The 113,126-nt window shown below is 69.9% G+C and carries 110 protein-coding genes, 2 pseudogenes and 1 riboswitch (1 of these 113 running past the window's edge); of the genes and pseudogenes, 54 read left to right on the plus strand and 58 right to left on the minus strand.

All coding sequences use genetic code 11. The annotated features are described in order from the left end of the window. Positions 1 to 176: 176 nt before the first annotated feature. Positions 177 to 518 carry a hypothetical protein gene (locus ABD743_RS37935; protein WP_344728447.1) on the minus strand — a complete coding sequence of 114 codons (342 nt, stop codon included), beginning with the start codon at positions 516 to 518 and terminating at the stop codon, positions 177 to 179. Between the two features lie 1,176 nt (positions 519 to 1,694). On the opposite strand from ABD743_RS37935, the gene ABD743_RS37940 reads away from it, so the two are divergent. The 8 genes from ABD743_RS37940 to ABD743_RS37975 all read left to right on the plus strand — a co-directional run bounded on the left by ABD743_RS37940 (position 1,695) and on the right by ABD743_RS37975 (position 9,822). Beyond that, complete coding sequence (locus ABD743_RS37940; RefSeq protein WP_344728449.1) at positions 1,695 to 2,915, plus strand: extracellular solute-binding protein; 1,221 nt, start codon at positions 1,695 to 1,697, stop codon at positions 2,913 to 2,915. Next, positions 2,902 to 4,029 carry an ABC transporter ATP-binding protein gene (locus ABD743_RS37945; protein ID WP_344728451.1) on the plus strand — a complete coding sequence of 376 codons (1,128 nt, stop codon included), beginning with the start codon at positions 2,902 to 2,904 and terminating at the stop codon, positions 4,027 to 4,029. The genes ABD743_RS37940 and ABD743_RS37945 overlap by 14 nt, the downstream gene beginning before the upstream one ends. Next, a complete protein-coding gene (locus ABD743_RS37950) occupies positions 4,013 to 4,939 on the plus strand; it encodes an ABC transporter permease (RefSeq protein ID WP_344728453.1) in 927 nt (308 codons plus the stop codon). The genes ABD743_RS37945 and ABD743_RS37950 overlap by 17 nt, the downstream gene beginning before the upstream one ends. Then, positions 4,936 to 5,799 carry an ABC transporter permease gene (locus ABD743_RS37955; protein WP_344728455.1) on the plus strand — a complete coding sequence of 288 codons (864 nt, stop codon included), beginning with the start codon at positions 4,936 to 4,938 and terminating at the stop codon, positions 5,797 to 5,799. The genes ABD743_RS37950 and ABD743_RS37955 overlap by 4 nt, the downstream gene beginning before the upstream one ends. Before the next feature lie 33 nt (positions 5,800 to 5,832). Continuing rightward, positions 5,833 to 6,951 (plus strand): Gfo/Idh/MocA family protein, encoded by a 1,119-nt coding sequence (locus ABD743_RS37960; protein ID WP_344728457.1) that lies wholly within the window; start codon positions 5,833 to 5,835, stop codon positions 6,949 to 6,951. Next, positions 6,948 to 7,853 (plus strand): DUF6807 domain-containing protein, encoded by a 906-nt coding sequence (locus tag ABD743_RS37965; RefSeq protein WP_344728459.1) that lies wholly within the window; start codon positions 6,948 to 6,950, stop codon positions 7,851 to 7,853. Before ABD743_RS37960 ends, ABD743_RS37965 begins: the two co-directional genes overlap by 4 nt. Next, complete coding sequence (locus ABD743_RS37970; RefSeq protein WP_344728461.1) at positions 7,850 to 8,605, plus strand: cupin domain-containing protein; 756 nt, start codon at positions 7,850 to 7,852, stop codon at positions 8,603 to 8,605. Before ABD743_RS37965 ends, ABD743_RS37970 begins: the two co-directional genes overlap by 4 nt. 170 nt (positions 8,606 to 8,775) lie before the next feature. After that, positions 8,776 to 9,822 carry a LacI family DNA-binding transcriptional regulator gene (locus ABD743_RS37975; RefSeq protein WP_344728463.1) on the plus strand — a complete coding sequence of 349 codons (1,047 nt, stop codon included), beginning with the start codon at positions 8,776 to 8,778 and terminating at the stop codon, positions 9,820 to 9,822. Positions 9,823 to 9,847: 25 nt separating this feature from the next. On the opposite strand, the gene ABD743_RS37980 is transcribed toward ABD743_RS37975, so the two are convergent. Further along, entirely contained in the window at positions 9,848 to 10,165 is a 318-nt protein-coding gene (locus tag ABD743_RS37980; protein WP_344728465.1) for a PspC domain-containing protein, read from the minus strand. 528 nt (positions 10,166 to 10,693) lie between these two features. Here ABD743_RS37980 and ABD743_RS37985 point away from each other — a divergent pair. Next, complete coding sequence (locus tag ABD743_RS37985; protein ID WP_344728467.1) at positions 10,694 to 11,578, plus strand: NAD(P)-dependent oxidoreductase; 885 nt, start codon at positions 10,694 to 10,696, stop codon at positions 11,576 to 11,578. A gap of 17 nt (positions 11,579 to 11,595) precedes the next feature. On the opposite strand, the gene ABD743_RS37990 is transcribed toward ABD743_RS37985, so the two are convergent. Then, on the minus strand, positions 11,596 to 13,257 hold the full coding sequence (locus tag ABD743_RS37990; RefSeq protein ID WP_344728469.1) for a DNA repair helicase XPB: 1,662 nt from the start codon (positions 13,255 to 13,257) through the stop codon (positions 11,596 to 11,598). Positions 13,258 to 13,716: 459 nt separating this feature from the next. On the opposite strand from ABD743_RS37990, the gene ABD743_RS37995 reads away from it, so the two are divergent. The 5 genes from ABD743_RS37995 (at position 13,717) to ABD743_RS38015 (ending at position 20,779) form a co-directional block, all read left to right on the plus strand. Continuing rightward, the gene (locus ABD743_RS37995; protein WP_344728471.1) at positions 13,717 to 17,676 is read left to right on the plus strand and encodes a nitrate- and nitrite sensing domain-containing protein; all 3,960 of its coding nucleotides are present in this window, start codon (positions 13,717 to 13,719) and stop codon (positions 17,674 to 17,676) included. Further along, a complete protein-coding gene (locus ABD743_RS38000) occupies positions 17,673 to 18,098 on the plus strand; it encodes a roadblock/LC7 domain-containing protein (protein WP_169397043.1) in 426 nt (141 codons plus the stop codon). Before ABD743_RS37995 ends, ABD743_RS38000 begins: the two co-directional genes overlap by 4 nt. Before the next feature lie 68 nt (positions 18,099 to 18,166). After that, positions 18,167 to 18,781: a DUF742 domain-containing protein gene (locus ABD743_RS38005; RefSeq protein ID WP_344728473.1), complete on the plus strand. Its 615-nt coding sequence runs from the start codon at positions 18,167 to 18,169 to the stop codon at positions 18,779 to 18,781. 73 nt (positions 18,782 to 18,854) lie between these two features. Further along, positions 18,855 to 19,427, plus strand: coding sequence for a GTP-binding protein (locus ABD743_RS38010; RefSeq protein WP_241037077.1), 573 nt, complete (start codon positions 18,855 to 18,857; stop codon positions 19,425 to 19,427). Between the two features lie 155 nt (positions 19,428 to 19,582). Beyond that, the gene (locus ABD743_RS38015; RefSeq protein WP_344728475.1) at positions 19,583 to 20,779 is read left to right on the plus strand and encodes a cytochrome P450 family protein; all 1,197 of its coding nucleotides are present in this window, start codon (positions 19,583 to 19,585) and stop codon (positions 20,777 to 20,779) included. A 6-nt stretch (positions 20,780 to 20,785) separates the two neighbouring features. Here the strand turns inward: ABD743_RS38015 and ABD743_RS38020 are convergent, their stop codons facing one another. Then, positions 20,786 to 23,032 (minus strand): helicase-associated domain-containing protein, encoded by a 2,247-nt coding sequence (locus ABD743_RS38020; RefSeq protein WP_344728477.1) that lies wholly within the window; start codon positions 23,030 to 23,032, stop codon positions 20,786 to 20,788. 129 nt (positions 23,033 to 23,161) lie between these two features. Between ABD743_RS38020 and ABD743_RS38025 the strand changes: the two genes are divergently transcribed. Continuing rightward, positions 23,162 to 23,344 carry a hypothetical protein gene (locus tag ABD743_RS38025; RefSeq protein WP_241037072.1) on the plus strand — a complete coding sequence of 61 codons (183 nt, stop codon included), beginning with the start codon at positions 23,162 to 23,164 and terminating at the stop codon, positions 23,342 to 23,344. Further along, positions 23,341 to 23,928: a nucleotidyltransferase family protein gene (locus ABD743_RS38030; protein WP_344728669.1), complete on the plus strand. Its 588-nt coding sequence runs from the start codon at positions 23,341 to 23,343 to the stop codon at positions 23,926 to 23,928. Before ABD743_RS38025 ends, ABD743_RS38030 begins: the two co-directional genes overlap by 4 nt. A 108-nt stretch (positions 23,929 to 24,036) precedes the next feature. On the opposite strand, the gene ABD743_RS38035 is transcribed toward ABD743_RS38030, so the two are convergent. After that, the gene (locus ABD743_RS38035; protein ID WP_344728479.1) at positions 24,037 to 24,624 is read right to left on the minus strand and encodes a LysM peptidoglycan-binding domain-containing protein; all 588 of its coding nucleotides are present in this window, start codon (positions 24,622 to 24,624) and stop codon (positions 24,037 to 24,039) included. Positions 24,625 to 25,030: 406 nt separating this feature from the next. Between ABD743_RS38035 and moaC the strand changes: the two genes are divergently transcribed. Beyond that, on the plus strand, positions 25,031 to 25,510 hold the full coding sequence (gene moaC / locus ABD743_RS38040; RefSeq protein ID WP_344728481.1) for a cyclic pyranopterin monophosphate synthase MoaC: 480 nt from the start codon (positions 25,031 to 25,033) through the stop codon (positions 25,508 to 25,510). A 23-nt stretch (positions 25,511 to 25,533) separates the two neighbouring features. Further along, positions 25,534 to 26,432: pseudogene (locus ABD743_RS38045) on the plus strand (molybdenum cofactor biosynthesis protein MoaE). A 76-nt stretch (positions 26,433 to 26,508) separates the two neighbouring features. Here ABD743_RS38045 and ABD743_RS38050 read toward each other — a convergent pair. Continuing rightward, positions 26,509 to 27,174 (minus strand): transglycosylase family protein, encoded by a 666-nt coding sequence (locus ABD743_RS38050; protein WP_344728483.1) that lies wholly within the window; start codon positions 27,172 to 27,174, stop codon positions 26,509 to 26,511. Positions 27,175 to 27,677: 503 nt separating this feature from the next. On the opposite strand from ABD743_RS38050, the gene ABD743_RS38055 reads away from it, so the two are divergent. From ABD743_RS38055 to ABD743_RS38065, 3 genes are read left to right on the plus strand one after another with little or no spacing between them, the layout of a single operon-like run. Further along, entirely contained in the window at positions 27,678 to 28,577 is a 900-nt protein-coding gene (locus tag ABD743_RS38055) for an AAA family ATPase (RefSeq protein ID WP_344728485.1), read from the plus strand. An 18-nt stretch (positions 28,578 to 28,595) separates the two neighbouring features. Beyond that, the gene (locus ABD743_RS38060; RefSeq protein ID WP_344728487.1) at positions 28,596 to 29,729 is read left to right on the plus strand and encodes a vWA domain-containing protein; all 1,134 of its coding nucleotides are present in this window, start codon (positions 28,596 to 28,598) and stop codon (positions 29,727 to 29,729) included. Next, positions 29,722 to 30,837 (plus strand): XdhC family protein, encoded by a 1,116-nt coding sequence (locus tag ABD743_RS38065; RefSeq protein ID WP_344728490.1) that lies wholly within the window; start codon positions 29,722 to 29,724, stop codon positions 30,835 to 30,837. The genes ABD743_RS38060 and ABD743_RS38065 overlap by 8 nt, the downstream gene beginning before the upstream one ends. A 34-nt stretch (positions 30,838 to 30,871) precedes the next feature. Here ABD743_RS38065 and ABD743_RS38070 read toward each other — a convergent pair whose 3' ends face one another. Continuing rightward, positions 30,872 to 31,666 carry a DUF559 domain-containing protein gene (locus ABD743_RS38070; protein ID WP_344728492.1) on the minus strand — a complete coding sequence of 265 codons (795 nt, stop codon included), beginning with the start codon at positions 31,664 to 31,666 and terminating at the stop codon, positions 30,872 to 30,874. Between the two features lie 95 nt (positions 31,667 to 31,761). Here ABD743_RS38070 and ABD743_RS38075 point away from each other — a divergent pair, with 95 nt between their 5' ends. Further along, a complete protein-coding gene (locus ABD743_RS38075) occupies positions 31,762 to 32,373 on the plus strand; it encodes a hypothetical protein (protein ID WP_344728494.1) in 612 nt (203 codons plus the stop codon). 13 nt (positions 32,374 to 32,386) lie between these two features. Here the strand turns inward: ABD743_RS38075 and ABD743_RS38080 are convergent, their stop codons facing one another. Beyond that, complete coding sequence (locus ABD743_RS38080; protein ID WP_344728496.1) at positions 32,387 to 33,241, minus strand: GerMN domain-containing protein; 855 nt, start codon at positions 33,239 to 33,241, stop codon at positions 32,387 to 32,389. A 96-nt stretch (positions 33,242 to 33,337) separates the two neighbouring features. On the opposite strand from ABD743_RS38080, the gene ABD743_RS38085 reads away from it, so the two are divergent. Beyond that, complete coding sequence (locus ABD743_RS38085) at positions 33,338 to 33,877, plus strand: gamma carbonic anhydrase family protein (RefSeq protein WP_344728498.1); 540 nt, start codon at positions 33,338 to 33,340, stop codon at positions 33,875 to 33,877. Between the two features lie 7 nt (positions 33,878 to 33,884). After that, a complete protein-coding gene (locus ABD743_RS38090) occupies positions 33,885 to 34,226 on the plus strand; it encodes a VOC family protein (RefSeq protein WP_344728500.1) in 342 nt (113 codons plus the stop codon). A 9-nt stretch (positions 34,227 to 34,235) separates the two neighbouring features. Here ABD743_RS38090 and thiG read toward each other — a convergent pair whose 3' ends face one another. From thiG to thiO, 3 genes are all read right to left on the minus strand, one after another. After that, positions 34,236 to 35,033, minus strand: coding sequence for a thiazole synthase (gene thiG / locus ABD743_RS38095; RefSeq protein ID WP_344728502.1), 798 nt, complete (start codon positions 35,031 to 35,033; stop codon positions 34,236 to 34,238). A 2-nt stretch (positions 35,034 to 35,035) separates the two neighbouring features. Next, positions 35,036 to 35,236: a sulfur carrier protein ThiS gene (gene thiS / locus ABD743_RS38100; RefSeq protein ID WP_344728504.1), complete on the minus strand. Its 201-nt coding sequence runs from the start codon at positions 35,234 to 35,236 to the stop codon at positions 35,036 to 35,038. Next, positions 35,214 to 36,404, minus strand: a complete 1,191-nt coding sequence (gene thiO / locus ABD743_RS38105; RefSeq protein WP_344728506.1) for a glycine oxidase ThiO — start codon at positions 36,402 to 36,404, stop codon at positions 35,214 to 35,216. Before thiO ends, thiS begins: the two co-directional genes overlap by 23 nt. Beyond that, positions 36,396 to 36,503: riboswitch (TPP riboswitch) on the minus strand. Its footprint overlaps the gene before it by 9 nt. 47 nt (positions 36,504 to 36,550) lie before the next feature. Here thiO and thiE point away from each other — a divergent pair. Further along, complete coding sequence (gene thiE / locus ABD743_RS38110) at positions 36,551 to 37,219, plus strand: thiamine phosphate synthase (protein WP_344728508.1); 669 nt, start codon at positions 36,551 to 36,553, stop codon at positions 37,217 to 37,219. A gap of 25 nt (positions 37,220 to 37,244) precedes the next feature. Here the strand turns inward: thiE and ABD743_RS38115 are convergent, their stop codons facing one another. Together ABD743_RS38115 and ABD743_RS38120 are read right to left on the minus strand one after the other, a co-directional pair. Continuing rightward, positions 37,245 to 38,201, minus strand: a complete 957-nt coding sequence (locus ABD743_RS38115; RefSeq protein WP_344728510.1) for a hypothetical protein — start codon at positions 38,199 to 38,201, stop codon at positions 37,245 to 37,247. Positions 38,202 to 38,500: 299 nt separating this feature from the next. Then, positions 38,501 to 39,184, minus strand: a complete 684-nt coding sequence (locus ABD743_RS38120; protein WP_344728512.1) for a DUF3159 domain-containing protein — start codon at positions 39,182 to 39,184, stop codon at positions 38,501 to 38,503. Between the two features lie 161 nt (positions 39,185 to 39,345). On the opposite strand from ABD743_RS38120, the gene ABD743_RS38125 reads away from it, so the two are divergent. Beyond that, positions 39,346 to 40,131, plus strand: coding sequence for an SGNH/GDSL hydrolase family protein (locus tag ABD743_RS38125; RefSeq protein ID WP_344728514.1), 786 nt, complete (start codon positions 39,346 to 39,348; stop codon positions 40,129 to 40,131). On the opposite strand, the gene thpD is transcribed toward ABD743_RS38125, so the two are convergent. From thpD to ectA, 4 genes are read right to left on the minus strand one after another with little or no spacing between them, the layout of a single operon-like run. Then, positions 40,128 to 41,033: an ectoine hydroxylase gene (thpD, locus tag ABD743_RS38130; RefSeq protein ID WP_344728516.1), complete on the minus strand. Its 906-nt coding sequence runs from the start codon at positions 41,031 to 41,033 to the stop codon at positions 40,128 to 40,130. The genes ABD743_RS38125 and thpD overlap by 4 nt on opposite strands. After that, a complete protein-coding gene (locus ABD743_RS38135) occupies positions 41,033 to 41,443 on the minus strand; it encodes an ectoine synthase (protein WP_344728518.1) in 411 nt (136 codons plus the stop codon). The genes thpD and ABD743_RS38135 overlap by 1 nt, the downstream gene beginning before the upstream one ends. Continuing rightward, on the minus strand, positions 41,440 to 42,702 hold the full coding sequence (ectB, locus tag ABD743_RS38140; protein WP_344728520.1) for a diaminobutyrate--2-oxoglutarate transaminase: 1,263 nt from the start codon (positions 42,700 to 42,702) through the stop codon (positions 41,440 to 41,442). The genes ABD743_RS38135 and ectB overlap by 4 nt, the downstream gene beginning before the upstream one ends. 2 nt (positions 42,703 to 42,704) lie before the next feature. Then, positions 42,705 to 43,169 (minus strand): diaminobutyrate acetyltransferase, encoded by a 465-nt coding sequence (gene ectA, locus ABD743_RS38145; RefSeq protein ID WP_344728522.1) that lies wholly within the window; start codon positions 43,167 to 43,169, stop codon positions 42,705 to 42,707. A 340-nt stretch (positions 43,170 to 43,509) separates the two neighbouring features. Here ectA and ABD743_RS38150 point away from each other — a divergent pair, with 340 nt between their 5' ends. Beyond that, a complete protein-coding gene (locus ABD743_RS38150) occupies positions 43,510 to 44,295 on the plus strand; it encodes an SDR family NAD(P)-dependent oxidoreductase (protein WP_344728524.1) in 786 nt (261 codons plus the stop codon). A 4-nt stretch (positions 44,296 to 44,299) separates the two neighbouring features. Here the strand turns inward: ABD743_RS38150 and ABD743_RS38155 are convergent, their stop codons facing one another. Beyond that, on the minus strand, positions 44,300 to 45,736 hold the full coding sequence (locus ABD743_RS38155; RefSeq protein WP_344728526.1) for an FAD-binding oxidoreductase: 1,437 nt from the start codon (positions 45,734 to 45,736) through the stop codon (positions 44,300 to 44,302). A gap of 378 nt (positions 45,737 to 46,114) precedes the next feature. On the opposite strand from ABD743_RS38155, the gene ABD743_RS38160 reads away from it, so the two are divergent. Next, a complete protein-coding gene (locus tag ABD743_RS38160) occupies positions 46,115 to 46,984 on the plus strand; it encodes an alpha/beta fold hydrolase (RefSeq protein WP_344728528.1) in 870 nt (289 codons plus the stop codon). Between the two features lie 80 nt (positions 46,985 to 47,064). Further along, on the plus strand, positions 47,065 to 47,580 hold the full coding sequence (locus ABD743_RS38165; protein ID WP_344728530.1) for a pyridoxamine 5'-phosphate oxidase family protein: 516 nt from the start codon (positions 47,065 to 47,067) through the stop codon (positions 47,578 to 47,580). A 310-nt stretch (positions 47,581 to 47,890) separates the two neighbouring features. Here ABD743_RS38165 and ABD743_RS38170 read toward each other — a convergent pair whose 3' ends face one another. Continuing rightward, positions 47,891 to 48,958, minus strand: a complete 1,068-nt coding sequence (locus tag ABD743_RS38170) for an NAD(P)H-dependent flavin oxidoreductase (protein WP_344728532.1) — start codon at positions 48,956 to 48,958, stop codon at positions 47,891 to 47,893. Between the two features lie 27 nt (positions 48,959 to 48,985). Further along, a complete protein-coding gene (locus tag ABD743_RS38175; protein ID WP_344728534.1) occupies positions 48,986 to 50,068 on the minus strand; it encodes an NAD(P)H-dependent flavin oxidoreductase in 1,083 nt (360 codons plus the stop codon). A gap of 219 nt (positions 50,069 to 50,287) precedes the next feature. On the opposite strand from ABD743_RS38175, the gene ABD743_RS38180 reads away from it, so the two are divergent. Together ABD743_RS38180 and ABD743_RS38185 are read left to right on the plus strand one after the other, a co-directional pair. Beyond that, the gene (locus ABD743_RS38180; RefSeq protein WP_344728671.1) at positions 50,288 to 51,256 is read left to right on the plus strand and encodes a phosphotriesterase family protein; all 969 of its coding nucleotides are present in this window, start codon (positions 50,288 to 50,290) and stop codon (positions 51,254 to 51,256) included. Between the two features lie 95 nt (positions 51,257 to 51,351). Next, the gene (locus tag ABD743_RS38185) at positions 51,352 to 52,224 is read left to right on the plus strand and encodes a TetR/AcrR family transcriptional regulator (RefSeq protein WP_344728536.1); all 873 of its coding nucleotides are present in this window, start codon (positions 51,352 to 51,354) and stop codon (positions 52,222 to 52,224) included. Between the two features lie 26 nt (positions 52,225 to 52,250). Here the strand turns inward: ABD743_RS38185 and ABD743_RS38190 are convergent, their stop codons facing one another. The 3 genes from ABD743_RS38190 to ABD743_RS38200 all read right to left on the minus strand — a co-directional run bounded on the left by ABD743_RS38190 (position 52,251) and on the right by ABD743_RS38200 (position 54,419). Continuing rightward, positions 52,251 to 52,865, minus strand: coding sequence for a TetR/AcrR family transcriptional regulator (locus tag ABD743_RS38190; RefSeq protein ID WP_344728538.1), 615 nt, complete (start codon positions 52,863 to 52,865; stop codon positions 52,251 to 52,253). Between the two features lie 41 nt (positions 52,866 to 52,906). After that, positions 52,907 to 53,701 carry an alpha/beta fold hydrolase gene (locus tag ABD743_RS38195; RefSeq protein ID WP_344728540.1) on the minus strand — a complete coding sequence of 265 codons (795 nt, stop codon included), beginning with the start codon at positions 53,699 to 53,701 and terminating at the stop codon, positions 52,907 to 52,909. A gap of 142 nt (positions 53,702 to 53,843) precedes the next feature. Continuing rightward, entirely contained in the window at positions 53,844 to 54,419 is a 576-nt protein-coding gene (locus ABD743_RS38200; protein WP_344728542.1) for a type VII secretion system-associated protein, read from the minus strand. 298 nt (positions 54,420 to 54,717) lie between these two features. Between ABD743_RS38200 and ABD743_RS38205 the strand changes: the two genes are divergently transcribed. Continuing rightward, positions 54,718 to 55,830, plus strand: coding sequence for a MalY/PatB family protein (locus tag ABD743_RS38205; protein WP_344728544.1), 1,113 nt, complete (start codon positions 54,718 to 54,720; stop codon positions 55,828 to 55,830). A 58-nt stretch (positions 55,831 to 55,888) separates the two neighbouring features. On the opposite strand, the gene ABD743_RS38210 is transcribed toward ABD743_RS38205, so the two are convergent. The 5 genes from ABD743_RS38210 to ABD743_RS38230 all read right to left on the minus strand — a co-directional run bounded on the left by ABD743_RS38210 (position 55,889) and on the right by ABD743_RS38230 (position 60,584). Beyond that, positions 55,889 to 56,530, minus strand: coding sequence for a fasciclin domain-containing protein (locus ABD743_RS38210; protein WP_344728673.1), 642 nt, complete (start codon positions 56,528 to 56,530; stop codon positions 55,889 to 55,891). 145 nt (positions 56,531 to 56,675) lie between these two features. Then, the gene (locus tag ABD743_RS38215; protein ID WP_344728546.1) at positions 56,676 to 58,265 is read right to left on the minus strand and encodes a molybdopterin-dependent oxidoreductase; all 1,590 of its coding nucleotides are present in this window, start codon (positions 58,263 to 58,265) and stop codon (positions 56,676 to 56,678) included. A 52-nt stretch (positions 58,266 to 58,317) separates the two neighbouring features. Next, positions 58,318 to 59,121, minus strand: a complete 804-nt coding sequence (locus ABD743_RS38220; RefSeq protein WP_344728548.1) for an anti-sigma factor — start codon at positions 59,119 to 59,121, stop codon at positions 58,318 to 58,320. A 35-nt stretch (positions 59,122 to 59,156) separates the two neighbouring features. After that, positions 59,157 to 59,828, minus strand: coding sequence for a sigma-70 family RNA polymerase sigma factor (locus ABD743_RS38225; protein ID WP_344728550.1), 672 nt, complete (start codon positions 59,826 to 59,828; stop codon positions 59,157 to 59,159). A 132-nt stretch (positions 59,829 to 59,960) separates the two neighbouring features. Next, the gene (locus ABD743_RS38230) at positions 59,961 to 60,584 is read right to left on the minus strand and encodes a TetR/AcrR family transcriptional regulator (RefSeq protein WP_344728552.1); all 624 of its coding nucleotides are present in this window, start codon (positions 60,582 to 60,584) and stop codon (positions 59,961 to 59,963) included. A gap of 89 nt (positions 60,585 to 60,673) precedes the next feature. Between ABD743_RS38230 and ABD743_RS38235 the strand changes: the two genes are divergently transcribed. From ABD743_RS38235 to ABD743_RS38245, 3 genes are read left to right on the plus strand one after another with little or no spacing between them, the layout of a single operon-like run. Continuing rightward, the gene (locus ABD743_RS38235) at positions 60,674 to 61,939 is read left to right on the plus strand and encodes an acyl-CoA dehydrogenase family protein (protein WP_344728554.1); all 1,266 of its coding nucleotides are present in this window, start codon (positions 60,674 to 60,676) and stop codon (positions 61,937 to 61,939) included. Beyond that, positions 61,936 to 62,478: an adenylyltransferase/cytidyltransferase family protein gene (locus ABD743_RS38240; RefSeq protein WP_344728556.1), complete on the plus strand. Its 543-nt coding sequence runs from the start codon at positions 61,936 to 61,938 to the stop codon at positions 62,476 to 62,478. Before ABD743_RS38235 ends, ABD743_RS38240 begins: the two co-directional genes overlap by 4 nt. After that, positions 62,468 to 63,799, plus strand: coding sequence for an alkaline phosphatase family protein (locus tag ABD743_RS38245; RefSeq protein WP_344728558.1), 1,332 nt, complete (start codon positions 62,468 to 62,470; stop codon positions 63,797 to 63,799). The genes ABD743_RS38240 and ABD743_RS38245 overlap by 11 nt, the downstream gene beginning before the upstream one ends. 15 nt (positions 63,800 to 63,814) lie before the next feature. Here the strand turns inward: ABD743_RS38245 and ABD743_RS38250 are convergent, their stop codons facing one another. Genes ABD743_RS38250 through ABD743_RS38260 form a run of 3 tightly spaced genes read right to left on the minus strand, consistent with a single transcriptional unit; the run spans position 63,815 to position 66,935 of the window. Next, entirely contained in the window at positions 63,815 to 64,729 is a 915-nt protein-coding gene (locus tag ABD743_RS38250) for a cation diffusion facilitator family transporter (protein ID WP_344728560.1), read from the minus strand. Positions 64,730 to 64,777: 48 nt separating this feature from the next. Continuing rightward, a complete protein-coding gene (locus ABD743_RS38255; RefSeq protein WP_344728562.1) occupies positions 64,778 to 65,563 on the minus strand; it encodes an isocitrate lyase/PEP mutase family protein in 786 nt (261 codons plus the stop codon). A 31-nt stretch (positions 65,564 to 65,594) separates the two neighbouring features. Then, positions 65,595 to 66,935 carry a LytTR family transcriptional regulator DNA-binding domain-containing protein gene (locus ABD743_RS38260; RefSeq protein WP_344728564.1) on the minus strand — a complete coding sequence of 447 codons (1,341 nt, stop codon included), beginning with the start codon at positions 66,933 to 66,935 and terminating at the stop codon, positions 65,595 to 65,597. 215 nt (positions 66,936 to 67,150) lie between these two features. Here ABD743_RS38260 and ABD743_RS38265 point away from each other — a divergent pair, with 215 nt between their 5' ends. Further along, positions 67,151 to 68,533, plus strand: coding sequence for an acyl-CoA dehydrogenase family protein (locus ABD743_RS38265; RefSeq protein WP_344728566.1), 1,383 nt, complete (start codon positions 67,151 to 67,153; stop codon positions 68,531 to 68,533). Between the two features lie 15 nt (positions 68,534 to 68,548). On the opposite strand, the gene ABD743_RS38270 is transcribed toward ABD743_RS38265, so the two are convergent. The 5 genes from ABD743_RS38270 to ABD743_RS38290 form a co-directional block, all read right to left on the minus strand. Next, the gene (locus tag ABD743_RS38270; protein WP_344728568.1) at positions 68,549 to 69,442 is read right to left on the minus strand and encodes a phosphotransferase; all 894 of its coding nucleotides are present in this window, start codon (positions 69,440 to 69,442) and stop codon (positions 68,549 to 68,551) included. Positions 69,443 to 69,874: 432 nt separating this feature from the next. Next, positions 69,875 to 70,669 carry a dienelactone hydrolase family protein gene (locus ABD743_RS38275; protein WP_344728570.1) on the minus strand — a complete coding sequence of 265 codons (795 nt, stop codon included), beginning with the start codon at positions 70,667 to 70,669 and terminating at the stop codon, positions 69,875 to 69,877. 91 nt (positions 70,670 to 70,760) lie between these two features. Then, entirely contained in the window at positions 70,761 to 72,122 is a 1,362-nt protein-coding gene (locus tag ABD743_RS38280) for an FAD-dependent oxidoreductase (RefSeq protein WP_344728572.1), read from the minus strand. Positions 72,123 to 72,431: 309 nt separating this feature from the next. Next, entirely contained in the window at positions 72,432 to 72,722 is a 291-nt protein-coding gene (locus tag ABD743_RS38285; RefSeq protein WP_344728574.1) for a DUF1905 domain-containing protein, read from the minus strand. 37 nt (positions 72,723 to 72,759) lie between these two features. Beyond that, on the minus strand, positions 72,760 to 73,587 hold the full coding sequence (locus ABD743_RS38290; protein ID WP_344728576.1) for an alpha/beta fold hydrolase: 828 nt from the start codon (positions 73,585 to 73,587) through the stop codon (positions 72,760 to 72,762). Between the two features lie 106 nt (positions 73,588 to 73,693). On the opposite strand from ABD743_RS38290, the gene ABD743_RS38295 reads away from it, so the two are divergent. Continuing rightward, entirely contained in the window at positions 73,694 to 74,722 is a 1,029-nt protein-coding gene (locus ABD743_RS38295) for a sigma-70 family RNA polymerase sigma factor (RefSeq protein WP_344728675.1), read from the plus strand. 26 nt (positions 74,723 to 74,748) lie between these two features. On the opposite strand, the gene ABD743_RS38300 is transcribed toward ABD743_RS38295, so the two are convergent. After that, positions 74,749 to 75,474, minus strand: coding sequence for a Mut7-C RNAse domain-containing protein (locus ABD743_RS38300; protein WP_344728578.1), 726 nt, complete (start codon positions 75,472 to 75,474; stop codon positions 74,749 to 74,751). 258 nt (positions 75,475 to 75,732) lie between these two features. On the opposite strand from ABD743_RS38300, the gene ABD743_RS38305 reads away from it, so the two are divergent. The 3 genes from ABD743_RS38305 (at position 75,733) to ABD743_RS38315 (ending at position 79,485) form a co-directional block, all read left to right on the plus strand. Beyond that, positions 75,733 to 77,133, plus strand: coding sequence for an MBL fold metallo-hydrolase (locus ABD743_RS38305; protein WP_379659087.1), 1,401 nt, complete (start codon positions 75,733 to 75,735; stop codon positions 77,131 to 77,133). 275 nt (positions 77,134 to 77,408) lie between these two features. After that, positions 77,409 to 78,056: a PadR family transcriptional regulator gene (locus ABD743_RS38310; RefSeq protein WP_344728580.1), complete on the plus strand. Its 648-nt coding sequence runs from the start codon at positions 77,409 to 77,411 to the stop codon at positions 78,054 to 78,056. A 214-nt stretch (positions 78,057 to 78,270) separates the two neighbouring features. Continuing rightward, a complete protein-coding gene (locus ABD743_RS38315; protein ID WP_344728582.1) occupies positions 78,271 to 79,485 on the plus strand; it encodes an FAD-dependent oxidoreductase in 1,215 nt (404 codons plus the stop codon). A gap of 46 nt (positions 79,486 to 79,531) precedes the next feature. Here the strand turns inward: ABD743_RS38315 and ABD743_RS38320 are convergent, their stop codons facing one another. Continuing rightward, positions 79,532 to 80,239: a PASTA domain-containing protein gene (locus ABD743_RS38320; protein ID WP_344728584.1), complete on the minus strand. Its 708-nt coding sequence runs from the start codon at positions 80,237 to 80,239 to the stop codon at positions 79,532 to 79,534. A gap of 57 nt (positions 80,240 to 80,296) precedes the next feature. Then, a complete protein-coding gene (locus ABD743_RS38325) occupies positions 80,297 to 80,530 on the minus strand; it encodes a hypothetical protein (protein ID WP_241036967.1) in 234 nt (77 codons plus the stop codon). A gap of 449 nt (positions 80,531 to 80,979) precedes the next feature. Between ABD743_RS38325 and ABD743_RS38330 the strand changes: the two genes are divergently transcribed. Together ABD743_RS38330 and ABD743_RS38335 are read left to right on the plus strand one after the other, a co-directional pair. Next, complete coding sequence (locus tag ABD743_RS38330; RefSeq protein WP_344728586.1) at positions 80,980 to 81,381, plus strand: Ig-like domain-containing protein; 402 nt, start codon at positions 80,980 to 80,982, stop codon at positions 81,379 to 81,381. Positions 81,382 to 81,502: 121 nt separating this feature from the next. Then, positions 81,503 to 81,805 carry an SDR family oxidoreductase gene (locus tag ABD743_RS38335; protein WP_344728588.1) on the plus strand — a complete coding sequence of 101 codons (303 nt, stop codon included), beginning with the start codon at positions 81,503 to 81,505 and terminating at the stop codon, positions 81,803 to 81,805. 37 nt (positions 81,806 to 81,842) lie between these two features. Here ABD743_RS38335 and ABD743_RS38340 read toward each other — a convergent pair whose 3' ends face one another. Continuing rightward, positions 81,843 to 82,511, minus strand: a complete 669-nt coding sequence (locus ABD743_RS38340) for a class I SAM-dependent methyltransferase (RefSeq protein WP_344728590.1) — start codon at positions 82,509 to 82,511, stop codon at positions 81,843 to 81,845. Between the two features lie 86 nt (positions 82,512 to 82,597). Between ABD743_RS38340 and ABD743_RS38345 the strand changes: the two genes are divergently transcribed. Beyond that, positions 82,598 to 83,359, plus strand: a complete 762-nt coding sequence (locus tag ABD743_RS38345; protein ID WP_344728592.1) for a class I SAM-dependent methyltransferase — start codon at positions 82,598 to 82,600, stop codon at positions 83,357 to 83,359. 787 nt (positions 83,360 to 84,146) lie between these two features. On the opposite strand, the gene ABD743_RS38350 is transcribed toward ABD743_RS38345, so the two are convergent. From ABD743_RS38350 to ABD743_RS38360, 3 genes are all read right to left on the minus strand, one after another. After that, complete coding sequence (locus ABD743_RS38350) at positions 84,147 to 84,545, minus strand: DUF805 domain-containing protein (protein WP_344728594.1); 399 nt, start codon at positions 84,543 to 84,545, stop codon at positions 84,147 to 84,149. 133 nt (positions 84,546 to 84,678) lie between these two features. After that, complete coding sequence (locus ABD743_RS38355; protein ID WP_344728596.1) at positions 84,679 to 85,107, minus strand: PAS domain-containing protein; 429 nt, start codon at positions 85,105 to 85,107, stop codon at positions 84,679 to 84,681. Between the two features lie 143 nt (positions 85,108 to 85,250). After that, a complete protein-coding gene (locus tag ABD743_RS38360) occupies positions 85,251 to 86,165 on the minus strand; it encodes a LysR family transcriptional regulator (RefSeq protein WP_344728598.1) in 915 nt (304 codons plus the stop codon). A 182-nt stretch (positions 86,166 to 86,347) separates the two neighbouring features. Here ABD743_RS38360 and ABD743_RS38365 point away from each other — a divergent pair, with 182 nt between their 5' ends. Next, positions 86,348 to 86,893 carry a GNAT family N-acetyltransferase gene (locus tag ABD743_RS38365; RefSeq protein ID WP_344728600.1) on the plus strand — a complete coding sequence of 182 codons (546 nt, stop codon included), beginning with the start codon at positions 86,348 to 86,350 and terminating at the stop codon, positions 86,891 to 86,893. 15 nt (positions 86,894 to 86,908) lie between these two features. Here ABD743_RS38365 and ABD743_RS38370 read toward each other — a convergent pair whose 3' ends face one another. Then, positions 86,909 to 87,712 carry an SDR family NAD(P)-dependent oxidoreductase gene (locus ABD743_RS38370; RefSeq protein ID WP_344728602.1) on the minus strand — a complete coding sequence of 268 codons (804 nt, stop codon included), beginning with the start codon at positions 87,710 to 87,712 and terminating at the stop codon, positions 86,909 to 86,911. Between the two features lie 306 nt (positions 87,713 to 88,018). Between ABD743_RS38370 and ABD743_RS38375 the strand changes: the two genes are divergently transcribed. Then, positions 88,019 to 89,242: a serine hydrolase domain-containing protein gene (locus ABD743_RS38375; protein ID WP_344728604.1), complete on the plus strand. Its 1,224-nt coding sequence runs from the start codon at positions 88,019 to 88,021 to the stop codon at positions 89,240 to 89,242. A gap of 12 nt (positions 89,243 to 89,254) precedes the next feature. Here the strand turns inward: ABD743_RS38375 and ABD743_RS38380 are convergent, their stop codons facing one another. The 3 genes and pseudogenes from ABD743_RS38380 to ABD743_RS38390 form a co-directional block, all read right to left on the minus strand. Further along, positions 89,255 to 90,082 carry a hypothetical protein gene (locus ABD743_RS38380; RefSeq protein ID WP_344728606.1) on the minus strand — a complete coding sequence of 276 codons (828 nt, stop codon included), beginning with the start codon at positions 90,080 to 90,082 and terminating at the stop codon, positions 89,255 to 89,257. Positions 90,083 to 90,360: 278 nt separating this feature from the next. After that, a complete protein-coding gene (locus ABD743_RS38385; RefSeq protein ID WP_344728608.1) occupies positions 90,361 to 90,900 on the minus strand; it encodes an AAA family ATPase in 540 nt (179 codons plus the stop codon). A 169-nt stretch (positions 90,901 to 91,069) separates the two neighbouring features. After that, positions 91,070 to 91,339, minus strand: a pseudogene (locus ABD743_RS38390) (MarR family winged helix-turn-helix transcriptional regulator); the annotation flags it as partial. Positions 91,340 to 91,343: 4 nt separating this feature from the next. Between ABD743_RS38390 and ABD743_RS38395 the strand changes: the two are divergent. Beyond that, complete coding sequence (locus ABD743_RS38395; RefSeq protein WP_379659086.1) at positions 91,344 to 91,781, plus strand: hemerythrin domain-containing protein; 438 nt, start codon at positions 91,344 to 91,346, stop codon at positions 91,779 to 91,781. A gap of 16 nt (positions 91,782 to 91,797) precedes the next feature. On the opposite strand, the gene ABD743_RS38400 is transcribed toward ABD743_RS38395, so the two are convergent. Together ABD743_RS38400 and ABD743_RS38405 are read right to left on the minus strand one after the other, a co-directional pair. Next, entirely contained in the window at positions 91,798 to 92,004 is a 207-nt protein-coding gene (locus ABD743_RS38400; protein WP_344728612.1) for a hypothetical protein, read from the minus strand. Next, positions 91,998 to 93,371: an MFS transporter gene (locus tag ABD743_RS38405; protein ID WP_344728614.1), complete on the minus strand. Its 1,374-nt coding sequence runs from the start codon at positions 93,369 to 93,371 to the stop codon at positions 91,998 to 92,000. The genes ABD743_RS38400 and ABD743_RS38405 overlap by 7 nt, the downstream gene beginning before the upstream one ends. Before the next feature lie 134 nt (positions 93,372 to 93,505). Here ABD743_RS38405 and ABD743_RS38410 point away from each other — a divergent pair, with 134 nt between their 5' ends. The 6 genes from ABD743_RS38410 (at position 93,506) to ABD743_RS38435 (ending at position 98,993) form a co-directional block, all read left to right on the plus strand. Then, on the plus strand, positions 93,506 to 94,207 hold the full coding sequence (locus ABD743_RS38410; RefSeq protein ID WP_344728616.1) for a GntR family transcriptional regulator: 702 nt from the start codon (positions 93,506 to 93,508) through the stop codon (positions 94,205 to 94,207). Between the two features lie 30 nt (positions 94,208 to 94,237). Continuing rightward, on the plus strand, positions 94,238 to 94,381 hold the full coding sequence (locus tag ABD743_RS38415) for a hypothetical protein (RefSeq protein WP_344728618.1): 144 nt from the start codon (positions 94,238 to 94,240) through the stop codon (positions 94,379 to 94,381). A gap of 457 nt (positions 94,382 to 94,838) precedes the next feature. Beyond that, positions 94,839 to 95,024, plus strand: coding sequence for a hypothetical protein (locus ABD743_RS38420; RefSeq protein WP_344728620.1), 186 nt, complete (start codon positions 94,839 to 94,841; stop codon positions 95,022 to 95,024). 67 nt (positions 95,025 to 95,091) lie between these two features. Further along, positions 95,092 to 97,602, plus strand: a complete 2,511-nt coding sequence (locus ABD743_RS38425; protein WP_344728622.1) for an ABC transporter ATP-binding protein — start codon at positions 95,092 to 95,094, stop codon at positions 97,600 to 97,602. A 40-nt stretch (positions 97,603 to 97,642) separates the two neighbouring features. Continuing rightward, positions 97,643 to 98,335, plus strand: a complete 693-nt coding sequence (locus ABD743_RS38430; RefSeq protein WP_344728679.1) for an NADPH-dependent F420 reductase — start codon at positions 97,643 to 97,645, stop codon at positions 98,333 to 98,335. Between the two features lie 154 nt (positions 98,336 to 98,489). Then, positions 98,490 to 98,993 (plus strand): hypothetical protein, encoded by a 504-nt coding sequence (locus ABD743_RS38435; protein ID WP_344728624.1) that lies wholly within the window; start codon positions 98,490 to 98,492, stop codon positions 98,991 to 98,993. Between the two features lie 12 nt (positions 98,994 to 99,005). Here the strand turns inward: ABD743_RS38435 and ABD743_RS38440 are convergent, their stop codons facing one another. Both ABD743_RS38440 and ABD743_RS38445 read right to left on the minus strand, forming a co-directional pair. Next, a complete protein-coding gene (locus ABD743_RS38440) occupies positions 99,006 to 99,662 on the minus strand; it encodes a nitroreductase family protein (protein ID WP_344728626.1) in 657 nt (218 codons plus the stop codon). A 73-nt stretch (positions 99,663 to 99,735) separates the two neighbouring features. Next, positions 99,736 to 101,670, minus strand: a complete 1,935-nt coding sequence (locus tag ABD743_RS38445) for a heavy metal translocating P-type ATPase (RefSeq protein WP_344728681.1) — start codon at positions 101,668 to 101,670, stop codon at positions 99,736 to 99,738. Positions 101,671 to 101,833: 163 nt separating this feature from the next. Between ABD743_RS38445 and ABD743_RS38450 the strand changes: the two genes are divergently transcribed. After that, positions 101,834 to 102,229 (plus strand): ArsR/SmtB family transcription factor, encoded by a 396-nt coding sequence (locus tag ABD743_RS38450; RefSeq protein WP_344728627.1) that lies wholly within the window; start codon positions 101,834 to 101,836, stop codon positions 102,227 to 102,229. 365 nt (positions 102,230 to 102,594) lie between these two features. Here ABD743_RS38450 and ABD743_RS38455 read toward each other — a convergent pair whose 3' ends face one another. Both ABD743_RS38455 and ABD743_RS38460 read right to left on the minus strand, forming a co-directional pair. Further along, positions 102,595 to 103,338, minus strand: a complete 744-nt coding sequence (locus tag ABD743_RS38455) for an SDR family oxidoreductase (protein ID WP_344728629.1) — start codon at positions 103,336 to 103,338, stop codon at positions 102,595 to 102,597. Between the two features lie 225 nt (positions 103,339 to 103,563). Further along, positions 103,564 to 105,024: an aldehyde dehydrogenase family protein gene (locus tag ABD743_RS38460; RefSeq protein ID WP_344728631.1), complete on the minus strand. Its 1,461-nt coding sequence runs from the start codon at positions 105,022 to 105,024 to the stop codon at positions 103,564 to 103,566. 405 nt (positions 105,025 to 105,429) lie between these two features. Between ABD743_RS38460 and ABD743_RS38465 the strand changes: the two genes are divergently transcribed. Beyond that, on the plus strand, positions 105,430 to 106,821 hold the full coding sequence (locus ABD743_RS38465) for a serine hydrolase domain-containing protein (protein WP_344728633.1): 1,392 nt from the start codon (positions 105,430 to 105,432) through the stop codon (positions 106,819 to 106,821). A gap of 24 nt (positions 106,822 to 106,845) precedes the next feature. Here ABD743_RS38465 and ABD743_RS38470 read toward each other — a convergent pair whose 3' ends face one another. From ABD743_RS38470 to ABD743_RS38490, 5 genes are all read right to left on the minus strand, one after another. After that, the gene (locus ABD743_RS38470) at positions 106,846 to 108,024 is read right to left on the minus strand and encodes a GNAT family N-acetyltransferase (RefSeq protein ID WP_344728635.1); all 1,179 of its coding nucleotides are present in this window, start codon (positions 108,022 to 108,024) and stop codon (positions 106,846 to 106,848) included. A 309-nt stretch (positions 108,025 to 108,333) separates the two neighbouring features. Beyond that, positions 108,334 to 109,566 carry a lipopolysaccharide biosynthesis protein gene (locus ABD743_RS38475; protein WP_344728637.1) on the minus strand — a complete coding sequence of 411 codons (1,233 nt, stop codon included), beginning with the start codon at positions 109,564 to 109,566 and terminating at the stop codon, positions 108,334 to 108,336. Positions 109,567 to 110,161: 595 nt separating this feature from the next. Next, on the minus strand, positions 110,162 to 111,412 hold the full coding sequence (locus ABD743_RS38480; protein ID WP_344728639.1) for a hypothetical protein: 1,251 nt from the start codon (positions 111,410 to 111,412) through the stop codon (positions 110,162 to 110,164). A gap of 454 nt (positions 111,413 to 111,866) precedes the next feature. After that, on the minus strand, positions 111,867 to 112,232 hold the full coding sequence (locus tag ABD743_RS38485; RefSeq protein ID WP_344728641.1) for a RidA family protein: 366 nt from the start codon (positions 112,230 to 112,232) through the stop codon (positions 111,867 to 111,869). Beyond that, positions 112,229 to 113,126 carry the 3' portion of an alpha-hydroxy acid oxidase gene (locus ABD743_RS38490; RefSeq protein ID WP_344728643.1) on the minus strand. It continues 215 nt past the right edge of the window, so the window shows 898 of its 1,113 coding nt (coding positions 216-1,113); the start codon falls outside the window, past its right edge; its stop codon occupies positions 112,229 to 112,231. The genes ABD743_RS38485 and ABD743_RS38490 overlap by 4 nt, the downstream gene beginning before the upstream one ends.

The raw sequence follows: 113,126 nt of genomic DNA on the forward strand, positions 1-113,126 counted from the left end.
CCACCGAGGCCGTCATCGCCGACAAGCCGGAGAAGAACCCGGCCCCGGCCGGCGGCGACCCGTCGGGCGGCATGGGCGGCATGGACTTCTGAGTCCGTCCCACCCCGCAGTACCCGCACGTCACGCAGGGGCGGCACCCGATTCCGGGTGCCGCCCCTGCGGCGTTCTGCACGAGCTCAGAGCAGCGTGATCGCCCCGAAGAAGAGCAACGGCACCAGGTAGCCGAGCGAGCAGATGCCCAGCCGGGCAGCGACCTCTGCCCGGGTGGCGGCCCGCTTGCCCCAGATTCCGAAGACAACGGGCACGAGCAGCGTCGCGAGAGAGGCCGCGACGAGGAACACACCGACCGCAGCACACCGGTCCGCCGCTGAACTCGTGCCCGAGTCGTAGCACAGGGCGAACAGCGAACCTGCCACGACGCCGAAGAAGGCGGTCAGCAGGGAGAGCGGGATCATCAGGGCCAAGGCGATCCCGTACAGGAAACCGCCCCGGGGAGCCGGTGCGGTGGTCTCGTCCATGATCCGACTGTAGGAGCCGCGACCCGGCCCCGGCTTCGCGGCGATCACGGGCAGCTGTTCCCGAGCGAACGGATCAACGTCCCCGGCGCCTGGTAGCCGGACATATGGACGAGACCACCGCTGAACCCCCCGGCAACCAGCGCCACCCCCGTAGCAATCCCCCTGGGGGGCGCTGGTGCGGTGGCCTCGTCCACGTCCACAAAGCTAGTGAGCACGACCGCCCCCCGGCGCCGGGGAAACTACGGGGATCAGCCAGTAGATCTACGGAACCGCGCCCGCGCCCGGCGCGCCGGGCCACGGTGAACGAACGGCACGACCGTCCAGTAGGTCCGCACAACCGGCCCGCTCGTCCACCAGTCGAGCCGGCCAAGCAGCACCCACCCCTGTACGAGCGGCCCACCCGTTTATCCGAGGGGCCACCCCGTGCGGACCGGGTTCGGCGGGCTCGACCCGGACAGCCGGCACGGCGCGGTCGCGCCGCCGTGGACGAGCGGCACGACCGTCCAATAAGTCCGCGCGAACGGGCCACCCGTCCATCAGACGAGCCGGCCCAGTAGCACCCACCCTGTACGAGCGGCACGGCTGCCCGATAAGTCCGCGCGAACGGGCCACTCGTCCACACGGCGGGCCAGTCCAAGGGAACCCCGCCCGCTCGCGGCGCGCCCGACCTTGAACGGACGGCGCTCTTGCCCAACAGGCTTGCATGTACGGACCGCTCGTCCACGTAGCAGCACCCGCGCGGTGGGCACCCTGGCACCGCGCCCCGAATCAACGGCACTCTCGGTCCAACGGGTCCGCGCGAACGGCCCGCTCGTCCACGCAGCGACCCGGCCCGGCGGGCCCCTGCGCACCGGGACCGGGCCCCCGGCCCGGCGACACCCGCTTGAACGAGCGGCGCGCTCGTCCAATAGGTCCGCACAACCGGCCCGCTCGTCCACCAATCGCCCTCCCACCCCCGCCCCACCCGTGAACGAGCGGCACGGCCGTCCAGTAGGGCCGCACCACCGGCCCGCTCGTCCCCCAGGCCGGCCGGCCTCTTACCAGACCTCCATATGGCGGTGGTCTTGACTCCGTCCGGCGGGCCGGGTCATGCTGGAAAGCGGTTACCAAGCCTGTCCGGAAAGCGCATCCCCGAATTTCCGCGCTTTTCCGTCACGCCGTACATGGAGGTACATCGTGATCAGACGTGGTACGGGACGCGGTCGGCTCGGTCTGGGCCTGGCGGCCGCGGTGGTGCTGGGGTTGGCCGGGTGCGGCGCGCCGGGGGCGCAGCAAGCAGGCGGGGCCGACGAGGTGGTCACGCCCGTGCGGCCGACCAGTCCGATCGCCCTCACCCTGCTCGACGGCGCGGGCAACGTCACCGTCAACCGGGTGATCTACGACAACTTCGCGAAGGCGCACCCCGAGCTGGTCTCGAGTATCAACTACCAATCCGCGCCGGCCCCCGACGTCGCGGGCAAGGTGCGGGCCCAGCAGATCGCGGGCACGGTGGACATCTCGGTGGTCGTCGGCGGCACCGACGTGATGGGCGCCGCCCGCACCGAGAACCTCATGATGCCGCTGCTGCCCGACTACGCCTCGAGCCTTCCCGACCTCTCGCAGGTGTTCGACGCGAGCGGCACCGAACTTCAGGAGATGGCCGGCGGATTCGGCATCGTCAACCGGTACAACCCGGCGGGTCCGCTGCTCGCCTACCACCCCGACCAGGTGGCCCAGCCGCCCACCACGCCGGACGCGCTGCTGGCATGGGCGCGGGAGAACCCGGGCCGGTTCACCTACGCGCAACCACCGAACTCGGGCCCCGGCCGGACGTTCATGATGTCGCTGCCCTACATGCTCGGCGACAGCGATCCGTCCGACCCGGAGAACGGCTGGAGCAAGACCTGGGCCTACCTCCGCGAGCTGGGCAAGTACGTCAGCTCCTACCCGCCGAGCTCGACGATCATGAACCAGCAGTTCGGCTCGGGGCAGCTGCAGGTGATCCCGACGATCGTCTCGATGGACATCAACAGCCGCCGGGACGGCACGTGGGCGCCGACAGCGCAGGTGGGGCTCTTCGCCGACCAGAAGTGGATCACCGACGCCCACTACATGATGGTGCCGAAGGGCGTCTCGCCCGAGACGCTCTACGTGGCGCTCGAGCTGATGAAGTGGACGTTGCAGCCCGACCAGCAGGCGCTGACCTACGCCACCGGCTCGCTCACCACGGCGAACAAGAACGTCACGCCGGCCGACGCCACTCCGGACGGCCGGGCGCTGCTCCAGCAGTGGGGCAGGCCGGACTTCTACCCGCAGGCCCTGACGAGCGGGGAGACCCACGCACCGCTCGCGCCCGAGAAGCAGGTGCAGGCGTTCGAGATCTGGCAGCGGGAGGTCGGCAGCCATGTCGGCAACTGACCGCCTGCCGGCGGCCGGTTTCGGCTCCCTGCAGATGCGTCAGGTGTCGCGCTGGTACGGGAAGACGGCGGCACTGACCGACCTCGACCTCGAGCTCGCCCGCGGCGAGTTCGTGGCGCTGCTCGGCCCGTCCGGCTGCGGCAAGTCCACGGCGCTCGCCTGCCTCGCGGGCCTGCAACCGCTCACCACCGGCTCCATCTGGCGCGACGACAAGCGCATCGACTCCCTGCCGGCCGACAAGCGCGGGTTCGGGATGGTGTTCCAGAGCTACGCGCTGTTCCCGCATCTCACCGTGGCGCGCAACGTCGAGTTCGGGCTCTCGATGCGGAAGGTGCCCCGCGCGGAGCGGCGCAGGCGGGCCCAGGCCGCGCTCGACCTCGTGCAGCTCGCCGACCACGCAGGCAAGCTCCCGTCACAGCTGTCGGGCGGCCAGCAGCAGCGTGTGGCGATCGCCCGCGCGCTCGCGATCGACCCGGAGATCGTGCTCATGGACGAGCCGCTCTCCAACCTGGACGCCGCGCTGCGCATCGAGACGCGCACCGAGATCAAGCGGCTCTACCAGGAGCGCGAGCTGTCGGTCCTCTACGTCACCCACGACCAGGAGGAAGCACTGTCGCTCGCCACCCGGCTCGTGGTGCTGCGCGGCGGGAGGCTGGAGCAGAGCGGGACGCCCGAGCAGGTCTACACGCAGCCGGCCAGCGCGTACGTCGCGGGCTTCATGGGCTACCGCAACATGATCACGGCGCGTGTCGAGCAGGTGGAGAGCGATCCGCGACAGGTCAGCGTCGTCGCAGGCGACCTGCGGCTGCGCGGCACGGCCGACACAGCTGCTGGGCTGCGGGCCGGCTCCGACGTGGTGGTCGCGGTGCGGCCCGAGGACATCGTGCTCGGCCGGGCCGGGGTGAACGACGTCGCCGCGCTCGCAGAGGTGGTCGAGTACCACGGGCGCGAGCTGGCCGTCCGCGCTCGGACGGAGCAGGGCGTGGTGTTGCACTTCCGCACCGAGAAGCCGGTGGCGGCAGGCGCGCGCGTCACGCTCGGCGCCTCCGAGGAGCGGGTGCTCGTCTTCCCCGCCGAGCGGACGGCGGAGGTGTGCGATGACGCTCACGGCTGAGCCGGACTCCCGGGCCACCATGCCGTCGGCCCGGCCGCCGCAGCCGCTGCGGCACCGTCTCGCGGAGCGCGGGGTCGACTGGACTCTGCTGCTGATCCTGCCCGCCGTGCTGATCATCGCGGCGCTGTTCCTCTACCCGTTCGGCTACGGCCTCTCGATCTCCTTCCAGCCGCTGCGCGGTAGCGACCCCTTCGCCAACTACACCGACTTTTTCGGCGACCCCTACCTGCGCGACTCCATTTGGAAGACGCTGCGGCTGGCCGTGCCGGTGGCCGTCCTGAGCGTTGCGGCCGCCGCACCGCTGGCGTTCCGGATGCGCCGCGAGTTCCCCGGCCGCCGCTTCGTGACGCTCGTGGTTCTGTTGCCGCTGACGTTCGGTTCCGTGCTCATCGCGCAGGGGATGGCCCAGGTCTTTTCGCCGACCGGGTGGATCAACCTGCTGCTGGGCTCGCTCGGGATCCCCGAGCAGCAGTTCATCTACAACTACACGGGCACGTTCATCGCCACGCTGCTCGTGAGCATCCCGTTCGCGTTCGTGATGCTCATGGGCTTCTTCGGCGGGATCGACCGCTCCATCGAGGACGCCGCGGCCACCCTCGGCGCGGGCCGGGCCGCGCGGTTCTGGCGGATCATCATGCCGCTGGCCACCCCGGGCCTCGTCACGGCGTTCACGTTGTGCCTGGTGGAGGCGTTCGCCGTGTTCCCCTCGGCGATCCTGGTCGGCCAGCCCGACAACGCCACCCACGTGCTCACGCTGCCGATCTACCAGGCGGCCTCCCAGCGCTCGGACTACCCGGCGGCCGCGGCCATCGCGGTGGTCATGACCGTGCTGGAGCTGGTGATCCTCGGTGTCCTGATGCTCCTGCGCAACCGGCTCTACCGGGGCCCGGCGAGCGGGGGCAAGGGATGACCACCCTCGATCTGCCGGCGACCGCGCCGCCCGCCCGGCCCCGCCGCGAACCGCCCACGCTCACCGCCGTCATCACGTGGGTGGCCGCCGGGTGCTTCGTTGCCGTGATCCTCGGGGTGCTGGCATCGGTCGTCGTCCAGTCGTTCTCGACGACGTGGCGGGGCGGCTGGTGGCCCGACGGTCTCACCGCCACCTGGTACGGCAGAGCCTGGTCGAGCACCGGCATGTCGCAGGCACTGGTCAACACGGCACAGGCCGGGATCGCCGTGGTCGTGATCGCGCTGCTCGCAGGCGTGCCGGCCGGCTACCTGCTCGCCCGCCGTGCATTCCCCGGCCGCTCGGTGGTCATGCTGCTGATGCTGCTGCCGATCATCCTTCCGCCGATGACGTACGCGGTGCAGCTCGCGGCGCTCATGTACCGAGTCGGGCTCGGGGGATCGATGACGGCGGTGGTGCTCGTGAACCTCGTGCCGACACTCCCGCTCGTCGTGCTGATCATGGTGCCGTTCGTCGAGCAGATCTCGCCGGACGTGGAGAACGCCGCGCGGGTGTTCGGGGCCAACAACTGGCGGCTGTTCACGCGGGTGCTGATCCCGTTGCTCCTGCCCGGGATGCTGGCGGCCGGGATCCTCGTGCTCGTCCGCACGCTCGGCGCGTTCGAGCTCACGTTCTTCGTCTCCGGCGCCGACACCCAGACGCTGGTCGTCGCGCTGTTCGGCGCGATCTCCGACCCCGGCGGCGTCCCCATCTCGCTCACGGCGGCAATGGCGGTGACGTACATGCTCGTCGCCGTGCTCGGCCTCGCCATCAGCCTCCGCTTCGTCACTCCGTCCCAGGCCATCCGCCAGCGGCACCGCTGAATCGCAGGGAAACAACCCGAGGAGTTCGTGCACATGCCAGACGGCAGGAAGCAGTACCGGGTCGCCATCGTGGGTACGGGCGCCATCGCAGGCGGCCGCCACATCCCGGCCATCCAGGCGCAGGGCGGCCGCGCGAAGGTCGTGGCGGTGGTCGACGTGGACGGCGACCGCGCGGCGGCCTTCGCCGCCGAGTGGGGTGTGGAGCACAGCTACACCGACCTCGACACGATGCTCGCGGCCGACCGGCCCGACCTGGCGATCATCTGCACCCCGCCCTCCGTCCATCACGACGGCGTGCAGGCCTGCCTGCGTGCGGGCGCCTGGGTGTGGTGCGAGAAGCCACCGGTGCTCTCCCTGGCCGAGTACGACGACCTCATGACGGACGAGCGGGACGGCGGCCCGTACGTCGGGTACGTGTTCCAGCACCGCTTCGGCTCCGCGGCCCGCACGCTGCGCGAGCACATCGCGGCAGGTGCCCTGGGGCGCCCGCTCGTCGGCATCTGCCACACGCTCTGGTACCGCGACGACGCCTACTACGAGGTGCCGTGGCGCGGGAAATGGGAGACCGAAGGCGGCGGCCCCACGATGGGCCACGGGATCCACCAGATGGATCTCATGCTGTCGTTGCTCGGCGACTGGCGCGAGATCCGCGCGATGATGGGCACGCTCGACCGCCGGATCGCCACCGAGGACGTCTCGCTCGCCGCGGTGTCGTTCGAGTCCGGTGCGCTGGTGTCGGTCGTCAACAGCGTCCTGTCTCCGCGAGAGGTCAGCTACCTGCGCTTCGACTTCTCCGAGGCCACGGTCGAGGTCTCGCATCTCTACGGTTACGACAACTCGCACTGGACCTGGACGCCCCTGCGCGGTGTCGCCGAGGAGCGGGCAGCCGGGTGGCTCCCCACCACGGACGTGCGCAGCTCCCACAATGTGCAGCTCGCCGAGTTCCTCGACTCGATGGACCGCGCGGAGCGACCGGCAGTCAGCGGCGCCGACGGGCGGCGCAGCCTGGAGCTCATCACGGGCCTGTACCAGTCGGCGATCACCGGTAGCCCGGTCAACCGGGCCGAGCTGGAGCCGGGCAACCCCTTCTACACACAGCTCGACGGCGGCGGGCGCTACTCGGCAGGCGTCACGGCGGGGGTGACCCGATGACCGCGCTGACCGTCACGCACGAGCACGGCATGCGGATCGGCGTCGCGGTCGGCGAGGTCGAGATCGCGAGCTACGTCTACGGGCCCGGGGTGGCCGCCTTCGAGGCGCCCAAGCCCTACATGCACCCGATGCGCACGCTGTCCGGCGCGCTCGTCTCGGCGTACCGCCCGCACGATCACCGCTGGCACAAGGGCGCGCAGATGACCTGGTCGCACGTGTCGGGGCAGAACTTCTGGGGCGGCAACACCTACGTGCACGGGCGCGGCTACGTGCCGCTCGACAACGTCGGCGCGATGCGGCACGACGGGTTCGACATCATCGACCTGACCGGCGACGAGCTCACGCTGCGCGAGACGCTCACCTGGGTGGCCTCGACGGGCGAGCGCTGGGTGGCCGAGACCCGCACGCTGCGCTGGCACGGCGTCGACGTGGAACGCGGTATCTGGGCGCTCGACTTCGCCACGCAGCTGCGCAACATCCGCGGCGAGGAGCTGGAGCTGGGCAGCCCCACCACCCATGGGCGGCCGAACGCCGGCTACACGGGGTTCTTCTGGCGCGGCCCCCGGGGCTTCACCGGCGGTGAGATCGTCACGGCCGGCGGTGGTGGCGGGCCCGAGATCATGGGCACCAGCGACTCCCCGTGGCTCGCCTACACCGGGAAGAACGACGACGTCGACGGCGGCTCAACGCTGCTCGTCCTCGCCGGGTCGACCAGCCACGGGACGATCACCTGGTTCGTCCGCAACGACCCGTTCCCCGCGGTGAACCCCTCGCCCGCCTTCGACAAGGAGATCACGCTCGCCGACGGCGAGACGCTCGCACTCCAGCACCGTCTGGTGGTCGGCGACCGGATCTGGACGCGCGAGGAGATCGAAGGCCTCGCCGCGGAGCACGCCCTGTGAGCGGCGGCCTTCCTGAGTTCCCGGGCGCGGTGGGGATCAGCGCGCTGCGCGTCTACCCGTGGGAAGCGGCCGACGGGCTGTGCGGGGGCTCGCCGCACATGCATCTGTGCTGCTCCGAGTGCTACATCGTGGTCGGGGGCAGCGGCAGGCTGCAGACGCTCACCGCGAGCGGCTTCACCGAGTCGCCGTTGCGGCCAGGGGACGTCGTCTGGTTCACCCCCGGCACGATCCACCGCGCGGTGAACGACGGCGACCTGAACGTCGTGGCGCTCATGCAGAACAGCGGGCTGCCGGAGGCGGGCGACGCGGTGCTCACGTTCCCTCCTGCCCACCTCACCGACCGGGCCACCTACGAGCGCGCGAGGTCGCTGGCCGACGCGGGCCGGGAGGCGTCGCCGGAACGCGCGCGAGCCAGGCGTGACCTGGCGATCGAGGGATTCGCCGAACTCACCCGGCGCACGGCCGCGGGGGACGGGACCGCGCTGGAGGAGTTCTACGCATCCGCTGCGGCGCTGGTCCGGCCCCAGCTCGAGGAGTGGCGGGCGCGCTGGACGGAGGGAGCGGCCTCGGCGAGTGGACGAACAGATGAACAGTTGGCCGCGTTGGCAGGCGGCGACCACTCCCACCTGAGGGACGCCGCCGTGGCACGGATCGAGCAGCCTCCGCCGACCACCCTGGGGATGTGCGGCTACCTCTCTCCCTACGATCCGGTGCGGATGGCGGCCGCCGTGCCCGTCGAGGTGGCGCGCTGACCCGCACGCCATCTACTCCAGCAGGGGGAATGCGCTTTCCTATCATGTGGTGACCGGTACGCTCTGCGAACAGAGATCTCGGGCCGCCCGGCACAGGCCGCCGGCGCATTCCCCGCGCGAACCGCCAAATCCGTGGTCCGGCCCCGATGTCGCAGTGCAGGAGGCAGGCCATGAGCGACCGCGGCACCAACGCGTCGGTCACGCTTCTCGATGTCGCCCGCGCCGCCGGGGTTTCCCTGGCCACCGCGTCGCGCGCGCTCAACGGCAGCACCCGCAGGGTCCGTCCCGACCTGCGCGAACGAGTTCTGGAGGCGGCCGAGGCCCTGCAGTACTCGGCCAACGCGCAGGCCCAGGCGATGGCGCGGGGCCACACCAACCTCGTCGGGCTGGTGATCGGCGACGTCGGCGATCCCTACTTCTCCTCGATCGCCGCCGGCGCCATCAGGGCGGCCGAGGGCCACCAGCTCGTCGTCACGATGGCCTGCACGTTCGGCCGGGAGGAACGCGAGATCGACTACGTCGCGGCACTCCGCAGCCAGCGGGCGCGCGCCGTGATCGTTGTGGGAAGCCGCGTGTACGACCGTGAGCTGACCGAGCGACTGGGCGCCGAGGTCCGCTCGTTCGAGCAGTCCGGCGGCCGCGTCGCGTTCATCAGCCAGCGCAAGATCGCCGCCGACACGGTCGTCCTGGAGAACCGCGCGGGAGCCCGGGCGCTCGCCGAGACACTGTGCGCCCGCGGCTACCGCCGCTTCGCCATACTCGCCGGCCGTGCCGACCTGTTGACCGCGCGCGACCGCTGCGCCGGTTTCCGCGAGGGCGCCGCCCGCTGCGGGGTGCAGATCGGCCAGGACGTCACCGCACACGGCGGGTTCACGCGCGACGGCGGCTACGCCGCGATGGTCGACGTCCTCGACCGCGGCCTCGACGTGGACTGCGTCTTCGCTGTCAACGACGTGATGGCGCTCGGCGCGATGGCAGCGCTTCGCGACCGCGGGATCGCGGTGCCGTCGGCGATGGCCGTGGCCGGGTTCGACGACATCGTCACGCTGCGGGACGCCACCCCGGCCCTGACCACCGTGCGGTTGCCGCTCGAGGACCTCGGCGCGTGGGCGCTGGACCTGGTGCTCGGGCCGGCCGCCGACCAGCCCCGGATCCGCCGGGTGCGCGGAGAGGTGATCCTGCGCGAGAGCACACCCGAGCGCGTCCCGGTCTCGTGAGCCCCTGAACAGCGCCCCGGGGATCTCAGGGCACGTCGGTCTCGGGTGCGATCAGCCACACCGCGGCGTAGACCACCACCGGCACTCCCGCACCGATCACGGTGAGCGCCACCATGCCGACACGGATCAGTGCCGCGTCCACATTGAGGCTCTCGGCAAGACCGCCGCACACGCCGGCGAGCATCCGGTCGGTGCGGCTGCGGCGCAGGCGGAACGCCGGACGCGGGGCCCGCGGGGGCTCCGCGAGGGGCGGCTGCCCCACGAACGGCGGCTGCTCGGCGAAGGGAGGCTGGTCGGCGTCGGGGGTGGTTCGGGCGGTGGCCGGGTCGGTGATCTGCTCCATGGCTTCGAGCCTGCCGCCACGACCGGTTCCCCGCCTCGGGGAACGCACCGGATTCCGACCCTGAACCCTGCCCTGAGCCCGCTCGGGGCCGGCGGTGGCCCGCCCACCCCGATACGTCGCAGAACGACATATCCGCTGCGCGTTCTTTGTCGATTTTCCGGAGGCCGCCCGCGGGTCCTGAAGATCGGCCCCGTCCTATCAGGCGTGCTAGCGTCCACGCTGGGACCTGTCGCCGTAACCAGATCGAAGTCGCCGGCCCGATTGCCATCTCGACGGCGCAATCCACCGCTCCGACCAGGGGGTCATCCATCGTGATCGTGGAAGAACGGCGCAGGCCACCGGTCCCGGCCGGCGGCTTTCGGAATTCGTTCTTTCCTCATTCGGAACGGCCTGGAGCGACGGATCAACCAGCCGGCTGATGACCATAAGCGTGCAGGCACGACAAAAGCGAACCAGGCCCTGTAGACACTTCCGGGTCGGTCCGGCCCGAAAACCACATCCGATACCGGCGACACGAGGAGAACGACCGTGACCACCACGACGACGAAGGCCGTGGCCCTGCTCGGCACCGGCATCATGGGTGCCGGCATGGCGAGGAACATCGCCCGGTCCGGGCTCGCCCTCACGGTGTGGAACCGCGACGCGAAGAAGGCACGCCCGCTCGCCGACGACGGCGCAACCGTGGCCGACGACCCGGCCTCCGCGGTGGCCGGGGCGGACGTCATCGTCACCATGCTCTTCGACGCCGCGTCCGTGGAATCGGTGATGGAGCAGGCGTTGCCGTCCGCCGCGAAGGGGGCGATCTGGGTGCAGTCGAGCACCGTGGGGCTCGACGGCGCGCTGCGCCTGGCCGAGATCGCCGACCAGGCCGGTGTCGACTACATCGACGCCCCGGTGCTGGGCACCCGTCAGCCCGCCGAGGAGGGCAAGCTCCTCGTGCTGGCCGGAGGGCCTGAGCACCTCCGCGAGGCCGTGACGCCGGTGCTCGACGCCGTCGGCTCCCGCACCATGTGGGTCGGCCCCCGGCCCGGCGACGGCCACCGGCTCAAGCTCGTGGCGAACTCGTGGGTGCTGAGCGTCATGGGGGGCACCGCACAGGCCGTCGGGCTCGCCGAAGGGCTCGGCGTCGACCCTCAGCAGTTCCTCGACACCATCGCGGGCGGAGGCCTGGACTGCGGATACGCCCAGCTCAAGGGCCGCGCGATGATGTCAGGGGACTACTCCACCTCGTTCACCACCGCCGGTGCCGCCAAGGACGCCTCGCTCATCGCCGACGCGCTCCGCGGAGTGGGCGCCGAGGACAACCTGATGCGCGCGCTGCAGCACCAGTTCACGGCGGCTGCCGAGGCCGGCCACGCCGAGGACGACATGGCGTCGGTGGTGGAGGCGGTGCGCCACCCGCGATCGTCCTGACGCGACGGTTCTACGGCTCAGCCGACGTCCGGCACGGCGGGCCCGAGGAGATCGTCGGCGTCGACGATGCGGTAGGCGTAGCCCTGCTCCGCGAGGAACCGCTGCCGGTGGGCGGCGTAGTCGGTGTCGAGGGTGTCGCGTGAGACCACCGAGTAGAAGTGGGCCTGCCGGCCGTCGCCCTTCGGCCGGAGCAACCGGCCGAGCCGCTGGGCCTCCTCCTGCCGGGAGCCGAACGTGCCCGACACCTGCACGGCCACGCTGGCCTCGGGCAGGTCGATCGAGAAGTTGGCCACCTTGCTCACCACGAGCACAGGCAGCTCGCCCCGGCGGAACGAGTCGAACAGCGCCTCACGCTCCTTGTTGCGCGTGGAGCCCTGGATGACGGGGGCACCCAGCACGCCGCCGAGCTCGTCGAGCTGATCGAGGTACGCGCCGATCACGAGCGCGGGCTCGCCGGGATGCTTGTCGAGGATCGCCTTGACGACGTTCACCTTGGTGTGGGCGGTGGAGGCCGTCTTGTAGCGCTCCTCGGCATCGGCCACGGCGTAGCCCATCCGCTCCGCCTCGGTGAGCGTGACCCGTACCTCCACACAGTCGGCGGGAGCGATCCAGCCCTGCTGCTCGATGTCGCGCCATGGCGCGTCGTAGCGCTTCGGGCCGATCAGTGAGAAGACGTCGCCCTCACGCCCGTCCTCACGGACGAGCGTGGCGGTGAGCCCGAGCCTGCGCCGGGACTGCAGGTCGGCGGTCATCCGGAAGACCGGCGCGGGGAGCAGGTGCACCTCGTCGTAGATGACGAGGCCCCAGTCGCGCGAGTCGAACAGCTCGAGGTGCCTGTACTCGCCCTTGGTCTTGCGGGTGATCACCTGGTAGGTGGCGATCGTGACCGGGCGGATCTCCTTGCGCTCGCCGGAGTACTCGCCGATCTCCTCCTCGGTGAGCGAGGTGCGCGCGATGAGCTCCCGCTTCCACTGTCGTCCCGACACGGTGTTGGTGACGAGGATCAGCGTCGTGGCCTTCGCCTGCGCCATCGCGGCCGCACCGACCAGCGTCTTTCCCGCGCCGCACGGCAGCACCACCACTCCGGAGCCGCCCGCCCAGAAGCCCTCGACGGCGTCGCGCTGGTAGTCGCGCAGCGTCCAGCCGTTCTCGGCCAGCTCGATGGGGTGCGCCTCCCCGTCGACGTAGCCCGCGAGGTCCTCCGCAGGCCAGCCGATCTTCAGCAGCGCCTGCTTGAGGTGCCCGCGCTCGGACGGGTGCACGAGCACCGTGTCGTCGTCGATGCGGGCGCCGAGCAACGGGGAGATCTTCTTCTGCCGGAGCACCTCCTCCAGCACCGCCCGGTCCAGCGCGACCATGACCAGCCCGTGCACGGGGGAGTTCGTGAGCTGCAGGCGCCCGTACCGGCCCATCGTGTCGACGACGTCGACGAGCATCGGCTGCGGCACGGCGTAGCGCGAGAAGCGGACGAGCGCGTCGACCACCTGCTCGGCGTCGTGGCCCGCGGCGCGCGCGTTCCACAGCGCCAGCGGGGTGACCCGGTAGGTGTGGACGTGCTCGGGCGCGCGCTCCAGCTCCGCGAAGGGTGCGATCGCCGAGCGCGCCTCCGCGGCGGCCGGATGGTCGACCTCGAGCAGCAGCGTCTTGTCGGATTGGACGATGAGCGGCCCGTCGGTCATACCTGTGGTACTCCTCATGAAATCCGGCCCATGGCTGGGCCGGACCGGATCAACGGTGGGTGGTGGGCGACTGATCTGATCGGGGGAACGCCACCCGCCCGGCCTCGGAGAAAGGGTCGGCGTCTACTTCGGTTATGCTGTGCCGGCTCTGTCCGAAAGTGCACGTGTGCCACCGCGATCGTACCGGGTCCTGGCGGTCATCGCCCTTCCCCAGAGGGCGCGTGTCGGAGCCGGCGGAGCGCGCATGATGCGGGCCGGAACACCCGACCAGCCCGCCCCCAACATGAAGGCGCGACGGATCGACCCGATGCTCATAGCAATGCTCCCCGGGCCTGTGACCCGCTCCCGGCCACCCACCGCCCCTGGACTGCAGCTCAGCTGGTCCGGGCTCGCGGCCGATCATCAGCGCGTGCCAGAGTTCACCCGATCTGCGCAGGCAAGCGTCAGGGGGACGTTGACGTGACCAGCACCGAGACCGGACCAACGTGGTCCGAGCGGTTCAACCCGCGTAACTGGACGCTGGCCTGGAAGCTGGTGATCGTCTGTCTCATACCGGCCTTGCTGGCGTTGGCCCTGGGTGTCCTCCGGGTGTCCGACCAGGCCAGCCAGGCCGCTGAGCTGGGCCGCAGCAGCCGGCTCCTCGAGGTGGCGCAGCAGGTCTCCACCACTGCCGACGCCCTGCGCGCCGAGCGTCACTCCTCCACGCTGTTCGCCGCGGGCAACCGCACGGACAACCGTGCCGCGCTCGAGGACGGGTTCCGCCAGACCGACACCGAGATCGACCAGATGCTCGCGGGTGTCCACGGCACGAGCGAGCTCGAGGTCACCACTCGCAGCGCCCTCCAGAAGACCGAGCGCGAGCTGCAGACTCTCGCTCCCCTGCGCACCGACGCCGCGCAGAACGTCGCCGTCGACTTCGACCAGATCAACTCCCGCTACACCGCGGTGATCGACAGTGTCGACATCCTCGGCCGGGCCCTGCTGCGGCAGCTGAGCACGCCCGGCATCGGCGGGCTGCCCGACGCCCTCACCGCCGTCATGAACATCACGGAGCAGCTGGCCGCTCAGCACACGGAGCTGGGCGCGGCCATCAAGACCCGCACGCTCCGGCCGCAAGACGCCGAGGCGGCCACGGCCGCCGACAGCCAGCTCACGGCTGCCGCTCGCGAGTACTCCTCAGCACTCACCCTGGGTGTCGTCGGTAACCCCCTCGACGAGACGGCCAACACGCAGCGCGAGAACCTGAAGGCGGCGATCCTCGGCACCGCCCCCAACAGGACGATCCAGGTCCGCGCAGACGCGTGGGACGCCGCCTATGTCGACGCGGATGCCGCGGCCGACCGCGCCTCCACCCGTATCCGCAAGGCACTGTCCGCCTCCAGCGCGGCGGCCGAGGAGCGGGCGAGCAACGAGGCCGGTCTCAACTCGGTGATCCTGATGCTCGGCCTGCTGATCGGTGCCACGATCGCGGTGCTGGTCGCCCGGGCCCTGCTCCGGTCGCTGCAGATCCTGCGCACCACCGCACTCGACGTCGCCGAGCGGCGGCTGCCGCAGGCGGTCGAGGGCATGCGTGCCGGCGAGACACCCGACGTGGAAGTCGACCCGGTGCCACTGGGCGGCCGCGACGAGGTGGCCCAGGTGGCCCGCGCGTTCGACGCGGTCCACGGCCAGGCGGTCCGCCTGGCGGCCGAGCAGGCGGCACTGCAGTCCAACGTCAGCGCGATGTTCGTCAACCTCTCCCGCCGCAGTCAGGCGCTCGTCGAGCGCCAGCTGCAGCTCATCGAGCAGCTGGAGAGCAACGAGCAGGACCCGGACCAGCTGTCCAACCTGTTCCAGCTCGACCACCTCGCCACCCGTATGCGGCGAAACAGCGAGAACCTGCTGGTTCTCGCGGGCACCGACCTCGCCAAGCGCAACATCGCGCCGATCCCGATGGTCGACGTGCTGCGCGCCGCGGTGTCCGAGGTCGAGCAGTACCAGCGCATCGTCGTGCAGGCCCCGCCGTCGGTCACGGTCGTCGGCCGTGCGGCGTCCGACCTCGTCCACCTGCTGGCCGAGCTGCTGGACAACGCCACGAGCTTCTCCCCGCCCGACTCGCAGGTGGTCATGAGCACCGCCCGCACGGGCGACGGCTCGATCGTCGTCGAGATCGCCGACCGCGGCGTCGGCATGGTCGACCACGAGCTCAACGACGCCAACCAGCGACTCAGCGGTCCCGCCGGCGTCGACGTCTCGGCGTCCCGGCGCATGGGCCTGTTCGTGGTCGGTCGCCTGGGCGCCCGCCACGGCATCAGCGTGCGGCTCAGCACCTCGTCCGCGGGCGGTCCCGGTGCGGGCCTCACGGCCTCGGTCACCGTGCCCGGCTACCTCATCCCCTCCTCCAACGAGCCGGCTGAGACCCACCGTCCGGCCGCCGCGGTTCCCACCCGCACCAACACGCTCACGGCGCAGCGTCCGGGCACCAACGGCACGGTTCGTCCGGGGTCGCTCTCGGCGCTGGTCGCGGGCACCGACGGACCGGCCAACCCGGCCGGTGTCTTCGACGCCCCGGCCGGCCACGACGGGCAGTTGTTCGCCCCGCAGCCGCCGCCGGTCAACGGCTCGCTCGGAAAGCTGCCCACCAGGCGGCCCGGGCAGTCGGTGCGTCCCGACGGGCCGAACCCGCCCCCGCCGTCCAACAACCGGCCAGACCCTGCAGAGCAAGCCGCAGCCGACCAGGCCAAGGCGGAGCAGCAGCAGATGCAGCTGCAGAGGGCCCGGGAGCTGGCAGCGAAGGCTGCCGCCGACGCCGCGAAGATCGCCGAGCAACAGCAGCAACGGCGGGAGCAGCAACGCTCCTCCCAGCAGCCGCCCGGCTCGCATAACACGGGGTCCTACCGCAACGGTGTGCAGCCCGACTCCGCTCGTTCGTTGTGGGGCTCCACCAGCGAGACGGCCTCGCTCAACGGGTACAGGCCCAGTGAGCCCGCCACCTCCAACGGCAGCTCGCAGACCGGCATCTCGCAGCCCTCACGCTCCGACGATTCCGGATCGACCAGCCGCCAGCAGGCCGCCACGAGCGGTGAGCAGAAGGCCACGGCTGAATCGGGCAACGACCAGGAGCCGAAGTCGGGCGAGGACAACACGCCCGGCGAGAGCGCGTCCGCGCCGCCGACCGGTTCCTTCCCTGCCGACACGATGTTCAGCAGTGAGGCCCAGCCACAGCGGGGCACGCCCACCCAGGTGCCGCCCTCGCCGCTCACGATGCCGATGCCCATCCTCGGTCGCAGCAACCCGCTGCCGCCGCCCCGGCCCACCAACCCGCGGCCCGAGCAGCAGCAGTCCACTCCGCGACCGTTCCCGCAGAGCACAGGGCAACGTGGCCAGCAACCCGCCCAGCACGCTCAGTCCGCTCAGTCCGGGGCTCAGGCAGCCCAGCAGGCTCAGGCGGCTCAGCAGGCACAGCAGGCACAGCAGGCACAGCAGGCACAGGCTGAGGCGGCTCAGGCCGCGGCCGCGCAAACGCCCAGCGAGACGGCACACGAGGCGGACGAGCTGTTCGCGCCGAGTGTTCCGGTGATCGCAGAGCCGGCACCCGCGGCGGCGAGCTCTCGCAAGGCCGAGGAGTTCGACCTCAGCGAGACCACGCCGATCTTCGAGGAGATCGCCTCGGCGTGGTTCCGCTCGAACCGGCCGATCCCGGTGAACTGGCAGACGGAGCAGGGCGGTGCAGGGCGGCCGTCGCAGCAGCGCGGCTTCCGTCCGCAGGCGCCGCACCCGCTGGCGGCGCCCGCTCCGGCACCGCACCCGCTGGCGGCGCCCGCTCCGGCACCGGCTCCCACACCGCCCCCGGCGGCAACAACGCCGCCGCCGGCTCCGGCCCCCAAGCCCGTTGCGCCGCCGGCACCCACTCCGCCACCGCCCCCGCCGCCGGCTCCCACCCCGCCTCCGGCTCCTGCGCCCACTCCGGCACCTGCTCCCGCGCCTGCTCCGACCCCGGCACCTGCACCTGCACCATCGGTGTCGGCTCGCCAGGCCCGTCCGGTCACGGAGAAGCCGGCCACGCCGGAGCCCGCTGCTCCCGCATCCGCGTCCGCGTCCGACCAGGAGTTCGCGAGCCTCGCGGACGAGGGCTGGCGAGCGGCGAGCAGCGTGGTGGCCGAACAGGCCGACGAGATAACGGCTGCCGGACTGCCGAAGCGCCGCCCACGGGCGCGGCTCGTTCCGGGTAGCGCAGGATCTGCGGTGCTGGCACCTCCGGTCTCCTCAGCGCGTAGCGCGGAGACGGTCCGGGGCCGGCTCGCCAGTTACCAGCACGGCGTCCGTCAAGGCCGCGAGAGCCGATTGCGCGGCGGCGGCGGGGCAGACCCGGGTTCAGAGGCCAACGGTGGTACTAAGCCCACCAACGCTGGTGTCAATCACGACGAGGAGTCTTCATGACGGCGCCACAGACGCAGCCGAGCCGCTTCGGGTGGCTGGTCACCAACTTCGCTGAGCGCGTGCCGGGTGTCGCCCACGCGATCGTGGTGTCGGCCGACGGACTGCTGCTCACGGCGTCCGACCGGCTGCCCCGCGACCGTGCCGACCAGCTTGCTGCTGTGTCGTCCGGGCTGGTCAGCCTCACGCAGGGTGCGGCCCGCTGCTTCGACGCCGGCGGCGTCGTGCAGACGGTCGTCGAGATGGACCGCGGGATCGTCCTGCTCATGTCCATCAGCGACGGCTCGTGCCTCGCCGTGCTGGCCTCGCCCAGCTGCGACATCGGCCTCATCGGCTACGAGATGACGTTGCTCGTCGACCGCGTCGGCCAGCTGCTCACCCCCGAGCTGCGCGCCGAGCTTCAGGGCTCCTTCGGCGGGTTCTGAAGCACCAGCACGACCACCAGGTACGACCCCCGGTTCGCAAATGATCGGTAGGAAGGCAGGTGAGTCCGATGACCTCCGGTCCCGACGACGAGCGCCGGCAATCCTCGGAGCCAACTTTCGCCGACGTCATGAACGGCTTCAGTTTCGACTCTCGCCGTTCGCCGCGCCGCCGAAAGTGGGGGCGCCGGCGAGGCGCCGACGTCGAGCTGAACGACGACGTCCCTGCCGAAGCGGAGCAACCGGGGGGCGATACGACCCCGCCGCGCCCACAGGTCCGGCCAGGACCACCGACGGCTCCGATCGACTTCCGCAACCTCGAGGCGGAGGAGATCAACTTGGGGATGGGCGCAGCGGCGGTTCGGCCTTACGCCTGGACCCGTGGTCGAACCAAGGCCAGCATCGAGCTGGCCATCGAGACTCTCGTGTCCACCAGCCAGCGTGGCCGGGATCAGATAGGCCTGTTGCAGGTCGAGCACCGAGCCGTGGCGGAGCTGTGTGAACAGGTTCGCTCGGTCGCCGAGGTCGCCGCGCTCATGTCGCTCCCGCTCGGGGTCGCCCGGGTGCTGCTCAGCGACATGGCAGGCCTCGGAATGGTGACCGTGCACCAGACCGCGAGCAGCGCCGGCAACATGCCGGACCTCGCTCTGATGGAAAGGGTGTTGAGTGGACTCCGTCGGCTCTAGTTACCCAACTGACGGGTCGCCCCCTCGCTCAGCGTCGGCGTTGACCAGTCAGTCGGGGGGATTCGGACAGCAGATGATCGCCACTGCGGCGACAATTTCGGCCAAGATCGTGGTAGCCGGTGGCTTCGGCGTCGGCAAGACCACCTTCGTCGGCTCGGTCTCGGAGATCGTTCCGCTGACCACAGAGGCCGTCATGACCGAGGCCAGCGCCGAGGTCGACGATCTCGCGGCCACTCCCAACAAGGTCACCACCACGGTGGCCATGGACTTCGGCCGCGTCTCGCTCGACTCGGAGCTGATCCTCTATCTGTTCGGCACCCCGGGCCAGCACCGGTTCTGGTTCATGTGGGACGATCTCGTGCGCGGTGCGATCGGCGCCGTCGTGCTGGTCGACACCCGCAGGCTGGCCGACTCCTTCGCGGCGATCGACTTCTTCGAGGACCGCGGGCTGCCCTACGTCGTCGGCCTGAACTGCTTCGACGGGCTGCTGCAGCACCGCATCGAAGACGTTCGGGAGGCCATGTCGATCGACCCGTCGATCCCGATCGTCAGCTGTGACGCCCGCATCCGGCAGTCCACCAAGCAGACGCTCATCGCGCTGGTGGAGCACGCGATGCAGCACCGGATGACCGCCGGCGCCCGCTGACCCATCGGCAGACACTCCGGCGCCCCGGCGCTCTGCCCGGTTCCGCCCGCTGAGAAGTGGGCCACACCGGGGAGACGCGCCGGGGCGCTGTGGTTGTACTGGGTTCGGGGGGGGTACCGCGCTGGTACCACGAGTTCGGTACTGCTGGGGGCAGCGTGCACGAGGAACCGTTCAGGCTCGGCCGTGAGTTCTTCCAGGACCCGCACGCGACGTACCGGGAGCTCCTGACCGAGGGGCGCGTCCGCTACGCCTCGCTCTCCCCCGCCTTCGGCTTCTGGCTCGTCACCCGCTATGCCGATGCCAAGGCGCTCCTGTCGGACCCGCGACTGAGCAAGGACAGCGCCCGGGCGAAGGAGCTCTTCGCGGAGGGCGCAGGCCGGGTATACGGGTTGGATCTCTTCGCTCACATGCTCCAGACCGACCCGCCGGACCACACCCGTCTGCGCAGGCTCGTGAACAAGGCGTTCACGAACCGTGCTGTGGCCGGGCTGCGTCCCCGGATCGAGCAGATCACCGACGGGCTCGTCGACGGCCTCGCGGCGGTCGGCCGGGCCGACCTGATCGAGTCGTTCGCCTCCCCGCTGCCGATCGCGGTGATCTGCGAGATTCTCGGTGTTCCGGCCGAAGACCACGACCAGTTCCGGTCGTGGGTCGTCCCCCTCGTCACGGCAGCCTCCCCCGACGACGTGCGGACCGCCGACGAGCAGATGAGGGCCTACCTCACCGCCCTCATCGCGGAGAAGAGATCTGAACCGACGAAGGACCTGCTCTCCGACCTCGTGCACGTGTCGGACCAGGGCGACCAGCTGAACGGACCCGAGCTGTTGTCGATGGCGTTCCTGCTCCTCGTCGCGGGCTACGAGACGACCGTCAACCTGATCGGCAACGGACTGCTCGCCCTGCTGCGCCATCCCGACCAGCTGGCGGCTCTGCGGTCCGACCCGTCCCTGCTGCCGGAGGCGGTCGAGGAGTTCCTGCGCTACGACGGCTCCCTCAACCTCGCAACCTTGCGGTTCACCACCGAGCCGGTACGCGTGGATGAGGTCGAGATCCCCGAAGGAGAGTTCGTCCTGATCTCCTTCCTCGGCGCGAACCGCGATCCGCGGCAGTTCCCCGACCCGGACCGCTTCGACATCACGCGCGGCACCGGCGGCGGGCACCTGGCCTTCGGCCACGGCATCCACTACTGCGTGGGTGCACCTCTGGCCCGGTTGGAGGCACAGGTCGCCATCGGGCGGCTGTTGGAGAGATTCGGCACGATCGAGCTCGACGGTGATCCGGCCGATCTCCGGTGGCGCAGGAGCCCCGTCATGCACGGACTCGAGAGGCTGCCGATCCGCGTCGGCGCCTGACCCCGCTCAGGAGCCGTCCGGAGAGTCCTCGATCAGCGCGATACTGGTGATCCGGTGCAGCGGCACGCGGTGCAGGCCCCCGTCCATCGTGTCCCGGCCCTCCACCACCCCGCCGCCCACGCTCATCGGTTCCAGGACCTGCTCCCCGGCAACACCGTGCCCGTCCACGAACCCGATCCAGACGCTGCGCCGAGCGGCCACGGCCGAACGGAGCAGGTCGGGGATGCGACCGTTGTTCGTCGCGGGCGCGGTGGCGTCCCGCCGGATGCCGGCCAGCGCGTCCCCGGCCCGCATGCGGGACACGAGTGCGGTGAGCTGCTCGGTGCCCGGCTCCGGTGGCGCGCCGTTTCGACCCAGCGACCGGCGTCGCGGGGCCGTCCGCCTGCCGCGGTCGGAGAGGTCGAGCACGGCGCCGCCGGTGTCCTCGGCGGCGGGACTGAAACCCGCGGCCCGCAGCCCGTCGAGCAACTCGCCGAGTGACAGCGGTGAGACCACGACCGTGGGCGCGATGCGGCGCAGCTCAAGGGTGACACTGTCGGGGTGGGCGAGCACCTCCGCGATCAGCACGGCGTCGTCGGACCGGAGGAACGACGACGCCACACCTCCGCGCAGCCGTCCATGGCGGCGGGCGACGTCGTCGATGAGGTACGTCAGGCCCTGCGGCACGGGGGTGGCCGAACGCTTGGCGAGCAGCTCGTGCAGTTCGGTGGCCGTGCGGCCGGCGTCGAGCGCACGGCGCACCGTGGCGTCGGTGAAACGGAAGACAGTGGCCCCGCCTGCCGACTCCACCTCGGCGACGAGGCCGAGCTCCGCAGCCAGCTCCGGTTCCAACGGGCCAGGCGCGACGGCGGTCAGATCCGCCTGCAGGAGCACATGGTCGACGGGCTCGGGCAGGGCCGCACGGAGTGCGACGACGAGGCCGCCGGGATCGTCGAGGAGCACCCGGCCCGGCGTGGACATCGCGTCCAACGCGACGACGCCGAGCACCGTGGCCTCGGCGAGTGCCCAGTCCACCACCTCGTCACGCAGCCGGCCCCCGCGCCGGGGTGCGCGCCACGCGAGGACATCGCGGAGTGCCGCGGGTGAACCGGGCGCAACGCCCCGCGGCAGCTCGGCGAGCCCCGCGAGCACGCGACGCCTGTCCCGGGGAGCGAGCGGGCGCCGAACGGAATCGGACAGGGCCGAGATCGGGCGCCCCGCATCGTCCTTGCGTCCCACGAGCCCGGGCAGTCGCGGCAGATCCAGCCAGGTGCGCGCGATCAGGGACCAGCGCAGCTCGGGGCCGCCCGCCGCCCAGACGTCGGCGTTGGTGGTGGGCACCCAGTCCGGCGCCACCCCGTCGCTCTCCCCGACCAGATCGGCGGCCACCGCCAACTCGACCAGGAGCGCGGCCACGCTCTCGTCGGCGTCCATCTCCTTCGCCGCCCGCCGCAGCTCGCGTACGCCGAGGCCACCGGAGCGCAGCACGGGCGGCGGGGTTCGCCCCCAGTACGCGATGAGCAGCTCGAGCTGACGGAGCACGGCCAGGGCCGCTCCACCCGCGGTGCGGTCCACGGCGTCGGCCCCGCGGTTCCTCGCCCCGATGTCGGGCGGAGTGACGGGGACCGCGCCCAACGGCCGGTCCCCGCGTAGGGCGAGGCCCACCTGCCGCGGCAGCTCGACCGTCTCGGCGTCCACCCGCATCAGCAGGCCGCGGGCGAGAAGCCGCCCGACCGGGCTCTCCGGATCAGCTCCCGCCCGGCTGCGCCCGATGGGCGGCCCCGCCGCCAGCGCTTCGAGCACCCGGCGCTCATCGGGCGCCACCGAAGCGAGCAGGTCGGGTAGTTCCGAGGACGCCGCCAGGCCCGCGGACTCGCGGCCAAGCCCACCGGGATGGCGCGGCACCACGTCCAGCGCAGCAGGTACGAGCGACAGCTCCTCGTCGGGACCCCAGACGAGTGCGCGGTCGCGCAGCGCCCTCAGCGGGCGACTGACAGCGGCCTCGGATAGATCGGGGCCGAGCAGGCGGCGCAGCTCGCCGAGCGACGACGGCGCGCTCTCGGCACCGGCGACGACGAGCGCCTCGAGGACCGTGAGCGTGAGTCGGTCGAGATCGTCACACGCGCGGTGGACCGATGCCCGGATGCCGGCCCGGGTGGCCAGCACGGTGAGATCCGCGGGGGGCGGCACGGCCAGGTCCGGACGCAGCCGGAGCAGGACCGCGAGCATCTCGTCGTCCTGGGCGCGCAGCCAGTCGACCAGCGGTGTGGGCATCCCCACCACGGTAGTCGGCGCGTCGATGAGGACGACGGTCGTATCAAGGTGCCGCTCCCACCCACCGGTCCCCCACCGCTGCATCCCGTACGGGATAATCGACCGTGACGCGCGAACCACGAGGAGGACATGGTGGCCAAGGCAGCCCGTGAAGGCCGGATCGACCCGACGTGGCCCGAGCTGCCCGACGGCGAACATCCTGTGAGCGAGCTCGCCAGCACCCGGCAGGGCTCGCTGTCGCCCTTCGGTGACCTGGAGTTCCCGCTGGATGAGGTGCCGTACGTGCACCCCGTCACGGAGATCAACCGATAGACCACCCCGCAGGCCTGCTGCTCGCGGCGGGTGCGGGCCGTCGGATGGGCGGCCCGAAAGCACTCGTCGAGCTGGACGGCGAGCCACTCGTGGGGCGTGCCCTGCGGGTGCTCGCCGACGGCGGGTGCTCGCCACTCATGGTGGTGCTCGGCGCATCGGCCGCGAAGGTGGCCGAGATCGTCCCGACCGGCGTTCGGATCACCGTGGCGGAGGACTGGGCGGAGGGGATGGGCGCTTCCCTCCGTGCCGGGCTCACGGCGCTGGAGGCGCTCGACCCGGTGCCGGACGCCGCGCTCGTCCACCTCGTCGATCTGCCGGGCGTCACCGCCGAGGCCGTGAGACGGATCGCAGCCCGTACCGACCCCGACGTACTGGTGCGCGCCGCGTACGACGGGCGACCGGCCCATCCGGTGCTGATCGGGCGGTCGCACTGGGCGGGCGTACGCGCGGCCGCCGTGGGTGACGCCGGCGCCCGTGGCTATCTGGCCGGGAATCCGGACCTGGCCCTCGTCGAGTGTGGCGATCTGGCCGACCCCGACGACGTCGACACCCCCGAGCAGCTGGCCCGTTTCAGGTCCCGCTGACCCGCGCCTCGCCCGGGTCGCGGGGTCAGCAGCGGGTCAGCGGGCTGGGCCGGAGGGTTCAAGGGTGAGTGACCTTCCGGAGCTTCAGAGGATGTTTCCGAGCGTGCTTCAGAGGGTGATGTGCTGACCGGGGGCGATCCGGTTCGGGTTGGCAGCCAGGCCGGGGTTCTTCTGCACCAGGCCCTTCCAACCGCCGGCAACACCGTGCCGGCTCGCGATCGTGGCGAGCGTGTCCCCGCTCTTCACCACGTAGGAGCCACCGGTGGCGGGGGCACTGAGCCGCACCTGCTGGGCGGGGGCACTACGTTGCGTCGCGGACTCTCCGACCGCACCGGCCTTGCGGGAGCAGACGGGCCAGGCGCCCCAGCCCTGCTTGGCCAGCACGCGCTCGGCGACGGTGATCTGCTGGGCCTTGCTGGCCTGGTGTGCGGCGGGGGCGAACTCCGCGCCGCCGAAACCTCTCCACGTACTCGGGGTGAACTGGAGCCCGCCCTGGAAGCCATTGCCGGTGTTGATGTCCCATCGGCCGCCGCTCTCGCATTGCGCGACGCGGTCCCAGGTGCTGTCGGTGGCCGCGTGGGCCGCCGGCACGGCGATCACGAGCGGCGCCCCGGCGACAGCTCCGGCGATGGCGGTGCGGGCGAGGGTCCGCCCGGTGGTGGTGGGGGCACGATGACGACCGCGGTAGCGCGCCATTGGAGCATCTCCGTGCGCTGCGCATGGACAACCGCCGGGGAGCTGGCGGGGCGGCAGACGCCGCCACAGTCCTTCCTGTCCCACGCTTCGTCAGGCAACGGGGGTCCGGAACCGCCGGACAGGGGAGCGCTGCGGTTCCGGGGCTCGACCGGAACCTGGGGAGTTCCGGTGGGCCGCGAAGGACGGTACGTGCGGGTCGGCCATGAGCAAACCCACCGCATGCCGAAGGCAAAGGGCCGCCCCGATAGGCTGAACGGCGCAATGCGGCGCAGTTCTGGCTGATCAGCCAGTCGTATCAGCAACGCCTATGAGCACCGATGGTTGCCTCGACGTGAGGTAGATCACCTGAACCTGGCCCGGCTCCGCTCCGTGAGCACCGGCAAGTGCCACGCCGTAAGGTTCTGATGTGGAGCTGACGCACGTCGACACCGCCGGTGCCGCCCGCATGGTGGACGTCACAGGTAAGGAACCCACCGCGCGCACCGCGGTCGCCACCGGCGTCCTGCGCACCACGACGGAAGTCGTGGATCTGCTGCGCCGCGACGGCCTGCCGAAGGGTGACGCGCTGGCCACCGCCCGGATCGCCGGGATCATGGGCGCCAAGCGCACGCCCGACCTCGTGCCGCTCTGCCACCCGATCGCACTGAGCGGCGTCGTGCTCGATCTCGAGGCCGACGGCGCCGAGGTACGGATCCGGGCCACCGTCCGCACCACCGACCGCACCGGCGTCGAGATGGAGGCCCTCACGGCCGTCGCCGTGGCCGGGCTCGCCCTGCACGACATGGTCAAGGCCGTCGACCCCGCCGCCGTGCTCGACAAGGTGCAGGTGGAGCGCAAGGAGGGCGGCAAGACTGGCACGTGGACCCGCCCGGAGGACCGCTCGTGACCGCACCCGGTCGCCGTGCCCGCGTGGTGACTGCATCCAACCGGGCCGCGGCGGGAGTCTACGCCGACCGCGGGGGGCCGCTCATCGTCGACTGGCTGCGCGAGCGGGGGTTCGAGACCCCCGACCCGGCCGTGGTGCCCGACGGTGAACCGGTCGGGGACGCGCTGCGGGCAGCCGTTGCGGACGGCGTCGACGTCGTGATCACGACGGGTGGCACCGGTATCTCACCCACCGACGCGACCCCCGAGGTCACCCGGGCCGTCCTCGACTACGAGGTGCCCGGCCTGGCCGACGCGATCCGCGCCGCCGGAGCACCGAAGGTGCCGACGGCGGTGCTCTCCCGCGGACTCACCGGCGTCGCAGGGCGCACACTGGTGGTGAACCTGCCCGGATCGACAGGGGGAGTTCGCGACGGTCTTTCGGTCCTCGCCGACGTGCTGGAGCACGCGGTGGACCAGCTTCGAGGAGGCGATCACCGATGACGGAAGCGACAACCGGAGCCGCAGTCCTGCGGGCCGCCGTCGGCGAGGCACCGCTCGACGTAGCGGAACATGCCGCGCTCGTCGATCATGCGGCCGCCGGAGCGGTGGTGACCTTCGCCGGCGTGGTACGCGACCACGACGGCGGCCGGTCCGTCCGAGGCCTGGAGTACAGCGCCCATCCGAGCGCGGAGAAGGTCGTGGCCGAGGTGGCGGCGGAGATCGCCGCCCGCGCGCACGGCGTGCGGGCGATCGCGGTGAGCCATCGGGTCGGGCGGCTCGCGATCGGCGACGTGGCACTGGCCTGCGCCGTCGCGGCGGACCACCGGCGCGAGGCCTTCGAGACGTGCGCCGAGTTGGTCGAGGAGGTGAAGCGCCTGTTGCCGGTCTGGAAGCACCAGGTCTTCACCGACGGCACCGACGAATGGGTCGGCTCGACCTGAGGTCGAGCGGCCCATCCGCCGAGGCCGTGCGCGGGTACGGACGGCGGGGTGGGACCGCACCCGCGCACGAATGGCCTCAGGCCAGGTCGAGCTGCTGGCCGATCTGAATGACGTTCGGGTTGGTCAGAACGTCCTTGTTGCGCTCGAACAGGGCGGGCCAGCCACCCTGGAGCTGACGATCAGCCGCGATCGCGGACAGGGTGTCGCCCTTGACGACGGTGTAGTCCGCTCCGTTCTTGGTCAGCCGGGGGGCCGACGTGTGCTCCGCCACCGGAGCAGCCTTCTTGACCGGCGCCTTGGCCTCGGCCGGGGCAGGCTTGATCTGGACCTGCTGCGAGGTGTGCACCGCCCGCGTCTGGGACGTGTATGACCGCGCGCCTGCCTTCTTCGAGCACACCGGCCATGCGTTCCAGCCTTGCGCCGCCAGCACGCGCTCTGCCACGGCAATCTGCTGCTCACGGCTGGCCTGGTGCGCTGAACCAGTACCACCGAAGGCCCGCCACGTGGACGGGGTGAACTGCAGACCACCGGAGAACCCGTTTCCGGTGTTGATCTTCCAGTTACCGCCGCTCTCACACTGGGCGACTCTGTCCCAGACGTTGTCAGGGGCCGCGTTGGCGGTGCCGGCAACGGCAATCGGGACACCAACGGCAACTGCACCGGCAACTGCCAGACGCAGCAGACTTCGGCCCTTGCGAGAATCAGGTCGAGAAGTCATTTGTTGCTCTCCAAACCACGCCATCAAGGAGAACCTGCACGTCAGAGGCCGGGAGTGGGCCCTGACGAACAACTCCTGCCATCTCGTCAAGGCCTGCGAGCGACTTTGACGAAATAACTTCCTTGGCCCTGTCCCGTCTCCTTCTCGACGGACCGGAACCGCGGGACAGGGCCCTGGCGCGGCGGATCCGGATGTATTCCGGTCGGCCCTCTCGGAACGACCGGCCGTAGACGCTACGAGCCACCCACGGGAAAACGTCAAACCCCGATCGGGTGACCGGGGTCACCTTAGAACGCGTAACCACTCGGCAATGTCCGGATATCCGCAGGTCAGGCTGCGCTTCGATAACGACGTCAACCGAGCGGATGAAATACAATCAAAGTGAAAGTATTGTCGATACGGCAGTAGATCGACTACTTACAGAGAGTGACGACGGCCTTGGGGCCGGACTCGTTCTCGGCCCCACACGGGCTCGCGCGCCCTCACCCGCAGTGGCTGCGGCCGCGTCGTTCAGTCATGCTGGATCCGTGACCGATCGCCCGAACGCCGCGGGTTCGCCCGTCGAGCTGGCGGCTGCGCTGCGCTCCACCGGCTACCTCGCCGACGACGGCGTCGCCACCGCTGCATTCCTCGCCCTGCAGATGAACCGACCCCTCTTCTGTGAGGGCGAGCCGGGCACCGGCAAGACAGCGCTGGCCCATGCCCTCGCGGAGGTGTTCGGAGCCGAGCTCATCCGGCTGCAGTGCCACGAGGGGATCGATGCGGCCCAGGCGCTCTACGACTGGGACTTCCCCCGCCAGCTTCTGCATCTGCGTGCCCTCGAGGCCGCGGCGGGGGCCTCCGGTGAGCAGCTCGACGCCGACTCCGTGGAGGCGTCTCTCTACGACCGGCGCTTCCTTCTCGCCCGCCCGATCCTGCGCGCCCTGCAGTCCAGCCCGAGCGTGCTGCTCATCGACGAGATCGACCGCGCCGACGACGAGTTCGAGGCCTTCCTGCTCGAGGTGCTCACCGAGCACGCCGTCACCATCCCCGAGGTCGGCGAGATCAGGGCGACCACACCCCCGCTGGTGGTACTCACGTCCAACCGCACGCGTGAGGTTCACGACGCGCTCAAGCGCCGCTGTCTCTACATCTGGCTCGACCACCCCGACCTGCAGCGCGAGATCGAGATCCTGCACTCGCGCCTACCCGGCCTACCCGAGCGGCTGGCCGCGCAGGTGGCGGGTGCGGTGCAGCAACTGCGCCGCGCCGATCTGCTCAAGCCGCCGGGCGTCGCGGAGACGCTCGACTGGGCCCGCGCGCTGCAGCTCGTCGGGGCCCGGCACCTGGATGTCGACAGCGCCGCCGCCACACTCGGCGCTGTCCTCAAGTACCGCGAGGACGCCGACCGCGTCCGTGCCCAGCTCGACACACTGCTCGCTTCCTGAGACCCCTATGTCCACGCCATGACCACTTCGACGCAGGCCCCGACCGACGACCCGCTTCCGGGTCTCGTGGGGTTCACGGTCGTGCTCCGCAACGCCGGGCTGGCGATCACCACGGACCGGACCGCCGCGTTCCTTTCCGCGCTCGACGCGCTCGACGTCACGAGCCGGATGCAGACGTACTGGGCGGGCCGCCTCACGCTCTGCTCGGACCCCGACGACCTGCCGCGCTACGACCGCGCTTTCGAGGACTGGTTCACCCCGCCGCAGGGCGGCCGCACCCAGATCACCGACCACCGGCAGCCGCCACCGAAGCTGGCAGCGCTCACCCCGGCCCAGGAGGAAGGGGAGAGCGAGGAGGACGGGCGGTCCGAGCCGGTGATCCGGGCGCGGGCCAGCGGCACCGAGGTGCTGCGCAACCGCGACTTCGGAGACCTCACGCCGGCCGAGCGCGAGCACCTGCGGCGGCTCATCGCGCTGCTGCAACCGGAGCTGCCCTCGCGTTCCTCACGCCGGCTGCGACCGTCCCGCCACGGTGATACCGACGCCCGCGCCACCCTGCGCGCCATCCTGCACAACCAGGGCGAGCTGCGTGAGCTGCACCACCACGACCATTCGCGCAGGCCGCGCAAGGTGGTGCTGCTCGTCGACGTCTCGGGCTCCATGGAGCCCTATGCCGATGCACTGCTGCGTTTCGCCCACGTCGTGGTGCGCCGCTCGCCGGGTGCGGTCGAGGCCTTCACCCTCGGCACCCGGCTCACCCGGATCACCCGCGAGCTGCGGATGCGCGATCCCGAACGCGCGCTCGCCGCGGCGTCCAAGGCGATCCCCGACTGGTCCGGCGGCACCCGGCTGGGCGAGGTGCTACGTGCCTTCGTCGACCGATGGGGCCAGCGGGGTGCGGCCAGACGCGCGGTCGTCGTGGTGTTCTCCGACGGCTGGGAACGCGGCGAGACCGACCTGCTGGCCCAGCAGATGGCCAGGTTGCGGCGGCTCGCCCACCGGCTCGTGTGGGTGAACCCGCACGCCGGCAAGGAGGGCTACGCGCCCGTGCAAGGTGGAATAGTCGCAGCCCTTCCGTACTTGGACGATCTGTTGGCAGGGCACAGTCTCGCCACACTGGAACAACTGCTCGAGGTGGTACGGCATGCGTGACGTGGTGGGCCAGCTGGACGGCTGGTGGCAGAAGGGCGAGACCGCTGCGCTTGCGACAGTGGTAGGGACTTACAGCTCCGCGCCGCGCCAGCCCGGGGCGTCGATGCTGGTCGGGCCGGGCGGTGAGGCCGTCGGCAGCGTCTCTGGCGGCTGCGTCGAGGGCGCGGTGTACGAGCTGGGGCAGCAGGTCCTGGCCGAGGGCCGGCCGGTACTGCAGCGCTACGGGGTGTCCGACGACGACGCGTTCGCGGTCGGGCTGACCTGCGGCGGCATCATCGACATCTTCGTGGAGAAGGTCGATCCCGACACCTATGCCCAGCTCGGCGCGGTGGCCGAGGCGATCCGCGACGAGTCGCCGGTCGCGGTGGCCACCGTGGTGTCGGGGCCTGCGGAGCGGCTCGGCAAGCGGCTGATCGTGTGGCCCGACCACACCGACGGCGGCACGGGCTCGGACCGGCTCGACGACGCCATCCGGGACGACGCCCGCGGCCTGCTCGATGTGGGGCGCAACGCGATGCTCCACTACGGGGTGGACGGGCAGCGCCGTGGCGAGGGCCTCGACGTGTTCGTCGAGTCGTTCGCGCCGCCGCCGCGGATGATCGTGTTCGGCGCGATCGACTTCGCCGCCGCCGTCGCGAAGATCGGCACCTTCCTCGGCTTCCGGGTCACCGTGTGCGATGCGCGTCCCGTCTTCGCCACCGCGTCCCGCTTCCCGGGGGCCAACGAGGTCGTCGTCGAGTGGCCGCACCGCTATCTCGCCGCCGAGGCGGAGGCGGGGCGGATCGACAACCGCACCGCACTGTGCGTGCTGACCCACGACCCGAAGTTCGACGTCCCGCTGCTCGAGGTGGCCCTGCGGCTGCCGGAGGTCGGGTACATCGGCGCGATGGGCTCGCGGCGCACGCACGAGGACCGGCTGGAGCGCCTGCGCGAGATCGGGGTGACCGAGAACGAGATCGCGCGCATGTCGTCGCCCATCGGGCTCGACCTCGGCGCCCGCACCCCGGAGGAGACCGCGGTGTCGATCGCGGCCGAGATGATCGCCCTGCACTGGGGCGGCGCCGGCTCGCGCCTGGCGGAGCGTGAGGGCCCGATCCACGTCGGCTGAGCGCACGGACGATCCAACGCGCACTGGTTCATGTTCACCCGTGACCCAGTGCGCGTTGATCATGTAAGAGCGCCGCGCGCACTCGGGTGGCGATCGTCCGCGGGTGATGCAGCGCGGTCACGGCGCGGAAGCGCAGGATGCGCCAGCCTGCTCTGACGAGGAGCTGCTCCCGTTCGAGGTCCCGCAACGCTCGATCCGGCCGCAGGTGTTCGGCACCGTTGTACTCGATGCCGAGCTGCACCTCGGGGTAGGCGAGGTCGAGGAGGAACCGCCTGCCCGCGACCTCGACGGGATGCTGTGACACCGGAGCAGGAAGGCCGGCGAGGAGGATCGCCAGCCGGATCCGCGACTCCATCGGCGACTCCGCGAGAGGATCGGCGAGAGCCACCACACGCGGCAGTCGCGCGGCTCCGCGTGCCCCGGGCGGGACGGCTCGAATGATCACCGCGGGGTCGAGCCCGCACGCATGGCAGAGGGCATCTACAGCGACGACGGCCTCGGTAAGGGTCGGCGCCCAGCGAGCGAGGTCGGCAGCAGTGCGTTCGGCGGTGGTGAGCCGCAGTCCGTCGATGCAGGTGATCTCTTGTGCACCCACGGTGTCGCGGTGCACGACGAGCATCGGGCCCGCCCGGCGCCGGTATCCGTCCAGCAGAAGCACCTCTGCCGGTGCGCCCTCGGGCGCGCAGGAGGCACCGTGCAACTCCGCGGCCGAGTAGCCGGCGAGCACCCCGCACGGCGCGACGAGTTCATGGGCCGCGCGGGACCAGGTCTGGAGATCGAGGGCAACTCCCTCGGCGATGTGGATGCCGGGATAGAGCCGCCGGCTCACACGCGGTTCCTCAGGTTCCCGAGCGCGCACTGGTTCAGCTCGGGGCCGGAAGGACTGCGCGCTCGGGCGGCTTCATGGTCGTAAGCTGCGCCGCCATGCGGTTCTACGCCGAACGTCCGGTGCGGGTGATGCTCCAGCTCCTGGCGGACGCGCTGGCCGTCGGCTGGGTGGTCCTCTGCGTCGTGGTCGGACGTGCCGCGCGCGAGCTCATCCTCGCCCTCCAAGGCCCCTCGCAGGCGCTCGCCGGCGCGGGCGACACGATCCGCGGCGCCTTCGACGACGCGGCACGGACCGCGCAGCAGGTGCCCTTCGTGGGGGACGACCTCGCGCGCGGGCTCGGTACCGGCACCGGGGCGGGCGAGGCGCTCGCCGCGGCGGGGCGGCAGCAGATGGAGACGATCGCGGCCGTCGCGCTCGGCGCCGAGATCGGGATCATCGTGCTGGGGGCGCTACCGGTGCTGCTGCTGTGGCTGCCGCTGCGCATCCGCTACGCCCGGGCGGCGCGCTCGGCCGTCGCTGTGCGGTCGGTCGACTCCGACCTGTTGGCCCTGCGTGCCATGACCCGCCTGCCGGTCCGGCGGCTGCGCAAGGTGTCGCCCGATCCGGCCGCGGCATGGCGGCGCGACGACCGGGCCGTCGTGCACGGGCTTGCGGCGCTCGAGCTGCGGAGCCTGGGCCTGCGTGCCCCGGCGCGTCCGCCCGACTGAGCGCCCGGTCCCCTCATCCCTGCACGGTCACGGCCTTGTCGTCGGTGAGCACGGGCCGTCCCGCGCCGTCCGACGGGTCGTCCTCCAGTACCCGGATGACGTACTCCCCCGGCGCGAGAGGCACCGTGAAGGCGAACGGTGCGAACCGCTGGCCCTCCGTCGTGCTCGTGAAGCCCGACTTCAACACCGCACCGCCACGCAGCACCTGCCATCCGACGGTCGCCTCGAACACCGCGGCCTCCCCCATCACCTCGACGTTGGGCCCGACCACGGCACCGTGGGCGGGCGCGTCGATCTGCACGAGGGAGCGGAGTGCATACACGTCGCCGCGCGGCACCGGCTCGGCTGTGGCGACTCCCCACAGCTGATCCACCGGCGCGCCGTCCACCAGGATCCGCACGGGGTCGGTCGACTGCAGCGCGGCCTGCACGGTGAACACCAGCTGTTGCACCGAGAGCTGCGCGAACTCGGCGCCCACCTGGGCATCCTGCGGGGGAGCGAGGTCGATGACGATCGTGCCGTTCTCGGTGCGCACCGGGCTGCGCAGCTGAGTGCCGGGCGGCCAGTGCGAGTGGTAGTCGGGATCGATCCCGGTGGGAGCGGCCAGCATCTCCCGCACGGAGTCGCTCGCCGGGTCGGTGGACGGGACGCTGTGGAACTCCCGCTGCAGGCGAATGCCGGCCGGGGTCGCTGCCAGGTAGTAGACGGGCAGCGCGGCCGGTTCGGACCCCGGGCTCGAGGGTGGGCCCGACTCGGCGGTCCTGGCGGGCCCCGACGCGTCTCCCGACGGCGGGGGCGCGCCGCTGCATCCGCCGAGGAGCACCGCGAGGACAGCGAGAGCAAGTGGAGTTCCACGTCGCACGAGCATCCCGAGCACCTCCGCAGGGTTCGGTTCCACCGTGCCGGATGCCGCCCGGCTGCCCGCACGACGCGCCGGACGCGCCCGGGTGGCACCCTGCGGCCCATGCCGTTGTTCTCGTTCGAGGGTAAGTCCCCGACCGTGCATCCCGACGCCTTCATCGCTCCCACCGCCACGCTCGTCGGCGACGTGCACGTCGAGGCCCACGCGTCCATCTGGTACAACGCGGTGCTCCGTGCCGACTTCGGTCCGATCATCGTCCGCGAAGGCGCGAACGTGCAGGACAGCTGTGTGCTGCACGGCGGAACGGATCCCGTCACCGAGGTCGGTCCGGGCGCGACGATCGGCCACCTCTGCGTGGTACACGGCGCCGTGATCGGCCGCGAGGCGTTGATCGGCAACGGCTCGACGATCCAGGACGGCGCCCGTATCGGAGCGCGCTGCCTGATCGGCGCGGGTGCCACCGTCGCGCCCAACACCGTGGTGCCCGACGAGCAGCTCGTGCTGGACACGGTGGCCAGGACGAAGGGGCCCCTGACGCAGTCCGCCCGCTGGTGGGTGGAGGGCAACCCGGGGATCTACCAGGAGCTGGCCCGGCGCCACCGCGCGAGCGTCACACCGGTCGTCCCAGTGCACGAGGGTTGAGCCGCACGTGCGCGCCCGACTCGACGAGATCGTGATCGACTGCCACGACCCGGCCAGGCTCGTCCGGTTCTGGGCGGCCCTGCTGGGCGGGGAGCCGGTGGACCGTGCAGCGTCGTGGTCCTACGTCGATCCGCCGGGCACGCCGCGGCTCGCATTCCAGGCGGTGCCCGAGCACAAGGCCACCAAGAACCGGCTGCACCTCGACCTCGCCGTGTCGGCCATCGGACCGGCCGCGGACGAGGCCGTGGCGCTCGGGGCCACGCGCAGCGGTGACGTCGTCACCGATGCCCAGGGCTCCTTCCAGGTGATGCACGACCCGGAAGGCAACGAGTTCTGCTTCGTGGACTGAGGGCCGTCGTCAGCTGGGATCGAGGTCAGGCGAGGAGGCCTGCGCCCAGTAGCGGCGCGGGATGCGTCCTGCCTCCCGCGCGGCCCGGCCCGCCTCCACAGCCAACCGCATCGCGTGCGCCATCCGCTCCGGGTTGCCCGCCCGCGTCACCGCGGTGGCGAGCAGCACGGCGTCGCAGCCCAGCTCCATCGCCTCCGCGGCCTCCGACGCGGTGCCGATCCCGGCGTCGAGCACCACCGGGACCGAAGCCGCGGCCACGATCATCTCGATGTTGTGGGGGTTGCGGATGCCCAGCCCGGTGCCGATCGGCGAGCCCAGCGGCATCACCGCGGCGCAGCCCGCCTGTTCCAGCTTGCGGGCCAGCACGGGGTCGTCGTTGGTGTAGGGCAGCACCGTGAACCCGTCGTCGACGAGCTGCTCGGCGGCGTCCAGCAGCTCGATCGGGTCGGGCAGCAGGGTGCGCTCGTCGGCCACGACCTCGAGCTTCACGAGGTCGGTCTCGAGCGCCTCGCGCGCCAGCCGGGCGGTCAGCACGGCCTCCGCGGCGGTGCGGCACCCCGCGGTGTTGGGCAGCACCTCGATGTCGAGGCGGCGCAGCAGGTCGAGCACCCCCGTGCCGGTGGCCGCGTCGATCCGCCGCATCGCCACGGTGGTCAACGCGGTGCCGGACGCGATGAGCGCCCGCTCCAGGATCTCCAGGTTCGAGGCGCCACCGGTGCCCATGATCAGCCGGGAGGAGATCTTCCGCCCGCCGATCACCAGGACCTCGTTCTCGACGGACGAGCTCGTCACTGAGTCTCCGATCATCGTCATCCTCCCTGCACCGCCGTCAGCACCTCGATCCGAGCGCCCTCGGCGAGCGGCGTGGCTGCCCAGTCGGCCCTCGGGACGACCTCGCCGTTCACCGCCACCGCCACGCCGGTGCTCGGCGCGCCCAGCGACGCGAGGGCGTCGAGCACGCTCGCGCCCGTGCCGAGCTCGCGCTGTTCACCGTTGATCCACACGTGCACGTGCAACCTCCTCGGGGTACCGATGGCCTCGGCCTGCGCTGGGCGCGGCGCCGTTGACGCGCGCCGGATCGGCGGGGCGCATCGCATCAGGCACGGGACGGCCGTGCAGCAGCTGCAGCACGGCATCGGCAGTGACCGGTGCAAGCAGCATCCCGTTGCGGTGGTGGCCGGTGGCGACGAGCAGTCCCTCCGGGCCGAGCGCGCCAACCAGCGGCAGGTTGTCGGGGCTGCCGGGGCGCAGCCCGGCGGCGCTCTCGACCAGCGCGTACTCGGCGATGCCGGGGAGCACGCGCTCGGCGTCGCGCAGCAGGTCACGGACGCCGCCGACCGTGACCTCGGTGTCGAAGCCGGTCTCGGCCTGGGTGGCGCCGATGACGAGACCGCCCCCGTCCCGCGGCACGGCGTAGACGGGGCGTCCGTCCACGAGGGCCCGCACGGTGCGGCTCGGGGGCGGGAACGCCCCGGTGCGGTGTGCCAGCCGCAGGATCTCGCCCTTGACCGGGCGCACCAGGCCGTCGAGGACCGGGTGCAACGCGCCGGAGTGGGCGCCCGCGCAGACGATGACGACGTCGGATTCCAGGTCGCCGGCGTCGGTCCGCACGCCGGTGACGCGCGTCCCGTCGTCGAGGACGGCGCGCGCGGTGCTCTCCACGAAGGTCGCCCCGGCCCGCTCGGCGGCCGTCCGCAGCGCGGCGAGCAGCATGCGGTTGTCGACCGCCAGATCGCCGGGCACGGACAGGCCACCGCGGACGTCAGGCCCCAGCGCGGGCTCCAGGCGGCGCAGCTCCCGGCCGGACAGGCGCTCGACCGCGCGGCCGAGCCGGGCGAGGTAGCCCGCCAACGTGTCCAGCTCGGCGCGGTCGCCCGACCCCGTGGCCACCACCACGGTGCCCTCGGTGCGCAGTCCGGCCGACTGGCCGGCCGCCGCACCGAGCTCCTCGGCGAAGCCCGGCCAGCGCCGCACGGACTCCACGCCGAGCTCCAGCAGATCCTCTTCGCCGGGCCAGGCCTCGGTGACCGGCGCGAGCATGCCGCCTGCCACCCAGGACGCCCCGGACGCGGGCGCAGGATCGACCACGGTGACCCGCAGCCCCGCCGACGCAGCGCGCCATGCGCAGGACAGGCCGATCACACCTGCACCGATGAATGCCAACCGTGAGTTCGTCATCTCCCCGCTCCCTGCGCCGGCATGACCCGGATCAGGTTCGACGGTCGGGATCTCCAGATCCCCTCTCAGCCCGTGAACCGGGCTCCCGTGCGTCACCTTCGCTTCACAGTACGCGCCGGGTACGCAGCCGCGTAGGGTCGGTACCCATGCCCGGATTCGACGGAGACGCGCTGCGCGCGCGACTGGCCGACGCCCGCCTCTACCTCTGCACCGACGCGCGGCGGCGCACCGGCGACCTCGCGGAGTTCGCCGACGCCGCGCTCGCCGGCGGCGTCGACATCGTGCAGCTACGTGACAAGGGCGCGGACGGCGCCCTGGAGGCTCGGGAGGAACTTGCCGCGCTGGAGGTGCTCGCCGCGGCGTGCGCCCGGCACGGGGCGCTGCTCGCGGTGAACGACCGGGCCGACGTGGCGCTCGCCGCCGGCGCCGACGTGCTGCATCTCGGACAGGACGACCTTCCCGTCGAGTGGGCACGCAAGATCGTGGGTGACGAGGTTGTCGTCGGACGCTCGTCGCACAGCGCAGAGGAGACCGCGGCGGCCGCGGAGGAGGCGGGCGTGGACTACTTCTGCGTCGGCCCCTGCTGGCCCACGCCGACAAAGCCGGGACGCCCGGCACCCGGTCTCGACCTCGTGCGCACCGTTGCCGGCCGGTCGCCGTCGCGGCCGTGGTTCGCCATCGGTGGCATCGACCACGACCGGCTCGACGAGGTGCTGGCCGCCGGCGCCGACCGGATCGTCGTGGTGCGGGCGATCACGCAGGCCGAGGACCCTCGGGCAGCCGCGGCGGCCCTCGCCGCCCGGGTCCGCGCCTGACCGTCCCACGTCGGGCGGCCGGGGCTCACTGCACCTGAGCCTGCCCCTGAGCCCCCGGCACCGGGACGAGCGGCGTCGGCACAGCGCGCCCGGCGGCATTGCCTGCGCCACCACTGTCGGAACCACTCCCGCCGGAACCGCCGCTTCCGGAGCCGCCACTCCGGGAACCGTCGCTGCCGGAGCCGTTGCTGTCCGACCGGTCGTTGCTCGAGCCGCCGTTCCCGGTACCGCCGGTCGCGCCCGAACCCTGGGTCGGAACATCGGCGCGGGAGGTGGGATTTCCGCCGGAGTCCTGGGCCGTCGACGGGTTTGCGCCACTCTCCGGGGTGCCCGTCGACCTGGTGCTGTCGCTGGTGCTCGGCTCGGTGGTGGTGGGCTCGGACGACCTCGACGGCTCCGACCTCGTGGACGGCTCGACCGTCTCGTCGTGCTTGCTCGGGCTCTCGTGCCTGCCCTCGAACACCCGCCCGACGGACGTCCCGGACTCCCCCGAGGTGAGGGTGGAGCCCTTGGCCCACTCGACACCGGTGACGGCGAGCATGCTCAGCGCGAAGATCAGCACGGTCGCCGCCGACCACAGCACGAAACGGCGCCGTGAGATCCGCGCCGGCGGCACGGCGGGCTCGACGCGCAGTTTCGTGGTCGCCCCTTCCGGCGAGATGCGCGGCATCGGCATGGTGACCTCGGCGGCCAGCTCCGCCGCCAGGGCCGGGCCGGGGACAGCCGCACCAGCGGGGGCGTTCTCGGAACCCCGCCGGGGCACCCGGACCCGCGCCACCAACCGATCGCGCGTGCGGTCGAGCGACTGCTGGTAGACCGCGGTCGCCACGGTGCTGGCGACCGACCCCAGCGCGGCGCCTGCCACCGTGCCCTCCGCACCGAAGAACGACCCGAGAACAGCGCTCGTCGCGGCTGCACCAGCCCCGGCGATCACCTTGTTGATCGTCAGCCCGACGGCGGTGGCATTCGGCTGCGTCTGCACCGCCGTCTGCTGGTCCGCCGTCGTAGCGGTGGTCGGGACGATCCGGGAAGGTCCGGGCTGCGGGGACCGGGGCGAGGGGATCCGGTTCTGGGGCGGCTGGTTCCCGGGAGCGCGCGGCGCCGGTATCCGTGGAGCAGGGCTGTGGCGCCCGCCGTTGCGGGATTGGTCAGGACGTGGGGCGCTGGGGAACTGCTGCATGGCTCCTGTGGACGATCACGTCTTCGGGCGGTCGGGGTACCGGATCTTCAACGCACGATGGTTCCGGATCGCTCCAGACGATCAACGTCGGGTGAGATCGTTCACGTTGCCGAGCGGGAGCCGGCATCTCCTTCGGCCGGATGGCGCAGACCACGGTGGCCCTCCGGCAGGGCCGAACGGAGCACCGGCCAGGACAGCGCCACGCACAGCGCCACGAGCGGCCAGGTGAGCACCGCTCGCGCGATGCCCAGGGGCACGACGGCGTCGGCCACGTACAACGGCAGGAAAACAGCCAGGCGCACCAGGTACTGGCCGACCCACAGCCAGCTGGCCCGCTGGTAGCCCCGTAGCAGGTCGGGGTCACGCCGCCAGCGGGTGCGCTGGCCGAGCAGAGTGCCCACGACCACACCGAGCAGCGGCCACCTGATCACGATCGACACCGCCCAGGCGAGCGCGCTCGCCGCGTTGGACACGATCTGGACGAGGAAGAAGTCGATCGCCCGGCCGGTGTAGAGCGCCACGAGCGCCGCCACCGCCACTCCGAGCAGGCCGAACAGCACGGCCCGCGGCTGCTTGCCACCGGCCAGCCGGACCACGGCGATGACGACCGCTGTGAGCAGCGCCGCACCCGCCGCCCACGCGATGGGGGACGTCCAGGCCGCGGCGTCGGCAAGAGTGAAGACGAGGACGAACCCGACAACCGGCACCGTCGCGTCGATCGCACCGCCGTGACCACCGAGGATGTGCGCCAGCGACGCGTCGGGCTTGGGATTGCGACGAGCCACCAGGCAAGCGTGCCTTATCTCGCCCCGGATGCGCGCTTCACGTTCCTTCGGAGCCCGCACATCACCCGGCCGACACTGGCGCGCGCCGCTACTCCTGGGTGATATTGGAGCGATCTGCACCCAACACACGGGTGAAGCGAACATGAACGGAAGGACGTGAAGTGGCCGGGAACAGTTTCGTGGCGCTCGGTGACAGCTTCACGGAAGGTCTGGACGACTGGCGGCCGGACGGTACGCCGCGCGGCTGGGCCGACCGGGTGGCGGAGCGGCTGGGCGCCAACAGGCCGGGATTTCGCTACGCCAACCTCGCCGTACGCGGCAAGTTGCTCGACCAGATCGTCGACGACCAGCTCCCTGTGGCCGAGCGGCTGCAGCCGGACCTGATCGCGTTCTGTGCAGGCGGCAACGACATCATCCGCTTCACCTGCGACACCGACGACCTCGCGCGCCGGTTCGACGCCGCGCTGGAACGGGTCACCGCCACCGGCGCGCAGGTGTTCGTCTTCACCGGCTTCGACCTGGGCCGGATGCATCCGCTCATCCGCCGCCTGCGGGGCCGGGTGGCCTGCTACAACGAGTTGATGCGCGCCAGCGCCGAGCGCCACGGCAGCACGGTCGTCGACCTCTGGGGTATGGCCCCGCTGGCAGATCCCCGCACCTGGGGCAAGGACCGCCTGCACCTCACCGCCGAGGGGCACCGCCGCGTCGCGCTGCGGGTGCTGGAGACGCTCGGCGAGCCCGTCGCCGAGGACTGGCGCGTCCCGCTGCCGGCGGCGGACCCTGCGCCGTGGCGCCACCGCCAGGTCGAGGACCTCGTCTGGATGCGCAACTTCGTGATGCCCTACGTCCGCGGACGGCTGAGGGGGCGCAGGACGGGCGACGGGTTCGCACCCAAGCGCCCGGACCTGCTCCCCCTCGACCTCGACGGCAGGCAGCCCGCCGTCTAGCTCGGGATGGGCGTGATCTCCCGCGCGGCGATGTAGGACGGCCGTGGTGACGGCGCCGAGAACGGCTCGGTCAGGCCGTTGTCCACGCTGTTGAACACCACGAAGATGTTCGACCGCGAGTACGGCGTGATGTTGCTGGCCGAGCCGTGCATGCAGTTGGAGTCGAACAGCGTGGCCGAACCGGCCGCACCGGTCAGCATCGCGATCCCGTGCCGGTCGGCGAGGGTCGTGAGGCTCTCCGGGTCGGGCGTGCCGATCTCCTGCTCGCGCAGGGACTCCTTGTAGTGGTCGGCCGGCGTCTCACCCACGCACGCCACGAAGGTGCGGTGCGATCCGGGCATGATCATGAGACAGCCGTTGTGCGGGTAGTTCTCGGTGAGCGCGATCGAGATGCTCACCGCCCGCGGCGTGGGCATCCCGTCCTCGGCGTGCCAGGTCTCGAAGTCCGAGTGCCAGTAGAAGCCGCCGCCACCGAAGCCCGGCTTGTAGTTGATGCGGCTCTGGTGGACGTAGACGTCGGAGCCGAGGATCTGGCGGGCCCGCCCCGCCACCCGCTCGTCGGCGACGAGCGCGGCGACGGCGTCGCTGATCCGGTGCACCTCGAAGATGGAGCGCACCTGCTGCGACGTCTTCTCGACGACCGTCCGCTCGTCCTCACGGATCGCGGGGTCCGAGGCCAGCCGGTCGAGCTCCGCGCTGTACGTGGCCACCTCGGCAGGCGTCAGCAGCTCCGGCACCGTGACGAAGCCGTCGCGCTCGTGCGCCGCGAGCTCGTCGGGTGACAGATGACCGGGCACATCCGTGCCGGCCCAGACAGTGGGCTCGACACGGTCGAGCAGCGCCGGCCGATCGGCGACGCGGGTGGGGTAGCGGTCGGCAGTAGCGGTGTCGACCAGGGTCATCAGGAAGCCTCCTCCTCCGGAGTCGGCAGGACGATCAAGGGGTAGACGCCGTTCTCGTCGTGGACCTCGCCTCCTGTCACCGGCGGGTTGAACACACAGACGGTCCGCATCTCCGTACGCGGACGCAACTGGTGGTGCTCGTTGCCGCTCAGGACGTAGACCGAGCCCGGCCGGAGCTGGTAGGTCACGTCGTTGTCCTTGTCGTACAGCTCGCCCTCGCCCTCGATGACCCAGACGGCCTCGATGTGGTGGGCGTACCAGAAGTCGTTGATCGAGCCGGCCTCCAGCACGGTCTCGTGCAGTGAGAACCCGACCCCGTCGCCCGCCAGGACGATCCGCTTGCTGCGCCAGTGCTCGGTCTTGACGTCGCGTTCCGTGTCGGTGATCTCCTCGAGGGTGCGCACGATCACGCCGAAACCCCTTCCAAAGTCGCCAGTACCGAATCACGCACGATCGCGAGACCCTCCTCCAGCTCGGCGTCGGTGATCGTCAGCGGCGGCATGATCTTCATGACCTCGTCGGACGGGCCTGACGTTTCCATCAGCAGCCCTCGGCCGAATGCCGCAGCACACGACTTGGCGGCCAGTTCGGGCTGCGAAAAGGCCAGCCCACGCGCCAGCCCGCGACCCTTCGGCGTCAACTCGACCACGCTCGACTCTGCTGCGAGCTCCGTCAGAGCTGCTTCAGTGCGCTCGCCCTTGGCGATTGTTGATCGCTGCATGACGTCATCCGACCAGAACTCGCGCAGCGCCGCAGTGGCAGTCACGAATGCGAGGTTGTTGCCCCGGAATGTCCCGTTGTGCTCGCCGGGACCCCACTGGTCGTATTCGGGTTTGATCAAGGTGAGCGCCATCGGCAGCCCGTATCCGCTGATCGATTTGGACAGGCAGACGATGTCCGGACGGATGCCGGCGATCTCGAAGGAGAAGAACGGTCCCGTCCGGCCGACGCCCATCTGCACGTCGTCGACGATGAGCAGGATGTCGTGCCGGTGACAGAGATCGGCGAGGCCCTGCAACCATTCGACTCTGGCAGGGTTGATTCCACCCTCTCCCTGCACCGTCTCCACGATGACGGCCGCCGGGTAGTTGAGGCCACTGCCGGCGTCGCCCAACAGGCGGTCCAGCCAGAGGAAGTCGGGCACCGTGCCGTCGAAATAGTTGTCGAACGGCATCGGTGTGGCATGCACGAGCGGAATCCCGGCGCCGCCCCGCTTCATCGAGTTGCCGGTGACCGACAGCGCGCCGAGCGTCATCCCGTGGAAGGCGTGCGTGAAGTTGATGATCGACTCTCGGCCGGTGATCTTCCGAGCCAGTTTCAGTGCTGATTCGACCGAGTTGGCGCCGGTGGGTCCGGGGAACTGCACCTTGTACTCGAGGTCGCGCGGCCTGAGCACGAGCTCCTCGAAGGTGTGCAGGAACTCACCTTTGGCCACTGTGTACATGTCGAGGCCGTGCGTGATGCCGTCCTTGGCCAGGTACTCGAGCATCGGCCCCTTCAGCTTCGGGGGGTTGTGTCCATAGTTGAGGGCGCCTGCGCCCGCGAAGAAATCGAGGTAGGAGCGGCCGTCGACGTCGTTCAGACGCGCACCCTGCGCGGTGTCGAACACCACGGGCCAGCTCCGGCAGTAACTTCGTACCTCAGATTCCAGATCTTCGAAAACGGTCATCATCATCCTTGAGTCTCGGGTCGCTCGATCGGACCGATTCTGAAGAGGATTTCGGGCTCATGACCTGCACCGAGGAGGTCCGGCCCGAACAGCTCGGTGCGCCGCACCTTTGCGTCGTTCCGCTTGGCGAAAGCCCGGAAGAGGGCGATCGATCCCGCGTTGTCGGGCGTGATCGTGGTTTCGAGGTGATCGGTGTCGGGCACGCCATCGAAAAGAGAGTCGATCATCGCAGCAGCCAGCCCTTGGCCGCGAGCCCGCTCGGCCACCGCGACCTGCCAGACGACGAGGGTGCGCCGTTCGTCAGGACGCCGGTACCCCGATACGAAGCCGACGATCTTGCCATTCATCTTCGCGACGATCGAGGTCGCCGCGAAATCTCGGAACCACAGCAGGTACGCATAACGCGAGTTGACGTCGAGTACTTGGGTAGCTACGGCAAGTCGCCAACACGCAACTCCGTCATCCACATCTGGACGGCAGAGCCGTGCTCTTCCGATGGTTCGGACAGCTGCAGCGGAGTCCGTGGCAGAGGCGGCCATGTCAGGGGAAAGTAACAGTAAAGAAACCGGTCCGCCGGGTTCGCGCGTCTCTCGCTCTCGTCACCTCACGGTGCATCACGTTCCCTGTCACCTCCAGGTCTAGCGCAGGCGTGGGCGGGTACCCCAGGAAGCTGCCTGCTCACCGCCGGTCTCGGCGGTGCGTCGCCCGGCCCGTCGCCACCGCCGAATCGATCCGCGGATCACGTATGTGCAACGTTGGTCACAGTGATCCACGTGGCCTGGTTGGCTGCGCCGTGTGAAAGGCGCGATGACGACGAGCGGTATCTCCGGCTCCTACGTCGTCACGGGCGGCGGCCGTGGCGTGGGACGCGCCGTGGTCGAGCGGCTCATCCGTGACGGCGGCATCGTCGTCGCCGTCGAACTCGACCCCGCGTCCCTGGGCTGGCTCGTCGAACACCCTACAGCCGTGGCTGTCGTCGGCGATGCTTCTGACGAGAAGGTCGCAGCTCAAGCGGCCGATCGCGCCGAGGAGCTTGCGCCGCTTGGCGGATGGGTGAACAACGCTGCGCTGTTCCGCGACGCCTCACTGCATACGGCGCCTGCGCGTGAGGTGATCGATCTCGTGACCGCGAACCTCGCCCCTGCGGTCGTCGGCTGCACGGTGGCGGTACGCCGCTTCCTCGCCGCGGGCACGGGTGGGGCGATCGTCAACGTGTCGTCCCACCAAGCGGGGCGTGCGGTACCCGGCTGCACCCCTTACGTCACGGCCAAGGCCGCGATCGAGGGGCTGACCAGGGCCGTAGCCGTCGAGTACGGGGGCCACGGGATCCGGGTGAACGCCGTGGCGCTCGGCTCGATCGCCACCGAGCGGTACACGGCGCTGCTGGATGAGCTCGGGCCGGCCGCTGCGGCGCGGGTGGAGGAGGAGATGCGCCTCCTGCATCCGGTCGGCCGGGTCGGTAGGCCCGACGAGGTCGCGGCAACGATCGCCCACCTACTGTCCGACGAGGCGAGCTTCATCACGGGCGCCACTGTTCCCGTTGACGGGGGCCGCTCCGCGCTCGCGCGCGACCCGGAGGAACACGAGATCTGAGCGGTTACGACGCCGGCAGGATGTTGTTGTTCACCTGGAACAGATTGTCCGGGTCGTAGCTCGCCTTGACCTGAGCGAGCCTGCGCAGGTTGCGGCCGAACGCGCTGTCCACCCCCGCCTGCGCCGACTCGTCGGCGAGGCCGGTGAAGTTCAGGAAGACGTTCCCGTTGCCGAACTTGGCCATCTCCTGCCACGCCGACCGGCCCCAGTCGACCGCCTCGGAATCCTGCGCCGGATCCGTCCACATCGTGTCGAACGACACCATGAACGGCGAGGACCGCTCCGCGAACGCCGTTTCCTCCGGCCCGACGGCGTGCACCGCGCCACCGATGTGGAAGGTGTTGACCAAGGTCATCGGGCCCGGCCGGTCGAGCGCCCGCGTGGCGATCGCGTCAATCGCGTCGTCGGTGAGTGCGTCGAGGTACTGAGACTTCCAGTAGGCCCGCAGCACCCCGCGGGGAAACAACGCGTCGAACGAGGACTGAACCACGCTGTAGGGCATCGGCTGTGACAGGTCGAACAGCGGGGTGCCCAGCTCGCGCAGTGGCTGCAGCACCCGCATCCCGTCGTCGGGATCCCCGGCGTAGAGACCGCCGACGACCGCCACGGGCCGGTTGTGGATCACCTCGGGCATTCCGGGTGCGGCCGGAAAGGTCAACGAGACGATGAACGAGGTGACGGCGTCGGGTGCGTCGACGACGTGGTCGCGCCATCGGCGCTCGATGCCCGCGAGATCCTCGAGCGGGTAGAACGTCCCGGCGAAGGCCACGGTCGGTCCGAGCGGGCACAGCCGGAACGTGAAGGACGCCACGATCCCGAAGTTCCCACCGCCCCCGCGCAGAGCCCAGAACAGATCGGGGTTGATGCCCGCCGAGGCGGTGCGGATCTCCCCGTCGGCGCACACCACCTGCGCCGCGACGATGTTGTCGCAGGACAGCCCGTGCCGGTTCTGCAGGTGACCGTAACCCCCGCCCAGGCTGAGGCCGGCCACTCCCGTCTCGGACACCCGACCCAGCGGCGTCGCGAGGCCGAAGGCCTGCGTCTCCCGGTCGACATCCCCGAGCAGAGCCCCCGCTTGCACGCGGGCCAGCCGCCGGTCGGGGTCGACCTGAACGCCCCGCATCCCGGACAGGTCGACGACCATGCCGTCCTGCACCGTGGAGAACCCGGCGACCGAGTGCCCGCCGCCGCGCACCGCCAGCAGCAGGTCTCTCTCCCGGGCGAAGTTCACCGCGTCGACGACGTCGGCGGTGCCCGAGCAGCGTGCCGTCAGCGCGGGTCGCCCGACGTGCATGGCGTTCCACACCTCGCACGGCTCGGCATCGGCGGCTGGGTCGTCGCCCGTGACGAGCGCACCCCGCATTCGCGACGTCAGCTCGGCCACGGCGTCGTCGGGGACGCGTACCCGTGAACCGTCGCGGGTGATGACGTCAACGGTCATGGTCCAACCCCTTAGCCTGGCGGCCTGCCGCGAAAGCGGCGCCCGGAGATTGCATCGTCGGCGAGAAAGTCGGCCGCAGACGTTACGCGCGGCGCAAACACGGCACATCGCCTCTTCAGTGCAGTACTCGGCACTCGGCCGTCGGCCTGACGACCGAACGCGCTCCGCCTGCCGATCGTCGACGCGCCCGCCATCGGCAGGTATCGGCGCTGGTCCTGGCGGTCCGCTCCGGCGCGTCGCACGGACGATCGCGGGCATCGCCGACGCGTCCATCACGCGGATCGTGTCGGCTCTTCGCATATTCCGTGCCGGTGGCGGGCGTGATTGCGCATAGGCTTGCTCCGCAGATGCCGGCGGCAATTCAAACAGGGGGAGCCGATGACCGGAGAGCGCGATCCGCACGAATTGGAGGCGGCCCGGATCGGGCTGAGCGGGGCCACGTTGAACGTCATCGATGTGGGGACGGGGCCCGCCGTGCTGCTTCTGCACGGCTTTCCCGACCGGGCGACGATGTGGCGGTACCAGATCCGCGCGCTCGTCGACGCCGGCCACCGGGTCATCGCGCCCGACCTGCGCGGGTTCGGCGACAGCGACCGTCCTGCCGACCCGGCGGCCTACTCCCTCGGCGCCCTCACGGCCGACGTCACCGACCTGCTCGATCACTGCGGCGTCGACAGCGTCTCCATCGCGGCCCACGACTGGGGCGCGCCGATCGGCTGGGGCCTCGCCGCTACCGAGCCCGACCGCGTCCGCCACCTCGCCGCGCTCTCGGTCGGGCATCCGGAGGCCTTCATGGGCGCCGGACTCGAACAGAAACAGCTCTCCTGGTACATGCTGTGGTTCCAGTTCCAGGCCGCCGAGGAGCAGCTGCCGCTCGACGACTGGGCGCTGTTCCGCCGCTGGATCCACGGCGGGATCGCCCGCGGCCAGGACCCGGACGTCGACCGCCAGCTCGCCGACCTCGAACGTCCCGGCGCGCTCGTCGCGGGATTGAACTGGTATCGCGCCAACATGCCGCCTGCGGTGTTCGCCCAGGGCTCCTTCGGCGTCGAGCTGCCGCCGGTCGGCTGTCCCGTGCTCGCCATCCACGGCGAGCACGACCCGGCGCTCGGCGAGCGTCAGATCATCGATTCGAAGAAGTACGTGACCGGGCCCTGGCGCTACGTCAAGCTCCCCGACGTCGGCCATTTCTTTCCCGTCACCGCCCCGGAGGCCGTCAACGAACTGCTCATCGAGTTCTTCGCCTGATGGACCGCGGGCGATGAGAACCACCGCCCAACGCGGTCTCCATCTCGGGAAGCGCCGGCAACCCGAACAGAGGAGCGAAGATGCAGCGCACCGAACCGGACACCACGATCGATCACCGCTACGGCGATCCCGGAGCCGCCGCCACCCCGTGGGCAGATGCCCAGGAGCGGTTCGCCGCAGCGGAACTGGCCTGGTTGTCCACGGTGCGACCGGACGGACGCCCCCACGTCACCCCGCTGCTGAGCGTCTGGCTCGACGGGGCCCCGCACATTTGCACGGGTGAGGACGAACGCAAGGCACACAACCTCGCCGCCAACCCCCACGTCGTCCTCACCACCGGCGCCAACGCCCTGCACGGCGGACTGGACCTGGTGGTCGAGGGCCGGGCCGAGCGGGTGACGGACCCCGACCGGCTACAGGCCCTCGCCGACGCGTGGGAGAAGAAGTACGGCAGCGAGTGGCACTTCGACCTCCGCGACGGCGGCTTCGCAGGCGGCAACGGCCTGGCCCTGGTGTACCGGATCGAGCCGACCACGGCGTTCGGCTTCGGCAAGGCCCCATACAGCCAGACCAGGTGGCGCTTCCCCGAAGCGTGACGGGCCACCAAGATCACCGCGAGATCGGGCTACACGCCCTCCGGGGGGCCAATCCCCAACTCTCGGAACAATCATGAGCCAGCTGGCCAGCCTCGGACCCAGGCCGAGCACGATGATCACCACGAGATCCGCCAATCCGCCCTCGCCGGGGCCAATACCCAGCTCTCGGAACGATCACGGATCCTCGGAACCTGGGTCTCCCAGCGCGATGATCGCTGCGAGATCCGTCGATCCGCCCTCCGCGGGGCGGAAACCCCGATCTCGGAACGATCATCAGCCCTCGTCGCCGCTGGGCGGAGGTGGCCGGCGGTCAGGCGAGCAGGTCGGACGCCTCCCGCCACATGCGGCTGACCACCGCCGCGGCCGGTTCCTCGGTGGCCAGCGCGGCGCTCTGACCGGCCCAGAGGTTGGCCCGGTCCAGGCCGTCCGGGGTGCCCCGTCGCCACTGGCCGACCAGTCGCATCTGGTCGGGGAACGGTGCCGGGCGGGGCGCCCCGGGTTCGGTCCATGCCCTCAGGTACGGGGTCGGTGCCGCCCGCGCCAGCCGGCCTGTGTAGGCGCGGGTGGTCATGGTGGCCTCCGGCGCCAGGCTGTCGAGGGCGGCGGACCACTCCTTGCTGGTCTTCGTCTCGGGGCAGCGCAGCAGTGCGGTGCCCACCTGTACCGCGCTCGCCCCCAGTGCCAGCGCCGCGGCCAGGGCGCGCCCGTCGGCCACCCCACCGGCAGCGATGATCGGAACGCGCAGGTGGTCGGCGAACCAGGGAAGCAGGGCGAACAGCCCGACGTCGGTCCGCTCCGCGGCGTCCTGGTCGAAGGCACCGCGATGGCCACCGGCCTCCATGCCCTGCGCCACCACGGCATCCGCACCGGCCTCCTGGGCCGCGAGCGCGTCCTCCAGAGTGGTGGCGCAGGCGAACCAGGCGATGCCCTGCTCGTGCAACCTGCGGACGTAGTCCGGTTCGAACAGACCCATGATCGAGGAGATCACCGCGGGGCGCGCGGCCAGCATGGCTTCGCACTGCTCCTCGAACACCGGCGGCACGGGCCCCTCGGCATCTCCCGGCGTGCCGAACCTGCCGAGGAACTCGCGGGCCTGCTCGACCCTGCGTTCCCGCTCGGCGGGATCACCAGCGGGCGGGTCCGGGATCCAGACGTTCAGCTGGAAGGCACCGGAGGAGCCGGCGCGGAACTGCTCCGCCCAGTCGGCGATGCCCGCCGGCGCGTCCTGCAGCACCCCGCGGGCACCCATGCCGCCGGCCTCGGCCACTGCGATGGCCAGCCCCGGTGGGCACGATCCCGCCATCGGCGCCTGCAGGATCGGCACCTGGAGCCCGAACCGTTCGCAGAACTTCCGCGCCCGCTCTCGCGCGTCGGCCACGTTCTCCTCCTCCGCCGAAGGCCCCGCTCAGCTCGCCGCGAGCAGGCGGTGTGCCTCGCTCATCATGGTGGTGACGACCTGTGCCGCGGGTGGGACGTCGCGGATGAGGCCGACACCCTCGCCCGCCGGGTACGCCATCTCGTCCCAGTCGCCGGTGGTGTCCACGATCGGCGGGATGGCACTGAACTTGGGCATGTCGTAGGGCAGCCGCACGCTGTGCGGGAACAAGACGGTATGGCCGATGACGGTGGTGGGCAGCGGGTCCGGGAGGTGATCCTCCCGACCGGCCCACTCGGCAGCCGTGCGCGTCGGGAGTACTCGGTAGCGCTGCCCGGGCCATTCGGGCCCGAAGGCGGTGGTCATCACAGGCGGCCCGGCGGCGTCGACGAGCCGCCGCTTGTACTGCGGGTGGGCGTGGCTCTCGACCGTCGCGACGAGCCTGGTTCCGACCCACACACCGTCTGCGCCTGCCCGCAGCGCAGCAGCAACACCTGCCCCGTCGGCGATTCCGCCCGCCGCGAGCAGCAGCCGCTCGGGGAACTGCGCACGAATCCCGGTGAGCAACTCGTGCAGCGGCACGACCCCTCGGGCGTGACCCCCTGCCTCCACGCCCTGCGCCACCAGGCCCTCGACGCCGAGCTCGGCCGCCGCAGCAGCGAGCTTCGTCGAGGACACCTGCATCCATACGCGCACGCCCGCGCCGGTGAGCCGGCGTACCCAGGCGGCCGGCGGAGGTTCGTGGTGGAACACCACCAGCGGAACGCCGAGCTCGGCGCACGCGTCGATGTGCCCGTCCGTGCAGGCCGGGCCCAGGCCGGTCTCGGCACAGATCAGGTCCACACCCCACGGCCGGTCGGTCAGCTCGCGCAGCTCCGCGACCATCACCGGCAGGCTGGGCGGCGGGTCAGGGCTGGCGCCGAGGACACCGAGGCCTCCGGCGTTGCTCACTGCGGCAGCCAGCGGCGGATAACCCACGAAGGCCATGCCGGCGCCCACGAACGGGTGCCGGAACCCGTACTCCCGGGTCAGCGGCGTCGAAATGGTCGATTCATCGCAGCTCCAGCGCATGGTCGCGCCCCCCTCCTGCGCGGCGGCACCCGACAATTCCACACCCACCGGTGTGTGCAGACACGGAATAGCAGGCAGTTATCCAGATAAGGGCCACCCGAACACGCGCGCCCCGGGTCGTCAACAGTCGACCGGAAAACCGGCGCTGGAAACCCGACAACCACCGAGATGAACCGTTCGCCCGAAATCAACCGAATCCGAATCTGAAGTCATCCTCGATTACGATTCTGCCGACGGGTGGACGACGATGGAGGCGGACTGGTGGGACAGGTGGAGACGGTTCGGGGACCGGTCGAGGCAGGCGGGCTCGGCACCGTGCTGATGCACGAGCACGTGTTCGTGCTCAACGAGGAGATGCGACGCAACTACCCCGACTGGTGGGACGAGGAGCAGGGCATCACGGACGCCGTCACGCGGCTGACGAAGCTGAAGGACCGGGGGGTGAGCACCATCGTCGACCCCACCGTGGTCGGCCTCGGGCGCGACATCGCGCGGATCGCCCGCGTCAACGAGCAGGTGGACATCAACATCGTCGCCGCCACCGGGCTCTACACCCTCGGCGACATCCCACCGTTTCTGCTGTTCCAGGGCCCGGGCACGCTGCTGGGCGGCGAGGAGTTGCTGGTCGACCTCTTCGTCAGGGACATCACCACGGGCATCGCTGGCACCGGGATCAAGGCGGCGTTCCTCAAGTGCGCCATCGAGGCCGAACTCACCCCCGGCGTCGAGCGCGTGATGACGGCGGTCGCGGAGACGCACAAACGCACCGGCGTGTCGATCACCGTGCACACCAGCCCTGGTCACCGCACCGGACTGGTCACGCAGGAGGTGCTGCGCCGCGAGGGCGTCGACCTCGGGCGAGTCGTGCTCGGCCACAGCGGAGACACCGCCGACCTCGACTACCTGCACGAGCTCATCGACAACGGCTCGTACGTGGGGATGGACCGCTTCGGGCTCGACTTCCTGCTGCCGGGTGACGAGCGGGTGGCGACCGTCGCCGCACTCGCCGCCGAGGGGCTCGCCGAGCGTGTGGTGCTGTCCCACGACGCGTCCTGCCACATCGACTGGTTCCCGGCCGGTTTCAAGGAGCAGGCCGCCCCGAACTGGAACTACACCCACATCGTCGACGACGTCCTGCCCGCGCTCCGTGAGGCGGGGGTCACCGAGGAGCAGCTGACCACCATGCTGGTGGACAACCCCCGTCGCATCCTGGAGCAAGAAGCTTCCTGATCAGCCGCCCGGTACGTTCGGTCGGTGGGTCCACAGCCGATCGCTGCCGTCACCGCGGACGGGTGCGGCCACACCACGTGCGAAGACGTGCCGGCATGACCGAGCGAACCGTCCCCCGGGCACGCACGAGGCAACAGGCGGCGCTCGACCGCGTGGCCGAGGAACTGTTCCGCACCCGTGGCTACACCGACACCCACATCGCGAACCTCGCACGCGAGGCCGGGGTGTCGGTGTCCACCTTCTACGCCCATTTCGGCTCGAAGGAACAGGCGTACCGGGAAGTCATGGGCGCGGAGCCGCCGGCGCAGGACGACAGGGAGGCGGGAAAGGCCCTGAGTGCGCGGGCCCGGCGCACTCGCGCCTCCCTCATCGCGGCGGCCCGCACGTGCTTCGAGCGGGAGAGCTACCACCTCGTGCGCGTCAGCGACATCGCGGAGCAGGCAGGCACCGCAGTCGGCTCCTTCTACACCTACTTCTCCTCGAAGCAGGATGTCTTCACCGCGGTGATGCACGAGATGATCGCGGACCTGCCGCAGGTGCCGGATCCCCCCGCCGACCGGCCACGGGTCAGCCCGCAGGCCCGGCGAGAGCACGCCGCCGGGCGGATCCGGCAGGCGATCGAGCACTACTTCGACGGGCACAAGCAGTTCGCGACGCTGACGATGCGCGCGGACGAGGCGATGTCGGTGCACCCCGAACTGATGCCGCTGCGCCTGGCCGCCCACCAGGCGTCAGCCGAACGCATCACGCGAAGCCTCCGACGGTGGCAGGAAGCGGGAATCGTCGACTCCCGGCTCGATCCCGACCATGCCGGTGACGCCCTCGCGGCGATGGTCGGTCACGCGACGCGTGTGTGGCTCACCTACGGCCAGGAGCACGATCGCAGCACTGCGATCGACACCCTGACCCGCCTGTGGATCAACGGAATCGGCCTGGCTGCCGATGGGCCACCGGCCGAACACACGTAGCCGCAGGGCCCGTCGCGAAGTGCGGCTCAGGCCGTGGCGAGGTCCGAGCCGAGGGCGCGCAGGCGGGCGATGCCGGTGTCGAGGGCGGCTTCGAGGTGTGTGCTCTGCCCGGTGGACAGCATGATCGTCACCCCGCCCTGGATCCCGGCCAGCAGGGCGGCCGCAGCCTGGTCGACGTCCAACGAGGCCGGGAGCTCACCTTTCTCCTGCATCGCGCGGATGCCGGCGGCGAGTGCCGCCTGCCACGTGTGGAGGAGGCGCTGGGTCACCGCCCTCGCGCCGGGCGTGGCCCGCCCGACCTCCAGGAACAGCGCGCCGAGAGGGCACGTGTCCCCCTGCGCGCGGTACCGCTCGAGCACGAGATCACGCCATCGGTACCACGCCGACCACGACGTCAGGTCGCCGAGATCGGGCTGCTGGTCGTCGAGCACCCGGTCCGCCTCGTACTCGGCAACGGCGAGGAGTAGCTGGTCACGACCTTCGGGGAAGTAGTGGAACAGCTGCCCCTTGCTGGTGCCGGTGCGCAGACGGATGTCGTCGAGGGTGGTGGTGGCCACCCCTCTCTCCCGCAGCACCTCGGCCGCGCCCTCGATGATGCGGGCTCGCGTCGCCGCTCCCTTGCGTGTCAGCGCTCCGTCCACCACGTCTCCCTCTGCCGTAGGGCCACCACCCAATACTCGCGCTACCCGGCTCGTGCGGTCGTCCACCAATCCTGGATGGCCGCGCTCACTTCCTCGGCGCGTTCGATCTGTACCCAGTGGCCGGCTCCCGGCAGGACGACGGTCCGAGAGGCGGGGTGCTGGAAGGTCGACTCCTCGTACGCCGCGCTGGCGGCGTTCTTGTGGATGACCAGCACCGGACAGGTGCGCCGGGAGAGGTAGTGGTCGGATTCCGGCCGGAACGCGATGGGGGCGTGGTCCCAGAGCGCCGCGTAACCGGCCCGGATCATCTCCGATGACACCGACTCCACTCGGCGGAGCACCAGGGTGCGCAGCCAGGCGGGCGTCTGGTCGGTGAAGCTGACCTGGCTGAAGAACGCCTTCACGACCTCCTGAGGGTTCCCCCCGGCCAGTCGCTCCCTCATCCCCTCGATACGTGGTCGACCGTCCTCCTCGACCGCATACGGCGCGTCCAGGGCGACGACCCCGAGCAGGCGCGCCGGGTGCTCCGCCGCCATCGATGAGACGATCGTCCCGCCGAGCGAGTGCCCGACGATCAGAGCGGGCTCGCCCGCGACGTGCTCGATGACCGCCGTCAGATCATCGAGTTGGCGATTCATGCCGTACCCGCCGGCCGGGGCCGACTTACCGAAGCCTCGGAGGTCGTAGGCGATGACGCGGAAATGCGGCTCCAGTAACGGAATGAGCCACGAGTAGTCGGTCGAGTCGGCGGTCCAGCCGTGCACGAGCACGACCGGCGTTCCGGTGCCGGTAGCGGTGTAGAAGAGTGTGGAGTCACCGGTCTCGAGATAGGACATGCCGAGTTTCCCCTTTCCCGGATACGTACCCGAGGGGCCGTGCGGCCGGCGGCCGCGACCAGATGATCACCCTAATGACGATCCAGGTTCATCCCCGGATTCGTGCTCAAGCTCTCCCGCCTCACGTCAGCTCCGACGCGCGTCACAACCGGTCGAGGCCCGTGCCGGCAACCCGCAGCTCCATGGCGCTCCCCGGGTCGAGCACCAGGTAGCAGTCGCCGAGCAATGGCGCGATCTCTCGTACCTGCAGGCGTTCCCAGTGCCGCCAGACCACCACGTCGGGGAGGTAGAGCTCCGAGGTGAACGCATGCACGACGCCGTGGCCCAGACCGTCGTCGAGCACGATCAGGCCGTCTCGGCTCGGGGTGAACGGGGTGAAGACCGTTGCGTCCCGCAGGGCTGCCCGCACCTCACGGGCGCCACCGTGCCCGGTGACCGCTTTCTGCATGGCTTCCTCCAGCACATTGGCGGGAGCCGCGAATCCCAGTGCCGCCGGGGATGGGCGGTAGTGGGGGTTGGGGATGAACTCTTCGGCGATCTCGCCGTTCTCATCCACCCGGTAGGCACCGATCACGGCCCAGTCAGGTACGTCGTCGACATCCTGATATACGGGATCCACTGAATAGACCCAGGATCCCGGGCGCTGTCGGGCACGCTCTCGCAACTCGGGGGTGATCGGCGGAGGATTGTCCGCTGACGCTGCCATCGCCGCCTCCATTCATCTCTTCGACGCCGGCGATACAAGCGCCGCGCCGGCGAGTACGCCGGACTCGCATCGGAAACGGATCGTGGTGCGGATGCGGTTCAGCCCGGAGCGGGGTGATGTCAGCGGCGCACGTGTACGCCCGGTCGGCATCGGGGATCCGCGGTGTCCTCGCCAGCACGTGAGCAGCAGGAGGTGAACTCGGACACCTGGCTGTGGGGACGCCGCGCACCCTGCGGGCAACCCGCGCATTTCGTCGCTACCGGCTTCTCGTCCCCGAGTTCAGCACGCCATTTATGGCAGCATCGCCCCGGTGTTCCTCGAACTGCCCATGCTCCAGCGCCGCCGAAGCTCGAAGTGGGTCGAGTACCCGTCCGACGTCCTGCCCGCCTTCGTTGCGGAGATGGACGTCTCGCTCGCACCTCCCATCCGCGATGCCCTGCTCGAGGCGATCGAGGTCGGCGACCTCGGCTACGCCGAGCCGGGAGGCGTGTTCGAGTCCTTTGCGGGGTTCGCCAAGCGGCGCTTCGGGTGGTCGCCCGATGCCGGACGCATGCGGGTGGTGCCCGACGTGATGACCGGCGTCGTCGAAGTGCTGCGCGTACTCACCGCCCCGGGCGACGGCGTCGTGATCACCCCGCCCGTCTACCCACCGTTCTTCGTCGACGTCCGGGAGGCCGGCCGCCGGATCGTGGAGGTGCCGCTGGCCGACGGGGAGCTCGATCTCGACGGGCTCGAGCGCGCGTTCGTCGCCGGCGCCAAGGCTTTCCTGCTCTGTAATCCCCACAACCCGACCGGGCGTGTGCTCGAGCGCGAACGACTCGAAGCGGTCGCCACGCTGGCCGAACGCCACGGCGTACTCGTGCTCTCGGACGAGATCCACGGCCCGCTCACGCTGCCGGGTGCGCGGCACACGCCGTTCGCGTCGCTCGGCGACTCCCGCTCGGTGGTGTTCACCTCGGCCTCGAAGGCGTTCAACACGGCGGGGCTGAAATGCGCCCTCGCCATCGCCGGCTCCGACGAGGTCGACGCCGAGCTCGACCGGTTGCCCGAGGAGCTTCAGTACCGGGCGGGCCTGCTCGGCGTCATCGCGTCGGAGGTCGCATTCGATCAAGGTGACGAATGGCTCGACCAGATCATCGACGAGGTGAGCGGCAGGCATCGCCTCCTCGCGACGCTGCTGGAGGAGCACCTGCCCACTGTCGGCTACCGGAGGCCCCAGGCCGGTTACCTGGCATGGCTGGACTGCCGGGCGCTCGATCTCGGCGACGACCCCGCTGCCGCATTCCTTGCCCGGGGTCGTGTCGCGCTCGAACCCGGCCCGGGCTTCGGCACGCCCGGCCGGGGCTTCGCGAGGCTGAACGTCGGCACTTCGGAGACGCTGCTGACCGAGGCCGTCCGGCGAATGGCCACAGCCGTCGCCTGACGCGCCTCACGAACGGCCGGAGACCAGGGCGCTGAGCGCCCCGGGCCCGGCAACAGGGTCAGCCTGCCGGCATGAGCACCTTGTCGATCACGAACACGGTGGCGTTCGAGGTCGGGATGTTGCCGCACAGTACGTTCGCGGTGTTTCCCTGGCCGTCGGTGACGGTCGGCGCGGCGGCGGTGCCACCGATCGTGACGTCGCCACCCGCGAGCTCGGTGACCTTCCCGGCCTCGACCAGGCCTTGAGCGTCGTAGCGCTTCGGGACGACGTGGTAGGACAGCAGGCCGCCGAGCTGCTGCTGGTCGGCGAGAAGCGCACTGAACGCCTCGTCGCCCATGGCCGACTTCGCCTCGTCGAACGCCCCGTTGTACGGGGCGAACACGGTGATGGCCTTCTGCGAGTTCAGGGTGTCGGGCAGCCCGGGCACCGCCTTGACCGCGGTGACCAGGGTGGTCAGCAGCGGGTTGGTGCCGGCGGCGCTGGCAACCGGCTGCGGGCCCATGTTGTTCAGCGAGCCGGGCTCGTCACCCTGCGGGAGCTGGCCGCAGGCCGGGCCGAACACATCGGCGTTGGTGGTGACGCCGTCGGCGGCCGCAGGAGCGGCGCTCATCGGCGCGGGAGGGGCGGCCATCGCGCCGCCGGCAGCCGGCTGCTCGGAGCCGCCGCAGGCCGCCAGCGCCACGGTCAGAGCGGCAAGCATTCCGACGGCAGCGAATCGCTGGGTCTTTCGCACGGTTTTCCTCCTCGAACTCGACCCGGTGTATCCGGGCTCGTCGAGCATTCGATCCGTGGACGGTTCCGGTTCGCCGACGCAGATAACGTTTCGGCGACGGGAATGCGAGCCCCTAGGCCGCGGTGAAAATGGTGGCCGGCCATCCGGATGCGCCGTCCGGTATCGGGTCGGCGCGCATCTCGGTCTGGGTGTTTCCGTTCCGGTCGGTGGCTCGCGTCTGCACGGTGTGGCTACCGGGGGCCAGTTCGAATTCGGCGCGCCACATTCGCCAGGTTCGGGGATTCACCTCGTCCGCGAGACCGGCCTCCTTCCAGGGGCCTCCGTCCATGCGCACCTCCACCCGGCTGATGCCGGTGGGCTGGGACCAGGCGATTCCGGCCACGGTGACCCGTCCCGCCGGCACCGTCGCGAAGCCGCGTGGGACGTCGATACGGCATTGCGTCTTGATCGGTGCCTTCTGCGCCCAGCCGCGCTCCAACCAGTAGCCGGATTCGGCACCGAAGGTGGTGAGCTCGAGATCGGTCAGCCATTTCGTGGCCGAGACGTAGCCGTAGAGGCCGGGCACCACCATGCGAACAGGGAAACCGTGCTCGGGTGGAAGCGCCTCGCCGTTCATCCCCACCGCGAGCAGCGCGCCGCGCCCCTCCTCGAGCACGACGTCCGTGGGGGTGCCGGTGTACCAACCGTCGACACTCGTCGCGAAGATCTGGTCAGCCCCGGGCCGGACGCCTGCGTCGAGCAGCACGCGGCGCAGGTCGACCCCGATGAAGTTCGCGGTGGAGACGAGATCGCCGCCGACCGGATTGGACACGCAGGTCATGGTGATCGTGCGTTCCACGAGCGGGCGGGCGAGCAGGTCGTCGAAGGTCAGCGTGAGCTCGTTCTCGACCATGCCGTGGATCCGCAGCGCCCAGTCCTCGGCCCGTTGCGCCGGGATCCGCAGTGCGACGTCGATCCGGTAGAAGTCCCGGTTCGACGTCAGGAAGGTCGGGGTGCCCAGTTCGGGGAACGCCGATCCGGGCGGAATGGCAGGGGCCCGCTCAGCGAGGCGCAGCCGCGCGAGACGCTCGGTCACCCTCCGCCGGGAGTCCTCCACACCGCGCCCGAGGAACTGTCCCGCCCCGGCGGAAGCGAGCGATGCGACGGCCACCGCCGCCGACGTCCCGACCAGCACGGACCTCCGGGTCACCTGGACGCGACCGGTCTCCGGCGCCGTCGGAGAGTAGGTGCGCCGCGCGAGCGCGTGGAGCACACCGAACACAGCGACACCCACCGCGAGCGCCACGCACGGAGCCGCCAGATCCCGCGGGGCATATGCCGGAGCGAGGGTCACCGCCCCCAACCCGAGCAGTCCGAGCACGACCACCACGGAGACACCAGGTCCCGGTCGCCTACGGGCGAGCAGGCCCGTGAGGACGGCGAGGATCGCCAGCACGACCGCGATCCCGCCGAGAAGCACCGGCTTGTCGGCGGTGCCTAACGTCGTCTTGGCGAACTCGGTGAGGGGCTGCGGGGAGAACCGGATGACCGTGTCACCCACGGCCAGGAACGGCGAGGACGACGGCGAGGTCAAGGCCGCCACGAGATGCCCGGAGGCGAGCGCCGCGCCGACGGCCAGTCCGCCGATCATTCCGGCCGCGACACGCGGGATGCCCGGGATCGACGGACGAGCCGGGCGCGTGGGTGCGGCGGTTGTACTCATGCAACGACGTTCGTACGCCGCGCCCGGCCGGTTCGCCCGATCCCGGCACTGGTCAGGTCTGGACCGCTCCGCTGGCCACGACCATGGTGGGTGTGGCGGGCAGGGAGCGACCCGGCTCCAGTGAGATCGCATAGCTGGAGAACTCCGGGCCCGTGGCCACTGCGCCGACCTCGTGAACGCCCGGTCCAGGGGCGAGCACGTCGAACGCGCCCAGCGGGCGTGGGTCACCGGTTCCCAGGCCCCAGACCACGTAGGTGGTGTCGGCGCGGTTGTTCGGCGGCAGACCGGCGGTCACCACGGTCCGTTCCGAGGGGCTGACGAGCACCGCCGCGACCGCCTCCCCCGTGCTCGTGCTGAGCGTCGCGCGGCTGGTGCCGGGTCCCTGCAGCTGGCCGACGAGGCCGTCGAGCGTCTGAGGCTGCGCGATCTGAACATCCCGCTGCTGCCCCTGCATGTTGTGCACGACCAGGCCACCGGCGGCGCCGAGCACCGCCACCACCGCCACGGCCGCGGCCACGAGACGCCGGCGCGAGCCCGTCCACCGGCGCGCGCCGCCCCGGGAAGCCGGCCGGACGACCGCGCCCCCGGCTGCGGCGCCCCCGGACTCGGGCTCCTCCGCGACGGAGGTCTCCACGGGGCGCGCCTGAGGAGTCTCGGCAGCTGCGGCGAGGATGTTGTCGCGTAGCCGGGCCGGCGGGTCGGCAGGCTCCACGGACGTTGCCAGCTCCCCCATGATGAGCTCGGTCTCCCGCACCATGTCCCGGCAGGAGCGGCAGCCCGGGAGGTGGGTCCGCATCGCCTGCTCCTCGTCGGGTTCGAGCGCCTGTAGCGCCCAGGCAACTGCTTGATCGTTCATCGGACAGGACCGCGGCTCGTCGGGGCCTGGGGCGTTCATCTGGCACCACCGGGCAGATCGGCTGAGACGTCTCCCAGCACGGGGCCGAGGGCGCTGCGCAATCGCTGTACCCCGTTGAACATCCGCGACTTCACCGTGCCCAGCGGGACACCCGTGATCGCGGCGACCTCTCGCTGCGTGTAGCCGCCGAAGTAGGCCAGGGCGAGTGCCTGGCGTTGGTCGGGCGGTAACGCGCTGAGCGCGTCCCGGACATGGCCCGCCTCCACGGCCCGCAGCGCACCGTGGTCCGCACCAGGACCTGTGTCCGCAGGTCGCTCCTTGCCCTCCTCCGCAGCGGGCACGGTCCGCCGCCGGATGGCGGCTTCGCGCCGGACCACGTCGACCGATTTGTGGTGCACGACAGCAAGGATCCACGTGCAGAAGCTGCCGCGGCGGGGATCGTAGCGCCGCGGCTCCCGCCAGAAGGCGAGGAACACCTCCTGCACCACCTCCTCGGCCAGCCCGTCATCCACGCACACGCGGCGTGCTAGGGAGTAGGCGCGCCGACAGTAGCGGTCGTACAGCGCGGCCAGCCCGGACTCGGCACCGTCCACCACGGACCGCACGAGCTCCTCGTCGGACCTGTCTGCGGCATCACCGGCGGCAGGCACGTCGCCGCCGGGACCATTCTGGTCGGGCGCGCGCGGTGTGTCGGCGACATCTGCCACCCGCGGGATCCTCACACCATTCGTTCGCGGCGGCACGTCGATCGGTTCGACCCGCCTGGAAAAAATTTCGCGACTACCCGGCCGGGAAGATGAATGCGCAGGTCACAGCCTCGCGGCCGCGTTCGGGCTCGTTCAGGAGGTGAGGCTCTCGGCGAGCTGGACGAGGTGGCGCCGCATCAGCTCGCGGGCGTCGAGCCGGAACAAGTCCAGCCGCCGGGTGTGGGCGAGCAGGAGCAGCCCCGAGGCGTGTGCGAACACGTCGGCGGTTGCGGCGGTCGCACGGTCCGTGTCGGCGCTCAGCTCGCCTGCGGCCTTCCGAACGGGATCGAGTGTGGCGAGCAGCGCGGCGTTGAGTCCGCGGTTGAGGTCGTCGGAGAGTCCCCTGGGCGCGATGCCGCCCCCGAGAAGGTAGAAGCCCAGGTCGAGGTCACGGGGGTGGGCGTCGTAGAAGTCGAAGAAGGCGAGGCCCGCGGCGGTGAAGCGGCTGCGGGCGTCGCGGGCGGACGAGGCGGCGGCCTCGGTGGCGGCGCGCAGCCTGGTCAGCGACTCGCCGAGTGCGGCGGCGTAGATGTGTTCCTTGCTGGGGAAGTAGGCGTAGATCGCACCGGGCACGTAGCCGGCTTCCTTGGCGATCGCCCGCATGCTGGCGCCGCGCAGGCCGGCGGTCGTGAAGACGCGCAGCGCCGCCTCGAGGATGATCGCCCGCTTCGCCTCGACGACCGCGCCGCGACGGTCGGCACGTGTGGTCTCCGCCATGGCGCCCCTTCCGTATCGGCTGCGGCGAAGCTAGCGTGCGAATAGCGTTCATAACAATGAACATCGTTCACAATCCGGTAAAGGAGATCATGTCGATGACGCGGAGCGGCAACGCCGTCATCACCCCCGGCAACCGGGTTGCGGACTACACCGCACGGTTCGGCCGCTTCCTCGGCGACGATGTCGCGCCGCTCGAGGAGGAGCTCGCCCGCCAGGACGTCGGTTCGGCCTGGCAACCCCGGCTCGACGAGGCCGGCCGGATGCATCCCCTGGTGTGGGAGGCGCGTCGCGAGGTGCAGCGCCGAGCGGGCAAGGCCGGCCTCTACGCGCCGCACACCAGCGCCGAGGTCGGTGGCGGCGGATTCTCGCGCGTCGAGATGCACCACGTCGAGGAGTTCGTCTACCGCCGTGCCGGGCTCGGACTCGGGCTGGCGGGGCTGGCGTGGACCGAGGGACCGAACCCTGCCGTGGAGCACTGTTCGCCGCAGGCCAGGGAGCGGTACCTCGCGCCGCTGATCGCCGGCGAGATCACCGCGGCGTTCGCCAACACCGAACCCGACGTCGGATCCGACGTTCTCGCCATGTCGACCCACGCTCGGCCCGACGGCAGCGACTGGATCCTGAACGGGCACAAGGCCTGGATCACCAACTCGCACTTCGCGGACGTCCTCCAGGTGGTCGCCGTGACGGAGCCGGGCGCAGGCACCCGGTCGCTCTCGATGTTCCTGGTCGACGCCGACGCGCCGGGTGTCCGTCGCGGAGCCGACATCCCCACGATGCTGGGCGACGGGCTGACCGGTGAACTGGAGTTCACCGACGTCCGGATTCCGGCGGAGAACGTCGTCGGCGAGATCGGCGACGGGTTCGGGCTGGCGATGATGTGGATCAACTGGCGGAGGCTCTGCCGCGGCGGGATGTGCGCGGGCTGGGGCAGCTGGCTGCTCGAACGGTCGCTGCGCTACGCCCGCGACCGACGCTCCGGCGGCAGGCCCATCGGCGAGCTGCAGGCCGTGCAGCACCTGCTCGCGAACATGGACGCCGACGTCTACCAGGCGCGGTCCACCTCGCTCGTCGCCCAGGCAGAGCTCGATGCGATGGGCCCGTTCGCGATGCCGCTGCATCGGGATGCGCCCCGGCTGATCAGCCTGGTCAAGGTGATCAACGACGAAGCGTTCTTCCGGGTGGCCGACAACGCGGTCCAGGTCCGTGGGGCCACCGGGCTGCTGCAGGGCTCGCCCGAGGAGAAGCTCTTCCGCGTCGCACGCAACCTCCGCATCCCGGCCGGCACGGTCGAGATCCAACGCAACGCCATTGCCAGAGGGCTGCTGCGGGCGCACGCCGAGGAGCCACGTTGACCGCCCTGGTGTGTGTCACCGGCCGGTTCCAGCCCGTGCACCGCCAGCATCTCGACCTCTTCGAGATCGCACTCCGCGACGCCGATCACCTGGTCGTGGCGGTCACCAACCCCGACCCCGGGGCACGGCACGAGGAGGTCACGTCGCAGCACCGCCACCGGGCGTCGGCCAACCCGTTCACCTACTTCGAGCGGGCCTGGCTGCTCGCCGTAGCGCTCGCGGAGCGGGACCTCACCGGCCGGTCGACCGTCGTGCCCTTCGATCTGACCAGGCCCCAGCACTGGCACGAATACGTGCCGCAGGCGGCCCGCCAGGTCGTGCGCGCCTACAGCGACTGGGAGCGGCACAAGGCACGGCTGCTCGCCGACGGCGGTTACGAGGTCCAGCTCCTCGACGGCGACCCGGTCGGGCACGTGTCGGCCTCGGAGATCCGGAGGCGGTTCGCTGCGGGCGAGGCATGGGAGGAGCTCGTGGCGACGGCTTCCGTGCCCCTGCTGCGCGAGCTGCTCTCAGAGCACGGAGCCCGCGGTGAACAGTGAGCCGAGGGTGCTCGACGACCGGCTGCCGATCGTGCTCGTCGTTCTCGACGGCCTGGGCGACCGGCCGATCCCGGAGCTCGCCGGCCGTACGCCCGCCGAGGCCGCTGCCACCCCGAACCTCCACGCGCTCGCGCGCCGCGGCGCCAGCGGATGGCACCTCCCGTTCGGCTGGGGACGCGCGCCCACCTCGGAGCTCGCGCACTGGGCGATGTTCGGCTACTCCTCCGTCCCCTTCGTGGGCCGGGCTGTGATCGAGGCACTCGGTGCCGGTCTCGACGTCGAGCCGGACGTCGCAACCACCCATGCCGCGTTGCGCACGTCCCGGGCCGACGGCGACAAGCTGTGGATCACGGGACGCGCCGGACGGTCCGACGAAGCGGATGCCGACGCCCTGTTGCGCGATCTCGCTCCCGTGCTCGGCCGCGAGGGTGCTGCGCTGTGTCCTCTCGGCGGTCGGGGCGAGGCCCTGCTCACCCTCGCAGGCCACACGTGCGCGGACGTGACGGACTCCGACCCGTTCTTCGAGACGTTCCACCCGTGGCTGCGGCCCGTGGCCACGAGCCCCGGCGGTGAGGCCCTCGCCCGGGACCTCACCGGCATCCTCTGCATCGCCCGCGAGCACCTGGTCCGCAACCCGGTCAACGCCGACCGGGCCGTTCGTGGACTGCCCGCGCTGGACGTCCTCACGACGAAGTGGTCCGGCGTGCGCGGTGCCGTCCCGACGTTCGTGGAACAGAACGGCGTGGCGGGCGCGGCGGTCACGAGCACCCGGCTCTACCGGGGGCTGGCGACGGTGCTCGGGATGGCGCAACGGCACATCGCTCCGATCGACGACCTCGCCGAGGATCTCGCAGCCCGGCTCGCGGCCGCCGCCGAGCTGATCACGGCCGGGGCGCGGTTCGTGCACGTCCACACCAAGGCCACTGACGAGGCAGGACACACGAAGCTCCCCCACGCCAAACGGGACGTCCTCGAGGCCGTCGACCGTGGCCTCGCCGGACTGGGCTCCCTCGCCGAGCGCGCGATCGTGGCCGTCACGGGGGACCACGCCACCCCCTCCACCCACTCGCTGCTGCACGCCGGCGAGCCGACCCCGCTGGTCGTGGCCGGGCCGACGGTGCGCGCCGACGGCGTCACCGAGTTCGGGGAGACGCCTGCCAGACAGGGCTGGTACGGAGTGGTCCGGGCCGACGAGCTGCTGGCCCTGCTACTGGGTCACGCGAACCGTCCTGTTCTGCTCGGCCACCGCATCACGCGCCGCCCCGTCGTCGCGCTCGCGGACGATCCGGAGCCGATGCGTCTCGGCGATGCCGAGCGGTGATGACTACCGCGTTGACTACAGGGCCCACTTGCGGTCGGCCGTGAACCCGACCGACATCGACGTCAGGTGGTCGAGCGCTTCGAAGCGTGCCTCCAGATCCGCGCGCACGGCATCGAACTGGTGCACCGTCTGCGCGGTCGAGTCGTCGTCGACCACGAACTCGACCTCCACGTCCAGCCGTCCGCCGACCTTCGACGCCCGGACGAACGACTCCGTGAATCGGTAGGTGCGCTCGACCTCGCTCACGGCGGCCGCGATGCGTGCCTGCAGATGCGGGGCAGGCGACATCATCAGCAGCTCCCGGAATCCGGAGACGACGAGCTTGGCCGGCACGGGGAGGAAGGCCGCAGAGACCAGCGCGACCATGGCGGGGTCGACATAGCGCGCCAGGTCGGAGCGCCCGGTCAGCTCCAGCACCAGAGCGACGACGAATCCGGCGAGCACGGCGACGCTGAGGAGCGTGTCGCCCACCCACTCGGCCGCCTCCGCGCGGACGAGGTCGGATCCGCCGGCCCGGGCGCGCCGCCGCAGTATCAGCGACACGACAGCGCCTGCGACGGTGGCCACGATGCCGTAGAGCAGTGCCCATCCGACGTCGATGTCGCGGCCGCCGGCGAGGATCTCCCCGACCGCGCTGACGAGTGCGTAGATGCTCAGGCCCGCGAGCGCGGCCGCCTTGACCACGACCGTCAGCGGCTCCCATGCCTCCCGCCCCCACGGATACCGCTCGTCGGGGCCTTTGCGGGCGGTGCGCAGTGCGAGCACCGCTGCCAGCGACAACCCGACGCTCGCGAACGAGTACAGGCCGTCGAACACGATCAGCTGCGACCCGGTCGCCAATCCCCACACCAAGGCGACCACGGCGAACGCGGCCGACGTCCACATCGAGATCAGCAGCGCGCGACCGTCGGACGAGCGGGTAGAGGCCATCGGCTCATCGTTCACAGCCGGGGGCGACTCGTCGACAGAACTGCCCGATCAGGGCAAAGAGCCGGGATCCTGCTCGTAGCGGACGAGCCGCGCCTGCAGGTCCTGGTACGGCGTCGCTCCAGGGATGGCGCGGCCGCCACGCACCCCTTCTGCCACCTCGACCGCTGCGTGGATCGCCGCCCGATACGGCAGCGACCCTGTGCTCACCCGGCGTACCCCCAGCGCCGCCAGGTCGTCGAGCGATAGGCCCGGCACGACGAGCACGTTCACGGGAACCGGGATGGCGGCAGCCAGCTCGCGGAGCACCGCGGGTTCGACCGCGCCGGGTACGAAGACACCGTCGGCGCCGGCCTCGACGTAGGCGGCGGCGCGTTCGAGCGACTCCGCGACGGTCGCGTTCTGTCCGAGCCAGTAGGTGTCGACACGAGCGTTGACGAACAGGCCGGGACAGCGAGCCTTGACGGCCGCCACCTTCGCGGCGAAGGCGTGCGGCGAGACCAGCTTCTCGGCGGTGCTGTCCTCGATGTTGATCCCGGCCACGCCCAGTTCGGCGACGTACTCGGCGACGATCTCCGGCTCGTCGGCGTAGCCGTCCTCGATGTCCATCGTGATGTGGCAGGGCAGCCGGGACAGCTCGCGGGCAAGGGCGAGGTTCGCCTCCCTCGTCGATCGCCTGCCGTCCGGGCGTCCGAGGCTCGAGGCCACACCGAAGCTGGTGGTGCCGATCGCCGGGAAGCCCGCGTGCAGGAAGGCCAGCGCGGACGGCACATCCCAGGCGTTGGGCAGGACCAGGGGCCGCTCGCCGTGATGGAGCTCGTGGAACGTCACGCTCATGGGACGACGGTAGAGCCGTCAGCGGCCTCAGTCAGAGGCCGAGCACGCACTTGAGACGGGCCGCGTAGCGACGTGAGACGGCGATGCCCTCCTGCTCACCGCAACTCATGGCGAGAGTCAGCGATCCCTTGAAGCCCGGCTCGACCTCCTTGATCCGGCTCACGTTGACGATGTAGCGGCGGTGCACCCGGAGAAACGTCGAGGAATCGAGCTGTCGCTCGACGTTGTCGATACCTCGTGTCGCGGCGAGCAGGCGCCCCTGATCGGTCACGAACCACACGGCATGGCTGTTCGCTTCGGCATACCGGATCTCGTGCGGGGCGAGCAGGACTATCCGCGAGCCCCGCATGGCCGGAATCCGAGGTGGATAGCCTCTGGTCCGCGACGACTCGATACGCGTCAGTGGTTCACCGGCCGGGCTGTCGGTCGCCACCACTAGCACGCCCACGGGGTCGCAGGAGATGCGCACGGGCCGGAGTTCCACGGTGAAGGGCTCCTTGCCTGCAGGCGCATACAGGTTCGCGAAACCCCGCCAGTCGGAGTCCTTCCGAGCTCGCCGAACCGCTTTCTCGATGAGTTCGGCGAGATGTGGGATCCCCGGCGAGACCCGGGCGTTGGGATCGACCGCCGGGTTCGAGCACACGACGCCGAACAGCGCGGTCGCGGTCTCGTTCACCGCGACGAGCTTGCCTGCCACGTCCACCGCGAGGAGCGCTCCGGTGACACCGGGCTCGGCGTCCGAGAAGGCGTCGGCGAGCCGTCGGCCGTTCCGCACCGCCTGGTCACGCAGCTCCGACTCGAAGCCGGCCGCCGTGCGCAGCAGCCATTCGGTCGCGCAGCCGGGCAGCTCGTCACCCCGGCGGGCAACGTCCAGCGCGGCGACGGGTGTGTGGCTCACGGGGTCACGTATCGCGATTGCGGCGCAGTTCCACTCATGGAAGTCGCGGCACCAGTGCTCTGCGCCCTGCACCGATGCGAGGCCGGGGCGTTCGAGCGCCGTGCCCATCCCGTTCGTGCCGCTGCAGGCTTCCGACCAGGAGAAACCTGGAGCGAGAACCGTCTCGTCGGGATGGGGTCCCCAGCTCGCGAGGACGCGTCCGGCGCCGTCCGTCACGCTGACGAGAGCGGGATGCAACTCGGACCAGCTCGCACCGGCGGCCCCGCCGAGCCTCGTGAAGAGCATGTCCTGCGCAACGGAGTGCTCGGTGTCAGCCTCTGCAGCCGGTGCTGCCGCCTGGAGCGGGTCGACCTGGTGTACGTCGCGGCAGCGGTACCAGGACAGCAGGATGCCGGCCCGAACGCCGTCCACCGCGTCCTCTCCGGAGACGAACCGCTCCCACGCCGCCATGACCCGGCGCTGCTCTTCCGTCATCACGCCGCACGCGGCCGCGGTCCCTTTCGTGCCGCGAAGAGGACCGCTCGGATTCGGATGGACGCCGTCCATGCCAGGTCCCTTCTCGCGCTGCTCACGTGCAGGCCAGAGTGACTCAAGGCACAGGCTAGCCGCGCGGGCGCCGCACGCCCAGTGCCGCGGAGCCGGTCCACCCGGCCCCGGAAGATCGTCGCGGCCAGATGGGAGATCCGCGAATGTCCAGCGATTCCAGCACGTCGGCCGGCATCAACTTCACGCTCAGTGCCGATCAGAAGAAGGTTCAGCTCGGGGCACGGGACTTCGCCGAGAACGTGCTCGCTCCGGTCGTACGCGAAGCTGATCGGGAACCCGATCCGTTGAAGGCGTTCCAATTGACCAAACCGGCCTACGTGGAGGCCTACAAACGGGGTATCGCCTTCTGCATGCTGCCGAAGGAGTACGGCGGTGGCGGCCTGACGAACATCGAGCTGATCCTCGCCGCCGAGGAAATCTGCGCCGTCGACCCGGGCTTCGCATGCACGGTGCTGGTGAACGGGCTCGCACTCATGCCCGTCTGGTACTGGGGCACGGAGCAGCAGAAGAAGCGCGTGATGCAGGCGGCCACCTCGGATCCCTCCGGGGAGTGGATCGCGGGTTACGCGGCCAGCGAGCCGCCCGGCACGCCAGGCGGCACGGCCAACTTCGACACCCCGCTTCCCCACCCCGTCGGCATCGGCGTCACCGCCCGTTTCGACGGCGACAGCTACGTACTCAACGGCCGCAAGTACTGGCCCTGCAACGTCGCGGGCTGGGACGGCCGGGGGGCGAACATCAACCTCGTGGTGGTGCGCACGGACCCGAACAAGGGCGGGACGGAGGGGCTCTCGGCCATCCTGGTCGAACGCGGCACCCCCGGCGTCACGTACAACCTGATCGACACCTTCGGACACCGCCTCACGCCGAACTCCGAGATCATCTTCGAGAACGCGCGGGTGCCGGCGTCGAACCTCGTGGAAGGCACCCTGGGCAACGGCGACCTGCTGATCAACCGCAACTTCGCCTGGTCCGGCCCGGTCGCCGGAATCGCCGCCGTCGGGGTGGCCCGAGCGGCGTACGAATCGGCCCTGGACTGGGCGAAGACCTACACCGCAGGCAGCCCGCACCCGATGATCTACTTCCAGAACGTCGGATACGTGCTCGGCGACGTCGCCGCGCGCATCGAGGCCTGCCGCTACTTCTGCTGGAAGGCCGCGCACTACATCGACCAGCACGACTACCACGGCGAGCTGATCGGCGCGCTGAACAAGACCTACTGCACGGAGACGCTCCTCGACAGCGTCTACAAGTGCATGCAGGTCGTCGGAGTCAACAGCGCCGATCGCAAGCACATGTTCGAGAAGTTCCTCCGGGAGGCTGCGATCCTCCCGATCTACGACGGCGGCAACTTCGGAATGCAGCGCCGCCGCGTCCACGGCGTGCTGGCCAGTCCGAACTTCAACCCTCGCGCACTCATGGACGACGAGTACGTCGAGTTCACCAAGGAGATGGAGACGATCGACACCGTCCAACGCCCGGAGGGTCCGGCAGGCCGGCCCCAGGAGCGGCTGACGCACGCATGACGGCCGACCACGAGATCACTCTCCCTGTCGCCGCCGCACCCAGGTGAGCAGCGCTTCGCCCTGGACGCGTTGAAACGCACGCAAGCGCGGGACGCCAGGGAGTGGGTCCCGCCGGGCCGCGTCCAGGAAGAAGGCCGCGAACCCGGCGAGCACGCCGGTCAGGTCCTCGGGGTCGGCATCGCGGGTGACCGGAGTCGTCCGCAGTAGCTCGTCGGTGTCGTGCCCGCCGTACCGGTCGACCTCCACGAGCACCATGAGCGTGTCCAGCCAGCCCGGCCCTCGGCACGCCCATGGCCAGTCGACGAGAACCGCTCCTTCGGCGGTGATCAGCACGTTGTCGGCCCGGAGATCGGTGTGCACGAGCGTGTCGCCGACCAGCGCCTTCACGCCGCGCTCGGCGAGATCGCGCAATCCGTCCACGCCGGGAACAGCGACGCCGTCGGCGGCGAGCCGGTCGAAGCCCGCGAAATCCTCGGCCAAGGCATCCCGGGCGGTCGGCAGCTCGGGCAGAGGACACGGAGTAGCGCCGCGCTCGAGGATCTCGAGAGCATGGAGCACGGCGGCCAGCTCGTCGGTCCGCCACGGTAGCGCGGGCGTCCGCCCGTCGACGTCGGTCAGAACGAGGGCGATCCAGCCATCCACATCCACGGTTCCGCGCAGTTGCGGAACGGGGAGCCCCGCCGGCAGCCCCTCGGTGATGCGGGCCTCGCGCCGGTGCATACCGGGGCTGTCCGGATTCTGCGCGGCGCTGATGGCTTTGACGAAGGCACGCTCACCGGTGGCGGTGACGACGCGGTCGGCGGATCCCGGCGAGAAGCCCCCGGTCTGGGACTGCGCCCGGACGACCGGCGACCGCAGAACGTCCGCCACTCCGTCGCGCACGACGGAGGGCAGATCTGTCCACGACAATCGCGTGCCTCCTGAACCCAACATGCCGGCCAGGCTGACAGAGCCGAGCGCCGACACGCGATCGAGATTCGCGTCGCGTCCTGCGCGACGGCTGATCACAAACCGGTCGACGCTCCACCCCATCGACTGATCATCGACACCCACCACATCGCCGGCGGGACGGATCAGTTCTTCGTGGACGTGCAGCATCACTACGAGAAATGGGACCCGATGACGCCGCCCGGGCTGCGGCTGCACGGTGCCGACGCGATACCTGTCGAGCGGCCGGATCTCGAAGACCGTCATATCTGTTCGAGCCCGCCGTGCTACGTCGCTACGAGCATCTGGCGTTGCCGGCGCCGCAGCAGGACGGGCTGATCAGCGGCATCGGTTCCCTGATCGACACGCGGTTCGGCGGCACCGTGACGAAGAGATATCTGACCGAGCTGCGGGTCATCCGGCGTCGAACGACCCGCATCGACTGATCCCACCAGCGACCGGCGCGCCTTCTCCGTCGAAGATCTCGGTGAGGAAGGAGCGGATCGCCGTCCAGCTACGGGCGTCGGCAGTCTCGCTGTAGGCGACCCCGGGAGTCTGGCCGGTGTCCCCGTCGTGGGTGAATCCGTGCAGCGCGCCGCCGTAGACAGTGAGCTGCCAATCCGCCTGCGCCGCCGTCATCTCCTCGGCGAAGCCGTCCACATCGGCCCAGGGAATGTGGGGATCCGAGCCGCCGTGGCAGACCAGGATCTTCGTGCGCACGGTGCCGGGCGGGGCCGGGCGGTTGCTGAGCAGGCTTCCGTGCACGCTGATCACCCCCGCGACCGAGCTCCCTGCACGGGCGAGTTCCAGCACGCTCATCCCGCCGAAGCAGTACCCCACGGCAGCGAGCGGGCCCTCGACACCTGGCGTGGTGGCCAGTACGTCCAACGCCGCCCGGGTACGCCGGGCGAGCAGGCCGGGGTCGGCCCGGAACGCGGCCAACTGCTCCATGATCCGTTGCCGATCCCCCCGCACGCCCCGCCCGTACATGTCCGCGGCCAGCACGACGTAGCCGAGCTCTGCGAACCGCCGCGCCCGGCCGCGCGCATGGTCGTCGAGACCGGCGCCGCCGTGCACGACGAGAACACCGGGCCGGGGCTCTGCGGTGGCGGGATCACGCATCACGACGCCGTCGAGTACGACGTCGTCATCGCGATAGACGACGGGAGTGGCGGTGACCGTGGGCGAATCGGAGAAGCACTTATTCACGCCGGAAAGGTACTACGCCAAAATCAAGCATAGCAGATTTCGTCGAATTTTGAAATCCACCGTTGGTGGGCTCATCCACTCCCGACCGGCACTAGGCCGCGGATGCCCGCCGAACCGGACCGGCCTCGCGGAGCACCCGTTCCTGGAGATCCGGAGCCATCAGCCGGGCCGGCTCGTCGAGCATGTTGGCCACTCTGAGCAGTTCGGTGCCCAGCACGGCATCCTTCACCGCCGCCTCCCGGTACCGCTCGAGGTACTCATCCATGGCCGACATCTCCTCGGTTCGCTCGCCGGCGACCTCCGGGAACCGCAGGTCGCTACTGACGACCAGGCCCCATGGTGTGTCGAGCATTGTCGCTGCAGCCAGGAAGAACCGGCGATTCACTTCGCCATCGCCCTCACGCATCAGGCGGCTCAGCAGCAGAGCTTCGAGAGCGGCAACCGTCATGCCCTGGCCGTAGATGGGATTGAAGCTACAGAGAGCGTCGGCGACGACGAGATAGCCGTCAGGGAACCGATCCAACTGTTCGTAGTGCCTGCGGATGCTCGCCGGGTAGCGCATCAACACCGGTTCGGTGAGCGGAGTGGCAGTACGGATGATCTCGGCGATCTCCGGAGCTCCGAACCTTTCGGCATATTCGGCCATCTCCGCGTTCCGCGTCGGCAGCTCCTCGCTTTCGCCGACCCCGACGCCGACGAGGGTGAGGATGATGCGATTGCCCTCCTGCGCGAGGATGAACGAACCACGTGGTTGACCGGGATAATAGTTGTACGATGCGCCGATTCGCCCGTCGAGATGGTGGGGTTCGCGACGGTAGACCTGGGAGACGTAAGTGAGCTGGATACGGACCTCTTCCTCAGGCGCCCGCGGATAGCCGAGCTCTCCGAGCCACAACGGAGAGCGGGTGGCACGGCCCGCGGCATCGACCACGAGATCCGCGTCCAGCGCCGACTCCGCCGTCCCGTCACCCCGGCGCCGGATCCGTACGCCGGTGATCCGACGATTGTCCGGAGAAGTCGTCAGGCCTGCGACATCACAGCGGTCGATGATCGTCACCCCGGGTAGCGCCGCAACCCGAGCGCGGACGGTGAACTCCAGGAGCTGGCGGCTCACCGCCAACCCGACCAGCCCGGACGGTTCTGGCCGCAGCAGGTGTCCGTCGAAATGCCAGTGGATGTCCGACTGAGTGTCGGTGGCCATCGCGCCGGCCGCGATCAGCTCCTCGTGTATCCCCGGGAAGAGCTCGTCGTACGCTTCACCACCCCGAGCGAGCAGGCCGTGCAGATGACGACTCTGTGGCACGCCACGACGCGGGGTCGGTTCAGCGGGCAACTCGTCCCGTTCGACCACCGTCACGCGCTCGAAACTCTCACTGAGCACTTTGGCCGCGCAGAGACCTCCCATCGAGGCACCGACGACGATGGCATGTCGACGAGACGAGACCGAACTCATCGAATCTCCTTGGGGGATTGTGTGCGAGATCCACCGCACTCATATATCGAGCCACGTGAAACCTGCCCGGCTCGCCCGGTTTCACGAAGCCCCCGCGCGGCCGAGTTCCCGTGAGTGACGCTACAGTTGGGCGCGAAACACTGAAAGGTGTCCGGCCTCACAGATCAACGCCACGTGTGCCCGAGTTCCGCGAACCGCCGCCGCCACACGAAAAGATCGGATTTCCCACTCGGTGCCGGTTATACGTGTCTCACGCCCAATGGTGAGCCGGCCCGGACCAGGCGTCGCAAGAATCCCCCGGTAAGGCTGTCAGCTGAGCCGTTGCTCGAGGTGAAAGCTCACCTCGTCGCCGAGCCGGCCCTTTCCGATGACCTTACAGAGCGCCGCCCTGAGGGGGAGCCAGTGCGGTCCATTGCCCGACGGCATGAGGGTAGCGGTGAACGGGTGGCCGTCGATCGTTCCGCTCACCTTCACGGCCCGCCTCGTCCCGAGGAGCTCGGCGGATCCGGGCACGGTCACATAGGTGGCGAAGGCTCCGTCCTTCTCGATCGGCGCAGTGAATGCATGGTCAAGTGGTTGACTGGTCGTCAGCGTGGTCATTATGAGTCCTTTGTCCACGATCGATGAAATTCGCCGTTCAGTTCTCCAGCAGCACCGCGCGCAGGCGCGTGGCGAATGCGGCGGGGTCGTCGACGAAGGCGGTGTGCCCGCCGGGAAACATGGCCGGCTCGATGTCGAGCGCCGCGGTGAGCGCCCTCGAGCTGCGGTCGCAGAACTCGCCGGCCGATTCGGCACCGATACCGACCACGATCCGGGTCGGGACGCCGCGAAGGACGGCGAGATCGGGCTGCCAGCGAGTGGTGGGGCGCATCTCGTGGGCGAACCAGAAGTGCTCATCGGCCACCGCCTGCGGGTCGCGTTCGCCCCCGAACATCTGCTCGACGGCGCCCTCGGGCATGGCGATGTCGGCTTGGGCGAAGAACTTCGCCCAAGCTCCCATCACGTCGCCGGCGAGATAGGTGGCGATCAGGTCGTCGGTCTGTGCGTGGATCTGCTCGTGGCCGTCGAGCAGCTTCTCCAGCGGCGGCTCGTGGGCGACGACGGTGTGGACCTGCTCGGGGTGGGCCTGCACGAGGGCCAGGGCGCTGACGGCGCCGCCACTGGAGCCGAGGACGACAGCGGGGCCGGCGCCGAGGTGGGAGAGCAAACGGGACAGATCGTCGCCGCGCATGTCCGGCGTCGAGTCCGCGTCGCGGTCGTCGACCGAGCTGCGGTTGATGCCTCGCGGGTCGGTGGTGAGCACGGTGTGGTCGGCGGCGAGGAGATCGGCCAGCGGCGCGAACGCCGAGGCGTCCATCGGGGCGCCCACCAGCACCACCAGCGGCCCCGTGCCCCGCACCTCGTAGTGCAGTCGCGCGCCCGGGACCTCGAGGTACCCGGCAGTGACAGTGGTCGTGTGGCTCACGGAGCCTCCTGGAACGACGTGGTGGTGCTCGGTCGGCGAACAAGACTCCTGCGGTGGGGCAGAATCATCGCGTGTGAGCGAAAACGTCACGAAGACCGCGAACCTGATGTCGGAGGACGACGAGGAGAGCGGTCTGGCGCGGGCACGCGCCGGTGACGACGCCGCGTTCGCCCGCCTCGTTGCGCCCTTGCGCCGCGAGTTGCACGCCCACTGCTATCGAATGCTCGGCTCCACGCACGACGCCGAGGACGCCCTCCAGGACGCCCTCGTGCGGGCGTGGCGAGGGCTCGCACGCTTCGAGGGCCGCAGCTCACTGCGCGCCTGGCTGTACACCGTCGCCACCAACGCCTGCCTGGACGTCGTCGCCCGCCGTGGCAAACGTGCGCTGCCGGTGGACCTCGGCCCGTCCAGCGTGCGCGCTGTCGTCGGCGACGCTCCGCCGGCCGACGTCGCCTGGCTCGGCCCGTACCCGGACACGGGGCTCGCGACGGGCCCGGTATCGCCGGACGCACACTATGAGCAGCGCGAGGCCGTCGAGCTCGCGTTCGTCGCCGCCCTGCAGCACCTTCCGGGCAACCAGCGGGCCGCGCTCCTGCTGTTCGAGGTGCTCGGGTTCTCCGCCGCCGAGATCGCCGGGATGATGAAGACATCGGCCGCGTCGGTGAACAGCGCCCTCCAGCGCGCCCGTCGGATCGTCGCCGAGCGCATCCCACCCCGCAGCCAGCAGCAGACACTCCGGGAGATCGACGACGAGCGTCTGCGGGCCGTGGTCGCCGGCTACTCCTCCGCGCTCGAACGCGGTGATGCCGACGCGCTCGTAGCGCTGCTCACCGAGGACGTCACGTGGTCGATGCCGCCGCTGCCGCACTGGTACCGGGGCCTCGACGCCGTCACCGACTTCGCCGTGGCGATCCCCCTCACCAGCTGCGGCTCCTGGCGACACATTCCGACCAGCGCCAACGGCCAGCCTGCTGTGGGCTCCTACCTCTGGAAAGACGACGCCCGAGCGCACGTCAGCTGGTCGATCGACGTGCTGACGATGCGCGACGAACGGATCTCCGCGATCACCTCGTTCATCGGCGCCGAGCACTTCGCGCCCCTCGGACTGCCCGCCAGGTTTCCCCTGAGCACGTGACGCTGCTGCGTACATGACGCTGCGGCTCAACCGGTGGGTGCTCGCTCGCCGACCGTCTTGAGGGCGGCCGCGACGACGGCGTCGAGCCGCCTCCCGTGCGCGCCGTGCCAGTACACACGGCCGCAGGACACGCAACGGGCGAACTGCTCGTAGCGGATCCGGGTTCCGGGTTCGAGCTGATCGGCGACCTCGTCCTTCGGCACACCCACCAGCTCACCGTTGCAGGCGGAGCAGCGCGTCCACGGCGCGAGCGTCGGTGCGAAGCGATCCAGCACGTCCGTCAGCTGCGCGTCGGCCCCCTGCCCACGGACGTAGGCCCCCGCCCACAGTGCGCGCCGCATCAGCAGGCCGCGGTCCTGGGTGAGCAGGATCCGGCGGTCGTTTCCGGCCCGCTCGACGAGGTCGGCGTCGTCCGCATCGTTGCCGTACGCCGTGTCGACGCCGAGCAGACGCAGCCGACGGGCGAGCGTGCCGAGGCCCACATCGAGCAGGAACCCGGCGCTGTGCGGCAGCTTCTGCGGGCGGGGCGGAGGTTCGAGCTCGATCACGGCGCCCGGACGGGGCGACACCGACGGGCTGGTCCGGACGCCGTCGATCGTCGCGGCGCCCACCTCGGTGAGCGGAATGCCGAGGGACTGCACGACATGACCCAGCGACGCCGCGCCGTCGTACGGCACCTCGAACTGTGCGTACCGTCGACGGGGCGCGAGAAAAAGCCTCAGGCCGAGGGCCGGCCGGATCACCAGTTCCATCGATAGTCCCTCCGTATCAGGGCATACCCGGCTCCGGTCGAGTCTGCGCCGAGCCGAGCTCCAGCACAGCCCGGGAGCACACGCACTTCCAGATCCTCTGCGTATATCTCCTTTTCCGGTCATTCCTGCACATTAGGAACAGAGGTACGGATCAAAGCGACATTTCGCCACACCGGGAAGCGTCGTGACCGCAGTCTCGTTCACATACTGGGAGATCCGAGCTAATGTACGGTCATTACATCAGGTGAGGGGTGGAGCATGAGCCTGACAGTAGACATCGTCGAGACCAGCGAGTTGGGCGATCGGAGTTACATCGCTCATGACGGTCAGTCAGCGATCGTTGTCGATCCGCAGCGTGACCTGGACAGGGTGGAGAGCGTGCTCGCGGGCCGCGGCCTGAAATGTGAAGCCGTTCTGGAGACCCACATCCACAACGATTATGTGACCGGCGGACTGGAGTTGAGCCGCCGCACGGGTGCTCGCTACGTGGTGGCCGCGGACGACCACGTCGAATTCGACCGGTATCCCGCGCACGACGGCGAGGAATTCCGGGTCGGTGGGATGCGCGTCCGCGTCATTGCGACCCCGGGACACACGGATACCCATCTGTCGTACCGGGTCGACGACGGGACGGGGCCCGCCGCGCTGTTCACCGGAGGGTCACTGCTCTACGGGAGCGTCGGACGCACCGACCTCGTCGACGCCGCGCGCACGGAGGAACTGACGCACGCGCAGTACCGCTCGGCCCACCGGCTGGCCGAGCTCAGCGTTGATGCGGACGCGGTGTACCCGACGCACGGGTTCGGCAGCTTCTGCTCCTCCGGCTCCGCCACCGGGGGTAGCGGCAGCACGATCGGGCTGGAGCGCATCCGCAACGACGCCCTCACCGAGGACGACGAGGACAGGTTCGTCGAGCGCCTGATCGCGGGACTCACCGCTTTCCCGAGCTACTACGCGCACATGGGCGCGCGAAACCGGCAGGGCCCTGGGCCGGCGGACCTCTCGCCCGTCCGGCCCGTCGAGCCTGCCGAGCTGCGGAGTCGGATCGAGGCGGGCGAATGGGTGGTCGACCTGCGTCACCGCACCGCCTACTCCGCCGCGCACATCGCAGGCAGCATCGGGATCGAGCTCGGCCAGCAGTTCGCCACCTACCTCGGCTGGCTCATCCCGTGGGGGACGCCACTGACCCTCGTCGGCGAGAGCGCCGAGCAGATCGCCGATGCGCAGCGGCAGCTCGTGCGTATCGGTATCGACCGGCCCGATGGATCAGCGATCGGTACCCCGGACAGCCTGGCCGCGCCCGACCAGATTCGTGCCTATCCGCGTGAGACGTTCGACCAGCTCGGTGCCGTCCGTAACGACACCCACGTCGCGGTGCTCGACGTGCGGCGCGACGACGAACGGGCCGGCGGATCGATACCCGGTTCGACGCACATCCCGATGCACTCACTCCTGACCCGGCTCGACGAGCTCCCCGACGGGCAGTTGTGGGTGCACTGCGCATCCGGATTCCGGGCCAGCATCGCGGCGAGTCTGCTGGACCGCCTGGGCCGGGACGTCGTGCTGGTCGACGACGACTACTCACACGCGGTGGAGCTGGGTCTGACGACCGAGACGACACATCTGCCGGTCGGCCACCCGGCGCGAGCCGCGTCCTGACCGCTTTCGTCGCGCCGGTCGCGGGCGGGGTCGGCTTCGGCAGCAGCCGACCTCGCCCCAGCGCGATCTACTGGTAGACGACACAGCCGGCCGGCCTCGTGCCGTTGAGCCGGTGCATTGCCACTGTGGCCGCTGAGGCCCAGCCTGCACACCACCACCGTGATCAAGCCGGTGGAGCCCGTTCCGCTGACCCGACGCAACCCTCGTCGTCAGGTGCGTGATTCGTATTCGTGTGCGTATACTCGCCGACGAGCATTCGCGGACGGGGGTGACAGGTGGCCAAGCAGCGTCGGGTCGGCAACCCACTGGCACTCGCCGTGCTCTCGGCCGTGCTCCACAGGCCGATGCACCCCTACGAAATGGGCCGGACCTTGCGCGAGTGGGGCAAGGACGAGGACATGGAGATCAAGTGGGGGTCGCTCTACACAGTCGTGCGCAACCTCGCCAAGCACGGCCTCGTCGAAGCCGTCGAGAGCACACGGCAGGGAGCCCGCCCCGAGCGCACCGTCTACCGGATCACGGAGGCCGGACGGGACGAGCTCGTCGACTGGGTGCGTGAGCTGATCTCCATCCCGCAGCGGGAACACCCGAAGTTCACAGCCGGCCTCTCGGTGGTGACCGTCCTGCCGCCGCAGGAGGCGATGAACCTGCTGGGGCAGCGGCTCGCGTTGCTCCACGAGGAGATCGCCGGCAGGCGCGATTCGCTCGCCACCCACGCCGAGAACGTTCCGCGGATCTTCCTCATCGAGACCGAGTACGAGCTTGCGATGCGCGAGGCGGAAGCAGCGTGGATCCGCTCCGTGCTCGACGAGATGAGCTCCAGCGCCTTTCCGGGTATCGCCGCATGGGCGGCCTGGCACGAGACGGGCGAGATATCGCCCGAGCTGCGCGGCCCGGCTGAAAGGAGCGACACGACGGAATAGTCGTTCACGAAGAGGCCCGGCAGCGGTGCGGCAACACCACCACCGGGCCCTTGTCCCTCGAACCGCAGCCGCGGAAGGCGACCCGGCCACGAGATGGCAGTCACGAGGATAACCGGGCGCACTCCCCGACGACGGTTCGGACGCACGCAATCCGAAACCCGACCGGCGGCCCTGAACGGGCTGGAGCCGGCACATGCCCTGTGGGGGAGAAGCAATGACGGACGTGAGAACGGCACTGGTCATCGGCGGCGGGATCGCCGGGCCGGTCGCGGCGATGGCACTACGTAAGGCAGGCATCGAGGCGACGGTCCACGAGGCCTACCCGAGCACGGCGGACGGCATCGGGGGCACGATCGCGATCGCCCCGAACGGGCTCGCCGCGCTGGAAGCCATCGACGCACAGGACGCCCTCCTCGCGCACGCGCACCCGATCTCGACGACGGTGATGACGTTCGGCGCCAAGCGGCTCGAACTCCCGAGCCTCGCCGGTGTACCGCCGCTGCAGGTGGTACGCCGGGCCGAGCTGTACGGGTCGCTGCACGCGATGGCGCGCGCACGGGGCGTCCGCATCGTGCACGGCACCCGACTCGTGGACGCCGAGCAGACGGCGTCCGGTGTCCTCGCGCGGTTCGCGGACGGCACCACCGCCACCGCCGACGTGCTCATCGGCGCCGACGGCGTGCGCTCCACGGTGCGGAAATTGATCGACCCGAACGCGCCCGGCCAGAACTACACCGGCATGCTCGGCTTCGAGGGCCTCGCCGATGTCGAGGTGCCGGCCAGGCCCGGCACCATGACGTTCGCGTTCGGCAGGCGCGCCTACTACCTCTACTGGCCGCAGCCCGGGGGCGGCACGGTCTGGGGCGCGAACCTGCCGCAGGAGCCGATGTCGTTGGCGGAGGCCCGGAAGGTGCCGGCCGAGGAGTGGCTGCGCATCCTGCGCGAGACGTACGCCGACGACGAACCGGGGGGTGAGTTGGCCCGCCGCACCAGCGCGGACCGCCTGCAGGTCGTCGGGTCGCTGCACATCATGCCGAGCGTGCCGCACTGGTACCGCGACCGGATGGTGCTGGTCGGAGACTCGGTGCACGCGCCGTCGAACAGCTCGGGCCAGGGCGCGTCGCTGGCGATCGAGAGCGCCGTCGAGGTGGCGCGCTGCCTGCGCGACCTTCCTGACGTGCCGTCCGCGTTCGCCACCTACGAGGGTCTGCGCCGCGGCAGGGTCGAGAAGATCGCCTCGCGCGCTGCGAAGATCAACCATGCGAAGGCGCCCGGACCGGCCACAAGGGCGATCATGCCGTTCCTGATGTCGATCATGATCAAGTTCGCCATGAACCCGGAGAAGACCATGGCATCCGAGCAGCGGTTCCGGATCGACTGGGACGCACCGGTCGTACCGACAGGTGAGCCCGTGCGCGCCACCGGCTGACGACCGGGCTGACGGCGTCAACGGCCGGGGCGCCGTCAGCCCGTCGTCATCGGACGCTCTCGCCCGTGGTCTCGTCGACGGCTCCGCGGATCGTCTTGAGGGGCGGCGGAGGCTTGAGCGGGCTGCGCACCCCGGCCGGGCCGGGCCCGCGCTCCAGCCACAGGGTCACGGGCGAGTGCAGTGCAACGCGTGTGCCGGCCCCCGGCTTCTGGTCGACGACCACGTAGCCGGACAGCTCCCAGCCGAGGAAGGGCGGGAGATCGGGATCGGCGTTGACCGCGACGAGATGCGCCCGCAGGAGCGTGTCCCGCGCGTCCTCCCAGGAGAGGCCGCCCACGTCCGGGACGACGGCGGTGAGGGCGGCGGCCGCGTGCCGCGCAGCCTCGTCCACTGCTCGCCGACCTGCGCCGCGGGCCTCGGACGGTTCGTCGCCGGTCCTCGCCGGGGCACGGGACGCTCTGCTCGGTTCATCGCCGTCGAGATCACGCCAGCGCTCCCACGCCGACTGACGGGTCATGCCCAGTCTCGTGGCGATCTCGGCCCAGCTCTTCCGGTTGGCGCGGGCCGCTCTCACCGCGGCCAGCTCCGTCTGATCGAGCAGCCGCCGCACCACTCCGAGGTCGGACAACGCGTCCAGAGCCGCGTCTCCGGCACTCGACCCCGCGGCCTCACCGACCGGACCGGCGTGATCCCAGCCGTCGAGCCGGTTCCACGCATCCCGGCCCTCCGGCCATGGATCCCTACCCCCAGGCATGCCGTCAGGTTAACCTGACGCCTTCGTGGGCGACAAGACCGCGCCTCGCCCCCGTCGTCAGTCGCCGACGTCGTCCCGCAGCTTCAGCACCGTCCGGAGCACGTACTCGACAGCGGACTCGAATGCACCGCCCCGCAGCTCATCCCGGGTGGCGAGGTTGCGCGACGCGAACTCGAGCATCCGGTCCGGGCCGACCCGGCGAACGACCAACGCGGCGATGTCCTCGAGGTCGAGACCCGGGTTGTCGAGCCGGGTCAGCGCGAACTCGACGACCAACTCCTCGTCCGTCACGAGATCAGCTCCCCTGGCTGTCGGTTCGTGTACTCCTCATCATCCTCAACGCCGTCGTCATCCCGCGGGCACGGCGGCCCACCGCCAGTTCCTCGGATCTTCGACGCGCTCAATTTTGCCGATCAAGCCGGTACCTCCCCGATCTGAAACCGCCGCCGACTCCATCACCCGCCCCGGGCGAACCGCCGAAACAGTGGGGTGAACCACCGCCCCCTGACGAGTGGTCCGCGTTGCCTGGTTCGCCCATAGGGTGCGTTACTTGCTGCCGTCCGGGCGCGATTCTGACCAGCTTTTCCATGTGGACCAATTTGGCATGGAAATCGCCCTCGAAAATGAGTAGGGGTACAGTGGAATTTCGCTACAGGCGGCCTTCCCGCCGCATCATTCTGACATTCCTCGCTCTTGCCGGGATGCTTGTGTTCGCACCACAGGCCTGGGCCCAACCCAGCGTGAATTCGACGACCACAGTGCAGGCGTCACCGTCATCAGCGACCGTCGGGCAGGAGGTCGTCCTGACCGCGACGGTCACCTGCCCCGGATTCCCACCCCAGGGCGGGCTCGGCGTGACGTTCTTCGATGGCGCGAACCTGCTGGACACGGTGCCGGTCAACGCCAGCGGCCAGGCATCACTCACCACCACGTTCACCACCCAGGGCGCGCACGAGATCACAGCCGCCTATAACGGCAACGGCAACTGCGGCGCGTCGAACGCCACCACCACGGTGCAGGTCACGAGCCAGCCCGACCCGCCCACGCCACCCACGCCACCCACGCCCTGCATGTGCGGTGGCGGTAGTGGCCTGGTCAACATCCACAACAGCGGCAACAACGGCGGCTGGGTGTTCGGCTGATCGTTCGTGCTGAGAACCCGGGCAAGAACCGCATGAATCATTCGGCTGCGGACGGGGCTGGCGGCGAATCTGCCGCCACGCCCCGTCCAGCAGGCCCGATGGCAGTATCAACGCCGAGCGGGTGCCATTCCCCGGAATCTCGGTCTACGCCGCGAGCAAGGGCGCCATCGTGGGCCTCACCAAGGGGCTGGCCCGCGAGCTCGCACCAAAGGGAATCACCATTCAACAATGTGCAGCCGGGCCCGGTCGACACCGACGCCAACTCCGCGGACGGCCCTGCTGCGCCGCTCAGCTCAACGCGATGGCGCTCGACCGGTTCGGTGACGCCGGCGAAATCGGCGCGTTCGTATCGTTCCTTGCCGGCCCGGACGGTGGCTTCTTCACCGGCGCCAGCCTGAGCATCGACGGCGCCTGCACCTCGTAGTCGATCGGCTCCGAACGACGGGCCTGTCTGCTCCCGGTCAGGGCCGCCGTGAGACGCGGATCGCGATCACCTCAGGCACCGCGCTGCCGCCCCGCTCGATGAGCCGATCCAGTCGCGTCTCCGGATGCAGAAACGCAGCCAGGAGAGCTTCCAGCGAAAGATGATGCACACCGACCCGGTGCCGGACCGCATTGCCGGTGTGCGGCGTCCGCGCCTGCCAGCCGACCGTCTTGTACCCGGAGTGCAGGCGGACGCCGTCGGACATCCGTTCGACGAACGGGCTGACGAAGCACGGGTGAATCCCCACGTAGACCAGTGCTCCCCCCGGCTCCAGCACCCGCACCGCCTCCGCGACCAGCCGATCGAAGCCGTCCAGGTCGGTGTGCGTGAACATCGAGAACACCAGCGACACCGAGCCACTCCGGAGCGGAAGCGCGCGAGCATCGGCACGGCCAACCGGCAGGCGGCCACGAGCCAGCCGAAGTTGATCGGCGCTGTAGTCCAACCCGACTACGCCAAAGCTACGATCCCGCATGAACTCGGCGTGCACGCCGGTCCCGCAGCCGATGTCCACGGCTAGCCCCGGACCGGACGGCAGCAATTCCCCCAAGGCAGCCCTCGCCACCGCCATGATCTCGGCCCCGGACGTCTGCGCCCAGCCGTCATACCAATCGGCATGACCGTCGTAGCGGGCCGTGACCTGCATGTCCCGAACGGTACCCCGCTTGTTGATCAGCTGCGTTCGGGACGAACCGCGTTGCCGAGCACCGGCCCGAGATCGACACTGAGCCGATGACCGCGCTGTTGAACTTCGAGCAGCTCATCGCTGAGGGCAACGCTGCACCCGTGGTGGGTTGGGATTTCTCCTGGCTCGAGGGCCGGGCCACCGAAGAGCGCCCCTCGTGGGGCTACCTCCGTTCCATGTCGGAGCGGATGGCGCGTGCTCGCGCAGCCCTCGACGTTCAGACCGGTGGCGGGGAAGTCCTCGCACAGGTCCCACACCCCCCGCCGCTGCTGGCCGCAACCGAGTCGTGGCCACCGAACCTCGGGGTCGCCCGCGAAAACCTCCGGCCGCTGGAGGCATTCGTCGTACAGGCCGCCGATCACGGGACGCTCCCATTCCAGGCGCAGACGTTCGACCTGGTCGTAAGCAGACACCCCACCACCGTGGCCTGGCCCGAGATCGCCCGAGTGCTCCAGCCAGGCGGCACGTATTTCGCCCAGCACGTGGGCGCCGGATCGAACCAGGAACTGATCGACTTCATGATGGGCACCCAGCCCGTCAGCCAAAACCGCAGCCCTTCCCGTACAGCTGGGGGAGCGGAGGCGGCCGGTCTCGTTGTGGACGACCTGCGAACCCAGGCCCTCCGCTGCGAGTTCCACGACGTCGGTGCCGTCGTGTACTTCCTCCGCAAGGTCCTCTGGACCGTCCCCGGCTTCACTGCCGAGAGCTACCACGACGAGCTCGCCCGACTCCACGACCACATTCAGTCCGACGGCCCGTTCGTCGCGTACAGCCAGCGAGTTCTCATCGAGGCGCACAAGCCGAACTGACCACCCATACGACGTGTCGGGGCCCGACCACCGGATCCATGATCACCATTTCGGGGTCACGAACCGTGCCACACCCTGCTCCAGGTACCCAATCGATGATCAAGCTCCGGCATCCGGCCGCGCCGACCATGGCCCGCCAATCCCGCCGACCCGCCCACCCATGATCACCATTTCGGGACCACCGACCGCACCACACCCTGCCGCGGGGCCCGAGCTGACGATCAACCCCCAGGATCCAGCCCGACAAGGCAGGCCAGCCGCCACGCCGGAACCAGCAACCGCATCACACCGCGGATCCGGGCTCCGGCCGGGATCAACCTCCCGAGACAGGCCGCTCTCGCCCGAAGCTTCCACGCAGCCGCCAGGCAGTCCCGTTCATGATCACCATCTTGGGCCCATCAGCCCCGCCACACCCTGCCCCCGGTCCCGAACCGATGATCAGGCTCCGGGATCCGGCTGCGCTGACCGTGGCCCGCCAGTACCGTCGGCCCGCCCGCCCCATGATCACCATTTCGGGACCACCAACCGCGCCACACCCTGCCGCGGGGCCCAAACCGACGATCCAGCGTCAAGTCGCAGCAACGCCCGGCGCCCCCGCACGACCGCCCGACCCGCCCGCCCATGATCACCATTTCGGGACCACGAACCGCGCCCCGCCCTGCTGTGGGGCCCGAACTGACGATCAACCTCCGGGGTTCGACACGACGACGGCTCGGGTGCACAGCCCCTGAACGCACAGCAGCGGTCCGCCCCAGGGCAGACCGCTGCAAGCTTTCGACTGTCTCGCTCAGCCGGTGTAGGAACCGGCGGGGGTGCTGACGGGAACAGCCTTGGGGTCGGGGCCGTAGGCGTTGCTGCTGCGCTGGCCTTCGAGCGCGAAGAACACGATGAGCACGATGGCACCGATCAGCGGGATCAGCCCGATGAGCAGCCACCACGCGCTACGGCCGGTGTCGTGGAGCCGGCGGGCGCCGACGGCCAAGGTCGGGATGATGACCGCCACCGAGTAGATCGTGTGGAGCCACCCGGTCGTGGACAGCCCCGGCCCCACGAACACGACCTCGTCCACCAGGCCGAGGACGAGCCCGACGATCACACTCACCAGCGTGAACATCCAGTACTCGGTCCGCCGAGCGCGACCGTTGAAGTCCGCGTACTGGCGCAGGACCTTCGCGTACCACTGCATGCCAACTACCCCCACAGATGAGTTCACGTCGCCTTGAATCACTCGCGCTGATCACACGGAGGGGGTCCGACCTTCGTTCTATGACCTCGGTCACCCGGGGGGGCCGGGCCGTGGGCCGGCGGGCGCACCCGGATCACGTGACGTGGGGCAGCATCTCCTGCTCGAAGGACCTCCGGCCGGATTCATCGAATCGGCGGCACAGTTCCTGCACCTCGTCCTTCAGCAGGACGATCTGCGAATACCCCGCGATACGTCCGTCGACGATGATCGGCGACACGGTCACCAGGATCGTCGTCTTGCCGTAGGGGCGCGCGACGTATCGAACCGGCTCCGTCCGGCCCCCCTCGAAGAGCGCGAGCATCGCATCGAAGCGCGGATTCGTGATCGGCCGGCGATGCCTGTCACGGACATCGCGTCCGAGGTACTCCGGTTCCCGATCGAGGTTCTGCTCGGCCCATCTGTTGTAGTACAGAACGTTGCCTGCAGGGTCGAGGATCGTGACGCCGACGCCTGCCCACTCGAGTATCTCGTCGGAGAGCAGACTCAGATTCCATCCATGCAATGTCCGGTCGCTCGCCGGCGTTTCGCGGTGATTTCTGCCATTCTTGGCCACCCCTGGGACGCTAGATCGATATGGAGACGACCGGGGCGGGATTCAGGATCGGTGAATCAGGCCTTGCGTGCGGGCCTGGACGGCTAGGGCTGTCACGCGCGGGGGCCGCAGAAACGGCCGTCGACAGTGCTGACCGTGCTCGCCAGAGTGGTCGCGATCGAGCGGAACGCGGCGACGACGGTTCGCCGATCCGACGCGCGGCTGGCCAGCACAGTCTGCTCGACGGGCGCATCGCGGATCGGGACGAAGGCCACTCCCGGCCAGCTGTAGAAGCGACGGAAGCTCTGCACCGAGGAACCGACCCCCCGCGCGAGGGCTGCGCTGAGGAGGACGTCGTGCGGGGTGAACGTGACGTCCTCCGACCGCCGCACCGGGTCGCCGTTCCGCTCTCGTCCGAAGTACATGAAGTCGGCGAACTCGCGCGGGCTGTCCACAGGGATGTCCACGTACCGGAGATCGAGGACCTCCTCGAGCGACACCGACGCTGCGGCGGCGAGCTCGCTCCGCCGGGAGGTCACCAGGATCCGCGACTCCGTGGTCATCACGTCCGAGACGATCCGGTCGTCGACCGGCGCCGGTCGCACGAAGGCGACGTCCACCCGACGTTCGACGAGGGCGCTGATGTGTTCCTGGAAGGAGAGGGGAACGAGGCGAACGGTGACGCCCGGCTTGGCGCGGACGAACGTCGCGATCGTGGCCGGTGTCAGCTCGGCGGAGCCGTGACCCATGACGCCGACCCGCAGAACCTCGTCGTCGGCCGGGGCGTCGGCCACCTGCAGTGCACTCCGCTCAGCTTCCAGGAGGGTTCGAGCGCAGGTCATCAGTCGTCGTCCGGAGTCGGTGAGCTCGAGCGGCGAGCGCTCCAGCAGTCGCGCACCGACCTCACGCTCGAGTGCTTTGACATGAGCGGTGACAGCGGGCGGAGAGAGGAACAGCCTCTGCGCAGCCCTGACGAAACTGCCCTCCTCCACGACGGCGACGAAGGACCTCAGCTGCCGCAGCTCCATATCGCGCCCGCCTCGCCTCTGCGTGTCCGATGCACTTTCCGCAGTGAAGCAACACTGACATCCGCTCTCAAGCGATGTGCGTGCGAGCGTTCCGTCGAAAGACGGGCCTACGGCAAGCGCCGTCCCGTCGGAGCAGCGTGGCCTGACTGCCCGGATTGCCCCTCTTCTGCGAGGCTCGTCGCATGGACGTGCCGCACCCCCGTGACGGCGCGATCGTTCTACGGCCCTGGGCCCCCTCGGACGCGGAGTGGTACGCGAGCTGCGCCAGAGACGTCGAGATCCAGCGGTTCACAACCGATGCCTCGAACCTGACCGCGGCGGACGTCGTGGCGGCGATCAGCGCGCTCTCGACGAACCCACAGCATGAGGGGTTCCTGATCTCGGATGCGCGCACCGGGGCCCGCCTCGGCAACATCACCCTCGACCACGTGGATCGGACAGGTGAGATCTCGTACTGGGTGGCCGCCGAGGTGCGGGGCCGAGGCATCGCACGTCGAGCCATCACGCTCCTGACGCGCTGGGCCTTCGCCCACCTGGATCTCCAGGTGATGCGCCTGTGGACCCACGCCGACAACGCCCCGTCCCGAGTAGCCGCTGAGCACGCAGGGTTCGTCCGCGATCCGTCGGGCGACCAGCTGCGCGAGGTCAAGGGCGAGATGTGGCCGACCGTCGCCTACGAATTGCGTCGAGGCAGAGCCGAGAGCCACGACTCATCGTCGACGGGGTGATGCCGGCGGTGCGGATCACGCCGCTGCGCGCAAGCGCACCGTGGCGGCTTCGGCGGGGGGCTGTTGCTGCTGGCGGCCACGACCGGCCAGCTTCGCCAGCGTGCGCAGCGTGCGGCGCGGCAGCTCCAGCATGTCGACCACAGCCCGGTAACGCCAGCCGGGCACGGACAAGGTGCGGCCCCGGGCGAGATCGGCCAGGCACTCGTCCACCACGGCCTCGGGCTCCAGCCACATCGCCGAGGCGCCCTCCGGCACCGGGTGCTTGCCGGTGCGCATCCGACCCGCGCACAGCGCGATCATGCCCACGCCGGTGCCGGCGAGCGACGCCGAGACGGTGTCGGTGAACGTCAGCACCCACGCCTTCGTCGCTGCGTACGCGTTTCCCGGTCCGGCGAGGTAGCCGGCGAAGCTCGCCACGTTGACGACACCACCGCGACCACGCTCGATCATCCCCGGCAGGGCGGCCCGGGTCAGACGCATCACCGCCGTGACGTTCGTGTCGATCTCGGCCTGCAGATCCCACATGTCGGCGACCGCGAACTGGCCCTCACCCTCGACGCCCGCGTTGTTCACCAGCAGATCCACCGGCCGGCTGCGATCAGCGAGCCGATGCTGCACCGCGGCCAAGCCCCGCTCGTCGCTGAGGTCGGCGACCACGACCTCGACCGCCACTCCGCACCGCCGTGCCGACGCCGAGACGCGCTCCAACCCCATCCGGTCACGAGCCACGAGAACGAGGTCATGGCCGTCGCGGGCGAGTCGAGCGGCGAACACGGCACCAAGACCGCGGCTGGCTCCGGTGACGAGTGCAGTAGGCATGTCCCGGACGCTACGGATCATCTGCTGAAGGAACGCTGAGTTGCTGAAGGGACGCTGAGTTCCTGAATACACGCTGAGACGGAGCCGCGCAGACCGCGTGATGCTCCCATATCAGACATCCTGCCGAAGACGTGACGGTAAGGCGTCGGCCGGGTACGCGCCGCGGAACATCAGCACCCACGAAAGCGTGCAGTATCGCCGCCTGATTGGTGACCACGCACTAGTCTCAGAAGCTTCATACGAGCCTGTTCTGAGAATTGATCAGCGCGCCGCGAGGACGTTTCTCAGGGCGAAGGGTGTGGCGCGATGCGGAAGGCGATCGTCGTGGTGGCCCTCGTCGTGCTGCTCGCCGGGTGCACGTCCTCGAACAACAGCGCAGGCTCCGCCACCGCCCCAGGTACGTCGATCGACCCGGTCAAGGCCGACGCCGTCGTGAAGGTCGTGCGCGACATGATGGCGACCGAGCACCTGAGGGCGGTGCTCGTCCGCGTCACGATCGACGGCCAGGACCTCATCACGCAGGCCTTCGGCGAATCGATGACCGGTGTTCCCGCCACCACCGACATGCACTTTCGCAACGGCGCTGTGGCGATCTCCTACATGTCAACGCTGCTGCTGCAACTCGTCGACGAGAAAAAGGTCAGCCTGGACGACAAGGTGTCGACGTGGTTGCCCGACATCCCGCACACCGACCGGGTCACCCTCGGCCAGCTCGCCCAGATGACATCGGGGTACGTCGATTTCGTGCAGGAACCTGCGTTCATCGCGGCGACCTACGCCCAGCCCTTCAAACAGTGGACGCCGGAGGAGCAACTCGCCTTCGCGGTTTCGAAGCCGCTGATGTACGAGCCCGGAACGAACTCGAACTACGCGCACACCAACTACGTCATCCTCGGATTGGCGCTGGAGAAGATCACCGGACAAGACCTGACGACGGCCTTGCGGGAGAAGACCCTCGCTCCACTCGGGCTCGACAACACCACGGACCCGGGCACGGCGGCCATCACGGAACCCGTGCTGCATGCCTTCAGTTCCGAACGCCGCCAGGCCCTGCAGATCCCGGCCGGAGTCCCGTTCTACGAGGAGTCGACCTACTGGAACCCGTCGTGGACGCTCGCTCGGGGCGCCATCCAGACCACGAACCTCCACGACCTCAGCGTGACCGCGGCAGCCATCAACTCCGGGCAGCTGCTCTCGCCCGAGTCCTACGCCAAGATGGTGTCCACAGAACTGCGAGGAAGAACGACGGCGATTGCCGGTTGCGCCGCGTGCTTCGACCAGAACATCGCCTACACCTACGGTCTGGGCGTCGTCATCAGTGGCAACTGGCTCCTGCAGGACCCACTGTTCTCGGGCGAGTCCGCGGTCGAGGCGTATCTGCCCTCGCAGAAGATCGCCATCGCTGTCGCGGTCACCTACCAGCCCGAGGCATTCGATCCCACCACCGGCGCGTATTCGAACGTCGCCGACAAACTCTGGCGACAGATCGCCGCCCAGGTTGCGCCGTCCGATCCTCCGCCGACCAAGTAGCCGGATCGTCGCCTACTGCTCCGACTCCCCCGACTCCGTCTGCTCAGGCGTCGACGATCCGGGCGTCGACCGCTCGGGCTTCGACGGCGGGGGCGTGGGCCGGGCGGGTGTCGACCGCTCGGGCGCCGACTGCTCAGGCGTCGTCTGTTCAGGAGGCGACGACTCGGATGTCGAGGGCGCGGGCTTCGACGGCGCGGTCGTCGGCCGGTCGGGCTTCGACGGCACGAGGGTCGGCTTCTCCGGCTTCGACGGAACAGGCTTCGGCGGCTCAAGGGGCCGCGCAGGCTTCGGCGGCTCCGGCTTCGCCGGCCGGCCATCAGGAAGGTCCGTTCGTTCGGGCGGTCGCGGCGCGCGGAGTGAGCGGTCGGGCTCGTCTGCACGGGTGAGCCGATCCGGCCGGTCGGCGCCACAGTCGCGGCGCCGCGCTCCGCCGAGGTCGCCCGCTGCACACTCAGGCCGCGCCGGCGGTTCCTTAAGGCGTTGTGGACGCCTCCACGTATCGACCGTTCGCAACGTGCAGTCGAGTGCCCGGTAAGCCAATTTATCGTTCTTCGCCGCAAATACTCGAAGCTCCATCAGCAGTGACCGTGCGATACGCTCGTTGTTTCGGTGCAGCGCCTCGACCCATACCTTGAAGTTCGGCGCGTTCGCATACTCGGAATTCAGGTCCGTGAAGCACGAGCCCAATGCTGCCGAGAGGCGTGGATCGTCGAGATCACCTGGGTCGATGGTCGGAACAGGCCGCAGCGATGCAGCGGCAGGTGCCGCCGGTTGCGGCAGCCATGATTCTGACGCAGCCATGGACAAGCCGGTGACACTTCCCAGGACAATGGCGGTCACAACGGCGGCGCCTAGGATTTTCTGTGCTGCCGCACGGCGCCGTTCGTTCATCACACCCCCAGCGACCGCCCGACTGCCGAATCAGCAAATCAAGCGACCAGGGTCCACCCAAGTTCCCGGCATGACAACGCCGCGCGACCCTCATCCGCATAATCATCACAATGTTGGCCTGACCAGCCGCAGAAATTGCGCTGTTCACTCGATCCGCGGGCTCCGTACGGACCACGTGGCTTGGAACAAGATCTCCGGGCAGACCGCAGATCAACTCGCCCGACCCGTCAGGCGAGGCGGTATCGACCCGACGCCACAGCTCGTCGAACCGCTGCAGCCGCCTGCCTCTCGTCGAGGTCGCTGGTGTCGAGAACGTGGTTCTCGAGCTCGTCGAGCACGGCGAACTGCTCGTAGAGGCCCGTGATCGCGCCGACGTCCTTCAGTTCGTCGTGGGCGCGCCCCCTTGCGCGGGTCAGGGTGACCTCCAGGGTCGGACGCAGGACCACGTACGACATCTGCAGGTGGTCACGTTCCGCGGCGGCTCGGAACGGAGCCAGGAACCACGGGCCCACGATGCCGTCCACCACCACCTCGTACCCACCTCGCGCGAAAGCGGTGACGGCAGCCAGGATCGCGTCGATGACGACCTCGTTCTGGCGCGCCGATTCAGGTAGGTACGGCAACACGAACCCGGTGCGGATGGCGCGATAGAACGAGTCCGTCACCAGGTGGACCGACGGCCGCGCCGCGCCACCGGCAACCAGAGCGGCCACGCTCGTCTTCCCGGCACCGGGCGGCCCGGTCAGGATGATCACTTCACCGCTCACGGCAGGCGACGCTAACCACGAGATCGGTGGCGGAACAGTCTTTTCTCCCCTCCGTGGTGACGATCAGAGGGAGCGGTTCAGACGGCCGTTAGTGCTCGAGAGCTCGCCCACGTCGCCACCTGCGCCGGCATCCCGGCTCACACCGATCGACGCAACGGTGGGCCGCGACTCAGAGGGCGTCTTCGTAGGTCTTCAGGGTGATGACGAACAGGGCTCGTTCGGCGTCGGTGAGGGGTTCGAGGGCCAGACGCCAGGCGCGGGCGCTGCGGGCCAGCCAGGCGTCGATGGCGGCGCGGTGGTCGTCGGCGAGGGAGACGATGGCGCGGCGGCGGTCGGCGGGGTCTTCGCGGCGGTCGAGGATGCCTTTGCGGGTGAGCTCGCCGACCATCAGGCTGACGGTCGCGGGGGTGACCTCGAGACATTCGGCCAGGTCGTTGACGCCGATGAATATTGTGCAACGGCGCCCCGCGCGACTCGTCCACGCCGGCCTCCGCCAACAACTCGACGACACGCTGACAGCAGTCGACACCTACCTGGCCGGCAACGGGCAACTCCCCGAGTCGGCCGACGAACTCCAGCGGTACTGCCTCTCCTTCTGCGGCGCGCTGCACGCCCACCACGCCCGCGAGGACAGCGTCTTCCCCCGGCTGGCTGCCGACTTCCCCGAACTCAAGCCCGCGCTCGACCTTCTCGCCCGCGAACACGAAGCCGTTGCCGCGCTCAACGTGCAGATCACCGAGACGCTGGACCTGCTGACCACAGCACCTTCGCGCGAGGTCGCCGTGCACCTGCGCGATGACCTTCACCGGCTGGCCGGGGACCTGGACGAGCACTACGCCTACGAGGAAGCCCATCTCGGCCCGGCCCTCGACGCCGCCTGACGCCCGTCTCGGGCGGTCACCGGTTGGTCTGGTTCAAGGGGCAGTCGAAGCACCTGGGCCGCACTACCCCGGCCCGATGTTGCTGCTCGTCGAGCCAGACGGCGTGGCGGGCGGCAGCGATTCTCGTCCACGCCCCGTTGCGCGCCGTCGAGTCGGCCCATCCGATGATCACGGCGATCCCGGCCAGCACAGCCAGCCCGGCGACCACCACCGTGATCAACACGGTCCGCTGCTGTCTGGCACCGGCGCGCTCCGGCCCCCGACAGCGGCCCGGAAGGCCGCATCTCCGGCGGTGAGATCGGTTCGCGCGGTCTCCTTCGCGATCAGCACGCACAGCACCGTGACCGCGAGGACGACCACCGCGTACACAGACACCACAACCGAGCTGTCGTAGCTGCTCAACAAGGCCGTCGCGATGATCGGAGCCAGTGCACCTCCCACGACACCGGCGAGCTGGTACCCCATCGAGGCGCCGCTGTAGCGCACCTGCGTCGGAAACATCTCGGCGATGAAGGACGCCTGCGGGCCGTACATCGCAGCATGCAGCACCAATGCCACGACGGCGGCGACGACGATCAGCGGGAAGCTCCCGGTGTCCAACAGCGCGAAGAACGCGAACGACCAGATCGCGGCACCGATCGCCCCCGCGAGGTAGACCGGCCGCCGACCGATCCGGTCGGACAGCGAGCCGAAGAACGGAATGAACACCACCTGGCACGCCGCGGCGATGAGCACGGCGTTGAGGGCGTAGCTCTGGGGCAGCTCCAAGTAGGTCACGACGTAGGTGGTGATGAACAGGACGAACAGATAGAACGCCACGTCCACCCCGAGACGTGCCCCCACGGCCAGCAGCACCTGCCGCGGATAGCGCTGCAGCACGTCGACGATCGGCGCCTTCGCCTTGACCTGCTTCGTCTCGACCTCCTGGAACAGCGGGCTCTCCGCGACGGACAACCTGATCCAGAGACCGACGAGCACCAGGAGACCACTGAGCAGGAACGGGACGCGCCAGCCCCAGGACAGGAATGCGTCGTCCCCGGTGACTCCGCCCATCAACGACAGCACGCCGTTGGCGAGCAGCAGACCGATCGGCACCCCGACCTGCGGCCAGCTCGCGTTGAGCCCCCGCTTGCGGGCGTCGCCGGACTCGAGAGTCATCAGGACGGCTCCGCCCCACTCCCCGCCGAGCCCCAGTCCTTGTAGGAAGCGCAGGGCCACGAGCAGCACCGGGGCCCAGACGCCGATCGTCGCGTAGGTCGGCATCAGGCCGATCGCGAACGTCGCGACGCCCATCAGCAGCAGCGTGGCAACGAGGACGTTCTTCCGCCCCACCTTGTCGCCGTAGTGCCCGAAGACGATGCCGCCCAGCGGGCGGGCGATGAATCCGACGGCGTAGGTGGCGAAGGCCAGCAGGGTGCCGACGAGCGGCTCGAAGCTGGGGAAGAACAGCTGGTTGAACACGAGCGCCGCGGCCGTGCCGTAGATGAAGAAGTCGTACCACTCGAGTGACGTGCCCACGAGGCTCGCAACGACGACCCGGCGGACTGAGGACGGTTGCAGAGCAGCTCGTTCCACGGACGCAGCTGACATCGGTTCTCCTCGGCCTTCGATGAGGGGTGAGACGCCAGTCACAGTAAACATTGTTCAACAATCTAACAAGAGGGATGTTCACTCATCGCACGAAGCCCGGGGTAGGGTGAGGCCAACCGAAGGAAGGTGGCCCCGTGACCACGGCCGATCCGGTCGATGCCGTGATGGCGCTCCCAGCTCTGCCGAAGCGCGTGAGCACCGCAGAGCAGGCCGCCGAGACGCTCCGGCGGCAGATCGCCGACGGGAAGCTGCCGCCGGGCACCAAGCTGCGGGAAGAAGCCGTGGCCGCGGCCCTGGAGATCTCCCGCAACACGGTTCGCGAGGCGTTCCGGCTGCTCGCCCACCAGCGATTGGTCGAGCACGCTCTCCACCGCGGCGTGTACGTGCGCACCGTTACCGCCGCCGATGTGCGCGACATCTACGAGACCCGCCGTCTCATCCAGCCGCTCGGGATCGACGCCGCTCTCCGCGACAGCAACGTTCGCGACGCACTCACCGCACGCGTCGCGACCGCCACCGAGGCCGCGGAGCGCGAGGACTGGGGCGCGGTCGGCACGGCCGACATCGACTTCCACCGCGCCCTGGTCGAGGCGTGCGGCAGCACCCACATCACCGCGATGTTCGAGCACGTGCTGGCCGAACTGAGGCTGGCATTCCTCCTCATGCCCGACCACCAGGACCTGCACCAGCCCTACATCGAGGGCAACCGCCGCATCGCCACCCTGCTCGACGCGGGGGACCGGGAGGGCGCACTCGCGGAACTACGGGCCTACCTCGACGCCGCCGAGGCCCAACTGCTCGGGGTGATCATCGAGGCTCCGGGCGAGGCCGACTGACGAGCATCGCGCGGACCACCCTGCTTTGAGGTGGACGCCGGCGGCTCGGCGGAGGTGGCGGTAGGCGCGCCGCACCGGCTGTCGATCACCGTGCTGACGGTCGACGTGCCGGCCGTACACCTGCTCGTCACCGATCCCGGGAAGACCGACGGCGAACGCGCACCCGGCTACTGACCGTCGTGGTTCCTCAGCAACGTTTGTGCGATCACTCCGCGATCCTTCATAGTGGTCGGCGTCACCCGCGATGATCTCCACGCAGGTCAGAGCCGGTGCAACCCAGCGATCTCCAGTGATGCACGAACACCCGGTGAGCGTCCGGGAATGCGCGGGCATACCCGGGACGAACCCCGCCACGTCGGGATTCACCCGATCAGCGGCCAACCTGACCGGCCCGTACTGTTCGGAGCAACCTCGGCGCCCAGTTTTATCCGGTTTCAACGGGTTCTGATTATCCACGATCTGTCCGATTTTATCCGGTTTTGCCGGGTTCGGCTGCGCTATCCAGGCGAGATCACGAGTTCATGAGAAACGGGTTGCGGTTGGGCTCCGATGTACCTGATGCGACCCCACTCACCGGGGTCCTGAATCGGACCTCGCTCCCCGAGGTACGAAACGCTAGGAAAGGAACGACATGGCTAACTTTGGCTGGAGCCCCTCCAAGGGATGCAAGGACGCCCCGAAGGGCCACGACCACGGCCATGACCACGGCCACGGTCACGACGACCACGACCACCGCCCCGTGAGCTGGCACCACAAGCACAGCAGCCACCACCGTCACGACGGGGGCAAGAACCACTCCGGCGGCCACTGCCGCTGAGCTTCTTGATTACACGCGGCCCCACCCGCCACGCGCGGGTGGGGCCGCGTGACGGAGGGGGTCTTTCATGTCAGCCGTATCGGCCGATGCCATTTCCGCTGGCACGGCGCCCGAGACCGGACCGGCGGACGACGCCGGTGCCGGAGGCGGAACGTCGCTGGTCGAGCAGGCCCCCCGACTAAAGGTCCGGTCCATCTTCCGCAGGTTCTGGCCCGAGACCCGCCCGTTCCGCGGGCGCATGGTGCTGAGCCTGCTGCTGTCCGCGATCGGTCCGGCGCTGGCAACCGTCAGTGTCTGGCTGTTCAAAATCCTCGTCGACGACGTGCTGACCCCGCACGACTACCGGCTGTTCCCGGCGGTGGCCGCCGCGTATCTGGGCATCACCCTGCTCGAGGGACTGCTGAACTTCACCGACCAGTACATGTCGGTGTGGGTGGGCGAGCGTTTCGTCCTCAACCTACGGGTTCGACTCTTCGCACATATCCAACGACTATCTCTGGGATACTTCGAGAGAAACCAGCTCGGCGACATCCTGTCCCGCCTGACAGGCGATGTCGGCGCGATCGAGTCGCTCGTCCTGACCGGCGTGAACGTGGCGCTGAGCTACACGTTCCAGATCGCATTCTTCACGGCCGCCATGTTCTATTTGAACTGGCAGCTGGCGTTGGCCGCATTCGTCGCCGCGCCGGGCTTCCTGTTGTTGGCACGAGGCTTCTCGCGGCGCATCAAGGACGCCTCACGGGAGCGTCGGCGTCGCTCGGGTTCGATCACGGCGGTGGCCGAGGAGTCCCTGGGCAACGTCGCGCTGGTTCAGGCCTACGACCGTGAAGAGCACGAGGTGGACCGGTTCCAAGAGGAGAACCTGGGCAGCTTCCGGGCTCAGATGACCGCCACCAGGCTCGAAGCGCTGTTCTCCCCGTTCAGCAGCCTGCTCGAGACGATCGGTGTGCTGCTGGTCGTCGGCATCGCGGTGTGGGAACTGGCCAACAACCGGATCACTCTGGGTGGTCTGCTGGTCTTCGTCGCCTACCTCACGCAGCTCTACGGACCCATCAGCGGCTTCGGCAATCTGTGGAACTCGCTCTACTCGGCGAGCGCCAGCGCCGAGCGCATCATCGAGGTCCTCGACGAGGAGCCCGGCGTCGTCGAGCCCGAGGACCCCCGCCCATTGACCCGCGCCTCTGGCGAGGTCCGTTTCGAGGACGTCGAGTTCAGCTACCCGGGCACCGACAAGGCGGTGCTGCGCGGGATCAGCTACAAAGTCCCGCCCGGCGCCAAGGTCGCGATCGTCGGGGCGAGCGGCGCGGGCAAGACCACGCTGACCAAGCTGATGCTGCGTTTCTACGACCCCGCCAACGGCCGGATCACGCTGGACGGGCGCGATCTGAGGGACCTGTCGCTGAGTGATCTGCGGCGCAACGTCACAGCGGTGCTGCAAGAGACACTCGTGTTCGACGGCACCGTGGCCGACAACATCCGCTATGGCAAAGCCGACGCCACCGACCAGGAGATCACCGCCGCTGCCGTCGCCGCGGACGCTCACGGGTTCATCTCGGCGTTGCCCGATGGCTACGACACCCGGATCGGGCAGCGTGGCCGGATGCTCTCGGGTGGCCAGCGCCAGCGCCTCGCGATCGCCCGAGCGATGATCCGCAACTCACCGGTGCTGCTGCTCGACGAACCGACCACCGGTCTGGACGCCGAATCGACGCAGCGGGTGCTCGAACCGATGCGCAGGCTGATGAGCGGCCGAACGACGATCGTCATCTCGCACAACCTGCTCACCGTCACCGACGCCGACCAGATCCTGTTCCTCGATGGCGGCGTGATCACCGGTATGGGCACCCATCAGCAACTCCTCGGCCGCCACCCCGGCTACACACGGCTCTACCAGCTGCACCACCCCGACCAGCCCGGCCGGCCCGAGGCTCCGATCGCTGCAGGCGCGTCGCCGGGCCGGGCGCCGGTCGGCCCCCCGGCGAACGCTCCCACCACCAGCTTTCCTGTTGCCCGGCCGCGATGGGCTGCCGCGGACAGCACGTCGGCGACCACACGGTTCGCCCGCATCCTCCCGGGCCGGCCTGTCAAGGCGCTCGGCCGGGACTACCCGCCCCCCGCTGCGCCATCCCGTACATCCGGCACACCCGCAGGTCGCGACGCGACAGCGACCACCGGCAGGCTTCCGGTCGTGCCCTCCGCAGGCTGGAGCAACGGTGCTCGTCCCACGACAGGACGGCATCGCGCCGCGGCCGAGAACACACCGCCGCGGCCCGCTCCGGCGCCCAGGGTCCGAGCCGACCACCGTCCGCAATCCACGTTCGACCCGCTGCCCACACCGCAGCCACGCACGCTTCCTCCGCAGCCCGCGGTGCTCCGCTCACAAACCGAGTACCGGCAGCCGCCGGCGCCGGCGCAGCGCGATCGCTCCGACGCCTCCTACCCGGGACGCCCTGTCACACCGCCGTCGCCGCGCCACCGCCACGAACCAGGCCCGACGAACGGCCAGCATCGCGGACACACCGGTGAGACGCCGGTGCCACGCCACGGCGAGGTCGCGCACACGGGACTGAGGAGATGACGCCCGCTCGCTCGCGGGAATAGACCCTCGCACTTCGGGGCTGTCTGCCGACGTGACGACAATTGGACTGATCGGCGCCGGCTTGATCGGCGGGACCGTGGCACGGCTGGCTGTCGCCGGTGGCTACGACGTGGTGCTGAGCAATTCGCGCGGGCCGGAGACGCTCAAGGAACTGGTCGACGAGCTGGGGCCGCAGGCCCGGGCCGCCACACCGGCCGAGGCGGCCGAGGCCGGCGACGTGGTCGTCGTGACCATCCCGTTGAAGGCCTACCAGAGCGTGCCTGTCGAACCGCTCGCCGGAAAGCCCGTGATCGACACCAACAACTACTACCCCGAGCGCGACGGGCAGATCCCGGAGCTGGACAACGGCTCCACCACCAGCAGCGAGCTGCTCCAGAAACACCTCCCGACCGCCAAGGTCGTCAAGGGCTTCAACAACATCTTCTTCAGGCACCTCCAGGCCCTGCCGCGTCCGGCCGGCTCGCCCGAGCGCAGCGCACTCGCGATCACGGGCGACGACGCGCAGGCGAAGGCCGCAGTGACGACGTTCTTCGACGGGATCGGTTACGACACGGTGGATGCCGGCCCGCTCGCCGAGGGCTGGCGCTTCCAGCCCGGCACCCCGGCGTACGGCCCGATCTATGCCGGTGGGAACCCGAACTTCATGGAGTCACCGGGCGAGCCCGGGAACGCCGACGCCGTCCGACGCGCGCTGGCGGCCGCAGAGCGTTAGGCCGACCAGGTTGTTCGCAACAGAGCGGTGACCGACCCGGGCCGGACGTGGTCCCGGTCGGTCACCGCTCTGCCGCCCGTGGCCACCGAGTTGAATTCTCCGCTCAGCTGCGTAGCGTAGACCTGAGTTGTGTAACAAAACTCAGGAGGCTGCCGTGCCCATGCTCGACGTCTACGTGCCCGAGGGCGCGCTGCGACCTGACGCCGAAGCGGCCCTTCTCGGCCGGCTCACCGACATCCTGATCACGCACGAGGGGTTCGACCCCACGGACCCGGTGACTCGCGCGGTCTCCTGGGCCTTCCTGCATCGGCCGGTCGCCGTTCATGTCGGGGGCCTGCCGGCAGAGGAACCTCGATACAAGATCGTCGTCACGGTCCCTGAGGGACAGCTCGACCGATCCGCCCGGGAGTCGGTGGTCGCCGAGGTGACCGAGGCCGTCCTCGATGCCGAAGAGGGCGCCCGACCCCGAGATGCCACCCGCGTCTGGGTCTTTCCGACCGAGATCCCGGACGGCTACTGGGGAGGTCGCGGTCGCATCACACCGCTGTCGGACATCCTCCAGCGCCTGACCGGCGGCGACCTCGACCAGGCGCGCGAGTTGGCCGCGCAGCGCATCGCCGCGAGCCGGACCGAGCGCGCAGCGCCCCCGCCGCGCTGACTCAGGCGCCGGTCACGAGCCGGGAACGGCCGAGGCTGTCGTCGGCGCCCACGGCACGGCGCCGTCCCATCGATTGAGGTAAGTGGTCTCCCAGCTCGACCGGCGCTTCGTCGGGCCGAAGCTGCCGGCTGGGTAGCCGAGCGGGATCGCGAAGTGAAACGCCACCTCTGCTGGAATCCCGAACATCTCCCGGAACCGGTCCTCCACCGAGTGGTGGAGCGTCGTCGGCACCGAGCCGATGCCGAGCCCACGTGCAGCCAGCATGAGGTTCTGGGTGGCCGGGAGAACCGAGCCCGCCGCGTTGGGCGGCACGGACAGGGCGAAGACGACGCACGGAACGGCGGCCATCTCGTCGGCCAGCCGCATGGATGACGCCCACTGGGCACGCTCGGCTTCGGTCAGGTCATCGGGCCCGGTCCAACCCTCCGCATCCCGTCGCTTCGCCCACCAGGCCTCCCGGTAAAGCGCCCCGAACTCGCGGATGAGGTCGGCGTCGTTCACAGCGAGAAAGCGCGCGATCTGGCTGTTGCCACCGTTCGGAGCCTTCGCCGCCGCGGACACGATCAGTTCCAGGTCGGCGAGCGGTACGGGGTCCGGCCGGAACCGGCGTATCGCCCGCTGCGTGAAGATCGCATCACCAAGTGTCATCGACAGGCGTGAGTGGTCCACTGCGCTCCTCATCGGCGGCTGGTCAGCGTCTCGATCATACGACCGGCTCCAGCATCTCCCGATGCTCCGAAAATCACGGTCTGCGCCGCTGCGAGCGCCCGCCCTGGGCCCGGCGCCATGCACGCGAGTGCAGCAGCCGCAGCCCGTTGAGGCCGACGACGACCGTCGACCCCTCATGGCCTGCGACGCCGAGCGGGAGGGGCAGCGTGCCGACGAGGTCCCAGCCGACGAGCAGAACGATCACGGTGGCGGCGATGGCCAGGTTCGCCCGGACGACACGGTGTGCGCGTCGGGAGAGCTTGATCATGCTCGGAAGGGTGTCCAGCTCGTCCCGGACGATCACCGCATCGGCGGTCTCCAAGGCGAGGTCGGAGCCCTGCCGGCCCATCGCCACGCCGAGGTGTGCGGTGGCCATCGCGGGGGCGTCGTTGACGCCGTCTCCGACGAGGAGGACACGGTGCCCGTCGGCTTGCAGGGCGCGCACCTCATCGACCTTCCCGGCGGGGAGCAGGCCTGCTCGCACGTCGGTGATGCCGACCTCGGACGCCAGGGCTTCTGCGGCGCGCCTGTTGTCGCCGGTCAGGAGGACCGGGGAGTGTCCGGTGAGGGCGGTCAGCGCGGCGACGGTCTCGCGGGCGCCGGGGCGGAGCCGGTCGGCGATGGCCAGCACAGCGACGGGAACATCTTCGACGAGCACGACCACGGCCGTCCGCCCGCCTGCCTCGAACTGCCGGACGAGACCGCGAGTCTGCTGGATCGTCTCCTCGGCGGGACAGTCGCCCTCGGGTGCATCGGCTGCGATGAGAAGGCCCGGGGAACCGACCCGGACGCGTCGGCCGGCGACGGTCGCGCTCACTCCCTGACCTGGTGCCGAGGTGAAGCCGGTGGCCGCGGGCAGATCCAGGTTGCGCTCGCGAGCCGACGCCATTACGGCCCGGGCGATCGGGTGCTCGCTGGACCGCTCAGTGGCGGCGGCAAGGGTGAGTGCCTCGTCGGCGTGGATGCCGGCGGCCGGAACCGGGGCGATCTCGGCGACCCGTGGCGCGCCCTCGGTCAGGGTGCCGGTCTTGTCGAACGCCACCACGGTGGCCTGGCCGAACTTCTCCATGACGACCGCCGACTTGATCAGCACCCCGTGCCGCCCGGCATTCGCGATCGCGGACAGCAACGGCGGCATCGTCGCGAGCACCACCGCGCATGGCGATGCCACGATCATGAACGTCATCGCCCGCAGCAGGGTCGGCTCGAACGCCGCACCGAGAGCAAGCGGAATCGCGACCAGCGCCAACGTGGCCACCACCATGGCCGCCGAGTACCGCTGCTCGACCCGCTCGATGAACAGCTGCGTGCGCGCCTTGGTGGCGGAGGCCCGTTCGACCATCGCCACGATGCGGGCCACCACCGAGTCCGCGGCCGGACGCGCGACCCGCACGCGCAGCGCCCCCGTGCCGTTGACCGTGCCGGCGAAGACCTCGTCGCCCGGCTGCTTGAGTACCGGCAACGGCTCGCCGGTGATCGCGGCCTGGTCAACCTCACTGACGCCGTCGAGCACGTCTCCGTCGGCACCGATCCGTTCCCCCGGACGAACCAGCACGACGTCATCGACGACGAGCTCGGCGGTCTCCACCACGTCTTCACGTCCGTGTGGCCCGAGCCGCGCGGCACGCTCGGGCGCCACGTCCAGCAGCGCCCGCACCGATTCGGCGGTACGGCGGGTCGCGACCGCCTCCAACGCCCCTGACGTGGCGAAGATGACGATCAGCAGAGCGCCGTCGAACACCTGACCTATCGCCGCGGCCGCCAGCGCCGCAACGATCATCAACAGGTCGACGTCCAGCGTGCGCTGCCGCAGCGCGCGCAATCCGGCCGACGCCGGTTCCCACCCCCCGGCCAGGTAGCACCCCAGGTAGAGGCCCCACCACAGAACGGCCGGTGCGTCGACCAGCTGGGCAAGGCCGCCGGCCGCGAACAGCACCGCCGCGGTCATCGCCCACCGCGCCTCGGCCATGCCCCAGACCCACGCCCAGGAAGCCCGTGCCGGACGAGTGGGTCGAGGCCTCTCCTGCACAACCGTCACAGCGCAGCAGCGTACCTGCGCAGATACGCATATAAGCAGTGAGCTACATTGCTGAACAGCTCATCAGCTCTACAGGCATGGATAGAATCACCGAATGCACGCCTCGCTGCCGGGGTTCCGGATGCCGGACGACGAGCAGGTTCAGCACGCCGCCGACGCGTTCCGCATGCTCAGCGACCCCACGCGCATGAAGATCATGTGGGCGCTGCTACAGGGCGAGACGTCGGTCGCCTGCCTCGCCGAGTTGGTCGGTGCCGCACCCACCGCGGTGAGTCAGCACCTGTCGAAGCTGCGGTTGGCCGGAATCGTCCGCGGCCGCCGCCAAGGCACCTACGTGTACTACACGGCCGCCGACGAGCACGTCCGGCGTCTGCTGACGGAGGCTCTCTTTCATGCCGGCCACGACCTCGAGCGTGGCCATCGCCCGGTAGACGACGGCGCCGCCACGGACAGCGCCGGAACGCCGACGCCGGGAGCATCTCCACGCTAGATCCCCACGCGGTACGTACTGTCGTCTCGCTCGGTCACCGCGTCCGAATCGATGACCTCCGCGCCGCCTCCGCTCGCCGGCCTCCGAGGAGTCAGAGTTCGAATGCCTCTGTCACTCGCCCTTCCAGATCGTCCTCCGTCATCGTGGTATCGACCTCGATGATGTGCAGTCCGAGATGCTTCGCTTCTCCGTAGAGACGTTCCGTGAACATCCGATCGCGTTCCAGCAGGTTGCGCAGGGCCCGCTCCGGATCGGGTGAATCTCGGGTCGGCACGCGCGGGCCAGCAGGCCCGGGGTGCTGCCGGAGCCGGAACGGCTACCGAGCGGCCCGCTGCCGGGGCGGCCGGGGTGCTATCGGCTTGCGTTCACTGCCGGGCGAGCCACTCGTCGAAGGTGATCTCGCCGAGCTCGGCATCCGTACCGGGGAGCAGCGTCCGCGCGCCCAGCCGCACCCCGTAGTAGAGGGCCTGCTCGTCGGCGACGACCTCCCGGGGGTCACCCTTGGCCGCGAGGCCGACGCGCACCAACTCGTCGAGCCGGAACTGCTCCGGGCCCGCGATCTCGCGGATGCCGTTCAGCGGCTCCCCCACCGCGACGCGAGCGACCGCGGCGGCGACGTCGTCGGACACCATCGGCTGGATGAGGGCAGACGACAGGCGGACCTTGCCGTCGACGGTGCTGAAGTCCGCGATGGCCTTGACGAACTCGAAGAACTGGGTGGCGTGCACGATCGAGTACGGCAGGCCCGACTCGCGGATCAGCTTCTCCTGGGCGATCTTCGCCCGGAAGTAGCCCGACTCCGACAACCTCTCCGTGCCCACCACCGACAGCGCCACGTAGTGCGCGACGCCCGCCTTCGCGGAATGCGCGAGCAGGTTCGTGGTGGCGGTCCGGAAGAACTCCATCACCGCGTCGTCGGCGAACGACGGGGAGTTCGACACGTCCACCACGACCGCCGCACCGTCGAGCACCTCCGCAAGGCCCTCGCCGGTCATCGTGTTGACGCCAGTGCTCGGGGCAGCGGGCACCGCCTCATGCCCGTGCTCCCCCAACTCGGCCACCAACTTCGACCCGATCAGCCCGGTCCCACCGATCACGACGACCTTCACGACGTATCCCTTCATCCGAACGGCCCGGGCCATCCCTGCCGTGTCGGGGCCGGCAGGTCGATCACTCGAACCAGCGTTTACCTGCCGGTGCTCCAGCTCATCACCCGGAGCGGGTGAAGCTCCATGATCGAGAAGGACGATGACGCGGGGTGACGATCCGGCTGCGTGCCGCACGAAGGCTGCGCGCGAGGATTGCACGCAATAGTCGGTCAACTCGTCCGACGGTCAGAACGGAAAGTCGGCGTGCCGGTCGGCGATCGTGATCCAGCGGGTCTCGGTGAAGAACTCGGCGCCCCAGCGTCCCCCGAAATGCCCGAAGCCGCTGTCCTTGATGCCACCGACCGGCGCCTGGGGCTCGTCCGCGATGGTCTGGTCGTTGATGTGTACCGAGCCGTGGCGCAGCTGCCGCGCCAGCCGGAGACCCCGGCCGACGTTCTCGGTGTAGACGGCGCCGGCCAGGCCGTAATCGGTGTCATCGGCCAGCGCGACGGCCTCGGCCTCGTCATCGACGACGTACAGCGAAGCGACCGGACCGAACACCTCCTGGGAGTAGATCTCCATGTCCTCGGTGATGTCGGTGAGCACGGTCGCCGGGTAGTACGGACCGCTGGCGGGACCGCCGCCGGCCAGCACCGATGCACCCTTCGTCACGGCGTCCTCCACCAGGGCGGCAACCCGGTCCGCCGCCCTGGCGTTGATCAGCGGGCCGATCGCCTTGTGCGGGTTCGGCTCGTCACCGCGCCCCAGCTCCCGCACCTTGGCGACGAACGCGTCGGCGAACCGTTTCGCGACGCCGCGCTGCACGATCACCCGGTCGACACACATGCAGGTCTGCCCGTCGTTCATGAACCTGGCCACGAACACCCCGGACACCGCATAGTCGATATCGGCGTCGTCCAGCACGATGATCGGGTTCTTGCCGCCGAGCTCCAGCAGCACCGGCTTGAGGTTCTCCCCGGCCAACCTTCCGATGATTCGCCCGACGGCGGTGGAGCCGGTGAAGTTCACCCGCCGCACCCGGGGGTCCGCGATCAGGGCCTCGACGACCTGTGGCGCGTCCTCCCGGGCGTTGGTGACCACGTTGAGCACGCCGCCCGGCAGCCCCGCATCGCGGAGCACGTCCGCGAGGAACAGCCCGGAGGTCAACGGCGCTTCCTCGCTCGGCCGCAGCACCACCGTGTTGCCGGTGGCCAGGGCCACCGCGATCGCGCGGGCGCACAGGACGAGCGGCCCGTTCCACGGCACCAGCGCCGCCACCACGCCGGCCGGCTGGCGGACCGCCATGGACCATCGGCCTGGCGTGTCGGTGGCCAGCATCTCGCCGACCGGTAGATATGCGTCGCCGGCGGCGTAGCGCAGCAGTTCCGCCGCCCGCTTGACGTTGAACTCGGCCCAGAAACGGGTGCCGCCGGTCTCTTCACCCATGATCTGGACGAAGTCCTCGACCCGTTCCTCCAGCAGTTCCCCGGCCTTGATGATGATGTCGCGGCGCACCGACGGCACCGTCTCCGCCCAGCCCGGAAAGGCCGCTTCGGCCGCGTCGACAGCGCGGATCACGTCCGCCGGTCCCGACGCCGGCACGACCGCGACCACCTCACCGGTACGTGGGTTGATGTCCGCCGAAGTCCGGCCCGACAACGCCGGGACCTCCTTGCCTCCGATCAACAGATCGCGGGTCACTGTCATGACGACTCCTTCATCGCGAGGCGCACACGGCAACCGGCCGTGGGCTCAGTGCGTACTGGGCTGTGTCGGTCGCTGGGAACCCGAGCAGTGCATGATGAGACCGGCGGCTCGCTCGGCGATGGCGTAGACCGGCGTTATCGACGCTAATTCGGCAGCCTGGAACGCTCAATGGCGAGTGTCATTCAAGGAGAATCCGCTTGCTCGGCACGGGTCCGACCCGAGCGCGCCGGCATCTGCCGTCCACCGCGGCCCGTGACCTGCGCCAGACGAGCGGGGGCCGCCGGCGATGCACGCGGTTCCCTGGTGCGCAAATGTAGTTTCAAGGATGTAATTCACCTGCCTGGCGCAGGAACGTTCCTATTCGCCCCCGGTCGGCGGCACCTTCGATGCCCGGATTGCTCCAACATGGCTGATTTCAGCATTCCGGACCGGCCGAAGATCAGGGACTTCTCAGTCCATCGACAGGAGAACGAAATGCAGAGAGGCGTTGGACGACCCCAGCGACGACGCCGACTCGGCCAGGTCATGCGGCTGGCCGTCTGCGTGGTCCTGTTGTCGGCCGCAGGCTGCGCGACGAACTTGCCGCCGGAGTCGACCGGGTCGGCTCCCACCGCCACCGCGCCGGCAGGCCCGTCCGCACTCAAGACGATCGACCCGGCCGCACTTCAGGCCACCGTCGATGCAACCGTCAAGGAACTCTTGATTCCCGGCGCCGTGGTCGTGCTCCGCACCCCCCAAGGCGATTTCACCACCGTCTCCGGCACCACGCTGCTCGGCGCCGAGTCGCCGCCCAGCGCCGACACCTACTTCCGGATCGCCTCGAACACCAAGACGATGACCGCCGCGGTGATTGTGCTGATGGCACAGGAAGGCAAACTCCAGTTCACCGATCCGATCTCGAGATACGTTCCAGACGTGCCCAACGGCGAGAACATCACCATCGCCCAACTGCTGACGATGCGCAGCGGCCTGTACGACTACACGAGCGCGCCCGAGCTGTCCGCCGCTCTCGATACCGATCCGACGAAGGTCTGGACGCCACAGGAAGTATTGGCCATCGCATTCCGACACCCGCCAAATTTCCCACCAGGCACCGAATACGCCTACTGCAACACCAATTACGCACTGCTCGGCCTGGTTGCCGAAAAAATCGACGGAAAGCCCCTGGCCGCAATTTTCCAGGACCGCTTGTTCGCCCCACAGGGTCTACAACAGATCAAGCTGCCGCCGAGCGACTCCAACTCGATCCCTGATCCTTACTCGCACGGCTACATGTACGGCGGGTCCGCGTTCGCGCTGATGGACATTCCCTACCCGCCCGACATGCAAGCCGCCGCCAGAGCCGGAACACTCCAGCCCACCGACTACACCAACCAGAACCCGTCCTACGCCTCGGCCGCGGGCGGGGCGGTCGCCACCGCCGACGATCTGGCCACCTGGATCCGAGCACTGGTTGAGGGCCGGGTGTTCAATGCCGATTACCAGCGCCAATGGCTCGACAGCCTGCAACCCGAGGACCCGACCACACCGAACGGCCAGCAGTACGGGTACGGCATTACGCAGCAGCGCTTCGCGCCGAACGCCTCCATGTACTACCACGGTGGCGAGCTCCCCGGGTTCAACTCCTTCATCGGCTACGACCCCGCCAACAAGGTGACGCTCGTGATATGGACGAACTTGACCGTGTCGCTCGACGGTGAGCACACGGCGAACGCACTGCTGCTGAAAGTGCTCGATCAGGTCTACCCAGGGATTCCGCCGGCACCTCCCGCAGCGCCGACCCCCACTACTCGGTAACGATCACCAGCCAGGCGTGTGACCTCACGAGGCGGGACGGTCTGCGGATCGGCCGCGTTCCACGCGCTTGAACAATTGGCCGACGGTGGCCACGCCCAGTTCGCGCCGATAGCCGGTCATTGCGGACGCCGTGAGGAACGCAGGAGCTGCGACCAGCTTGGCGAACCGGCTGGGTCCGATCACGACGAACTCCGGAGTGGATCGCACGAGGCGGCTCCAGCGCAGCTTGGCCTGGGTGGGCCACGAGGAGAAGTTGACCTCGGAGATGCCACGCTCCGACGCTTCGGTAACCGCGATCCATTGCAGGTAGTTGGTCGGGGAGTAATCCCAGGCATCGGAGCGGAACCCCGAGAGGGAGATGAATGCGGCTGTGCCCGTGTTCAGCACGAGTTGAGCGGCCAGCGTCTGTCCCTCGGCCACGAGCCGGTAGACGGTGACCCGGCGGCGTTGCGCGAGATCGGAGACCACGTCGAGGACGTAGGCGCGCACACGAGGATCAGCGAGCACGTCGGCGTGCTCCTCGCCGCGCGCCCGGAACTCCGAGCGAGCCCGGTGCAACGCGAAGAGCTCCTCCGAGGCGGACCGGACCGCATCGGGCTCAGTGATGCCCTCGACCTGCCAGCCGTCCGCCCCGAATCGCTTCGTGAGCCGGTTGCGCGCCCGCCGAACCGCCTCCTTGAGGTTGCGCCTCCCTTCGGAGGGGCCGCGCGGTGCAAGGGGGAGAGGGAGGACGACGAAGGGGGTGGTCTTGTACGAGACGACCGTGAAGTCAGGCGCGGCGAGCCACCCCGGCTCGAGCCAATCGCCGCTCTCCCCCAGCGCGACCGTGACCAGATGCCACGCCCGTTGCTGCGTGGCGAGGTACTCGATCAGCGCACGTGCCACCTGGCGGCCCTGCGGCTGCGCGACAAGCACGGCAGGAGCCTCGAACGGCCCCACCCAGGGCGAGCCGGTTCCGATCATCTGCAGCCTGCGGATCCCGAGCCGGTACGTCCGCAGATGCATCGGCGCGACACCAACGAGCTGACCGTCATCGCGGACGGTCAGGATCCACGCCTCGTCGGTTCGGGGCATGAGAGATCGCATCCAGTGGATCGTCCACTCCGGCCCGACGAACGGGTTGACGGTCTCGCTGCGGTCCTGAAGCTCGGTCCATTCCTCGCGAATCTTCTCCACGGCCTCGCGAGAGGACAGCCGACTCACCTCGAGCACTACGACCCCGACACAACCGTGCAGACGGGCCACATCCCACGTCGAGAACCTCGTCGCGGACATCCGTGGCGGACGGCACCGCCTGTCGCCTTCATGTGAAGCTCCCTCGATCTTGCCGCATCGTCTGGTGCCTACCCACCGTAGCGACCCGACGCCGATTAGTCCCCATCTGGGGCGTCTGTCCGAGTTGAGGTCCACCGCCGACGCAGGGGCGCGCCCGAGCGCACGCCGACTCTGGCGAACCGCTACAGATGGACCTTGCTGCGCTCGACGCTCGAAGGGAAGGACTTGTACTAGCGATCACCTTCGGCGGATCGAGAACCCGTTCGCTCGCAGGAACCGGACCAACGGCCGAATCGTCGCGAGGGCGACGATGAGTTCGGCGACCAGATAGCCCAGACCGACGCCGGCGATGCCCAGCGGGCGAATGAACGCGACCGCGAGGGCGATGACGAGCACCGCAATCATCGCTTCGATGACGACCACCCGGGCCATCTGCAATTGGATCCGACAGATCGCCACATACAGGGTGGAAACCGTGCTGAAGAGGACGGCCACGACCATCAAGCGCAGGACAGTCGACCCCTGCTCGGCGTACTCGGGTCCCATGATGGAGAGGATCCAGGGCGCGGCGATCACCACCACGGCGACGCCGGGCACGGCGACCAGAGCGATCAGCCGGATCGTCCGGGCCATCAGCGCGGCGATGCGCCGCTTGTCGTGTGCCGCCTCGACCAGGTAGGACGAACTGATGTTGTAGATCAGAAGACCGAGCGACTCGCCGATGAGCCACGGCACCGCGTAGTAGGCGTTGGCCTCGGTTCCGAGGACCGCCACCACCAGGAGCGGGAGGGTGAGCGGCACCACGTACATCACCGCGCCTGTTGCGTACTCGGCCAGGAAGATCCTGGCGAGGCCGCGGCGATCAGGCATGTCCGCCGCGACGGGCTCTTTGCGGCGCGGGAGGGTGCGCCCCAGCAGCACCGCGTTCACGACGAGCACGGCGAGCAGGCACGGCAGCATCCACGACAGGACGATGCCGTTGTGCAGCGCCCATACGGAGAAAAGCGCCAGCAAGCCGAGCTTGGCGATCGCGAACAACAGCTGTTCGACGGGTATCCACACCGCTTTGCGTATGCCGGTCAACACCCAGTCCTGCAGGGCGAACAGCGAGAAAAGTGCCACGAGCAGCGGAAACGTGACTTTCTCGGCAGTTCCGGCCAGGAGGTGATTGGGGATGATGAGCACGAATACGGCGCCGAGGACGAGACTCAGCGCGACCGCTATGCAATACCCGCCGAGGACCAGAGAGCGTGACTTCACGCCTGCGGCGGCGAGGACGCGACCGAACAGGACGCCCATGTTGGAGCTGGACAGTTGCGACAGCATCGTGGCGGTGGACAAGACGGCCGACGCGCGCCCGACTTCCGCGGGCGGTAGCCGCGCCGCGACCGCCCAGAACGCCAACCCGACGACACCGGTGATCGCGGTCGCCGACATCAGCGCGACGGCATTCAACTCGAAACTGGGCACGCGCCACCGCCGACGCCCGGCGTGATCACGTACCTCGTCGACGGAGACGGCCGACGTTCCCCTCAACTCATCCTGGTCACCGACGGCGTGCGCGCTGACCCTCTGGTTCTCGTCCAAGGTGTCCTTATTCCGAGTGCATGCCGGTGTCGGCTCCGAGCGGGGACGTTCGTGGGCCGCCCGAAGATGTCGAGCAGGGCTCCATCACGACGGACCTCACCCCGGCTCCCACGAGCAAGGAGGGGATGTCCAGGCCGGCCAGGTGCGCCCATCGGGGCTCTTTCGAGGTCGTCGACAAACCATCACCGACCAGCCTCCCCAGCACACCGCGACTGAGCGTAGCTCCGGCACGACCGCCTGCCGTCCCCGCCCCGACGATGTTGGTGCACCGCTCGACATGTTCGAACAGTCAATGGGGCCTCCGCCACCGACGCCGTGTTGGGACGACATCGCGCCTGACGCCCGTCACCGGACGCACGCCCGGGTTGTCGGGTTCGAGAGGACACTAAATGCCTCCGGCCGACTCGGTCGTGCTGGGTCGGGTTCCGCCGGTGGTGACGTCGTCAGCCGCCGATCTCGTCAGACGGATCCTGCGGAGCTACGGGGCGAGTAGGACCGTGTTGGGGTGGGCGCCGAGACGCGTGTCGATCACCGTTTGCCGGTTCCGGGCGTCGGGAGTCGTGTGGCGTACCCAGACGCCGGCCGCTGCGCCGTCGATGACGAAGGGGCTGAGCACGAACGGCACCCGGGCAGTGACCTGCTGGCCGGAGCCGTGGTCGAGGTAGGACATCGCCACGAGATCGGGGGCGACGCGGCGTTGCAGGACCAACGGGGACCTGCGGGCGGCATGGACGAGGCGTGGCACCCAGTCCGTGTCCGAGATCTGGCGTCCGAAGATCACGCGGTAGCCGGCTCTGCCGAGGGCGGGCTTGACGATCAGCCGGTCGCGTTCGGCGGCAGCTGTGCGCAGCAGGTTGCGCTGCGCTGTGGGGTCGGCGTTCAGGCCCAGGCACGCGGTCCACGGAACATGGGCGCGGATGAGGTCCTCATCGTCCGGGGCCAGCAGGCCCGCCTCTGCGTCCTCGTGGAGCCAGGCGAACACTGCCTTGGAGGAGATCAGGTACGACTCCGTGCGCGGGAACAGCCCGACGGTGCCCGCACGGTCGGCCGCCCGCAGCGCGGCGAGCGCACCGCCGTCGCACACGATCCGGTTGCCGCCCCACTCCAGCAACACCACGTCGATCGCGACATCGCCGGCCAGCAGTCGACCAGCGGCGTCGAGGCGCAGGTCGGCGAGCTCGGCCACAACCGGCTCCAGGCCCGACCGGCGCACAGCCGCCAGGGTGGCCCGGCCCAGCCTGTGGTGCCGCGTCACGTGTGTGTCGTCGGTGGCCCAGTACGAGGGGATGAGCGCTCGCCGCGATCCGCCCTGGCTCTCTCCGGTACGCAGTGTTCGGGCCAGGGCCGCGAACCGCGCCGTCACCGCGGAGGGCGGCGGGTACTGGCCGCTTCCCGGGCACAGGCGGGCATAGGACTCCGCGAGCCATGACGACTGCCTCGTGCCACCGAGGCGATTGCTGTTGTTGAGCTCCAGGAACTGAGGTCGGCCGTGCTCGATCAGAAGATCGGGGCGGGCATAGCGGGTGAGTTCCGCGGCGACCAGCGGCCGATCAGGATCCATCAGCGGCAGACGATGAGGAAAGCGCAGTACCGCGTACAGCTCGCCCACGGTCGAGGCACGGCGACGACACGCCTGCACCGCCAACTGCAACAGCCGCGCCGCCAGAGCCTCCAGATGCCGATAGGAACATTCTCGGACGATCAGCGGCCGGAGGGGCTCCCAGCGCATACCGTCGACTCCCTGACCCCGATAAGGTTCCCACCCGGTTGACGCCATCCGGCGCGTGAGGAACTCGCAGCGGATGTCCTCGCGCAGCGCACTCCACGAATCGTGCCCCAGATGAGCGATACATTCGTCATCGGCGACGGTCCGGGGGATTTCCAAGGAATTTCCTAGTCTCGGGCCCTGCAATCGAGTGAGGTCGACACCGCGTGCCGTGATGAAGACGAGACGAGGCACGTGGCCTGTGACATCAACAGGGATTCGGCGTGCCACGTCACACGGTCCCGCCGAGCGGTCGGGAGGCCATGGGCGTCGACGAGCCGCACGGCACCCCCCCGGGGTGCCGTGCGGGCATTGCGGCAGCGCGGACAGACCGGCGTGGCCGTCCGATCAACTGATGTCGCAGATTCCGAGAGTTCGCGGCAGTCGTCGGCCGCCGTCGCCGATACTGATCCGCGGATCAGCGTTCGGACACGGCAGCGATGGCCTGTACCTCGATGAGCGCGCCGGGTGCGGCCAGCGTCAGGGCGACGGTGGTGCGGGCGGGCGGTGCGGCCGGCCACTTTGCGGTGAAGGCGGCGTTCCACACGGGCATGTCGGCGGGATCGGCGAGGTAGGCCTCCACGCGCAGCACCGAGGCGAGTTCGCCGCCCGCCTGATGGAGCACGTCGTCGAGCAGGTCGAGGACCTCGGCTGCCTGTTCGGCGATTGCCGTCGGGGCGCCGGTGAGCACCGAAGGGGCGATGATCCCGGCCGTGTAGATCACGCCGGCGTGCACCACGGCCCCGGAGATCACGGGGAGCTGCCCGGGCAGGCGGTCGATCACGGCTGGACCTTCTGCAGGAACTCCGGGCCGAGGTCGCGCACGCTGCCGACACCCAGCAGGGTGAGGATCGTCTGCATCTCTTCACGCACGAGCTGGTGGACACGCCGGACTCCGGCCTCGCCGGCCGCTGCCAGCCCGTAGGCCGCGAGCCGGCCGATCACGACGGCGTCGGCGCCGAGGGCCAGCGCGGTGACCACGTCGCTGCCCGAGCGGATACCGCTGTCGAGGGCGATCTGTGCGCGGCCACCGACCGCCGCAGCGATCTCAGGCAGCTGATCCAACGCCGCGGGCGTGCCATCGAGCTGGCGCCCGCCGTGGTTGGACACCAGAACCGCGGACGCACCGGCGTCCACCGCCGCCGACGCGGCCTCAGCGGTCAAGACACCCTTCGCCATCCACGGCAGCCGCGTTGCCGCCATCCGCTCACCGAGCTGCGCCCATGTCCACACCGGCTCGGTGCGGGTGAACAGCTGCCCGAAAACCTCCTCCAACGCGACGGGACCCCCAGCGGGATAGTTGCCGCTGATGACCGCCGGGTCCGGATCGAACCGGTTACGCCGGTTGCCCTCACGCCAACCAGCGGTCGGGCAGTCGACGGTCACACACACCGCGTCGTAGCCGGCGTCCTCGATCCGACCCAACATCGCAGCGAAGTTCGCGGGGTCGCCCATGGGATGCAGCTGGGCGATCCGGGCGGCGACCGGCGCTGCCGCCGCGACTGCCTCCATCGCGTGGGAGCCTCCCTCGGGCACGATGCTGACCGCGCCCTCGGCCGCGTTCGCCCGAGCCACAGCACAGTGGCCCTCGGGATGAAACAGCCCATCCGCACCGAACGGCGCGGTCAGCACCGGAAGCCCCAGCCCGATGCCGAGAAAGGACGTGGCCACGTCCGGC

It is taken from the genome of Pseudonocardia yunnanensis (assembly GCF_039534065.1).
GTDB lineage: Bacteria > Actinomycetota > Actinomycetes > Mycobacteriales > Pseudonocardiaceae > Pseudonocardia > Pseudonocardia yunnanensis.

Bases quoted from the DNA above. Each gene is read 5' to 3' on its own strand.
- ABD743_RS37935 (WP_344728447.1), bottom strand. From the start codon at position 518: ATGGACGAGACCACCGCACCGGCTCCCCGGGGCGGTTTCCTGTACGGG.
- ABD743_RS37945 (WP_344728451.1), top strand. From the start codon at position 2,902: ATGTCGGCAACTGACCGCCTGCCGGCGGCCGGTTTCGGCTCCCTGCAG.
- ABD743_RS37950 (WP_344728453.1), top strand. From the start codon at position 4,013: ATGACGCTCACGGCTGAGCCGGACTCCCGGGCCACCATGCCGTCGGCC.
- ABD743_RS37955 (WP_344728455.1), top strand. From the start codon at position 4,936: ATGACCACCCTCGATCTGCCGGCGACCGCGCCGCCCGCCCGGCCCCGC.
- ABD743_RS37960 (WP_344728457.1), top strand. From the start codon at position 5,833: ATGCCAGACGGCAGGAAGCAGTACCGGGTCGCCATCGTGGGTACGGGC.
- ABD743_RS37965 (WP_344728459.1), top strand. From the start codon at position 6,948: ATGACCGCGCTGACCGTCACGCACGAGCACGGCATGCGGATCGGCGTC.
- ABD743_RS37975 (WP_344728463.1), top strand. From the start codon at position 8,776: ATGAGCGACCGCGGCACCAACGCGTCGGTCACGCTTCTCGATGTCGCC.
- ABD743_RS37980 (WP_344728465.1), bottom strand. From the start codon at position 10,165: ATGGAGCAGATCACCGACCCGGCCACCGCCCGAACCACCCCCGACGCC.
- ABD743_RS37990 (WP_344728469.1), bottom strand. From the start codon at position 13,257: ATGACCGACGGGCCGCTCATCGTCCAATCCGACAAGACGCTGCTGCTC.
- ABD743_RS38000 (WP_169397043.1), top strand. From the start codon at position 17,673: ATGACGGCGCCACAGACGCAGCCGAGCCGCTTCGGGTGGCTGGTCACC.
- ABD743_RS38005 (WP_344728473.1), top strand. From the start codon at position 18,167: ATGACCTCCGGTCCCGACGACGAGCGCCGGCAATCCTCGGAGCCAACT.
- ABD743_RS38010 (WP_241037077.1), top strand. From the start codon at position 18,855: ATGATCGCCACTGCGGCGACAATTTCGGCCAAGATCGTGGTAGCCGGT.
- ABD743_RS38020 (WP_344728477.1), bottom strand. From the start codon at position 23,032: ATGCCCACACCGCTGGTCGACTGGCTGCGCGCCCAGGACGACGAGATG.
- ABD743_RS38025 (WP_241037072.1), top strand. From the start codon at position 23,162: ATGGTGGCCAAGGCAGCCCGTGAAGGCCGGATCGACCCGACGTGGCCC.
- ABD743_RS38035 (WP_344728479.1), bottom strand. From the start codon at position 24,624: ATGGCGCGCTACCGCGGTCGTCATCGTGCCCCCACCACCACCGGGCGG.
- ABD743_RS38050 (WP_344728483.1), bottom strand. From the start codon at position 27,174: ATGGCGTGGTTTGGAGAGCAACAAATGACTTCTCGACCTGATTCTCGC.
- ABD743_RS38060 (WP_344728487.1), top strand. From the start codon at position 28,596: ATGACCACTTCGACGCAGGCCCCGACCGACGACCCGCTTCCGGGTCTC.
- ABD743_RS38065 (WP_344728490.1), top strand. From the start codon at position 29,722: ATGCGTGACGTGGTGGGCCAGCTGGACGGCTGGTGGCAGAAGGGCGAG.
- ABD743_RS38075 (WP_344728494.1), top strand. From the start codon at position 31,762: ATGCGGTTCTACGCCGAACGTCCGGTGCGGGTGATGCTCCAGCTCCTG.
- ABD743_RS38080 (WP_344728496.1), bottom strand. From the start codon at position 33,241: ATGCTCGTGCGACGTGGAACTCCACTTGCTCTCGCTGTCCTCGCGGTG.
- ABD743_RS38085 (WP_344728498.1), top strand. From the start codon at position 33,338: ATGCCGTTGTTCTCGTTCGAGGGTAAGTCCCCGACCGTGCATCCCGAC.
- thiG (WP_344728502.1), bottom strand. From the start codon at position 35,033: ATGATCGGAGACTCAGTGACGAGCTCGTCCGTCGAGAACGAGGTCCTG.
- thiO (WP_344728506.1), bottom strand. From the start codon at position 36,404: ATGACGAACTCACGGTTGGCATTCATCGGTGCAGGTGTGATCGGCCTG.
- thiE (WP_344728508.1), top strand. From the start codon at position 36,551: ATGCCCGGATTCGACGGAGACGCGCTGCGCGCGCGACTGGCCGACGCC.
- thpD (WP_344728516.1), bottom strand. From the start codon at position 41,033: ATGACCCTGGTCGACACCGCTACTGCCGACCGCTACCCCACCCGCGTC.
- ectB (WP_344728520.1), bottom strand. From the start codon at position 42,702: ATGACCGTTTTCGAAGATCTGGAATCTGAGGTACGAAGTTACTGCCGG.
- ABD743_RS38150 (WP_344728524.1), top strand. From the start codon at position 43,510: ATGACGACGAGCGGTATCTCCGGCTCCTACGTCGTCACGGGCGGCGGC.
- ABD743_RS38155 (WP_344728526.1), bottom strand. From the start codon at position 45,736: ATGACCGTTGACGTCATCACCCGCGACGGTTCACGGGTACGCGTCCCC.
- ABD743_RS38160 (WP_344728528.1), top strand. From the start codon at position 46,115: ATGACCGGAGAGCGCGATCCGCACGAATTGGAGGCGGCCCGGATCGGG.
- ABD743_RS38165 (WP_344728530.1), top strand. From the start codon at position 47,065: ATGCAGCGCACCGAACCGGACACCACGATCGATCACCGCTACGGCGAT.
- ABD743_RS38185 (WP_344728536.1), top strand. From the start codon at position 51,352: ATGACCGAGCGAACCGTCCCCCGGGCACGCACGAGGCAACAGGCGGCG.
- ABD743_RS38195 (WP_344728540.1), bottom strand. From the start codon at position 53,701: ATGTCCTATCTCGAGACCGGTGACTCCACACTCTTCTACACCGCTACC.
- ABD743_RS38200 (WP_344728542.1), bottom strand. From the start codon at position 54,419: ATGGAGGCGGCGATGGCAGCGTCAGCGGACAATCCTCCGCCGATCACC.
- ABD743_RS38210 (WP_344728673.1), bottom strand. From the start codon at position 56,530: ATGCTTGCCGCTCTGACCGTGGCGCTGGCGGCCTGCGGCGGCTCCGAG.
- ABD743_RS38215 (WP_344728546.1), bottom strand. From the start codon at position 58,265: ATGAGTACAACCGCCGCACCCACGCGCCCGGCTCGTCCGTCGATCCCG.
- ABD743_RS38220 (WP_344728548.1), bottom strand. From the start codon at position 59,121: ATGAACGATCAAGCAGTTGCCTGGGCGCTACAGGCGCTCGAACCCGAC.
- ABD743_RS38230 (WP_344728552.1), bottom strand. From the start codon at position 60,584: ATGGCGGAGACCACACGTGCCGACCGTCGCGGCGCGGTCGTCGAGGCG.
- ABD743_RS38235 (WP_344728554.1), top strand. From the start codon at position 60,674: ATGTCGATGACGCGGAGCGGCAACGCCGTCATCACCCCCGGCAACCGG.
- ABD743_RS38250 (WP_344728560.1), bottom strand. From the start codon at position 64,729: ATGGCCTCTACCCGCTCGTCCGACGGTCGCGCGCTGCTGATCTCGATG.
- ABD743_RS38255 (WP_344728562.1), bottom strand. From the start codon at position 65,563: ATGAGCGTGACGTTCCACGAGCTCCATCACGGCGAGCGGCCCCTGGTC.
- ABD743_RS38260 (WP_344728564.1), bottom strand. From the start codon at position 66,935: ATGACGGAAGAGCAGCGCCGGGTCATGGCGGCGTGGGAGCGGTTCGTC.
- ABD743_RS38265 (WP_344728566.1), top strand. From the start codon at position 67,151: ATGTCCAGCGATTCCAGCACGTCGGCCGGCATCAACTTCACGCTCAGT.
- ABD743_RS38280 (WP_344728572.1), bottom strand. From the start codon at position 72,122: ATGAGTTCGGTCTCGTCTCGTCGACATGCCATCGTCGTCGGTGCCTCG.
- ABD743_RS38285 (WP_344728574.1), bottom strand. From the start codon at position 72,722: ATGACCACGCTGACGACCAGTCAACCACTTGACCATGCATTCACTGCG.
- ABD743_RS38295 (WP_344728675.1), top strand. From the start codon at position 73,694: ATGTCGGAGGACGACGAGGAGAGCGGTCTGGCGCGGGCACGCGCCGGT.
- ABD743_RS38300 (WP_344728578.1), bottom strand. From the start codon at position 75,474: ATGGAACTGGTGATCCGGCCGGCCCTCGGCCTGAGGCTTTTTCTCGCG.
- ABD743_RS38305 (WP_379659087.1), top strand. From the start codon at position 75,733: ATGAGCCTGACAGTAGACATCGTCGAGACCAGCGAGTTGGGCGATCGG.
- ABD743_RS38315 (WP_344728582.1), top strand. From the start codon at position 78,271: ATGACGGACGTGAGAACGGCACTGGTCATCGGCGGCGGGATCGCCGGG.
- ABD743_RS38320 (WP_344728584.1), bottom strand. From the start codon at position 80,239: ATGCCTGGGGGTAGGGATCCATGGCCGGAGGGCCGGGATGCGTGGAAC.
- ABD743_RS38340 (WP_344728590.1), bottom strand. From the start codon at position 82,511: ATGCAGGTCACGGCCCGCTACGACGGTCATGCCGATTGGTATGACGGC.
- ABD743_RS38345 (WP_344728592.1), top strand. From the start codon at position 82,598: ATGACCGCGCTGTTGAACTTCGAGCAGCTCATCGCTGAGGGCAACGCT.
- ABD743_RS38350 (WP_344728594.1), bottom strand. From the start codon at position 84,545: ATGCAGTGGTACGCGAAGGTCCTGCGCCAGTACGCGGACTTCAACGGT.
- ABD743_RS38360 (WP_344728598.1), bottom strand. From the start codon at position 86,165: ATGGAGCTGCGGCAGCTGAGGTCCTTCGTCGCCGTCGTGGAGGAGGGC.
- ABD743_RS38365 (WP_344728600.1), top strand. From the start codon at position 86,348: ATGGACGTGCCGCACCCCCGTGACGGCGCGATCGTTCTACGGCCCTGG.
- ABD743_RS38370 (WP_344728602.1), bottom strand. From the start codon at position 87,712: ATGCCTACTGCACTCGTCACCGGAGCCAGCCGCGGTCTTGGTGCCGTG.
- ABD743_RS38375 (WP_344728604.1), top strand. From the start codon at position 88,019: ATGCGGAAGGCGATCGTCGTGGTGGCCCTCGTCGTGCTGCTCGCCGGG.
- ABD743_RS38395 (WP_379659086.1), top strand. From the start codon at position 91,344: ATGAATATTGTGCAACGGCGCCCCGCGCGACTCGTCCACGCCGGCCTC.
- ABD743_RS38405 (WP_344728614.1), bottom strand. From the start codon at position 93,371: ATGTCAGCTGCGTCCGTGGAACGAGCTGCTCTGCAACCGTCCTCAGTC.
- ABD743_RS38420 (WP_344728620.1), top strand. From the start codon at position 94,839: ATGGCTAACTTTGGCTGGAGCCCCTCCAAGGGATGCAAGGACGCCCCG.
- ABD743_RS38425 (WP_344728622.1), top strand. From the start codon at position 95,092: ATGTCAGCCGTATCGGCCGATGCCATTTCCGCTGGCACGGCGCCCGAG.
- ABD743_RS38445 (WP_344728681.1), bottom strand. From the start codon at position 101,670: ATGGCCGAGGCGCGGTGGGCGATGACCGCGGCGGTGCTGTTCGCGGCC.
- ABD743_RS38450 (WP_344728627.1), top strand. From the start codon at position 101,834: ATGCACGCCTCGCTGCCGGGGTTCCGGATGCCGGACGACGAGCAGGTT.
- ABD743_RS38460 (WP_344728631.1), bottom strand. From the start codon at position 105,024: ATGACAGTGACCCGCGATCTGTTGATCGGAGGCAAGGAGGTCCCGGCG.
- ABD743_RS38465 (WP_344728633.1), top strand. From the start codon at position 105,430: ATGGCTGATTTCAGCATTCCGGACCGGCCGAAGATCAGGGACTTCTCA.
- ABD743_RS38480 (WP_344728639.1), bottom strand. From the start codon at position 111,412: ATGCGCTGGGAGCCCCTCCGGCCGCTGATCGTCCGAGAATGTTCCTAT.